At 72.3% G+C, this 110643-nt stretch carries 108 protein-coding genes, 1 tRNA gene and 1 pseudogene (2 of these 110 running past the window's edge); 65 read left to right on the top strand and 45 right to left on the bottom strand.

Features of this window, described 5'->3' with window-relative positions:
• The 4 genes from ACZ501_RS20655 to ACZ501_RS20640 all read left to right on the top strand — a co-directional run.
• Nucleotides 1–1103, top strand: the 3' portion of a protein-coding gene (locus ACZ501_RS20655) for a cytochrome P450 (RefSeq protein ID WP_468797158.1). It extends 115 nt beyond the left edge of the window; 1103 of the gene's 1218 nt are visible here — the last part of the coding sequence; the start codon falls outside the window, past its left edge; the stop codon is at nt 1101–1103.
• 1333 nt (nt 1104–2436) lie between these two features.
• Complete coding sequence (locus ACZ501_RS20650; protein WP_361598703.1) at nt 2437–2751, top strand: hypothetical protein; 315 nt, start codon at nt 2437–2439, stop codon at nt 2749–2751.
• A gap of 1702 nt (nt 2752–4453) precedes the next feature.
• Complete coding sequence (locus tag ACZ501_RS20645; protein ID WP_361598700.1) at nt 4454–4699, top strand: hypothetical protein; 246 nt, start codon at nt 4454–4456, stop codon at nt 4697–4699.
• A gap of 307 nt (nt 4700–5006) precedes the next feature.
• On the top strand, nt 5007–5315 hold the full coding sequence (locus ACZ501_RS20640) for a cold shock domain-containing protein (protein ID WP_468797155.1): 309 nt from the start codon (nt 5007–5009) through the stop codon (nt 5313–5315).
• On the opposite strand, the gene ACZ501_RS20635 is transcribed toward ACZ501_RS20640, so the two are convergent.
• On the bottom strand, nt 5312–6166 hold the full coding sequence (locus ACZ501_RS20635; protein WP_468797153.1) for a hypothetical protein: 855 nt from the start codon (nt 6164–6166) through the stop codon (nt 5312–5314). The genes ACZ501_RS20640 and ACZ501_RS20635 overlap by 4 nt on opposite strands.
• Before the next feature lie 373 nt (nt 6167–6539).
• Here ACZ501_RS20635 and ACZ501_RS20630 point away from each other — a divergent pair, with 373 nt between their 5' ends.
• The 3 genes from ACZ501_RS20630 to ACZ501_RS20620 all read left to right on the top strand — a co-directional run bounded on the left by ACZ501_RS20630 (nt 6540) and on the right by ACZ501_RS20620 (nt 9276).
• Nucleotides 6540–7823, top strand: a complete 1284-nt coding sequence (locus ACZ501_RS20630) for an adenylosuccinate synthase (protein ID WP_468797150.1) — start codon at nt 6540–6542, stop codon at nt 7821–7823.
• Between the two features lie 186 nt (nt 7824–8009).
• Nucleotides 8010–8639, top strand: coding sequence for a DUF6879 family protein (locus tag ACZ501_RS20625; protein WP_361598691.1), 630 nt, complete (start codon nt 8010–8012; stop codon nt 8637–8639).
• 118 nt (nt 8640–8757) lie between these two features.
• Nucleotides 8758–9276 (top strand): carboxymuconolactone decarboxylase family protein, encoded by a 519-nt coding sequence (locus ACZ501_RS20620; protein ID WP_468797147.1) that lies wholly within the window; start codon nt 8758–8760, stop codon nt 9274–9276.
• Nucleotides 9277–9294: 18 nt separating this feature from the next.
• On the opposite strand, the gene ACZ501_RS20615 is transcribed toward ACZ501_RS20620, so the two are convergent.
• Nucleotides 9295–10926 carry an ADP-ribosyltransferase domain-containing protein gene (locus ACZ501_RS20615; RefSeq protein WP_468797144.1) on the bottom strand — a complete coding sequence of 544 codons (1632 nt, stop codon included), beginning with the start codon at nt 10924–10926 and terminating at the stop codon, nt 9295–9297.
• 170 nt (nt 10927–11096) lie between these two features.
• On the opposite strand from ACZ501_RS20615, the gene ACZ501_RS20610 reads away from it, so the two are divergent.
• The gene (locus ACZ501_RS20610; protein WP_468797141.1) at nt 11097–11774 is read left to right on the top strand and encodes a macro domain-containing protein; all 678 of its coding nucleotides are present in this window, start codon (nt 11097–11099) and stop codon (nt 11772–11774) included.
• A gap of 35 nt (nt 11775–11809) precedes the next feature.
• Here ACZ501_RS20610 and ACZ501_RS20605 read toward each other — a convergent pair whose 3' ends face one another.
• From ACZ501_RS20605 to ACZ501_RS20590, 4 genes are all read right to left on the bottom strand, one after another.
• Nucleotides 11810–12688 carry an alpha/beta hydrolase gene (locus ACZ501_RS20605; protein ID WP_361598679.1) on the bottom strand — a complete coding sequence of 293 codons (879 nt, stop codon included), beginning with the start codon at nt 12686–12688 and terminating at the stop codon, nt 11810–11812.
• Between the two features lie 171 nt (nt 12689–12859).
• Nucleotides 12860–14071 (bottom strand): kynureninase, encoded by a 1212-nt coding sequence (kynU, locus tag ACZ501_RS20600; protein WP_468797138.1) that lies wholly within the window; start codon nt 14069–14071, stop codon nt 12860–12862.
• Complete coding sequence (locus ACZ501_RS20595; RefSeq protein WP_361598673.1) at nt 14064–14912, bottom strand: tryptophan 2,3-dioxygenase family protein; 849 nt, start codon at nt 14910–14912, stop codon at nt 14064–14066. The genes kynU and ACZ501_RS20595 overlap by 8 nt, the downstream gene beginning before the upstream one ends.
• Before the next feature lie 129 nt (nt 14913–15041).
• Nucleotides 15042–15455 carry a DUF3151 domain-containing protein gene (locus ACZ501_RS20590; RefSeq protein WP_361598670.1) on the bottom strand — a complete coding sequence of 138 codons (414 nt, stop codon included), beginning with the start codon at nt 15453–15455 and terminating at the stop codon, nt 15042–15044.
• 255 nt (nt 15456–15710) lie between these two features.
• Here ACZ501_RS20590 and ACZ501_RS20585 point away from each other — a divergent pair, with 255 nt between their 5' ends.
• On the top strand, nt 15711–16913 hold the full coding sequence (locus tag ACZ501_RS20585; protein ID WP_361598667.1) for an IS701 family transposase: 1203 nt from the start codon (nt 15711–15713) through the stop codon (nt 16911–16913).
• On the opposite strand, the gene ACZ501_RS20580 is transcribed toward ACZ501_RS20585, so the two are convergent.
• The 9 genes from ACZ501_RS20580 to ACZ501_RS20540 all read right to left on the bottom strand — a co-directional run bounded on the left by ACZ501_RS20580 (nt 16898) and on the right by ACZ501_RS20540 (nt 26637).
• On the bottom strand, nt 16898–18829 hold the full coding sequence (locus tag ACZ501_RS20580; RefSeq protein WP_361598664.1) for a helix-turn-helix domain-containing protein: 1932 nt from the start codon (nt 18827–18829) through the stop codon (nt 16898–16900). The genes ACZ501_RS20585 and ACZ501_RS20580 overlap by 16 nt on opposite strands.
• Before the next feature lie 99 nt (nt 18830–18928).
• Entirely contained in the window at nt 18929–19636 is a 708-nt protein-coding gene (locus tag ACZ501_RS20575) for an AfsR/SARP family transcriptional regulator (protein WP_361598661.1), read from the bottom strand.
• 76 nt (nt 19637–19712) lie between these two features.
• Nucleotides 19713–20441 carry a ScbR family autoregulator-binding transcription factor gene (locus ACZ501_RS20570; protein WP_361598659.1) on the bottom strand — a complete coding sequence of 243 codons (729 nt, stop codon included), beginning with the start codon at nt 20439–20441 and terminating at the stop codon, nt 19713–19715.
• A gap of 219 nt (nt 20442–20660) precedes the next feature.
• Nucleotides 20661–21683, bottom strand: a complete 1023-nt coding sequence (gene fbaA, locus ACZ501_RS20565; RefSeq protein ID WP_361598656.1) for a class II fructose-bisphosphate aldolase — start codon at nt 21681–21683, stop codon at nt 20661–20663.
• A 307-nt stretch (nt 21684–21990) separates the two neighbouring features.
• Entirely contained in the window at nt 21991–22530 is a 540-nt protein-coding gene (gene pyrE / locus ACZ501_RS20560; RefSeq protein WP_361598653.1) for an orotate phosphoribosyltransferase, read from the bottom strand.
• Nucleotides 22531–22598: 68 nt separating this feature from the next.
• Nucleotides 22599–23387 carry an aldose epimerase family protein gene (locus ACZ501_RS20555; protein WP_468797135.1) on the bottom strand — a complete coding sequence of 263 codons (789 nt, stop codon included), beginning with the start codon at nt 23385–23387 and terminating at the stop codon, nt 22599–22601.
• 36 nt (nt 23388–23423) lie between these two features.
• The gene (locus ACZ501_RS20550; protein ID WP_468797132.1) at nt 23424–24290 is read right to left on the bottom strand and encodes an SRPBCC family protein; all 867 of its coding nucleotides are present in this window, start codon (nt 24288–24290) and stop codon (nt 23424–23426) included.
• A 77-nt stretch (nt 24291–24367) separates the two neighbouring features.
• Nucleotides 24368–26008, bottom strand: coding sequence for a polyamine aminopropyltransferase (locus ACZ501_RS20545; protein ID WP_468797129.1), 1641 nt, complete (start codon nt 26006–26008; stop codon nt 24368–24370).
• Nucleotides 26009–26118: 110 nt separating this feature from the next.
• Nucleotides 26119–26637 (bottom strand): DUF2617 family protein, encoded by a 519-nt coding sequence (locus ACZ501_RS20540; protein WP_042801168.1) that lies wholly within the window; start codon nt 26635–26637, stop codon nt 26119–26121.
• A 294-nt stretch (nt 26638–26931) separates the two neighbouring features.
• Here ACZ501_RS20540 and ACZ501_RS20535 point away from each other — a divergent pair, with 294 nt between their 5' ends.
• From ACZ501_RS20535 to ACZ501_RS20525, 3 genes are all read left to right on the top strand, one after another.
• Entirely contained in the window at nt 26932–27174 is a 243-nt protein-coding gene (locus ACZ501_RS20535) for a hypothetical protein (RefSeq protein ID WP_468797126.1), read from the top strand.
• A gap of 176 nt (nt 27175–27350) precedes the next feature.
• Nucleotides 27351–28535 carry a pyridoxal phosphate-dependent aminotransferase gene (locus ACZ501_RS20530; RefSeq protein ID WP_468797123.1) on the top strand — a complete coding sequence of 395 codons (1185 nt, stop codon included), beginning with the start codon at nt 27351–27353 and terminating at the stop codon, nt 28533–28535.
• A 22-nt stretch (nt 28536–28557) separates the two neighbouring features.
• The gene (locus ACZ501_RS20525) at nt 28558–29688 is read left to right on the top strand and encodes a hypothetical protein (RefSeq protein ID WP_468797120.1); all 1131 of its coding nucleotides are present in this window, start codon (nt 28558–28560) and stop codon (nt 29686–29688) included.
• Between the two features lie 10 nt (nt 29689–29698).
• On the opposite strand, the gene ACZ501_RS20520 is transcribed toward ACZ501_RS20525, so the two are convergent.
• Together ACZ501_RS20520 and clpB are read right to left on the bottom strand one after the other, a co-directional pair.
• The gene (locus ACZ501_RS20520) at nt 29699–30235 is read right to left on the bottom strand and encodes a type III secretion system chaperone family protein (RefSeq protein ID WP_361598632.1); all 537 of its coding nucleotides are present in this window, start codon (nt 30233–30235) and stop codon (nt 29699–29701) included.
• Nucleotides 30236–30346: 111 nt separating this feature from the next.
• Complete coding sequence (clpB, locus tag ACZ501_RS20515; protein ID WP_361598629.1) at nt 30347–32950, bottom strand: ATP-dependent chaperone ClpB; 2604 nt, start codon at nt 32948–32950, stop codon at nt 30347–30349.
• A gap of 155 nt (nt 32951–33105) precedes the next feature.
• Here clpB and ACZ501_RS20510 point away from each other — a divergent pair, with 155 nt between their 5' ends.
• On the top strand, nt 33106–33510 hold the full coding sequence (locus tag ACZ501_RS20510; protein ID WP_361598626.1) for a pyridoxamine 5'-phosphate oxidase family protein: 405 nt from the start codon (nt 33106–33108) through the stop codon (nt 33508–33510).
• 174 nt (nt 33511–33684) lie between these two features.
• Here the strand turns inward: ACZ501_RS20510 and ACZ501_RS20505 are convergent, their stop codons facing one another.
• Entirely contained in the window at nt 33685–33999 is a 315-nt protein-coding gene (locus ACZ501_RS20505; protein ID WP_030228709.1) for a Rieske (2Fe-2S) protein, read from the bottom strand.
• Between the two features lie 312 nt (nt 34000–34311).
• Between ACZ501_RS20505 and ACZ501_RS20500 the strand changes: the two genes are divergently transcribed.
• Entirely contained in the window at nt 34312–35343 is a 1032-nt protein-coding gene (locus ACZ501_RS20500) for a helix-turn-helix transcriptional regulator (protein ID WP_362455507.1), read from the top strand.
• 125 nt (nt 35344–35468) lie between these two features.
• Here the strand turns inward: ACZ501_RS20500 and ACZ501_RS20495 are convergent, their stop codons facing one another.
• The 4 genes from ACZ501_RS20495 to dnaK are packed head-to-tail and all read right to left on the bottom strand — an operon-like array spanning nt 35469 to nt 39662.
• Nucleotides 35469–35936 (bottom strand): heat shock protein transcriptional repressor HspR, encoded by a 468-nt coding sequence (locus ACZ501_RS20495; protein WP_361598620.1) that lies wholly within the window; start codon nt 35934–35936, stop codon nt 35469–35471.
• Nucleotide 35937: 1 nt separating this feature from the next.
• Nucleotides 35938–37116 carry a molecular chaperone DnaJ gene (dnaJ, locus tag ACZ501_RS20490; RefSeq protein WP_361598617.1) on the bottom strand — a complete coding sequence of 393 codons (1179 nt, stop codon included), beginning with the start codon at nt 37114–37116 and terminating at the stop codon, nt 35938–35940.
• Between the two features lie 39 nt (nt 37117–37155).
• Entirely contained in the window at nt 37156–37818 is a 663-nt protein-coding gene (gene grpE / locus ACZ501_RS20485; RefSeq protein ID WP_468797118.1) for a nucleotide exchange factor GrpE, read from the bottom strand.
• On the bottom strand, nt 37818–39662 hold the full coding sequence (gene dnaK / locus ACZ501_RS20480) for a molecular chaperone DnaK (RefSeq protein WP_361598611.1): 1845 nt from the start codon (nt 39660–39662) through the stop codon (nt 37818–37820). Before dnaK ends, grpE begins: the two co-directional genes overlap by 1 nt.
• 288 nt (nt 39663–39950) lie before the next feature.
• Between dnaK and ACZ501_RS20475 the strand changes: the two genes are divergently transcribed.
• From ACZ501_RS20475 to ACZ501_RS20465, 3 genes and pseudogenes are all read left to right on the top strand, one after another.
• Entirely contained in the window at nt 39951–40511 is a 561-nt protein-coding gene (locus tag ACZ501_RS20475; RefSeq protein WP_468797115.1) for a sugar transferase, read from the top strand.
• A 110-nt stretch (nt 40512–40621) separates the two neighbouring features.
• Nucleotides 40622–42877 (top strand): annotated as a pseudogene (locus ACZ501_RS20470) ((Fe-S)-binding protein); the annotation flags it as partial.
• Nucleotides 42878–43988: 1111 nt separating this feature from the next.
• Complete coding sequence (locus ACZ501_RS20465; RefSeq protein ID WP_361605729.1) at nt 43989–44945, top strand: Yip1 family protein; 957 nt, start codon at nt 43989–43991, stop codon at nt 44943–44945.
• Between the two features lie 72 nt (nt 44946–45017).
• Here ACZ501_RS20465 and ACZ501_RS20460 read toward each other — a convergent pair whose 3' ends face one another.
• Nucleotides 45018–45515 carry a phosphoribosyltransferase gene (locus tag ACZ501_RS20460; RefSeq protein WP_361605732.1) on the bottom strand — a complete coding sequence of 166 codons (498 nt, stop codon included), beginning with the start codon at nt 45513–45515 and terminating at the stop codon, nt 45018–45020.
• A complete protein-coding gene (gene dcd, locus ACZ501_RS20455) occupies nt 45512–46099 on the bottom strand; it encodes a dCTP deaminase (RefSeq protein ID WP_361605735.1) in 588 nt (195 codons plus the stop codon). The genes ACZ501_RS20460 and dcd overlap by 4 nt, the downstream gene beginning before the upstream one ends.
• A 463-nt stretch (nt 46100–46562) precedes the next feature.
• Here dcd and ACZ501_RS20450 point away from each other — a divergent pair.
• From ACZ501_RS20450 to ACZ501_RS20440, 3 genes are all read left to right on the top strand, one after another.
• A tRNA-Gly gene (locus ACZ501_RS20450) sits at nt 46563–46636 on the top strand.
• Between the two features lie 210 nt (nt 46637–46846).
• On the top strand, nt 46847–47836 hold the full coding sequence (locus ACZ501_RS20445) for a sigma-70 family RNA polymerase sigma factor (RefSeq protein WP_468797112.1): 990 nt from the start codon (nt 46847–46849) through the stop codon (nt 47834–47836).
• Nucleotides 47833–48633, top strand: a complete 801-nt coding sequence (locus ACZ501_RS20440; protein ID WP_468797109.1) for an alpha/beta fold hydrolase — start codon at nt 47833–47835, stop codon at nt 48631–48633. The genes ACZ501_RS20445 and ACZ501_RS20440 overlap by 4 nt, the downstream gene beginning before the upstream one ends.
• A gap of 87 nt (nt 48634–48720) precedes the next feature.
• On the opposite strand, the gene ACZ501_RS20435 is transcribed toward ACZ501_RS20440, so the two are convergent.
• Both ACZ501_RS20435 and ACZ501_RS20430 read right to left on the bottom strand, forming a co-directional pair.
• A complete protein-coding gene (locus ACZ501_RS20435; RefSeq protein ID WP_468797107.1) occupies nt 48721–49389 on the bottom strand; it encodes a DUF998 domain-containing protein in 669 nt (222 codons plus the stop codon).
• Between the two features lie 230 nt (nt 49390–49619).
• Nucleotides 49620–50096 carry a cupin domain-containing protein gene (locus tag ACZ501_RS20430; RefSeq protein WP_362455494.1) on the bottom strand — a complete coding sequence of 159 codons (477 nt, stop codon included), beginning with the start codon at nt 50094–50096 and terminating at the stop codon, nt 49620–49622.
• Nucleotides 50097–50688: 592 nt separating this feature from the next.
• Between ACZ501_RS20430 and ACZ501_RS20425 the strand changes: the two genes are divergently transcribed.
• From ACZ501_RS20425 to ACZ501_RS20415, 3 genes are all read left to right on the top strand, one after another.
• Nucleotides 50689–50892, top strand: a complete 204-nt coding sequence (locus ACZ501_RS20425) for a cold-shock protein (protein ID WP_008734853.1) — start codon at nt 50689–50691, stop codon at nt 50890–50892.
• A 315-nt stretch (nt 50893–51207) separates the two neighbouring features.
• Nucleotides 51208–52740 carry a DEAD/DEAH box helicase gene (locus ACZ501_RS20420; RefSeq protein ID WP_468797104.1) on the top strand — a complete coding sequence of 511 codons (1533 nt, stop codon included), beginning with the start codon at nt 51208–51210 and terminating at the stop codon, nt 52738–52740.
• 187 nt (nt 52741–52927) lie between these two features.
• A complete protein-coding gene (locus tag ACZ501_RS20415; RefSeq protein WP_468797101.1) occupies nt 52928–53053 on the top strand; it encodes a hypothetical protein in 126 nt (41 codons plus the stop codon).
• A 271-nt stretch (nt 53054–53324) separates the two neighbouring features.
• On the opposite strand, the gene ACZ501_RS20410 is transcribed toward ACZ501_RS20415, so the two are convergent.
• Nucleotides 53325–53960 carry a TetR/AcrR family transcriptional regulator gene (locus tag ACZ501_RS20410; RefSeq protein ID WP_468797098.1) on the bottom strand — a complete coding sequence of 212 codons (636 nt, stop codon included), beginning with the start codon at nt 53958–53960 and terminating at the stop codon, nt 53325–53327.
• A 126-nt stretch (nt 53961–54086) separates the two neighbouring features.
• Between ACZ501_RS20410 and ACZ501_RS20405 the strand changes: the two genes are divergently transcribed.
• A complete protein-coding gene (locus tag ACZ501_RS20405; RefSeq protein ID WP_468797095.1) occupies nt 54087–55025 on the top strand; it encodes an alpha/beta fold hydrolase in 939 nt (312 codons plus the stop codon).
• Nucleotides 55026–55367: 342 nt separating this feature from the next.
• Nucleotides 55368–55568 carry a hypothetical protein gene (locus tag ACZ501_RS20400; RefSeq protein ID WP_361605763.1) on the top strand — a complete coding sequence of 67 codons (201 nt, stop codon included), beginning with the start codon at nt 55368–55370 and terminating at the stop codon, nt 55566–55568.
• Between the two features lie 145 nt (nt 55569–55713).
• Here ACZ501_RS20400 and ACZ501_RS20395 read toward each other — a convergent pair whose 3' ends face one another.
• Complete coding sequence (locus ACZ501_RS20395; RefSeq protein WP_468797092.1) at nt 55714–56214, bottom strand: DUF5994 family protein; 501 nt, start codon at nt 56212–56214, stop codon at nt 55714–55716.
• Nucleotides 56215–56506: 292 nt separating this feature from the next.
• Between ACZ501_RS20395 and ACZ501_RS20390 the strand changes: the two genes are divergently transcribed.
• The 12 genes from ACZ501_RS20390 to ACZ501_RS20335 all read left to right on the top strand — a co-directional run bounded on the left by ACZ501_RS20390 (nt 56507) and on the right by ACZ501_RS20335 (nt 65095).
• The gene (locus ACZ501_RS20390; RefSeq protein WP_468797089.1) at nt 56507–57082 is read left to right on the top strand and encodes a DUF5994 family protein; all 576 of its coding nucleotides are present in this window, start codon (nt 56507–56509) and stop codon (nt 57080–57082) included.
• A 5-nt stretch (nt 57083–57087) separates the two neighbouring features.
• Entirely contained in the window at nt 57088–57276 is a 189-nt protein-coding gene (locus tag ACZ501_RS20385) for a hypothetical protein (RefSeq protein ID WP_361605772.1), read from the top strand.
• 94 nt (nt 57277–57370) lie between these two features.
• Entirely contained in the window at nt 57371–57637 is a 267-nt protein-coding gene (locus tag ACZ501_RS20380) for a hypothetical protein (protein ID WP_361605775.1), read from the top strand.
• 50 nt (nt 57638–57687) lie between these two features.
• Nucleotides 57688–57972 carry a hypothetical protein gene (locus ACZ501_RS20375; RefSeq protein WP_468797086.1) on the top strand — a complete coding sequence of 95 codons (285 nt, stop codon included), beginning with the start codon at nt 57688–57690 and terminating at the stop codon, nt 57970–57972.
• 281 nt (nt 57973–58253) lie between these two features.
• Nucleotides 58254–59453, top strand: a complete 1200-nt coding sequence (locus ACZ501_RS20370) for a PP2C family protein-serine/threonine phosphatase (protein ID WP_468797083.1) — start codon at nt 58254–58256, stop codon at nt 59451–59453.
• Between the two features lie 93 nt (nt 59454–59546).
• Nucleotides 59547–60125, top strand: a complete 579-nt coding sequence (locus tag ACZ501_RS20365) for a TetR/AcrR family transcriptional regulator (protein WP_361605787.1) — start codon at nt 59547–59549, stop codon at nt 60123–60125.
• An 80-nt stretch (nt 60126–60205) separates the two neighbouring features.
• A complete protein-coding gene (locus ACZ501_RS20360) occupies nt 60206–60988 on the top strand; it encodes an oxidoreductase (protein WP_468797080.1) in 783 nt (260 codons plus the stop codon).
• Between the two features lie 426 nt (nt 60989–61414).
• The gene (locus ACZ501_RS20355; RefSeq protein WP_361605793.1) at nt 61415–61618 is read left to right on the top strand and encodes a cold-shock protein; all 204 of its coding nucleotides are present in this window, start codon (nt 61415–61417) and stop codon (nt 61616–61618) included.
• A 311-nt stretch (nt 61619–61929) separates the two neighbouring features.
• A complete protein-coding gene (locus ACZ501_RS20350) occupies nt 61930–63339 on the top strand; it encodes a DEAD/DEAH box helicase (RefSeq protein WP_468797077.1) in 1410 nt (469 codons plus the stop codon).
• 46 nt (nt 63340–63385) lie between these two features.
• On the top strand, nt 63386–63790 hold the full coding sequence (locus ACZ501_RS20345; protein ID WP_468797074.1) for a CBS domain-containing protein: 405 nt from the start codon (nt 63386–63388) through the stop codon (nt 63788–63790).
• Between the two features lie 49 nt (nt 63791–63839).
• Nucleotides 63840–64151, top strand: coding sequence for an SCO5918 family protein (locus ACZ501_RS20340; protein ID WP_361611883.1), 312 nt, complete (start codon nt 63840–63842; stop codon nt 64149–64151).
• 602 nt (nt 64152–64753) lie between these two features.
• A complete protein-coding gene (locus ACZ501_RS20335) occupies nt 64754–65095 on the top strand; it encodes a MerR family transcriptional regulator (RefSeq protein WP_361596964.1) in 342 nt (113 codons plus the stop codon).
• Nucleotides 65096–65193: 98 nt separating this feature from the next.
• On the opposite strand, the gene ACZ501_RS20330 is transcribed toward ACZ501_RS20335, so the two are convergent.
• A complete protein-coding gene (locus ACZ501_RS20330) occupies nt 65194–65553 on the bottom strand; it encodes a hypothetical protein (RefSeq protein WP_362455472.1) in 360 nt (119 codons plus the stop codon).
• A 100-nt stretch (nt 65554–65653) separates the two neighbouring features.
• Here ACZ501_RS20330 and ACZ501_RS20325 point away from each other — a divergent pair, with 100 nt between their 5' ends.
• The 4 genes from ACZ501_RS20325 to ACZ501_RS20310 all read left to right on the top strand — a co-directional run bounded on the left by ACZ501_RS20325 (nt 65654) and on the right by ACZ501_RS20310 (nt 67849).
• Nucleotides 65654–65971, top strand: a complete 318-nt coding sequence (locus ACZ501_RS20325; RefSeq protein ID WP_468797071.1) for a DUF3040 domain-containing protein — start codon at nt 65654–65656, stop codon at nt 65969–65971.
• Nucleotides 65972–66024: 53 nt separating this feature from the next.
• A complete protein-coding gene (locus tag ACZ501_RS20320) occupies nt 66025–66435 on the top strand; it encodes a VOC family protein (RefSeq protein WP_361596955.1) in 411 nt (136 codons plus the stop codon).
• Nucleotides 66435–66689, top strand: coding sequence for a helix-turn-helix transcriptional regulator (locus ACZ501_RS20315; RefSeq protein ID WP_468797068.1), 255 nt, complete (start codon nt 66435–66437; stop codon nt 66687–66689). Before ACZ501_RS20320 ends, ACZ501_RS20315 begins: the two co-directional genes overlap by 1 nt.
• Nucleotides 66690–66946: 257 nt before the next feature.
• Nucleotides 66947–67849 (top strand): sigma-70 family RNA polymerase sigma factor, encoded by a 903-nt coding sequence (locus tag ACZ501_RS20310; RefSeq protein ID WP_361596952.1) that lies wholly within the window; start codon nt 66947–66949, stop codon nt 67847–67849.
• Nucleotides 67850–67853: 4 nt separating this feature from the next.
• Here ACZ501_RS20310 and ACZ501_RS20305 read toward each other — a convergent pair whose 3' ends face one another.
• Nucleotides 67854–68897 (bottom strand): aldo/keto reductase, encoded by a 1044-nt coding sequence (locus ACZ501_RS20305; RefSeq protein ID WP_468797065.1) that lies wholly within the window; start codon nt 68895–68897, stop codon nt 67854–67856.
• A gap of 96 nt (nt 68898–68993) precedes the next feature.
• Between ACZ501_RS20305 and ACZ501_RS20300 the strand changes: the two genes are divergently transcribed.
• A complete protein-coding gene (locus tag ACZ501_RS20300) occupies nt 68994–69662 on the top strand; it encodes a TetR/AcrR family transcriptional regulator (RefSeq protein WP_468797062.1) in 669 nt (222 codons plus the stop codon).
• 87 nt (nt 69663–69749) lie between these two features.
• Here the strand turns inward: ACZ501_RS20300 and ACZ501_RS20295 are convergent, their stop codons facing one another.
• Together ACZ501_RS20295 and ACZ501_RS20290 are read right to left on the bottom strand one after the other, a co-directional pair.
• The gene (locus tag ACZ501_RS20295) at nt 69750–70142 is read right to left on the bottom strand and encodes a TOBE domain-containing protein (RefSeq protein WP_468797059.1); all 393 of its coding nucleotides are present in this window, start codon (nt 70140–70142) and stop codon (nt 69750–69752) included.
• A gap of 26 nt (nt 70143–70168) precedes the next feature.
• The gene (locus tag ACZ501_RS20290) at nt 70169–71146 is read right to left on the bottom strand and encodes an ArsR/SmtB family transcription factor (RefSeq protein ID WP_468797056.1); all 978 of its coding nucleotides are present in this window, start codon (nt 71144–71146) and stop codon (nt 70169–70171) included.
• 84 nt (nt 71147–71230) lie between these two features.
• Between ACZ501_RS20290 and ACZ501_RS20285 the strand changes: the two genes are divergently transcribed.
• Nucleotides 71231–72421 (top strand): MFS transporter, encoded by a 1191-nt coding sequence (locus tag ACZ501_RS20285; protein ID WP_468797053.1) that lies wholly within the window; start codon nt 71231–71233, stop codon nt 72419–72421.
• A 321-nt stretch (nt 72422–72742) separates the two neighbouring features.
• Complete coding sequence (locus ACZ501_RS20280) at nt 72743–73591, top strand: SigB/SigF/SigG family RNA polymerase sigma factor (RefSeq protein ID WP_361596934.1); 849 nt, start codon at nt 72743–72745, stop codon at nt 73589–73591.
• A 98-nt stretch (nt 73592–73689) separates the two neighbouring features.
• Here ACZ501_RS20280 and ACZ501_RS20275 read toward each other — a convergent pair whose 3' ends face one another.
• Nucleotides 73690–74097: an ATP-binding protein gene (locus tag ACZ501_RS20275; RefSeq protein WP_361596931.1), complete on the bottom strand. Its 408-nt coding sequence runs from the start codon at nt 74095–74097 to the stop codon at nt 73690–73692.
• 497 nt (nt 74098–74594) lie between these two features.
• Between ACZ501_RS20275 and ACZ501_RS20270 the strand changes: the two genes are divergently transcribed.
• Nucleotides 74595–75956: an aspartate aminotransferase family protein gene (locus ACZ501_RS20270; RefSeq protein WP_361596928.1), complete on the top strand. Its 1362-nt coding sequence runs from the start codon at nt 74595–74597 to the stop codon at nt 75954–75956.
• A 264-nt stretch (nt 75957–76220) separates the two neighbouring features.
• Entirely contained in the window at nt 76221–77138 is a 918-nt protein-coding gene (gene pucL / locus ACZ501_RS20265) for a factor-independent urate hydroxylase (protein ID WP_468797050.1), read from the top strand.
• A gap of 69 nt (nt 77139–77207) precedes the next feature.
• Here the strand turns inward: pucL and ACZ501_RS20260 are convergent, their stop codons facing one another.
• On the bottom strand, nt 77208–77666 hold the full coding sequence (locus tag ACZ501_RS20260; protein WP_361596922.1) for a histidine phosphatase family protein: 459 nt from the start codon (nt 77664–77666) through the stop codon (nt 77208–77210).
• Between the two features lie 241 nt (nt 77667–77907).
• Here ACZ501_RS20260 and ACZ501_RS20255 point away from each other — a divergent pair, with 241 nt between their 5' ends.
• The 6 genes from ACZ501_RS20255 (at nt 77908) to ACZ501_RS20230 (ending at nt 80829) form a co-directional block, all read left to right on the top strand.
• Entirely contained in the window at nt 77908–78123 is a 216-nt protein-coding gene (locus ACZ501_RS20255; protein ID WP_361596919.1) for a CbtB domain-containing protein, read from the top strand.
• 41 nt (nt 78124–78164) lie between these two features.
• Entirely contained in the window at nt 78165–78920 is a 756-nt protein-coding gene (locus ACZ501_RS20250) for a CbtA family protein (protein WP_468797047.1), read from the top strand.
• Nucleotides 78921–78979: 59 nt separating this feature from the next.
• The gene (locus tag ACZ501_RS20245; RefSeq protein ID WP_361596913.1) at nt 78980–79225 is read left to right on the top strand and encodes a hypothetical protein; all 246 of its coding nucleotides are present in this window, start codon (nt 78980–78982) and stop codon (nt 79223–79225) included.
• A gap of 234 nt (nt 79226–79459) precedes the next feature.
• Nucleotides 79460–80044: a class F sortase gene (locus ACZ501_RS20240; protein ID WP_361596910.1), complete on the top strand. Its 585-nt coding sequence runs from the start codon at nt 79460–79462 to the stop codon at nt 80042–80044.
• Between the two features lie 100 nt (nt 80045–80144).
• Complete coding sequence (locus tag ACZ501_RS20235; RefSeq protein ID WP_468797044.1) at nt 80145–80501, top strand: hypothetical protein; 357 nt, start codon at nt 80145–80147, stop codon at nt 80499–80501.
• Nucleotides 80502–80559: 58 nt separating this feature from the next.
• On the top strand, nt 80560–80829 hold the full coding sequence (locus tag ACZ501_RS20230; protein ID WP_468797041.1) for a hypothetical protein: 270 nt from the start codon (nt 80560–80562) through the stop codon (nt 80827–80829).
• 66 nt (nt 80830–80895) lie between these two features.
• Here the strand turns inward: ACZ501_RS20230 and ACZ501_RS20225 are convergent, their stop codons facing one another.
• Complete coding sequence (locus tag ACZ501_RS20225) at nt 80896–81309, bottom strand: hypothetical protein (RefSeq protein ID WP_361596901.1); 414 nt, start codon at nt 81307–81309, stop codon at nt 80896–80898.
• Between the two features lie 163 nt (nt 81310–81472).
• Here ACZ501_RS20225 and ACZ501_RS20220 point away from each other — a divergent pair, with 163 nt between their 5' ends.
• The 4 genes from ACZ501_RS20220 (at nt 81473) to ACZ501_RS20205 (ending at nt 86438) form a co-directional block, all read left to right on the top strand.
• Nucleotides 81473–82300: a hypothetical protein gene (locus ACZ501_RS20220; protein ID WP_468797038.1), complete on the top strand. Its 828-nt coding sequence runs from the start codon at nt 81473–81475 to the stop codon at nt 82298–82300.
• A gap of 71 nt (nt 82301–82371) precedes the next feature.
• Nucleotides 82372–84363 carry an FUSC family protein gene (locus tag ACZ501_RS20215; protein ID WP_468797035.1) on the top strand — a complete coding sequence of 664 codons (1992 nt, stop codon included), beginning with the start codon at nt 82372–82374 and terminating at the stop codon, nt 84361–84363.
• A gap of 120 nt (nt 84364–84483) precedes the next feature.
• Complete coding sequence (locus ACZ501_RS20210; RefSeq protein WP_468797032.1) at nt 84484–85200, top strand: hypothetical protein; 717 nt, start codon at nt 84484–84486, stop codon at nt 85198–85200.
• Complete coding sequence (locus ACZ501_RS20205) at nt 85188–86438, top strand: sensor histidine kinase (RefSeq protein ID WP_361596889.1); 1251 nt, start codon at nt 85188–85190, stop codon at nt 86436–86438. The genes ACZ501_RS20210 and ACZ501_RS20205 overlap by 13 nt, the downstream gene beginning before the upstream one ends.
• Nucleotides 86439–86538: 100 nt before the next feature.
• Here ACZ501_RS20205 and ACZ501_RS20200 read toward each other — a convergent pair whose 3' ends face one another.
• Nucleotides 86539–88632, bottom strand: coding sequence for a PhoX family protein (locus tag ACZ501_RS20200; protein WP_361596886.1), 2094 nt, complete (start codon nt 88630–88632; stop codon nt 86539–86541).
• 295 nt (nt 88633–88927) lie between these two features.
• On the opposite strand from ACZ501_RS20200, the gene ACZ501_RS20195 reads away from it, so the two are divergent.
• Nucleotides 88928–90442, top strand: a complete 1515-nt coding sequence (locus ACZ501_RS20195) for a VWA domain-containing protein (protein WP_468797029.1) — start codon at nt 88928–88930, stop codon at nt 90440–90442.
• 81 nt (nt 90443–90523) lie between these two features.
• Here ACZ501_RS20195 and aspS read toward each other — a convergent pair whose 3' ends face one another.
• Nucleotides 90524–92341, bottom strand: coding sequence for an aspartate--tRNA ligase (gene aspS / locus ACZ501_RS20190; RefSeq protein ID WP_362463885.1), 1818 nt, complete (start codon nt 92339–92341; stop codon nt 90524–90526).
• A gap of 136 nt (nt 92342–92477) precedes the next feature.
• Between aspS and ACZ501_RS20185 the strand changes: the two genes are divergently transcribed.
• On the top strand, nt 92478–94700 hold the full coding sequence (locus tag ACZ501_RS20185; RefSeq protein WP_361596970.1) for a SpoIIE family protein phosphatase: 2223 nt from the start codon (nt 92478–92480) through the stop codon (nt 94698–94700).
• Between the two features lie 68 nt (nt 94701–94768).
• The gene (locus tag ACZ501_RS20180; protein WP_362463888.1) at nt 94769–95821 is read left to right on the top strand and encodes an AI-2E family transporter; all 1053 of its coding nucleotides are present in this window, start codon (nt 94769–94771) and stop codon (nt 95819–95821) included.
• A gap of 82 nt (nt 95822–95903) precedes the next feature.
• On the opposite strand, the gene ACZ501_RS20175 is transcribed toward ACZ501_RS20180, so the two are convergent.
• Nucleotides 95904–96887, bottom strand: coding sequence for a pirin family protein (locus ACZ501_RS20175; RefSeq protein WP_361596874.1), 984 nt, complete (start codon nt 96885–96887; stop codon nt 95904–95906).
• 181 nt (nt 96888–97068) lie between these two features.
• On the opposite strand from ACZ501_RS20175, the gene ACZ501_RS20170 reads away from it, so the two are divergent.
• Nucleotides 97069–97497 (top strand): hypothetical protein, encoded by a 429-nt coding sequence (locus tag ACZ501_RS20170; RefSeq protein WP_468797026.1) that lies wholly within the window; start codon nt 97069–97071, stop codon nt 97495–97497.
• 259 nt (nt 97498–97756) lie between these two features.
• On the opposite strand, the gene ACZ501_RS20165 is transcribed toward ACZ501_RS20170, so the two are convergent.
• A complete protein-coding gene (locus tag ACZ501_RS20165; protein WP_042815576.1) occupies nt 97757–98218 on the bottom strand; it encodes an SseB family protein in 462 nt (153 codons plus the stop codon).
• Between the two features lie 176 nt (nt 98219–98394).
• Here ACZ501_RS20165 and ACZ501_RS20160 point away from each other — a divergent pair, with 176 nt between their 5' ends.
• The 3 genes from ACZ501_RS20160 (at nt 98395) to ACZ501_RS20150 (ending at nt 102479) form a co-directional block, all read left to right on the top strand.
• Nucleotides 98395–100221 carry an acyl-CoA dehydrogenase gene (locus ACZ501_RS20160; RefSeq protein ID WP_468797316.1) on the top strand — a complete coding sequence of 609 codons (1827 nt, stop codon included), beginning with the start codon at nt 98395–98397 and terminating at the stop codon, nt 100219–100221.
• A 133-nt stretch (nt 100222–100354) separates the two neighbouring features.
• Nucleotides 100355–101086, top strand: coding sequence for a hypothetical protein (locus tag ACZ501_RS20155; protein WP_468797023.1), 732 nt, complete (start codon nt 100355–100357; stop codon nt 101084–101086).
• A gap of 100 nt (nt 101087–101186) precedes the next feature.
• Nucleotides 101187–102479, top strand: a complete 1293-nt coding sequence (locus ACZ501_RS20150) for a M18 family aminopeptidase (RefSeq protein ID WP_362463898.1) — start codon at nt 101187–101189, stop codon at nt 102477–102479.
• Between the two features lie 34 nt (nt 102480–102513).
• Here the strand turns inward: ACZ501_RS20150 and ACZ501_RS20145 are convergent, their stop codons facing one another.
• From ACZ501_RS20145 to ACZ501_RS20135, 3 genes are all read right to left on the bottom strand, one after another.
• The gene (locus ACZ501_RS20145) at nt 102514–104355 is read right to left on the bottom strand and encodes an NHL domain-containing thioredoxin family protein (protein WP_468797020.1); all 1842 of its coding nucleotides are present in this window, start codon (nt 104353–104355) and stop codon (nt 102514–102516) included.
• A 34-nt stretch (nt 104356–104389) separates the two neighbouring features.
• Nucleotides 104390–105226 (bottom strand): hypothetical protein, encoded by an 837-nt coding sequence (locus tag ACZ501_RS20140; RefSeq protein WP_468797017.1) that lies wholly within the window; start codon nt 105224–105226, stop codon nt 104390–104392.
• Between the two features lie 132 nt (nt 105227–105358).
• Nucleotides 105359–106153 (bottom strand): carbon-nitrogen family hydrolase, encoded by a 795-nt coding sequence (locus tag ACZ501_RS20135; RefSeq protein WP_361596856.1) that lies wholly within the window; start codon nt 106151–106153, stop codon nt 105359–105361.
• Nucleotides 106154–106292: 139 nt separating this feature from the next.
• Between ACZ501_RS20135 and ACZ501_RS20130 the strand changes: the two genes are divergently transcribed.
• Nucleotides 106293–107120 (top strand): maleylpyruvate isomerase family mycothiol-dependent enzyme, encoded by an 828-nt coding sequence (locus ACZ501_RS20130; protein ID WP_361596853.1) that lies wholly within the window; start codon nt 106293–106295, stop codon nt 107118–107120.
• Between the two features lie 39 nt (nt 107121–107159).
• On the opposite strand, the gene ACZ501_RS20125 is transcribed toward ACZ501_RS20130, so the two are convergent.
• A complete protein-coding gene (locus ACZ501_RS20125; RefSeq protein WP_468797014.1) occupies nt 107160–108470 on the bottom strand; it encodes an MFS transporter in 1311 nt (436 codons plus the stop codon).
• Nucleotides 108467–109192, bottom strand: a complete 726-nt coding sequence (locus tag ACZ501_RS20120; protein ID WP_468797011.1) for a GntR family transcriptional regulator — start codon at nt 109190–109192, stop codon at nt 108467–108469. The genes ACZ501_RS20125 and ACZ501_RS20120 overlap by 4 nt, the downstream gene beginning before the upstream one ends.
• Before the next feature lie 146 nt (nt 109193–109338).
• Here ACZ501_RS20120 and ACZ501_RS20115 point away from each other — a divergent pair, with 146 nt between their 5' ends.
• Nucleotides 109339–110517 carry a DUF418 domain-containing protein gene (locus ACZ501_RS20115; RefSeq protein ID WP_468797008.1) on the top strand — a complete coding sequence of 393 codons (1179 nt, stop codon included), beginning with the start codon at nt 109339–109341 and terminating at the stop codon, nt 110515–110517.
• Between the two features lie 33 nt (nt 110518–110550).
• Here the strand turns inward: ACZ501_RS20115 and ACZ501_RS20110 are convergent, their stop codons facing one another.
• A protein-coding gene (locus ACZ501_RS20110) for a protease inhibitor I42 family protein (RefSeq protein WP_468797005.1) crosses the window boundary here: on the bottom strand, nt 110551–110643 show its final stretch. It continues 225 nt past the right edge of the window; 93 of the gene's 318 nt are visible here — the last part of the coding sequence; its start codon lies off the right edge, out of view; the stop codon is at nt 110551–110553.

Below are 110643 nucleotides of genomic sequence, written 5' to 3'. Positions count from 1 at the left end.
CGCACTACGCCGATGTGAGTGCGCTCCTGCGGGACCGGCGGCTGGGGCGGACCTACCTGCACCGGTTCAGCCACGAGGAGTTCGGGCGTGAGGCTCCTCCACCGGAGCACGAGCCCTTCCATGTGCTCAACGGGAACGGGCTGCTGGACCTGGAGGATCCCGCGCACGGCCGCGTACGGCGCCTGGTGTCCAAGGCGTTCACACCGCGCATGGTGGAGCGGCTCGCGCCGTCGGTCGGGCGGCTGGCCCGGGAGCTGGCGGACGGGCTGCGGTCCGCCGGAGGCGGGGACCTGCTCACCGCCGTCGCCGAGCCGCTGCCGGTGGCGGTGATCGCGGAGCTGCTGGGGGTCCCGGAGGCGGACCGGGGGCTGCTGAGGCCGTGGTCGGCCGACATCTGCGGGATGTTCGAGCTGCGGCCGGACGCGCAGACCGCGCGGCGGGCGGTGACGGCGAGCGTCGAGTTCAGCGCGTACCTGCGGGAGCTGATCGCCGAGCGCCGCAAGGACCCTGGCACCGATTTGATCTCCGCCCTGATCGCCGCCCACGATGACGAGGGCCGGCTCAGCGAGCAGGAGATGATCTCCACCTGCGTCCTGCTGCTGAACGCCGGCCACGAGGCGACCGTGAACACCACGGTGAACGGCTGGTGGGCCCTGTTCCGCCATCCCGGCCGGCTCGCCGCCCTGCGCGCACGGCCCGGCGGGCCGGATCCGGAAAAGTTGTCCACAGCTGTGGATGAACTGATGCGCTACGACACACCCCTCCAGATGTTCGAGCGCTGGGTGCTCGACGACATCCGCGTCGGGGACACCGTCATCCCGCGTGGCGCCGAGGTCGCGCTGCTCTTCGGGTCCGCGAACCGGGACCCCGCGCGCTTCGAGGACCCGGACGTCCTGGACCTCGAACGGGCCGACAACCCCCACCTGACCTTCGGCGCCGGAATCCACTACTGCCTGGGCGCACCCCTGGCCCGGCTGGAGCTGGCTGCCTCCTTCGGGGCGCTGCTCGACCCCGCCGGGCCGCCGATGCGGCTCGTGCGGGAGCCGCAGTGGCGGGAGGGCTATGTGATCCGAGGCCTGCGGGAGCTGCTGGTGGAGTTCTAGCCCGGCCCGGCGCCCTAGGTGCCGATGGCCTGGTCAGCCATCTGACACCAACCGCGGCAGCCAGCGAGACCACAGCCGCGGGAGCAGTTTCTTGACCTGTCCTGTCAACTGGCGAAGGCGTCCCGGCTCGGGCTCCTGGAACGTTGCTTCGTCCGCCCGCGCGTGATCTCCCCTCGACCACCGCTTTACTACGCCGCGTTCAGTAGCCAGAAACGGATAGCGTGCAGATTGCCGGGGTTTTGGCATGCCTGCACGGTGTCCGAATTGCCGGGGTTTAATGTGCGCGATTATGTCCGGACCGAATTGCCGGGGTTTTTCGGCGATATGAGCCGCCCTTTCTGCCTGGCGCACTTACCGGGAGTGAGGACAGAACGTCCTCATCGGGTGCCGAATCGGACGGTGCCCCAGCTTGCCCGTGTCAAGTTTTCGGATCACGGCTCGCGAAGCGATGTCACCGCCGACGGCAACGCGCTTGGCCCGGGCCGTCTCCGCTGTCTCCCCCGACCCCAGCGTGCCCTGCCACCCCGGACGCGCGCCGGCCGCGGATCCCAACGGGTGTCCTGGGAGCCGCGCCAACGCCATCGTCCCGGAAGGCGGAGGCCGGCGGACGGGACAGTCGGACGGCGTCCACGTGGAGAGACAGGACGTGCTTGAAGCGACGGTGGCGTCTCAGTTCGAGGGTGTCCACGGGCCAGAGTCGGCCGGTCCCGGAGGACGTCAGTGCGGTGCCACTTGCGCCTACCACGGCAGAAATCAGCACGATCCACAGGAGGATGCCTCCCACAGCTGGTCCTTTCGAAGGCCGAGGTCAAGGGGTTGCGAGGGTCGGGACCCTGGCGACCCTCGGCATAACGCAGAGGCATATGCAGAGTTGCGCTCTCCCCTTCGATTGCAGCCATGCGCAGCAATGTGCCCACTTCGGCATCTCGATCTATTTACCGATCATCAGTTGGTGGCTGAGCAGAGCGAAGCGAAGTCAGCGGAGCCGACGAGGACCTCGGCTCTGGGGGGCGCGCAGGGGATGACAGCTGACTGCAAGAGGTGGCGGTACGTGCCGAGAGCCGGCGCCTCGGGCGCACGGCGCGCAGCAGGGTCGTCGCATCAGGGCATGCGCGTGGCCGCCCGTTCGTGCGTGGCGGGGTCAGGTGTCCGACGCGCTGATTGCCTCGGCCGCAGCCCATCGTCTTGGGCGTCGCGGCCGGTGGGAGAAAGGGCGTGGGCTATTGCCCTTCCGGTCGGTTCGGCAACCGATAAGACGGCGTCACGCTCTGCCGTAGACCACCATCACCCGGATGGCACACACCCAGACCCACACCGAGAGCGTTTATGGAATATGACAACAGCAAAGCTCCCCGTCTTCCCCCGCGGGACCGCGGAGGAAGACGGACAGAGAGGCAGCATTCACTCCGGGGCCACCCGGGTCGGGAAGTGGATGTTCACTCCGCCCACGACCGGCTGGGGTGAGACCGGGAACGCAACGCTGGGGCATGAAGATCTGGAAGTCGATCTTCTGTACTCCTCTACGATTTTCGAGGACTTCCTCCGTGCGATGAGCGTGATCCAGATTGAGTTCGCTGACCGGTTGGGGAACACGGCAGCGTCCGCCACGGCTGTCGGCGAGTGCTCGGGTGGCAGCTCCCGTGTATGAGCCGTACGGATACCCGGACGTCCACGGTATCCACCCCCAGCCGGACACCACCGCATTCCGGGGCCGACCAGAGCCCGTGCAGCGCCCCTCCTCCGGGCAACCGCTCGGCGGGCCCGGCGGAGCGCATCCGTCATGGGATCCGGTGGAGGATCTCGCCGTCCTCCTCCAGGAAAGCGCTGCGTCTGGGCAGCCGGAGCCCTTCGCCCGAGTCGGCGCCGACGGCCTCGGTGACACGGCGGCCACCAGCGGGTGGGTCGCAGGACTGAACCACATCCCTGCGGGATGTCCGCCCAGTCCGCCCTCCGACGGGCACCGCCGGAGCAAGTCGAGGTCCCAGGTAGTGACCCTGTTGCAGACGGGCAGTCTGTTCACTGCGGTGCTGGTCGGCGCCATCGCCGCCGTGGTGAGCATCCTCAGTGGGGTGGCCATCTGCGACGCCCTGCGCCACAGCGCCGCACCCCACACGGCCCATGAAGTAGTCAGCTGGTGGCCCCTGCTGATCTACGGCCCCTGGATGGTCGCATCCCTGTCCATCCTCAGATCGGCCCTGCACCAACGCCGCGCACTTCACTCCTGGTCCATCGTCCTGTTGTTCTCCTGCCTGGCCACCCTGCTGTGCGTAGCCCAGGCACCCAAAACGATCACCGCCGGGGCGGCTTCCGCTCTTCCAGCCGTCGCGGCACTGGCCTGCTTCCAACAGCTGGTTCGCCAAATCACCCTCACGCGACCGCCTCGCCAAGCAGCTCCGCGACACCGGAACCCGACGTCCTCTCCGCTCGGGCAGCCGGCCGCAGCCAGACGCAGCGCGGGCAGTGTCCCTGTCGGCTACCCCGCGGGAGACAGCAACAGAGAAATCCGCTCTCCGTCCCATGGCCACAGATTCGGGTAAGACCCATAAGGGACGTACGCGTGAGGCAGTGCCAATCGATGTCACGGTCGCCGGCTCGGACAGTGGGCTCCGGTCACTGGGAAAGTCGGTGGAGCGCGGTTGCATGGCAACGGCGGGCGATGTCACCCCGGCAAGGCGGTGGCCTTCTCCGGCTACCTGGTCGGCAAGGTCCGGTGAGTTGTCGCAGGAGGACTGGACGTACCTGCGTACCGCAGGTGCAGTCTGGCCGGTCGGCAGGGGTGCCATGGGCGAGAGCTCCGGTCGTGGGAGCGCGAATGCCGGCTGAGGGGCGCGGCGGAGACGGCACTGTCGGTCGGCGGCGGAACGGACCTCCCGTGGGCTGGTACCGCGAAGAGCAGAGGCGGTAGCAGCAGCTAACTCCCTGGTCAATCCGGTCCTTCCCACACGTCAAAGGGGTGTTCGCCTGCACCTTTGAAACGAAGATCGATACCGATGGTCACGGGCCGTGCGCAGACTCAGCCTGACGGTCTACCGGCCCTGTCCTGCGCCGGCCATGCCCGGGCGCCCCCCGCGGTCGGCCGGACCGCACCGCGTCCATCACCGCACGCCCTGTTCCTGATCACTGGGGCATGTCCGAGCAACGCGCCGTGCACCGTGGTCATGCCTGCCCTGCAACCGGGGGCCGTGGGCTCTGGCTTCCGCGGCTGAGGTGATCAGCGTCGCAGCCGCCACGGGCCTCGTGTGCAAAGGGCTTGCGCACCCAGCACATGGGCATGACTCGCCGAACCGAATGCACACTCCGGCGCCTCACATCCGCGTCCACCACGAAAGGTCAGCAACATGGTGTCTGAGATGACCCACGCCGAACGAATGCGGTACAAGCGGCGCCAGGACGCCGCCTACCAAGCCGGCGAAGACGCTGTCGCCAACCTGCAGGCGGCGCTCGCGCTCGCAGGCCTGACCCTTCCCTCCCTGAGTAACGACGGGCCGGTGGCCGGCCACGGTTTCGTCCGGCTCGGAGGATGCAACGCGGCCTTCGCCAACCGGCTCGCCGCAGTCATCGCCGCAGGTGCCCGTACCCTTCAGCGTCAACGGTGAGATGCCCGGCAGGTGAAGCAGGTGGAACAGCCGCAGAAAGCGTCTTAGCACCCCTTGGGCCGATTCGGGGGGTTTCAAAAAGAAGAGGCCATGTCTCTCCCTGCCCTCGCCCTCACCGAGGGATCGGCCGACGCCCTGCCCGTCGGCGAAAACACGCTGCTACGGCGCGCCGCTCGCCGCAGGCGCCCGGCGGCTGCAGTCACACGGGGGCACGCTGCTTCACGCCCCGGCGCACGCCCTCCCCGCCGGTGGCGAGCGGGCGGACAGTGTCGACTTCCGGATCCGAGCAGAGCGGAGAGGAGAAAGCGTGTCGCCCTGCGGTGTCGTGAAGTGGTTCGACCTTCACCGGGGAGTCGGCCTCATCAGCCAGGGGGCCGGACCTGACGTTCAAGCGGAAGCATCGGCCATTCACGGGAGGGAGCGCTGTCTGCTTCCTGGCGAGGAGGTCATATTCGACATCACTCTGGATGGTGCGGGGCTACGGGCCGACAACATTCACCGTGCGGTCAGCAGCGAAGCCCGGCATCCGGGCCGGCCGAGGACGGTGACCCTGCACAAGGGCGTCTTCTCTCCCTTGTCGGCGGTGCCACCCCTGCCAGAGGTTCTCCAGCGCTAGGCCGCGCCCCGCGGCAGGGTGAGGGCCCAGGCCGCGGGGTGTCGGGTCCAGGTACGGCGGCGGACCGGGCCGGCCAGGGCATGGTCGGCGCGGTAGCGGAAGTCCTCCCCGGAGGTTCCGGGGTCCTCGGTGGTACCGGAAACGCCGGCGGACCGGGAAGCCCGGGCCTCACCGGAGACCCCCGATGCCCCATATGCCCCAGAAGTCCCTGACGCCCCGGGCACACCAACCGTCCCGGCAGCCCCGGTGCCCCCGTCGGCCCCGTGGCCTCCGCGCATCCCAGCCCCCCGGGCCACCCCAGACCCCCCAGCCGCCCCCGACGCCCCCGACAGCCCGGAAACCCCGGACACCGTCACCGCCTCCGCCCACTGCGTCAGCGGCGGCGCTCCCGACAGCCGGACCAGCACCTCCGCCGGCCCCGCCCCGCCCCCGGCCGTCCGTACGGCGACGTCCTCCACCGGGCGGTCCCCATCCGCGAGCACCACCCCGTCCACCTCCACCCGCAGCCGGTGCGCCGGCCACACCGGCGCCGCCGGACCCGGCAGCAGCGTCCGCAGCAGTGACCGGTAACCCCCGCCGCGCCGTACGGCCGACACCGGCGGGCTGATCCGCAGCCCGCCCAGCACCACCCCGCCGCTGTCGTCCACCAGCAGGTCCCTCGGGTGGGCGATCCCGTCCAGGGCCGCCCGGGCCGCCAGTACCGCCGACAGCGGCACCCCGAGCGAGCGGGCCAGCGCCAGCGACCCCGGCGGCCCCACCGGAACCAGAGAGACCGCCCCGTCGCCCAGACCCCGCTCCCGGTACAGCAGCCCGACGGCCCGCACCAGCGCCCGGTCATCACCGACGATCACCGGCCGCCGATGGCCCCGGCGGGCGAGAGCCCGCGCAAATTCCTCCGGCGAGTCCGGCAGGCAGATTTTCGCCGCCGCTCCCGCTGACAGCACATCTTTCGCGATGCGCACGGACTCGCCGTCAAGACGGCGGGCGACCGGGTCGACGAGCACGAGCAGGCCGCCTACCGGCGCGCCCGCATGGCTCATGGCGGGCTCTGGAGCCGACACCTCGGTCCTTCCTCGGGTAGCATCTTTGTGCAAGAGGCCCTTGCGCTATTGCGCCAGGGCCTTCGTCTATTCCGGGGCACCGGTCCGACGGCTCAGCCTGCGGTGTACATCGTCGTACGCCCCCTGACCTTGGACATGCCCCATCCGGAAGAGGTGTACGCCTGTGCCCGCTCTTGTGCTGCTCGGAGCTCAGTGGGGTGACGAGGGCAAGGGAAAGGCCACCGACCTGCTCGGTGGATCCGTTGACTATGTAGTGCGCTACCAGGGTGGCAACAACGCCGGCCACACGGTGGTCGTAGGCGACCAGAAGTACGCGCTGCACCTTCTCCCTTCCGGCATCCTCTCCCCCGGATGCACCCCGGTCATCGGCAACGGTGTCGTCGTCGACCCGGCCGTCCTGCTCTCCGAGCTGCGCGGCCTGAACGAGCGCGGCATCGACACCTCCAAGCTGCTCATCAGCGGCAACGCGCACCTCATCACGCCGTACAACGTCACCCTCGACAAGGTCGGCGAGCGCTTCCTCGGCAAGCGCAAGATCGGTACGACGGGGCGCGGCATCGGCCCGACCTACGCCGACAAGATCAACCGCATCGGCATCCGAGTGCAGGACCTCTACGACGAGTCGATCCTCACCCAGAAGGTCGAAGCGGCCCTCGAAGGCAAGAACCAGCTCCTCGCCAAGCTCTACAACCGCCGCGCCATCGAGGCCGCCGCGATCGTGGAGGAGATGCTCCAGTACGCGGACCAGATCAAGGGCTACGTCGCCGACACCACCCTGATCCTCAACAACGCGCTGGACGACGACAAGGTCGTGCTCTTCGAGGGCGGTCAGGGCACACTGCTCGACGTCGACCACGGGACGTACCCCTTCGTCACCTCCTCGAACCCGACCGCCGGCGGCGCCTGCACCGGCACCGGCGTGGGACCGACGAAGATCAGCCGCGTCATCGGCATCCTCAAGGCCTACACGACCCGCGTCGGCGCGGGCCCGTTCCCGACCGAGCTGTTCGACGAGGACGGCGAGGCGCTGCGCCGCATCGGCGGCGAGCGCGGCGTGACCACCGGCCGTGACCGCCGCTGCGGCTGGTTCGACGCCCCGATCGCCCGCTACGCGACCCGCGTGAACGGCCTCACCGACTTCTTCCTCACCAAGCTGGACGTGCTGACCGGCTGGGAGGAGATCCCGGTCTGCGTCGCGTACGAGATCGACGGCAAGCGCGTCGAGGAGCTCCCGTACTCGCAGACGGACTTCCACCACGCGAAGCCGATCTACGAAACCCTCCCCGGCTGGTCCGAGGACATCACCAAGGCCAAGACCTTCTCCGACCTGCCGAAGAACGCGCAGAACTACGTGAAGGCCCTGGAGGAGATGTCGGGCGCCCCGATCTCCGCGATCGGCGTCGGCCCCGGTCGCACCGAGACGATCGAGATCAACTCGTTCCTCTAGGCACGGGACGCTCGCAGAGCACACCAGGCACGACGTCCGAAGGGGCGGGGAGCGCACCGCGCACTCCGCCCCTTCGGCGTACGGGCCGGGCGGACACGATTCGGCAGACCCGTGAGAACACGTACCGCGTCCAGTGGATCACGTTCGGTACAGTCGGGGCATCGTCACCCAGGCTGGGGTTCTCAGATGCACGATCTCCGCGCGCCGGCGCTCCCGGCGACCCGAGGCGAACCGCTCGACGCAGCCGCCTACGCCGAAGACCTCAGGGCCCGCCGCGCGGTGATCCGCAACGGCGAGTCCTGGCGGCTGGAGCGGCTCCAGCACTTCGAGGAAACGGACAACCCGGCCCGGGAGGCGCTGCGCCAGGGCGACTGGCGGGAGGTCCTCCGGCTGATCGAGGCGGAGCGCCCCACCGCACGCAAGGCCGCCGACGACGACAGCCGCAACGGCTCGCCCTTCCGCCGGCTGCGGGTGGTGGAGGAACCGCTGTCGCCGTACGTGCAGTGGCAGCTGCACTGGCTCCACATGCGCGCCGAGGCCGGACACCACGCGCGGGTGCTGCCCGCCGAGGAGTTCTCCTTCACCGAGGCGGCGGACGGGGGTCCGCTGCCGGAGATCGTCATCCTCGGCGGACACGTCCTGTACGAGGTCCTCCACAGCCCGGCCGGCGTCCACACCGGCACCCGCCGGTACGAGGACCCGGCGATCGTCAGACCGTGGGAGGTGTACGTGAAGCGGGCCTACTCGGGGGCCGAGGACCTGCGGACCTACTTCACGCGTGCGGTCGCGCACCTGCCCCCGCCGCCGGCGGCGTGACGCGCGCAACGGCGCGTCACGGGAAGAGCCGCGCGAGAAAACTTCCCCGGACCTGTCACATCCGCCTGCTCCCGTCCGTCAGTGCTGTGAACACACCGACCGAAGGAGAGCAGCAGCCATGACGACCCCCTCCGCCCCCTCCACCCCCACCGCAGCCGCGTCGATTTCCCGGATGGGCGACCCGGCCGCGCTCGTGCCCGAGCTGAAGGACATCAGCGCCGCGCTCTTCCGCGCCACCGGCAACCAATCGGTACCGCGCACCACGATGAGCCTGGTCCACCTGCGCGCCGGCCAGATCGTCCACAACACCTACCTGACCATCCTGAACACCGGCTTCCTCCGCAAGGCCGGGGAGTCCGAGGAGCGCATCACCGCCGTCTCCTCCTGGCAGGACGCCCCCTACTTCACCGAGGCCGAGCGCGCCGCCCTCGCCCTGGTGGAGGCCACCCTCCAGCCCGCGCCGCGCGGCCAGGAGCGGGTCCCCGACGAGCTGTACGCCGAGGTCGCGAAGCACTACGACGAGAAGGCGCTGGCCACGCTCACCATCGCGATCGGCCAGATCAACTTCTTCATCGCCCTCGCGCTCATCGGCAAGCCCCAGCCGGTCGCCTCGCTCGCCGGCCGGCAGTGGGATTGAGTCCCGGCCGCGGCCTGCTCAGGACACCAGCGTCTGCTCCTCCAGCTCGGTCAGCCGCACGGTGCACAGTCCGCCGCGCTCGCTCGTCACGTCCGTCACCTTCAGCTGCGTCCCCGGGGAGAGGATGAACTCCTCTTCCTCGGTGAACGCGGAGAAGTCGCGGATGCCCACCGCCCGGGCCGGGACCACCTCGAACAGCGTCCGCTTGCCGCGGTTGCCGAGGAACCCCCGGGCGACGCCCAGCTTGGGCGTGCACGAGGACACGCCCCACCAGGTGACGGTGCGGCCCAGCGGGTACTGGGCCCGCAGGTCCAGCGCCACACCGCGGTACAGCGGCTCGGTACGGACGGGGAGCCCCGAGACCGCTGAGAACAACAGCCGCAGGTAGGGCAGGTACGGGACCAGCCGGGACCGGTCCGGGGAGCGCAGGACCGCGTTGATCTCCCGGTAGAACGCGGACTCGCAGGTGTAGAGGTACAGGGCGGAGACCGCGTCGGCGGACAGCCCGCCGGCCGCCGTGTCCGCCCGCCTCTTGCCGAACTCGTACGACCGGTCGACGTGCCCGCCGAGACCGGAGAGCAGCTGGGCGACGGGGGCGACCGCGTCCCGGAACTCCATGAGCGGCGTGTCGAACACCCCGGTGATCGCGGGGAGTACGAGGCCCTCGTCCTTCACGCTGGAGAGGCGCTCCAGGTACAGCTGGTGCAGCTCCATCGTGGACGTGATGAACGCGCCCATCCGCGCGGCGACGTCCTCGCCGTCCGCTCCGCCGTCCTGCGCGGCGCGCTCGTTCCACCCCTTGGTCGGCAGCCAGTCGACGGGGGCCGCGCCCAGTGACGCGAGGGCGTCGTTGACCATCGCGAAATGGCCGCCGTCGCAGAAGATGTCGCCCTGCGCGGCGGGATTGGCGTGGTCGATGTGCCGGACGTCGACCTCCGGGTACTTCTTCTGGAGATCGAGGACGATCTTCTTCAGGCTGCGCGCGTGCGCGCCCCACCAGGCGAAGACGACCCCGCGGTCCTCCTCGTCGGCGTCCCGCTTGGCCTTGAGGATCTCCTCCACGATCCGCTCGGCGACCGGACGCCAGAACGCGGTGTGCGGATCGGCTCCGCCGCGCGCCCCGGCGCTGTCGGCGGTGAGCGCCGCGTTCAGCAGGAGGACCCCTTGCGTGAGCATCGCCTGGAACCATTCGGGCGGCTGCACGGTGTCCTGTTCCTTCAGCAGCGCGCGTATGTCGGCGATCGGGGTCTTCTTCGGAATTCCGTACTTCCACATCGCCGCGGCCTTGATGATGCACCGAATGCTGACGACCCTGCCGAACTGGCTGTCCTTCCAGTCGTGGAAGGTGTTGTCGAACATGGCTATTCCGGTGGCGCTTTCCGGCCTCGGGTAGGGATTCTGTCCGAAGACGACGACCTTCCACTTGTGCGGCGGATTGGGCTTGAGCGCCTGGAAGGTCAGTTCGCGGACCGGGACGACGTCGGAGCTGCGGCCCGGTCCGATGAATGCGGCGGCGTTCGGCTGCGCCTCGATGACCGGCTTGAGCAGCGGGAACCACGGTTCGCCGCCGCCTTTGAACAATTCGGCGAGGGCCAGCGGGTCATTCGCATCGGGCTGCGCCGAAGCGGCGGGGGAATTGTTTTCGCTCATGGTGGAGAACTCCGCAACATCGGACCGGACTTCACATCTGGCCGCAGGCTAACAACGGCCACTGACAACGGTGACCGACCCTCACCCGGCCCTGTGGACAAGCCCGTTGTCAGTGGCCCCCGCTAGCGTGGTGAGCAGTTCGGAAGCGCCTTTACCGATGGGAGTGCATGATGACCGAGGACCGCGCGCAGCCCGCGCTCAGGGTCGTACTGACCGACGTCAACACCGATGTGGTGGAGTCGTGGCGCGCCGCCTTCGCCGACACCCCCGGCGTCGAGATCCGGCAGGGCTCGATCCTCGACGAGGACGTCGACGCGTGGGTCAGCCCGACGAACTCCCGCGGCCGGATGGACGGAGGGGTCGACGCGGCCGTCAAGCGGTTCCTCGGAGCCGGCATCCAGCTGCGCGTGCAGCGGGCGATACGCGACCGGTTCGCGGGCAGCCTCCCGGTGGGCAGCGCGGTGTGCGTGCCGTCCGGCTCCCTCACCCCGAGGTACCTGATCTCGACGCCCACGATGGAGACGTCCTCGCAGAACGTGAGCCAGACGCTGAACGTGGCCCTGGCGTGCGCGGCCGCCTTCCAGGCGGTCCACCAGCAGAACGAGAAGAAGCCCGGCAGCATCCGCTCGGTGGCCCTGGTCGGCATGGGCGCCCGGACCGGCCGGGTGCCGGCGCGGGTGTGCGCCAACCTGATGTGGACGGGCTACACCCTCTTCAACGACCACCGCTTCGAGGACTACGACACCCTGCGCAGCACGATCGTGGCGCAGCTCGACGACGTGGAGAACGCCCCCGTCGCCCAGCGGATACGCATCACCCCGCCCCGGCGCGCGTCGCCCCGCCGCTGACCGGACGCGCCCCACGGGTCCCGGGGCGGACGCGCCTACCAGGCGAGCTGGGAGATCTCCTCCGCGACCACCGCGCAGGCGTCGGCCGCCGGATCGATCAGGGGGAAGTGGCCGACGCCCTCGACCAGGGTCAGGCCGACCATCTCCCCCGCCTTCGCGGCGGCGGCCACGTACGACTCCGCCACCGCCGGGGGCACCACGATGTCCTCGCGCCCGTGCACCACGGTGGTGGCGATGCCCGTCGGCAGCAGCGCCGCCGGGTCGGCGAAGGGGAGCCGGGCCTCCCAGTGCTCGGGCCCGCCCAGCAGCTGCGCCGACGCGCCGCCGCACACGCCGAGTTCCTCCGCGGCCCCGAAGTCCGCGATCGGGGCCAGCGCCACCACCCCACGCAGCGGCGGCGGGGCGGGCAGCCGCCACGCGGAGCCGGACGGCAGCACGTGCCGCGCCGCCGCCCACAGCGCGAGCTGTCCGCCCGCCGAGTGGCCGCTCACCACGGTCCGGCGGACGTCGGCGGCGGGCAGGGCGGCCGCGGCCAGCCCGGGCAGGGCGTCCATGGCCGCGGCGACGTCGTCGAAGGTCTCGGGCCAGCGTCCGGCCACCGGCCCCTCGGCGTTCTGGTGGGGCAGGGAACTGCCGCGCCGGTACTCCACGTTGGCGACGGCGAAGCCCCGCCGGGCCAGGAAGTCCGCGAAGGGGGTGACGTGCTGCCGGTCGTAGGGGGCCCGCCAGGCCCCGCCGTGCAGGACCACGACCAGCGGCGCGGAGCCCGCCGCGCCCCCGCCGCGGGGGGCGTAGAAGTCGACGACCTGGTCGGGGTGGTCTCCGTACGCGGCGCTCGCGTCGGGCCCGACCGGGGGGTGGGCGAAGGCCGAGGCGGCCTCGGCGGCGTCCCGTTCGACTGCGGGGTCCGTCATCGGCTCAACCTCTCGGTAACGCGTGGGACAGGGGGGACAGATGTTCCGGTGTTCCGACAGAGCGGGACCGTATCAGGCCGTCACCGGCTCCCAGCCGCCGGAACGAGTCAGCACGGAGGCGGGCGCGGCCGTAGCCCCGCCCGCCCCCTGGTGTGACGTTTCGCTACCGCGTCACCCGAAAATGTGACCCAGTGTGCGTGCCGCGCGCTCCACATCGGCGAACCCGACGTAGAGCGGGGTGAACCCGAACCGCAGGACGTCCGGGGCGCGGAAGTCCCCGACGACCCCCCGGGAGACGAGCTCCGCCATCACCTCGCGGGCGCCCTCGGCCCGCAGCGAGACCTGGCTGCCGCGCAGGCCGTGCTCGGCCGGGGTCACCGTCTCCACCGCGCCCTCGGGAACGTACGCCGCCACGCACGCGAGGAAGAAGTCGGACAGCGCGAGGGACTTGGCGCGGACCGCCTCGATGTCCACGCCCTCCCACGCGTCGAGGGCCGACTCCAGGGCCAGCATCGACAGGATGTCCGGGGTCCCGACGCGCGTCCGGGCCGCGCCCTCGGCGGGAACGTAGCCCGGGGTCATCGCGAAGGGCTCGGCGTGGCCGTTCCAGCCCGGCAGCGGGGAGTCGAAGGCGCCCTGGTGCCGCTCGGCCACGTAGATGTAGGCCGGGGAACCGGGGCCGCCGTTCAGGTACTTGTACGTACAGCCCACCGCGAGGTCGACGCCGTGCGCGTCGAGGCCGACGGGCAGGGCGCCGGCGCTGTGGCAGAGGTCCCAGACGATCAGCGCGCCCGCGGCCCGCGCGGCCGCGGTGAGGGCGGGCAGGTCGTGCAGCCGGCCGCTGCGGTAGTCGACGTGGTTGAGCAGCACCACGGCGGTGTCGTCGGTGAACGCCCCCGCCGCCCCGGCGGGGTCGACCGGGACGAGCTCGAGGCCGGTCATCCGGGCGGCGGAGGCGGCGATGTAGCCGTCCGTCGGGAAGGTGGTGGCGTCCACCAGCATCCGGGTGCGGCCGGGAGCCGCCAGGCGGGCGGCGCCGACCAGGGCCTTGAAGAGGTTGACGCTGGTGGAGTCGCCGACCGTCACCTGGCCGGGGGCGGCACCGATGAGCGGGGCGATCCGGTCGCCGATCCGCTGGGGCGCGGTCCACCAGCCGCTCTCGTCCCAGGAGCGGATGAGGAGCTCGCCCCACTGGCGGTGCACGACGTCGGCGACGGCGCCGGGGACGCCGGCCGGCAGCGCGCCGAGGGAGTTCCCGTCGAGGTAGACGACCCCGTCGGGGAGGGTGAAGCGCTCGCGGAGCTTGCCGAGCGCGTCTTCGGCGTCGAGCCGGGCGGCGCGCTCCTGGAGCTCCGGTATGGGGTGCGGGGCGGTCTCAGACATGGCTGCGGGCCGTCCACAGCTCGGGGAAGACGTGCTTCGCCGCGCGCTTCTCCAGCCAGGTCACCCCGGCGGAGCCGCCCGTGCCCGTCTTCGCGCCCATCGCGCGGCGCGTCGCGACCAGGTGGTCGTTGCGCCAGCGCCAGACCAGCTCGGCGACGTCCGTCAGCACCTCGCCGAGGCGGTGCAGGTCGGCGTTCGGGCCGGACGGGTCCGCGTACAGGGCCGTCCAGACCGCCTCGACCTCGGGGGAGGACTCGTAGCGCAGCGCCAGGTCCCGGTCCAGGACCGTCCGGGGGACCGGCAGGCCGCGGCGGGCCAGCAGGCGCAGGGTCTCGTCGTACAGGCCGGGCTCGTGGAGGGCCTTCTCCAGCTCGGCGTGGACCCGCGGGGCGCCCCGGTGCGGGACCAGCATCGACGCGGACTTGTCCCCCAGCAGGAACTCCATCCGGCGGTACATCGCCGACTGGAAACCGGAACCCTCGCCGAGCGCGGCGCGGTACGAGTTGAACTGCGCGGGGGTGAGCTGGGCCAGCGGGCGCCAGGAGGCGTTCAGGGCCTCCAGCTCCCGGAGGGATCGTTTCAGCGCGTCCATCGCGACCGGGACGTCGTCCTCGCGCAGGGCGCGGGCGGCGGTCTCCCACTCGTGGACGATGACGGTGAACCACAGCTCCATGACCTGGGTGGTCACCAGGAACACCATCTCGCCCGGATCGTCCGAGCGCAGGTGCTGGAGGTGGGTGAGGACGTCCGCCTGGACGTAGTCCTCGTACGGAGTCGTGCCGTCGAAGTCGAGGTTCGGGGTGTCCGAACCGGCTCCGGAGGCATCAAGGGCGTGCGACATTTCTGTCTCCTCGACACGTGCTTCCGGGTAGCGGTCCGCTCCTTCCGGTGAGGTAAGTGGAGCCCCGGTCCCCTGCCCCGCATCATAAGCAGGGGATCCGGAAGCCCTCTAGGGCAGACCTCGGCAGCGTTACGCGAGCGTGTCCGCCGCGGTCGGCGAGGAATCGCGCAGGAACGTGGAGCAGCGCTCCTGCTCCTCCTTCTCCCCGATGGCCCCGGCGGCCCGCGCCAGGGCGTGCAGGGCCCGCAGGAAGCCGCGGTTCGGCTCGTGCTCCCACGGCACCGGGCCGTGGCCCTTCCAGCCGGCGCGGCGCAGGGCGTCGAGGCCGCGGTGGTAGCCCGTACGGGCGTACGCGTACGACTCGACCGCGTTGCCGGCGGCGAAGGCCCGGTCGGCGAGGGCGGCCCAGGCGAGGGAGGAGGTGGGGTGCGCGGCGGCCACCTCGGCCGGGTCGGTCCCGGCGGTGAGGGCCTCACGCGGCGCGGGCTCGTCGGGCAGGTGGGTGGGGGCGGGGCCCCCGAGCAGGTTCTGGTGAATCGACATGGCTTCAGTGTGGCCGACAGCGGCTGGGGGCAGGCACCGGCACCGCGGGTCACGGGCCCCGCGGCAGGACCGTGCCCGATGCGCGGGGGTGCGGCCAGGTCCGCCCCGGCAGTCCGTCAAGTCGCCGGGGTGTGGCGGCCCCACCACGTTCCGGCGAAGTGCGGTGGCCGGCGCACCTCCCCGCACGAGGGGTGCTCGGCCGACGGTAGAGGTGCAGTGGACGCACGCCGAGGGGGGCATGTCGTGAAAGCGGTCATGAGCAGCAGCAGGAGTACGGGCACGGCGACGCTGGTCCGGCGGGACCCGGCCCGCGAGGCGGCCGACGACCTGTGCTCCGTGGTCCTGTCCTCGCTGCGCCGCAAGGACCAGCGGGAGAAGGGCCGGCAGTACGTCCAGGGGCTGCTCGCGCTGCCCGGCCGCAAGTCGATGCGCGGGATCGCGGGGCAGGTCGGGGGCGGGGCCGCCGAGCAGAGCATGCACCACTTCATCTCCGGCTCGACCTGGGACTGGGAGCCGCTCCGCGCCTCGCTCGCCGGGTTCCTCCAGGCGACGACCCCGCTGACCGCGTGGGTGGCGCAGCCCATGGCCATCCCCAAGGGCGGGGAGCACTCGGTGGGGGTGGCGCACCGCTTCGACCCGCACCAGGGGCAGATGTTCCGCGGGCAGCAGGCCTTCGGGACCTGGTTCGCCTCGGCCGGACTGGTCTCTCCGGTCGGCTGGCGGATGTACCTGCCGGAGGCCGATGCCCAGGACTCCCCCGGAGCCGTCGGGACGCAGGCGGCGTACGAGGAGGCGGCGGCGACCGCCGTCATCGAGACCGTACGGCTCAGCGGGAACCGGCGCCCGGTGGTGCTGGACATCCAGCGGATCGGCACCCGCTCCACGATGAACCGCTTCGCGGAGGCCGCGCTGCCCGTCATCGCCCGCGTCGGCCCGGCCACCCCGCTGCTCGTCACCGACCCGGCGCTGCCCGGGTACGGTGCCGGGCCGCGCCCCGCGCGGGACGTCCTGCAGTCGGTGAAGGGGCTGTGCACCCCCGTCGAGTGGACCGACCCGGACCCCGCGGCCCCGGGCGGCCGCCACCGCGGCACCCTGGCCGTCGCGGTGCGCGTGATGATGCCCGACCCCTCGCCGGCCCGCCGGCGCCACCTGCTGCTGGTCGGCGAGTGGACGGACGCCCGTCGCCCTCCGGCGCAGCTGTGGCTGACGGACCTGGTACGGCTCCCGGTCGGGCCGCTGCTGCGGCTGACGAAGCAGGGCCGCCGGGTCGGCTTCGCCGCCGAGCACAGCGGCCAGGAGGCGGGCCTGCGCGACTTCGCGGGGCGGGCCCTGCCCGGCTGGCACCGCCACGTCACGCTGGCCTCGGTCGCGCACGCCGCCCGCGCGCTGACCGGCACGGAGCACTACGCGGCGGCCGGCTCCGGGGCCGCCGGCCGAGGGGGCTACTCGGCCGCGTAGGCCCGGTCGGCGGCCGAGCGGCGGTCGTGCAGGACCGTGCGGGCCTTGCGCAGCCGCAGGGCCATCTGGATCTCCAGCGCGCCGGCCGGCTTCTGCCAGTCCGGGCCGAGGAGTTCGGCGATCCGGTCCAGCCGGCGGGAAACGGTGTTGGGGTGGACGTGCAGGGCCTCGGCCGCGTGGGTGGGGCTGGCGCCCGAGGCGAAGTACGCCTCCAGGGTGCGGGTCAGCTCCGTCAGCCGGTCGGCGTCGTACTCCAGGACCGGGCCGATGGTCGCGTCGATGAACGACTCGACGTCGTGGTCGGCGGACAGCAGCATGCCGAGGAAGCCCAGTTCGCGCAGGGAGGCCGTGCCGCCCACCCCGTCGAGCGCGGTCAGCGCGTCCAGGCAGCGCACGGCCTCGGCGTAGACGCGGGCCACATCGCCCGGGCCGCCGGTGGGTCCGGCGGCACCGGTGGACACGGCGTGCCCGAGCAGCGGCGACAGCTCGCCGGAGGCCCGGTGCGCGGCGGCGGAGGCGTCGCTGCCGGGCAGGACCAGGACGATGCAGCCCCGGCGGACGCCCTTGAGGCCGCCCATCCGGTACGCGTACGAGGACGCCCAGGCCACGGCCTTGCCCAGTTCGCCGCCCTCCGGCCGGGCGACGACCACCACGTGCGGGCGGTCGAGGTCGATGCCGAGCCGGCGGGTGCGCTCCAGCAGGTGCAGGTCGACGGAGTGCGGCCGGTCCAGCAGGTCGGCAAGGAGCTCGTCGTGCACGGGGCCCTCGGCCGCGGCCGTGCCCCGCTGGATCAGCATCAGGGAGGCCACGGACTGGGCCGCCAGCTGGAGCAGCCGTACGTCCTCGTCGGTGAGCGGGGCGGAGGCGCTCAGCAGCAGCACCCCGAGGTCCTCGGCTCCCGCCAGTACGGGCGCCAGCCACAGGTCGCCGGGCAGGCGCACCGGGCGCCGGTCGGTGAGCGCCTGGAGGGCGGCCTTGGTCACCGCCTCCTCGTCCAGGCCGGGCAGTTCCCCGGTCGCGGTCAGCGGGCGGCCGCCCGGGTCCCGTACCTGGAGGACGCCGTCCAGCGCGTCGGCGGTGGCCCGGGCGAGGGTGGCGAGTCCGGCGCCGTCCAGGACCAGTCCGGCGAGCCGGGCGTGGCACTCCCACAGGTGGCGGACGCGGGTGAGGGCCGTGTGGGTGCGCGAGCCGAAGGCCTCCAGCTCGGTGACCTCGTCGCGGGTCTGCTCCAGCAGCCGGGCCTTCTCGATGGCGACGGCGGCCAGGTCGGCGAGGGAGAGCATGATGCCGATCTCGTCCGGGGTGAACTCCCGTACGGCGCGGTCGGATCCGTAGAGCGCGCCGAGGGTGGAGCTGCCGCGCCGCAGCGGCACCGCGATGATCGCGTGCAGGCCCTCCGCCTCGACGACGGCGTCGATACCGGGGGCGTGCGCGATGGAGGCGTCGGCGAGGTAGTCGGGGGTCCAGACCGGCGAGCGGCGGTCCTGGGCGATGCTGCCGAGGCCCCGGCCGGTGCCGAGTTCCAGGCCGACGTTGAGCGCGGTGGTCTCGCCCTCGGAGGTGCGGACGTACGCCGAACCGTCCGGACGGCTCAGCGAGAGCCAGGCCATGTCGAAGCCGAGGAGGCGCCTGGCCCTGCGCGTGATCAGACGCAGCAGGCCGTCGATGTCGTACGGGGAGGTCAGGTCGTGGGCGGTGTCGACGAGCGCGGTGAGGGCGGCCTCGCGCTGTCTGCCCCTGCTCGCGCGGGCGCGCACCGAGCCGGCCAGTTCGACGGCCCGCGTGAGGGCGGCGAGTTCGGCGGTGCCGGCGCCCGAGGTGCGGGCCTCGGCGAGCAGGGTCTCGTACCGGCTCTGCGGGGCTTCCTCCGCGAGCAGTTCCAGTACGGCCAGCGGGCCGCCGCCCTCCCCGCGCATACCGCTGCTCCCCCCCGCCCCGACCAGCTGCTCTTCGTACCCCGACCCGAACCTAGGTTCCGTCAGGCGAGGGGTCAAGCAGGCCCGGACGGCCGCGGGTCAGCAGCGGGCGCCGCAGGTCAGGCTGAGTCCGGGGGCCGGGCGGGCCGTCCGCGCCGCTTCGACGCGGGCCTCGGCGCGGCGCAGCGCCGCCAGGTAGGGGCCGTCGGGGCGGCCGGCGCCCGCGCCGCGCAGTCCGGCGAGCGCGAGGAGCAGTTCGCGGTGGCGCCCGAGGGCGAGTTCCGCCTCGACCCACTGGCCGAGCACGGAGAGCCGGTCCGCGTCGAGCGCCGCGATCCTGCCGCCGAGCCAGGGCCCGGCGTCGATGCCGTCCAGGGCGGGGCCGGTCCACAGGTCCAGGGCGCGGCGGAGCCGCGCGGCGGCCTGCTCGAAGTCGCCCCGGCCCATGGCCCGGTAGCCGGCGCCGGCCTCGCGCCCGAACTCCCGCACGTCGCAGCGGCCTCCGCCGGTGTCGAGGAGGTACCCGCCGGGCCGCGTGGACAGAACCGTCTCGGGGGTACGTACCGAGCCGCCGCCCAGCACCTCCGCGAACCGCTCGCGCAGCCGGCGTACGGCGGTGTGCAGGGCGGCGCGGGCGTGCTCGGGCGGGGTGCGGACCGCCAGCTCGTCCGCGAGGACGGCCACGGGCACGACCCGGTCCGGGCAGGCCGCGAGGACCGCCAGGACATGCCGGGCCTCCGGCGTGGGGGCCGTGATGGGCACACCGTTCTCGGTGACCCGTGGTGCGCCGAGTACCTCAATGTCCACAGTGATCTCCCTGGGCAGGCGAGCAGAAAAATAATACCCGGAAGGATCTTTTTGGGAAGAGGCGGGGCGCTGTGGGTCAGGCGGACGCGCGGACCCCCTGCGGGGCCGGCTCCTGCGGCGGCACCCCGCCCTCGCACTGGTGGCGGCACTCGTGCGCGCCCCGCGGTCCGTACAGGACCCGCGCGCCCCGCCCCGGAGCGGTGTCCAGCCGGATCGCCACGGCCGGCACCACCACGTTCGGCATCACGTGCGTGTAGAGCTCCGCGACCTGGGCGTCGAGGTCCAGGCCGAGCGTGTACGACATGGTGTTCAGCCCCGCGTACGCACCGACGATCAGCCGGGACGGGACCACCGGGTCCACGTTCGGCAGCAGCTCCCCGCGCCGCTGCGCCTCCTCCAGCACCGCGACGTGCAGGTCGATCCACGCCTCGTACGGGGACGCCCGGTCGAGCCGGCGGTTCCCGTACTCCAGCGTGAGCCGCGTGCTGGCCCGGATCAGCACCTCGTGCCGCAGCCGGTGCGAGAACACCATGCCGATGTCCACGAAGTCCTGCGCCCGGTACTGCTGCGGCGGCAGCTGCGGCTGGGAGTCGTTCTGCGCGTCGATGACGGCCTGGGCCAGGCCCTCCTTCGACTCGAAGTGGAAGTAGAGGGCGCCCTTGGTGACCTTCGCGATGTTGACGATGTCCGAGAGCTTGGCCGCGTCGTACCCGTGCTCCTCGAACACCACGGCGGCCGCCTCCAGGATGGCCCGACGCGTGCGCACCGCCCGGTCCTGCTTCACCTGGGGTCGCTCTGTCTTCATCTCTGGCGTCGCCTCTCCTGGCCCGCCGGTGTTACATCCCCACGGGTACGTTTCTCTGCATAGATTCCACACCATCGCGTGGCCGCGCGTCCACCGGCGTATGTCACCTCGGGGGAATCCGTCGCGAATCCGCTGTACGGCACCGGCCGGGCGGGCGGGCGCAGACAAAAGGGTCCACCGGTCCGTGTCGGACCGGTGGACCCTTCGGGGCGCTGGTGCCTACTTCAGCTTGGTGCCCGTGGAACGCAGGTCGGCGCAGGCCTGGGTGACGCGCTTGGCCATGCTCGCCTCGGCCAGCTTGCCCCAGGTGCGCGGGTCGTAGGTGGACTTCTTGCCGACCTCGCCGTCGACCTTCAGGACACCGTCGTAGTTGCGGAACATGTGGTCCGCGACCGGGCGGGTGAAGGCGTACTGGGTGTCGGTGTCGAGGTTCATCTTCACGACGCCGTTCTCCAGGGCGGTGGCGATCTCCTCGGGCGTGGAGCCGGAGCCGCCGTGGAAGACGAAGTCGAACGGGGAGGCCTTGCCGAACTTCTCGGCGACACCGGCCTGGAGGTCCTTGAGCAGCTCGGGGCGCAGGACGACGTTGCCCGGCTTGTAGACGCCGTGCACGTTGCCGAAGGAGGCGGCCAGCAGGTAGCGGCCCTTCTCGCCCAGGCCCAGGGCCTCGGCGGTGCGGATCGCGTCCTCGACGGTGGTGTACAGCTCGTCGTTGATCTCGTGGCTGACACCGTCCTCCTCGCCGCCGGTCGGGGTGATCTCGACCTCGAGGATGATCTTCGCGGCAGCGGCCTTGGCGAGCAGCTCCTGGCCGATGGCCAGGTTGTCGGCCAGGGTCTCGGCGGAGCCGTCCCACATGTGCGACTGGAAGAGGGGGTTCAGGCCGCGGGCCACGCGCTCGGCGGACACCTCCAGGAGCGGACGCACGTAGCCGTCCAGCTTGTCCTTGGGGCAGTGGTCCGTGTGCAGGGCGACCGTGATGTCGTACTTGGCGGCGACGACGTGCGCGAACTCGGCCAGGGCGACCGCGCCGGTGACCATGTCCTTGTTGTACTGGCCGCCCAGGAACTCGGCACCACCGGTGGAGATCTGGATGATGCCGTCGCTCTCGGCCTCCGCGAAGCCGCGCAGGGCAGCGTGCAGGGTCTGGGTCGAGGTGACGTTGATGGCCGGGTAGGCGAACTTGCCTGCCTTCGCCCGGTCGAGCATCTCGTTGTAGACCTCGGGGGTTGCGATGGGCATCTGTCCGCTCCTTGGATGTGCGGGGAGTGTGCTTATTGCGGGCCCTGACCTGGGGGCGACGTCGCCGTCGCGCCTATCTTTCCAGACTCGGCGCAACACTCCACCCCGCCCGTCACCCCTCGCCCGGCGGAGCGGGCGGAGTGTTTCACGTGAAACACTCCGCCTCCGAGGAAAGACGCAGGTCAGGACCGGAGCGGACACTTCCACGGCCTTGGCCGCCCGTGGTGCCGCACCCGGCGCCCGACCGCCCGCCACCCCGGCGCGACCACGATCCGAGACGGCCGGAGCCGCACGGAACGGGGGCGGGTCAGGCGAGGCCCAGGTCTCCCAGCCGGTAGCCGGTGAGGTAGGGCAGGCCCGCCTCGGCGATGGCGTCGGCCGCGCCCCGGTCCACGATGGTGGCGACGGCGACGACCTCGCCGCCGGCCTCGCGGACGGCCTCGACGGCGGTCAGCGGGGAGCCGCCGGTCGTCGAGGTGTCCTCGACGACCAGGCAGCGCTTGCCCTTCACTTCGGTGCCCTCGATGCGGCGCTGCATGCCGTGCGCCTTCTGCGCCTTGCGGACGACGAAGGCGTCCAGGCGCTCGCCCCGCGCGGCGGAGGCGTGCAGCATCGACGTGGCGACCGGGTCGGCGCCCAGGGTCAGGCCGCCGACGCAGTCGAAGTCGAGGTCGGCGGTGAGGTCCAGCATGACCTGCCCGACGAGCGGGGCGGCCTCGCCGTCGAGGGTGATCCGGCGGAGGTCGATGTAGTAGTCGGCCTCCTTGCCGGAGGAGAGCGTCACCTTGCCGTGCACGACGGCCTTGTCCTTGATCTGCTGCAGAAGCGCATCGCGTACGTCAGTCATGGCCCCGAGCTTAATTGGGTGCCGGGGAGTGCCGCCGCACCGGCCAGCAGGGACTTCGACGGCCCGGCCTAGAGCAGCCGCCGCCAGGTCCAGGTCGTGGAGACCTCCAGCGGGTCCACCGGCGTGACCAGCTGCGGCAGGGTGTTCAGGCCGTTCGGCGGGCCGGACTGGGGCTCGACGCAGACGGCCTCGGGCTGCTCGTCGTACACGACCACCCATTCGGCCCGGCTGGCGACCTTCAGTTCCAGCTCCCCGGGCCAGGTGAGGGTGACGTCCACCCCGCCGGGCATCCCGAAGCAGTCGTCCCAGGGGCCGGGCCCCGGGTCGGTCCGGCGGCCGGTGGGGAGGAGGTCCTCGCCCCGCTCCTCCTGCCAGGCCGGGTCGAAGGCGATCTGCGCCTCGGCGCCGCCGTGGGTCAGGACACGGTTGAACCAGGGGTGCCAGCCGGCCTGGGCCGGGAAGGAGTCCTGGTACGTCTCCACGCTCATCGCCAACGTCAGCGTGTCCTCGGCCAGTTCGAAGACCTGCGTCACCCGGCCGGCGTACGGCCACGGGGCGGCCAGGTCGAAGTAGAAGGACGCCCGGGTGCCGGTGGCCCCGGCGGACCGCCAGGCGATGTCACGGCCGAGGCCGTGGATGGCGTGCGGGGGGTGGTTCACGGGCAGCTGGTGGACGGCCGCGCCGTCGCGGAACCGCCCGTACCCGGTGCGTCCGCACCAGGGGACCATCGGGAAGGAGCCGTAGTGCGGGCCCTGGCGCAGGAGTTCGGTGCCGTCGACACGCAGACTGCTGATCCGGCAGCCGTTCTCCTGGTCGATGGTCATGTCGGCGCCGCCGGCGCTCAGTTGCGTACTCATACCGCCGACCCTACGGCCGCCGGCCGCCGGGGCCGCTCAGCTGCGGCGGCGCAACGCCCTCCTCATCACGACCGCCGACGCGAGGGCCAGGGCCGCCGCCGGGGCGATCCAGCGCAGGCCGTTCCCGCCGGTGGCGGCGGAGGGGGCCGGAACCGGGGCGTAGCGGCCGCGCGGCGGCGCGTGGTCGACCTCCTCGGCGCTGCGGCCGATCATCGTGCGGCGGGCGTGGGCGGCCTCGGCCGGCGGACGCGGGGAACCGGCGGGGCCGGTCCCCTGCCCGGCTTCCCCCAGCTCGCCGAGGCCGGCGAAGTCGGCGAAGCCGCCCTCCGTGAAGGGGTCGAGGGCCGGGGGCGGCACCTCGGTGTCGAACACGGACGCGCTGACCCCGGGCCCGTCCGGCCCCGGCTCCGTCCCCGCCGCCTCGGCTTCCGCCTCCTCGGCCTCGGCCACCGGGTCGCCCGCGGCTCCGGAGCCGGCGGCTTCGCCGGCCAGGTTGGCGGCGAGCCGGTCGAGCAGCCGCCCGGCGGCGGTGGCGGTGGCCTGCGGGTCGAAGGCGGCGGCCCGCCCGTCCGCGGCGGCCCCGCCGCTGAACTCCATCCGGGTCCCGCCCTCGTGCGGGACCAGCCGCAGCCCGAGGGTGAGGGTGACGGTGCCGCTGCCGCGCACCTCGGCCCCCTCGCCCTCCGCCGTGAAGTGGTCCGGGTCCCGCTCGGTGACGGTCAGGGCCCCCCGGTAGGTCACGGTGTGACCGCCGACCCGGACCCTGAGGCGCCCGGCCAGGGGCCCGGAGCCGGTGTCGGCGTCCTGCTGGAGCCCGGGGACGCAGCGGGCCACCCGGGCGGGGTCGCGCAGCACGGCGCGGACGTCGTCTGCCGGAACCGGAACGAACACCTGATGCTCCATGCGGTCGAGCCTACCGACGGGACCCGCCCGTGCACACGGACACGACGCCGCACGCGCCGGGACCCGGCGGCCGGAGCTCAGGAGTAGCGCGGGTGCGGCAGCGTGGAGGGCGGCAGACCGGCCGGCCGGGTGCGGGCGGCGTCCCGGGCCGCGTCCTGCAGGGCCGGGGTCGACACGGCCCGGAGGGCGGGGGTGTCCCCGTCCACGCGCAGCTCGGGGGCCCGGCCGCGGGCGGCGAGCACGAAGCCCCAGTCCTGCGGCGGCGCGTCGGCCGCGCCGAGGGTGCGGTCGGGTCCGGCGGTGAAGCCGGAGAGCCGGCCGCCGGTGCTGTAGGGCGTGGTGAACAGCCCGGCTGCCCGCAGGGTGGACTCGACGGTCCAGAACGTGCGCGGCCTCGTGGTGAGGGGTCCGGCGTGCACCGCGATGCGCCCGCCCGGCGTGAGGGCCCGCGCGGCCAGCCCGTAGAACTCCTGCGAGTACAGCTTGGTGCTCGGGGTGATGCCGGGGTCGGGCAGGTCGGAGACGATGACGTCGAAGCGGTCGCGCGCGGCCGGTCCCCGCAGCCAGCGGAAGGCGTCCCGGGTGACGACCTCCAGCCGCGGGTCCCGGTAGGCGCGGGCGTTGAGCGCGGAGAGCATGGGGTCGGTGCGGGCCAGGCGGACCACGCCGGGGTCGAGCTCGACGACGGTGACGGAGGCGACGTCCGGGTAGCGCAGCACCTCGCGGGCGGCGAGCCCGTCACCGCCGCCGAGGACCAGGACGCGGGCGTGCGGGCCGGTCATGGCGGGGTGGACCAGGGCCTCGTGGTAGCGGTACTCGTCGTAGCCGCTGACCCGCAGCCGTCCGTCCAGGAAGAGGTCGAGGGAGCGCGGGGACCCGGTGGACGGGCCGGTGAGCACCAGTTCCTGCACCCCGGTCTGCGCGGCGACGCGTACCTCGGCGCCGTAGACGGCGGTGCGCGCGGCCCGCTCGAAGTCGTCGACGAGGAGGGTGGCGCAGGCGAGCAGGGCGAGGACGGCCGCGTTGGCGGTGACCAGCAGCCGGCGGCAGCGTCTGCTGAGGTCGTGGCGGAACAGCCACAGGACGAGCCCGCCGCCGGCGACGGCGTTGACGGTGCCGGTGAGCATGGCCCCGGTGAGCTGTCCGAGCAGGGGGAGCAGCAGGAAGGGGAAGGCGAGCCCGCCGGCCAGGGCGCCCACGTAGTCGGCGGCGAAGAGGTCGGCGACGGCCCCGCCGGCGTCCTGCCGGCGAATGCGCTGGATGAGGACCATCAGGAGCGGGATCTCCGCGCCGATGAGCACGCCGATGGCGAAGGAGAAGGCGACGAGCGCGGGCCGGGACTCCCCCAGCCAGGCGAAGCTCGCGTAGAGGGCCGTGGCGGAGAAGCCGCCGAGCAGGGCGAGCGCTGCCTCGATGGCGCCGAAGCCGAGGGCGGGCCGGCGGCGCAGGCGTTTGGCGAGGAGGGAGCCGACGCCCATGGCGAAGACCATGACGGACAGCACGACCGACGCCTGCGTGACGGAGTCGCCGATGAGGTACGAGCCGAGGGCGAGCAGCTCCAGCTCGTAGACGAGCCCGCAGGCGGCGCAGACGAACACCGTGGCCAGCACGAGGACCCGGCCGGTCCGGGGGCGTACGGGCAGGGCGGCCTGGACGGTCTGCACGCCCCGCGGCTCCGCCGCCGGGAGCACCCCGCGGGGGGCGGAACGGTCGATCATGCAGCGAACCGTACGTCACCGCCCACCGACACCCTGTCACCCACATGGGTGCAAGTGCCGTGTTGATCAGGCCAGTTGGAGTAATCGGGAGCACAACTCCCCGGGACGGCCTAGACGGGAGCCCCCATGCGGACGCCCACCCGGGTGCGGGTGGCGACCAGCTGGCCCTCCTGCGGGTACGCGTGCCAGGTGCGCCAGCGCACCTGGCCCTCGTGACGCTGCGCGAGCATGGCGGTGAACGCGTGCGGATCACCGGGGAAGGTGCCGGCTAGCCCGTTCGGGTGGTCCGCGACCAGCGCGAGCAACTCCTGCGCCCGGCCCGCGAAGGACCCCCGCGAGAGGGTCTCGACCCGCGCGGCGAACTCGTACTCCCAGTCGCCCACCCGCTTCGCCACGCCGAGCGGCAGCGGCGTACTGCTGCCGGGCATACAGGCGACCGTCTCCGAGCAGAGCACCTCGCCCTCCTCCAGGAGCACCTGGTGGGAGGCCCCGAGCAGGCGCAGCTCCACCTTCGCGTCCGCGAGCTGGAGGTTCAGTACGGCCAGGGCGGGCAGCCGGTCGCGTCCCAGGGCCCAGGCGAGATCGGCGGCACGCGTGTCGGTGTAGGTGGTCTGGAGGGTCGTGAGCATGAGTCGGCTCCGCAAACGCGCGAGGGAGAGGGGCCGGGGGCCCGCCAGCGGTGGTCAACGGGTGGGGGGAAACCGGCACGGGTCCACAGGAAGTCCCGGGAGGTCCGGGGACTGGTCTACTCAACCGAGGGAATCATGAAAGGCACGGCACTCACAGCGTTTTTACCCAACTTGACGGGGTTTACATCCCCCCGGGGGCTTCACGGTTCACGTGTTCAACACGACGCCGCCCGTACGCCGTAGTGCCGGCCCGAACAAGAAGACGCCCGAAGGAAGTTGTCCCCGCCGGGCGTCTTGTCCACACGGGATCGGCGCGAGGTTCCGGCCGGCCCGTACCAGTGTCAGCTGGACCCGCAGCCACCGCCACCGCAGGAGGACGAGGATCCGCAGGAGGACGACGAACCGCACGACGAGGACGACCCGCACGACGAGGACGACCCGCCGGAGGACGAAGACCCTCCGCCGCCGGCCCACCAGCTGGAGCCGGATCCGCCGGACCCGCTGCCGCCGCTCCCGTTGAAGCGCACCGCGAGGTAGATGATCCCCCCGACGATCAGCGCGACGATGCCCAGGACGATGATCACGGCACCGCCTCCTTTCCCGAACCCCCGGTCGCCCGGGTGGCAGGACCCCCGTGGCCCGCGTGGAGGGGGGATGCCCTCCGGCCGACGCGGCCAAAGCACACTTGAGCAACTCCAGAGGTTCCCCCCAGGATGGCGCCCATGAGCGCACCCGCGAGCAGCAGCCGCCCCTTCCTCAACCGCCGCCTGGCCGCCTTCGGCACGACGATCTTCGCGGAGATGTCGGCGCTGGCCGCCCGCACCGGCTCGATCAACCTGGGCCAGGGCTTCCCGGACACCGACGGCCCCGCGGAGATCGCCGAAGCCGCCGTCCGGGCGATCCGCGACGGACGCGGCAACCAGTACCCGCCGGGCCCGGGCGTCCCCGAGCTGCGCACCGCCGTCGCCGCCCACCAGCAGCGCTTCCACGGCCTGTCCTACGACCCGGAGACCGAGGTCCTCGTCACGGCGGGCGCCACCGAGGCCATCGCCGCCTCCCTCCTCGCCCTCCTGGAGCCGGGCGACGAGGTCATCGCGCTGGAGCCGTTCTACGACTCCTACGCGGCCTGCATCGCCATGGCGGGCGCGGTCCGCGTCCCGCACACCCTGCGCGCCCCGCACTTCCGCCCCGACCTGGACGCCCTGCGCGACGCCGTCACCCCGCGCACCCGGCTGCTCCTGCTGAACACCCCGCACAACCCGACGGGCACCGTCCTGACCCGCGCGGAACTCGCCGCCATCGCCGAACTCGCCGTGGAGCGCGACCTCCTGGTCGTCACCGACGAGGTGTACGAGCACCTGGTCTTCGACGGCGAGCACGTGCCGCTGGCCTCCCTGCCCGGCATGCGCGAACGCACCGTCACCATCTCCTCCGCCGGCAAGACCTTCTCCTTCACGGGCTGGAAGGTCGGCTGGGTCGCCGCCCCGCCCGCGCTGGTCTCCGCGGTCCGCTCGGCCAAGCAGTTCCTGACGTACGTCTCCTCCGGCCCCTTCCAGTACGCCGTCGCCGAGGCCCTCGCCCTGCCCGACGCCTACTACGACGGCTTCCGCGCGGACCTCGCCGCCAAGCGGGACCTCCTCTCCGACGGACTGGCCGCCGCCGGCTTCCGGGTCTTCCGCCCGCAGGGCACGTACTTCATCACCACCGACATCTCGCCCCTGGGCGAGAAGGACGGCCTCGCCTTCTGCCGCGCGCTGCCGGAGCGCTGCGGGGTGGTCGCCGTGCCCAACCAGGTCTTCTACGACGACCCGTCCGCCGGAGCCGCCCAGGTGCGCTGGGCCTTCTGCAAGCGGACCGAAGTCCTCCAGGAGGCGGTCGCCCGCCTGCGCCGGCTCTGAGGGGATCGGGAGCGTGCGGACGGTGTCCGCGACCCTGCGGCCGACGCAGGCACGGCAGGCGCTCGCGCCCGGCGCGGTGGCCGCGCTCGGGGTGTTCGCCGCGGTCCGCGGGGCCGGGGCGCTGGTGGTCGCCGCCGGGGCCTGGTGGGCCGGGCGGGACCCGGTGCGGGTGCTCGGCTTCTCCTGGGACTCCGTCTGGTACCTCGGGATCGCCGCGCACGGGTACGGCCGGACCCAGATGTGGGCCGCGTCCGGCTCCGTCCAGAGCGACTACGCCTTCTTCCCGCTCTACCCGCTGCTGGTGCGCCTCGCCGGGGGCGGGCCGGGGGCCGGGCTGGCCGTGGCGTGGGCGGCGGCCGCCGTGGCCGCCGTCGGCGTGTACCGGGTCGGGGAGCGGCTGCTCGGGGCGCGGGCCGGGGTGCTGCTCGTCGGGCTGTGGGCCGCGCTGCCGCACGCGGTGGTGCTGACCCTCGCCTACACCGAGGCGCTGCTGGCGGCGCTGGCCGCGTGGGCGCTGTACGCCCTGCTGCGGGAGCGCTGGCTGTGGGCGGCGGGCCTGGCGGCGCTCGCCGGGCTGACCCGGCCGACCGGGGTCGCGGTGGCCGCCGCCGTGACGGCGCTGGCCGTGCGGGAGCTGGCGGTACGGGGCAACCGCGCGCCCGGGGTCTGGGCCGCCGCGCTGCTCGCGCCCGCGGGCTGGGCGGCGTACGTCCTGGCCGTCGGGGTGCACCGGCACGACGCGCTCGGCTACTTCGCGGTGCAGCGGCAGTGGGGCTCGCGGTTCGACTTCGGCGCCGGGACCCTGGAGACGGCCGGGAAGGTGCTCTCGGGCGGCCCCCTGACCATCCCGGTCGGCGTGACCCTGGCCGTGCTGGCCGCGGCCGGGCTGCTCGCGGCGGCGGCCGTACTGGACCGGACGCCGCTGCCGCTGCTGGTGTACGCCGGGACGCTGCTGCTGATCACCTTCGGCGGGGCGGGCTACTTCGAGTCGAAGCCCCGGTTCCTGCTGCCCGCGTTCCCGCTGCTGCTGCCGGTGGCGGCCGCCATGGCGAGAGCCCGGCCGCGCACGGCGGTCGCGGTGACCGCCTGCATGGCCGGGCTCTCCTACGGATACGGGCTGTACCTGCTCCTGGTGGCGCGGGTACCGCTGTGAAGGGGGACGGCTACTCGCCGCCCTCCTCCTTCTCGTCGCCCTCGGAGGAGTCGACGTCCTTCTCCAGGCCGAGCTGCTCCAGCAGCCACTTGTCGAACTCGATCGACGCGCGGACCCAGCTGACCGTGGAGGAGACGAAGTGCTCCAGGCTGACGCCGGTGCCGATCAGCATCTGCGCCTCGCCGATCAGGCGGACGGAGCCGTCGTCGTGCGTGTGGCTGTAGACCTTGGGCCACAGGGTGCGGCGGTTCCAGTCGTCGATCGACTCGAGCAGCTGCGCCTTGTCGTCGATGGCGTGCGGACGGTCGTAGAACGTCCGCACGGAGAAGACCTGCTGCTCGCCTTCGCCACGGAACATGAAGTACGTGCGGAAGTCCTCCCACGGCGCCGCGAGGTCACCCTCGTCGTCGACGACGTACTTCAGCTCCATCTGCTCCAGGAGCTGCTTCACCAGGTCCTGGTCGGGGACGACGGGGCCCGCCGGTCCTTGGCCTTGCGGTTCGGGCTGACCCCCGAAGTTGGGGATCGAGGCCGGGTCGATGCTCACCGTGTACTTCCCTTCGTGCGGATACCGCCATCCTCCCCCATCGCGCCCACCCCGTGTCCAGCCCCGTCACCGGCGATCCGCTCCGGGCGGACACGAGGGGGCGGGCGCCCCTTACAGGGCGCGGCCGACCAGCAGGTCCTCGCCGGACACGTCGACCCGTACGGTGTCGCCGTCCCTGATCTCGCCGGAGAGGATCTCCTTGGCGAGGCGGTCGCCGACCGCCGTCTGGATCAGGCGGCGCAGCGGGCGGGCGCCGTACGCCGGGTCGTTGCCCTTGTCCGCCAGCCAGGCCAGCGCCGCGGGGGTGACGTCCAGGGCGAGCCGGCGGTCGGCGAGGCGCTTGGCCAGCCGGGCGATCTGGAGCTCGGCGATGTGGGCGAGCTCGTCGCGGGTCAGCGCGGAGAAGACCACCAGGTCGTCCAGGCGGTTGAGGAACTCCGGCTTGAAGCTCGCCCTCACCACCTCCAGGACCTGTTCCTTCTTCTCGTGCGCGCTGGTCAGCGGGTCCACCAGGAACTGGCTGCCGAGGTTGGAGGTGAGGATCAGGATGGTGTTGCGGAAGTCCACCGTCCGGCCCTGGCCGTCGGTGAGGCGGCCGTCGTCGAGGACCTGGAGCAGGATGTCGAAGACCTCGGGGTGGGCCTTCTCGACCTCGTCCAGCAGCACCACGCTGTACGGGCGGCGGCGGACGGCTTCGGTGAGCTGGCCGCCCTCCTCGTAGCCGACGTAGCCGGGCGGGGCGCCGACCAGGCGGGCCACGCTGTGCTTCTCGCCGTACTCCGACATGTCGATGCGGACCATGGCCCGCTCGTCGTCGAAGAGGAAGTCCGCGAGGGCCTTGGCCAGCTCCGTCTTGCCCACGCCGGTCGGGCCGAGGAAGAGGAACGAGCCGGTCGGCCGGTCCGGGTCGGCGATGCCGGCGCGGGTGCGGCGCACGGCGTCCGCGACCGCCCCTACGGCCTCGGTCTGCCCGATCAGGCGGCGGCCCAGCTCCTCCTCCATGCGCAGCAGCTTCTGGGTCTCCCCTTCGAGGAGGCGGCCCGCCGGGATGCCGGTCCAGGCGCCGACGACGTCGGCGATGTCGTCGGGGCCGACCTCGTCCTTGACCATCGAGTCCTTGGCGGCGGCCCCGGCCTTGGAGGCCTCCGCCTCCGCCTCGGTGGCCTCGGCCAGCTCGCGCTCCAGCTGCGGGATCTCGCCGTAGAGCAGCTTGGAGGCGGTGTCGAAGTCGCCGTCGCGCTGGGCGCGCTCGGCCTGGCCGCGCAGGTCGTCCAGGCGTTCCTTCAGCTCGCCGACGCGGTTGAGGGACTGCTTCTCCTTCTCCCAGCGGGCGGTGAGGCCGCGCAGCTCCTCCTCCCGGTCGGCGAGGTCCTTGCGGATCTTGTCGAGGCGTTCGCGGGAGGCCGGGTCGGACTCGTTGTTCAGGGCCAGCTCCTCCATCCGCAGCCGGTCGACGGAGCGCTGGAGCTCGTCGATCTCCACGGGTGAGGAGTCGATCTCCATGCGGAGCCGGGAGGCGGCCTCGTCGACGAGGTCGATGGCCTTGTCGGGCAGGAAGCGGGAGGTGATGTAGCGGTCGGAGAGGGTGGCGGCGGCGACGAGGGCGCTGTCGTTGATGACGACCTTGTGGTGGGCCTCGTAACGGCCCTTGAGCCCGCGCAGGATCGCGATGGTGTCCTCGACGGTGGGCTCGGCGACCAGCACCTGCTGGAAGCGGCGCTCGAGCGCCGGGTCCTTCTCGATGCGCTCGCGGTACTCGTCCAGGGTGGTCGCGCCGACCATGCGCAGCTCGCCGCGGGCCAGCATGGGCTTGAGCATGTTGCCCGCGTCCATGGCGGAGTCGCCGCCGGCTCCGGCGCCGACGACGGTGTGGAGCTCGTCGATGAAGGTGATGATCTGGCCCTCGCTCGACTTGATCTCCGCGAGGACGGTCTTGAGCCGCTCCTCGAACTCGCCGCGGTACTTGGCGCCGGCCACCATCGCGCCGAGGTCGAGGGAGACGAGCCGCTTGCCCTTGAGGGACTCGGGGACGTCGCCCTTGACGATGCGCTGGGCCAGGCCCTCGACCACGGCGGTCTTGCCGACGCCGGGCTCGCCGATGAGCACCGGGTTGTTCTTGGTGCGGCGGGAGAGGACCTGGACGACGCGCCGGATCTCGTGGTCGCGGCCGATGACGGGGTCGAGCTTGCCCTCGCGGGCGGCGGCCGTGAAGTCGGTGCCGAACTTCTCCAGGGCCTTGTACTGGCCCTCCGGGTCGGGGGTGGTCACGCGCCGTCCTCCTCGTGCGTTCTGGAAGGCGTCCAGCAGTTTCCCGGCGGTCGCGCCCTGGTCGGAAAGGACCTCACCGGCCGCTCCGCCCTTGGCGGCGACGGCGATGAGGAGGTGTTCGGTGGAGAGGTACTCGTCACCGAGCCGCCCGGCCTGGGAGTCGGCCTCGGCGAGTACGGCGAGCAGGTCGCGGCTGGGCTGCGGCGGCGCGACCGTGGATCCGGTGACGCTGGGCAGGGCGGCCAGCAGCCGTTCCGCTCCGGTGCGCACGGCCGCCTGGTCGGCCTCGGTGGCGACCAGCAGGTCGGTGACGTTCTCGTTGTCCTCGCCGGCGAGCAGGGCCAGCAGCAGGTGCGCGGGGGTCAGGTCCGCGTGGCCGTCCTTGACGGCCCTGCTCGTGGCCGCGTTCAGGGCGTCGCGGCTCTTGTTGGTCAGCTCGGCGTCCACTGGGGGTTCTCCTCTCCGGCGGGGTGTCCGTGGCTCGGTGCGCGCACCTCACGGTGCACGACTCTGACAGGTTCAGCGTCTGTAAAGTTGAGTCTATTCCACTCAAGGACGTTCTCACGCAGGATCCGCCGGTTCGCGGGCGTACGCTTCGGCCCATGCCCCATGACGTACTCAACCCGACGCCCGAGTACCTCGCCTTCTGGCGGGAGCGGCACGTCTGCACCCTGACCACCCCGCGCCCGGACGGCACCCCGCACGTAGTGCCCGTGGGGGTGACCTACGACCCCGAGGCGGGGCTGGCGCGGGTGATCAGCAACAAGCACAGCAAGAAGGTCCGCAACGTCCTGGCGGCGCCCGGCGGCGGCGCCCGGGCGGCGGTCTGCCAGATGGAGGGCAGGCGCTGGGCCACCCTGGAGGGGCGCGCGGTGATCCGTACGGACGAGGCGTCGGTCGCCGAGGCCGTGGCGCGCTACGCGGAGCGGTACGGGCGGATGCCCTCGCCCAACCCGGACCGGGTGGTCCTGGAGATCGCCCTGGACCGGGCGATGGGCCGGGCCTGAGCCCGGGGGGCCGCCTCCGGCCGTCCTCCAGCGTTCCCCGGCCGGTCCCCGGCCGATTGTCCGGTTCGACCACTGGACGCGGACATCACAACGGCGCCATCGTGGTCAGGTCCACGATGGCGCCGTTGTGTGGGGGTAGCGCCTGGAGCGATTTGCAACGACGGGGGAATCGCCTCAGGCACTGCGGGGGGTGGCGGTGGTGATATCGGGTTCGAAGAGCTGGTGGTCCCGCTGGTCGAGGTTGACGAAGACCATGCCGTACCGCACTTCGCAGCGGACGGGCTGCGGTGCGCCCCGGGGGCGGCGCAGGCAGCGGTAGGCACGGACGTCCTCGTCCTCCTCGCGGACGACGACGATCGGCTGGCCGAAAAGGGTGACCATCAGCGAGTCGCCGGCGTAGGGGATCGCCGTGGCGAGGTCGATGAACTGCCACCCGGAGCGGTAGGCGGAGGCCATTTCGCGCCGGAAGTCGCGGTCGTCGGGGGTCATCAGGAGACCTTCGCAGGGGCCGTGTCCCAGCCGAGGTCCGCAGGACCCGAGTTCCAGCCGAGATCGGTCTTGCCCGTGGATTCGACGTGCGCAGCGGCACCCGCCTGAGCACTTCCCGCGTCGCCCCCGTTGCCGGCGACGACTGCCCCAATGACCGCAACGACGGAGAAAACAACGGCAAGCGCCGAGCGAAGCATTCTCTTATACATGGTCGGCTTCGTCCTCACTTGATGGAATCCTCTCCCCCGCACTGACAGACGATGGCTCATTCAGGCACGTCAGTGCCACAGGGACGATGCATCATGTTCTTACATGTTCAGGACCCTGGGGGGTGGAGATTTGGCAAGAAGCGAGGCAAACCCGACACATCCCCACCCCGTCACGGCGATGTGCGCCGAGGGCGCCCGACTGTACGCGGCCGCCCTGAGCACCGGCCGCGTCGCCCGCGGTGAGGTCCAGAACGCCCCCTGCCTGCTCGAATTCGCTCTTCTGCGACCCGACCCGGATGACGCCAACCAGTTGCGCGCGGTTCCCCCGTCCGTCGCCCTGGCCCAACGGCTCCACCCGATCGAACGTGAGATCCAGGACCGCAGGCGCACCGCCGTAGATCTCACCGATGCATTCGAGCCGTTCCTCACCATCAGCGCCCAGAGCCCCGCCAACACCCACGCCATCACGGTGCTGGAGGGAATCGACCAGATCAACGCCGCCCTCGACCTCGCCACCGCCGAGTGCCACACGGAGGCCCTGACCGTCCAGCCCGGCGGCGCACGGCCGACGTTCATCCTCAGCGAGGCCTTGGAGCGCGCCACGCCGCTGATCGACCGCGGGGTGAGCATCCGCACGCTCTACCAGCACACGGTCCGGCACAGCCAGGGGACGCTCGCCTACGTCGACCGGATCTCCACGGGGAAGGTGGAGATCCGCACGCTCGAGGAACTGATAGAGCGTCTCATGATCTTCGACCGCACGGTGGCCTTCATCCCCGCCAGCGACGACCGGCGCGTGGCCCTGGAGCTGCGGCACCCCGGGCTGGTGGACTACCTCATCAAGGTCTTCGAGCAACTGTGGCGCAGGGCGGTGCCGTTGGGCGACGAGGTCACCTACACCCACCACCCGGACGGCATCTCCGGAGTACAGCGCTCCATCGCCCAGCTGCTCATCGAGGGGCACGTGGACGAGGCGATCGCCCGCCGGCTGGGCATGAACGTGCGCACCTGCCGCGCGCACATCGCGAAGCTGGCCGCCGCTCTCGGCAGCGGCAGCAGGGCCCAGCTCGGCTACCTCATCGCCCAGTCCGGGATCCTGCACAGCACGGGCCCGGCGGAGCTCCACGAGGGCTGACAGGGGCCCGCAGCAGCCTCCCGGAGGCCCCCGGACGCACGGAAGGCCCCGTCGGTCCGCTCCCGGAGGGAGAGGGGCCGTACGGGGCCTTCACGGCGCGTCCAGCGATACGCGGGCGGTGGGCTTCAGTCGCCGGGGCGCTTGGTGGGGCGCCAGACGACCAGCGCGTTGCCCGGCACCGGCGGCTGGTACGGGACCAGGTCGCGGCGGTACGAGGCGTGCACCTGCGCCTCGCGGGCCCGGAGCGCGGCGGCCGCACCGTCCACGGCCGTGGACAGCTCCGCGACGCGCTGCTGGAGCGCGGCCACCTGGTTCTCCAGTTCGATGATCCGCTTGATCCCCGCCAGGTTGATGCCCTCGTCCTGGGACAGCTGCTGCACCGTGCGGAGCAGTTCGATGTCCCTGGCCGAATAGCGACGGCCGCGGCCGGCCGTACGGTCCGGGGAGACCAGGCCGAGGCGGTCGTACTGGCGGAGGGTCTGCGGATGCAGTCCGGAGAGCTGGGCGGCCACCGAGATCACGTAGACCGGGGTCTCGTCGGTCAGCTGGTACGCCCCCTCGCCGAAGCGGGGCTGTCGTCGGCGGCCGTCCATGTCATGCTCCCTTCGCGGACTCGAACAGGAGGGCGCGCGGGTCCTCGGACCCGGTCGCGTCCCGGTACATCTCCAGAGCCTCCCGGGCCTTGTCCGAGAGCTCCGCCGGAACCGCGACCTCCACCGTGACCAGCAGGTCGCCGCGGGTGCCGTCCTTGCGGACCGCGCCCTTGCCGCGGGCCCGCATGGTGCGGCCGCCGGGGGTGCCCGGGGGGAGCTTCAGGGTGACCGGGGGCCCGCCCAGGGTGGGCACCTTGATCTCGGCGCCCAGGGCGGCCTCCGCGAAGGTCACCGGGACCGTCACCGTGAGGTTGTCGCCCTTGCGGCCGAACACCGGGTGGGTGCCGACGTGGACCACCACGTACAGGTCGCCCGCCGGGCCGCCGCGCTCGCCCGGGGTTCCCTTGCCGCGCAGCCGGATCCGCTGCCCGTCGGAGACGCCCGCCGGGATCCGGACCTGCATGGTGCGCGAGCTGCGGGCGCGCCCGCTGCCCTTGCACACCTCGCAGGGGTTCTCCGCGATCAGGCCGCGGCCCTTGCAGTCCGCGCAGGGGTCGGTCAGCGAGAAGCCGCCGCCGCTGCCCCGGGAGACCTGGCCGGTGCCGACGCAGGTCGGGCACACCCGGGGGGTGCCGTTCTTGTCCCCGGTGCCCGAACAGGCCTTGCAGGGGGCCTGCGAGGACATCCGCAGCGGGACGGTCGCGCCGTCCACCGCCTCCGTGAAGGAGAGCGTGACCTCCGACTCGACGTCCTGGCCGCGGCGCGGCTGGGTACGGGTGCCCGCACCGGCGCCGGCGCCGCGGTTGAACAGTCCGCCGAAGACGTCGCCCAGGCCGCCGCCGAAGCCGCCCGGACCGCCGGCCTGGGTGCCGCCGAACAGGTCGCCCAGGTCGAAGTTGAACGAACCGCCACCGCCGCCCGGGCCGGGGCGGAAACCGCCGTTGCCGAACAGCGCGCGGGCCTCGTCGTACTCCTTGCGCCGCTTGGCGTCGCCGAGGACGTCGGCCGCCTCGGAGATCTCCTTGAAGCGCTCCTCCGCCGAGGCGTCGCCCTTGTTGGCGTCCGGGTGGAACTCGCGGGCGAGCTTCCGGTACGCCTTCTTGATCTCGGCCTCGGTGGCGTCCTTCGGGACACCGAGGACCTTGTAGTAGTCCTTCTCGACGAAGTCCTTGGTGCTCATCCCCGGTGTCCCTCCTCTCGGATCCCTACATGCTGTGCGTCAGCCCTGGTCGGGGGCATCCGTGTCCTTGTCGGACGGCGCGTCGCCGTCGCCGGACTCGGACGCGGCGGCGGGCGCCGCGCCCGGCTGGGGCTCGGCCACCGCGACCCGCGCGGGGCGGATCGTGCGCTCGCCGATGCGGTACCCCGGCTGCAGGATCGCCACGCAGGTCGTCTCGGTGACGTCCGGCGCGTACGAGTGCATCAGGGCCTCGTGGATCGTCGGGTCGAAGGGCTCGCCCTCCTTGCCGAACTGCTGCAGCCCCATCTTGGCGGCGGCCGTCTCCAGCGATTCGGCCACCGACTTGAAGCCGCCGACCAGCTCGCCGTGCTCCCGCGCCCGGCCGATGTCGTCCAGGGTCGGGAGGAGCTCCGTCAGCAGGGACGCGACCGCGATCTCCTTGACGGCGACCCGGTCCCGCTCCACGCGGCGGCGGTAGTTCTGGTACTCGGCCTGGAGCCGCTGGAGGTCCGCGGTGCGCTCGCCGAGCGCGGTACGGGCCTGGTCCAGCTGGGCCACCAGGGCCACGTCCTGAGCTGCGTCCCCGGCCGGGGCCGCCGCCTCCTCCTTGGCGGAGTCGGCGGCCTTCGGCTCGGCGTCGTCGGTGCCTGCGCCGGCGGGGACTTCAGGCTTCTCGTCGAAACCCGGGGTCTCCTCCGACATCAGGCAGCGCCGCCCTTCGGCTTCTCGTCGTCGACGATCTCGGCGTCGACGACGTCGTCGTCGGCCTTGGCCTGGCCCGCGTCGTCCGCGCCGCCGGCGGCCTGAGCGGCCTGGGCGTCGGCGTAGATGGCCTGGCCGAGCTTCTGGCTGACCGCGGCGAGCTTCTCCGTCGCGGTGCGGATCTCGGCGGTGTCCTCGCCCTTGAGCTTGTCCTTCAGCTCGGTGACGGCCGTCTCGACCTCGGTCTTGACGTCGGCCGGGACCTTCTCCGCGTTGTCCGCGAGGAACTTCTCCGTCTGGTAGACGAGCTGCTCGCCCTGGTTGCGCGACTCGGCGGCCTCGCGGCGGCGGTGGTCCTCCTCCGCGTACTGCTCGGCCTCCTGGCGCATCCGGTCGACCTCGTCCTTGCCGAGCGAAGAGCCGCCGGTGACGGTCATCTTCTGCTCCTTGCCCGTGCCGAGGTCCTTCGCGGTCACGTGCATGATGCCGTTGGCGTCGATGTCGAAGGAGACCTCGATCTGCGGGACGCCGCGCGGGGCCGGCGGCAGGCCCGTCAGCTCGAACATGCCGAGCTTCTTGTTGTACGCCGCGATCTCGCGCTCGCCCTGGTAGACCTGGATCTGCACGGACGGCTGGTTGTCCTCGGCCGTCGTGAAGATCTCCGACCGCTTGGTCGGGATGGTCGTGTTGCGCTCGATGAGCTTGGTCATGATGCCGCCCTTGGTCTCGATGCCGAGGGACAGCGGGGTCACGTCGAGGAGCAGGACGTCCTTGACCTCACCCTTGAGCACACCGGCCTGGAGGGTGGCGCCGATGGCGACGACCTCGTCCGGGTTGACGCCCTTGTTGGCGTCCTGACCGCCGGTGAGCTCCTTGACGAGCTCGGCGACGGCCGGCATGCGGGTGGAGCCGCCGACCAGGACCACGTGGTCGATCTCGGACAGGTTGATGCCCGCGTCCTTGATGACGTTGTGGAACGGGGTCTTGCAGCGGTCGAGCAGGTCCGCGGTGAGCTGCTGGAACTGCGAGCGCGTGAGCTTCTCGTCCAGGTGCAGCGGGCCCTCGGCGGAGGCCGTGATGTAGGGCAGGTTGATCGAGGTCTCCGTGGAGGAGGACAGCTCGATCTTCGCCTTCTCGGCGGCCTCGCGCAGGCGCTGGAGCGCCATCTTGTCCTTGGACAGGTCGACGCCGTGGCCGTTCTGGAACTGCTTCACCAGGTAGTCGACGACGCGCTGGTCCCAGTCGTCGCCACCGAGGTGGTTGTCACCGTTGGTGGCCTTGACCTCGACGACACCGTCGCCGATCTCCAGGAGCGACACGTCGAAGGTGCCGCCACCGAGGTCGAAGACGAGGATGGTCTGGTCGTCCTTGTCGAGACCGTAGGCCAGGGCGGCGGCCGTCGGCTCGTTGACGATGCGCAGGACGTTCAGTCCGGCGATCTCGCCGGCCTCCTTCGTCGCCTGGCGCTCGGAGTCGTTGAAGTAGGCCGGGACGGTGATGACCGCGTCCGTGACCTTCTCGCCCAGGTACGCCTCGGCGTCGCGCTTCAGCTTCTGCAGGATGAAGGCGCTCATCTGCTGCGGGTTGAAGTCCTTGCCATCCAGGTTGATCTTCCAGTCAGTGCCCATGTGGCGCTTGACGGAGCGGATGGTCCGGTCCACGTTCGTGACCGCCTGGCGCTTGGCCACCTCGCCGACGAGGACCTCGCCGTTCTTGGCGAAGGCGACGACGGACGGCGTGGTCCTGGCACCCTCGGCGTTGGTGATGACGGTGGGCTCTCCGCCTTCGAGAACGCTGACGACGGAGTTAGTGGTGCCCAGGTCGATGCCGACCGCACGTGCCATTTCGATTCCTCCAGCTGACTTGAGTGGAACAGACTCAAGAGTGCCGTAACGCTGCGCTCGCGTCAACAGAGGTGAGCCCAGGGGGCTCAACCTTTAGGCTGCGCTTACGCTCAGGGCGGTCTCACGGGGCCGTACGCGACCTGCGGTCCACCCCGCTCCGGGCACGGCCGCACTCCGGCCGCGCTGGCCGCGGACCTGCGCTTGACCGGCACCCGAACGGGTTCCGGCGGCATCCGCCGCCGCGCGGCGCGCCCGGAGGGCGGCCGGGCTTCCGGCAGCGTGCCTGCCATGCCCCTCTCCCTCCCCCTACCCGCCCGGCTGCGGCCGACCCCGCCGCGGATCCGGCTGCGCCGGCCGGCCAGGCCGCCGGCCAAGCGGGTCTTCGACCTCGTCGGCGCGCTGGTCCTGCTCGGGGTGTGCGCCGTCCCGCTCGCGCTGGCCGCCGCCCTGCTGTACGGGGCCCTGCGCGCGCGGGTCCTCGTACGCGACCCCGCGCTCGGGCTCGGCGGCCGGCCGTTCGGCGCGTGGCGGCTGCGCACCGAGGGCGCGGGGCGGGCCGGGGGGCTGGTGCGGCGGTGCGCGCTGGAGGGGCTGCCGCAGCTGCTCAATGTGGTGCGGGGCGAGATGTCGCTGGTCGGGCCGCGGCCGCAGGACCGTACGGAGCATCCCGAGCGGCTGCTCGTACGTCCGGGAATGACCGGATTATGGCAGGTCAGCGAGCGTTCGGACCTCCCCTGGGAGGAGATGGCCCTGCTGGACCGGCACTATGTGGAGAGCCATTGGCTGGGGATGGATCTCGCGATCCTGGCGCAGACCCCTCGGGCGGCCTACCGACAGAGGCATGCCTGAGCGACACAGATCACCGCACGCTCACCTACAGTGCGGCGTGGGAACTGGGTAACCTCAACCCTTGACTCAATAAGTTACCGCTTAGTAAGTACCGCCCGAGGAGCCCTCCCATGCAACTCGCCGCGATCATCGTGTCGCTGGTCATCACGGTGGTAGCCGTCGCGCTGTTCGGCCGTGCCATCGCGCAGATCTACCGCTTCGTGCGCCTCGGCCAGCCAGTGCCCGCGGGCACGCGCACCGGCGACCCCACTCAGCGCACCATCACGCTGGTCAAGGAGTTCCTCGGCCACACCCGCATGAACCGATGGGGCATCGTCGGGTTCGCGCACTGGTTCGTGGCGGTGGGCTTCTTCTCCCTGCTGCTGACCATCGTCAACGCCTTCGGCCAGCTCTTCCAGGCCGACTGGCTGATCCCGTTCATCGGCGACTGGCTGCCGTACGAGGTCTTCACCGAGTTCCTCGGCCTGATGACCGTGCTCGGCATCGTGACCCTGATCGTCATCCGGCAGCTCAGCCGGCCGGGCAGGGCCGGACGCAAGTCCCGCTTCACGGGCTCCAAGACGGGCCAGGCGTACTTCGTCGAGGCCGTCATCCTGATCGTCGGCGTCTGCATCATGACGCTGCGCGCGCTGGAGGGGGCCCAGCACGGCGTCGACGGCTGGGAGCCCGGCTTCTTCGCGTCGTACCCGCTGATCGCCGCCTTCGACGGGCTGAGCCTGAGCACGCTCCAGCACCTCACCTACTTCTTCGCGGCGCTCAAGATCGTCACGTCCTTCACCTGGATGATCACGGTCTCGCTCAACACCAACATGGGTGTCGCCTGGCACCGCTTCCTCGGCTTCCCGAACATCTGGTTCAAGCGCAACGCGGACGGCTCCACCGCCCTCGGTGCCCTCCAGCCGATGACCAGCGGCGGCAAGGAGATCGACTTCGAGGAGCCGGGCGAGGACGACGTCTTCGGCGTCTCCCAGGTCGAGCAGTTCTCCTGGAAGGGCATCCTCGACTTCTCCACCTGCACCGAGTGCGGCCGTTGCCAGTCGCAGTGCCCCGCCTGGAACACCGGCAAGCCGCTGTCGCCGAAGCTCCTGATCATGTCGCTGCGCGACCACGCGCACGCGAAGGCCCCGTACCTGCTCGCGGGCGGCGGCAAGACGATGGAGGGCGACGAGAAGGCCACCGCGGAGCAGCTCAAGGACGTCCCGGCGGCGGCCCTCGCGGAGGCGGAGCGCCCGCTGATCGGCACCGCCGAGGAGAACGGCGTCATCGACCCGGACGTGCTGTGGTCCTGCACGACCTGCGGTGCGTGCGTGGAGCAGTGCCCGGTCGACATCGAGCACATCGACCACATCGTCGACATGCGGCGCTACCAGGTGATGATCGAGAGCGCGTTCCCGTCGGAGGCGGGCACGATGCTCAAGAACCTGGAGAAGAAGGGCAACCCCTGGGGCCTGGCCAAGAAGCAGCGCGTGGAGTGGACGAAGGAGGTCGACTTCGAGGTCCCGATCATCGGGAAGGACGCGGAGGACCTCTCGGAGTTCGACTACCTGTACTGGGTCGGCTGCGCGGGCGCCCTGGAGGACCGGGCGAAGAAGACCACGAAGGCCTTCGCGGAGCTGCTGAACATCGCGGGCGTCAAGTTCGCGATCATGGGCGGCGACGAGAAGTGCACCGGTGACTCGCCGCGCCGCCTGGGCAACGAGCCGCTGTTCCAGCAGCTGGCCCAGGAGAACGTGGCCATGCTGAACATGGCCTTCGGCGAGGACGACGAGGACGAGTCGACGCGCAAGCCCAAGTCGGCGAAGCGCATCGTCTCCACCTGCCCGCACTGCTTCAACACCATCGCGAACGAGTACCCGCAGCTCGGCGGCGAGTACGAGGTCATCCACCACACGCAGCTGCTCCAGCACCTGATCGACGAGGGCCGGCTGACGCCGGTGACGCCGGTCGACGGCCTGATCACGTACCACGACCCGTGCTACCTGGGCCGCCACAACAAGGTCTACACGCCGCCGCGCGAGATCATGTCCGCGGTGCCGGGGCTGCGGCAGCAGGAGATGCACCGCCACAAGGAGCGGGGCTTCTGCTGTGGCGCCGGTGGTGCGCGGATGTGGATGGAGGAGCGCATCGGCAAGCGCATCAACAACGAGCGCGTGGACGAGGCGCTGTCCCTCAACCCGGACATCGTCTCCACGGCCTGCCCCTTCTGCCTCGTCATGCTGACGGACTCGGTGAACGGCAAGAAGAACGACGGCCAGGCGAAGGAGTCCGTCCAGGTCGTGGACGTGGCGCAGCTGCTGCTGGAGTCGGTGAAGGCCCCGGAGCCGACGGAGGAAGAACTGGCGGCCCTGGCGGCAGCCGAAGCGGAAGCCGCTGCCGCTGAGGAGGCGGCTGCGGCTGCCGCTGCCGCTGTGGAGGCCGCGACGAAGCCCGAGGCGCCTGCTGCGAAGCCGGAGCCCGAGGCCAAGGCGGAAGCCGAGGCGCCTGCGGCGGAGCCCAAGGGCGACACCGAGGCCCAGGTCGAGGCGAAGCCGGAAGCCGAAGCCAAGGCGGAGGCTGAGGTAAAGCCGGAGGCTGCGGCCGCCACGAAGCCCGAAGCCCCTGCTGCGAAGTCGGAGCCCGAGGCACCCACGGCGGCGCCTGCGGCCGAGCCCAAGGGCGACGCCAAGGCCCTGCCCGAGGCAGAGGCTCAGGCGAAGCCGGAAGCCGACGCCAAGGCGCCCGCGGCCGAGCCCAAGGCCGACGCCGAAGTTGCGGTGAAGCCGGACGCTGCCATCAAGGCGGAAGCCGAGGCACCTGCGGTGGAGCCCGAGGGCGGCGCCAAGGCCCAGCCCGAGGCTGAGGCGAAGCCGGAAACCGAAGCCAAGGCGGAAGCCGAGGCAGCTGCGGTGGAGCCCAAGGCCGACACCAAGGCGGAAGCCGAGGCTACGGCGAAGCCTGGCACTGCTGCCGAGGCGGAAGCCGAGGCACCCGCGACCGAGCCCGAGGCGGAGGCCGCTCCGGCCGACGGCAAGGGCGAGGCGAAGCCCGAGGGCGCCAAGTAGCACCAGCGCGCTGAACAGGAACGGCCGGTCCCCTTCCAGGGGGCCGGCCGTTCCCGTCTGCCGGGGTCCGGGGCGGAGCCCCGGGGAACGGTGGAAGGGCGGGTAGGGGACGGCTCCGCGCAGCGGCCCCCCACGCCGACGAAGGCTCCGGTTCTCCCGGCCGATCCTGCCGAGCACCCCCCGCAGTCCCCCTCGGCTCCGGACGGCGCCGCCGTCCACCTGGCGGCCGACCCGCAGGCCCGCCCCCGGCACGGACCCGCGGGCCAGATACGTACGCATCGCGGCAGCCACACAAGCGGAAGACCAGACACCGCCCACAACCACCCCAACCGCACCCCTCCGGGTCCCCCTAGGGGATGTCACAGGTCAGCCGCAAAGGGGGCCACTTCCGGTGGCCCGGCCACGGCGGCTCGGCGGAGCAGGTACTTTCGATCACGTGGCTGGATTCAGGATCGGACGCGGCAGGGACGACAACCACCCTCCGCAGCAACCCCCGCACACCCCGCGGCAGCAGCCGTACGGTCAGCAGCAAGCGCCGCAGGCACCGTACGGCCATCAGCCCTACCCGCCCTCCGGCCCGCCGCCGCAGCAGCAGTGGCCGCAGCAGGGTTCGGCCGGGGACCACGGCGAGCCGGAGTACTTCGACCCGTACGGCCAGCCAGGCCACCAGGGCCGGCACGCCCACCCGCAGCCCCACCCCCAGCCGCAGCCGCCGCAGACCCCGTACGCACCCCCGCACGGGGCCTCGTACGCGAACGACCCCGGCTACACGCAGGCCTTCTCGGTCGGCGAGGACCCGTACGGCCAGGGCGCGACCTACCAGGCGGGCGCGGCCTCCGCGGCCCCCTCCGGGCCGCGGCTGCACTGGAAGGACCTGCTGCGCGGCATCGTGCTGCGCCCCGGGCCGACCTTCCTGCAGATGCGCGACTACGCGGTCTGGGGTCCGGCGCTCACCGTGACCTTCGTCTACGGCATGCTCGCGGTCTTCGGCTTCGACAAGGCCCGCGAGGACGCCATCAAGGCGACCCTCACCCAGGTCATCCCGATCGTCCTCAGCGCCGGCGTGGCCTTCGTCATCTGCGGCCTGATCCTCGGCGCGGTCACGCACACCCTGGCCCGCCAGCTCGGCGGCGACGGCGCGTGGCAGCCGACCGTGGGCCTGTCGATGCTGGTCATGTCCGTCACGGACGCCCCGCGCCTGCTGGTGGCGGTGTTCCTGGGGGGCGACAACATCGTCGTGCAGGTCCTCGGGTGGGTGACCTGGCTGGCGGCCGGCGCGCTCTTCACCGCGATGGTCGGCAAGTCGCACGACCTGCCCTGGCAGAAGGCTCTGGGCGCGTCCGCGATCCAGCTGGTCGCCCTGCTTTCAATGATCAAGCTGGGCACGCTGTAGCCCACGCACACGCACGAAGGGCCCGCCGCGCGGATGCGCGGCGGGCCCTTCCCCATGTTCCGGTCAGGCAGGTCAGGCGTCCAGGACCTGGCCCTCGCGCTTCACCACGGGCGGCTGGACGGACCAGGGGAACTCGATCCAGTCGTCGGTGCGCTTCCACACGTACTCGCACTGCACGAGCGAGTGGGACTTCTCGTAGATGACGGCGGAGCGCACTTCGGCGACGTGGCCGAGGCAGAAGTCGTGCACCAGCTTCAGCGTCTTGCCGGTGTCGGCGACGTCGTCGGCGATCAGGACCTTCTTGTTCGTGAAGTCGATCGCCTCGGGCACGGGCGCCAGCATGACCGGCATCTCCAGCGTGGTGCCCACACCGGTGTAGAACTCCACGTTCACGAGGTGGATGTTCTTGCAGTCGAGCGCGTACGCCAGACCGCCGGCGACGAACACCCCGCCCCGGGCGATGCTCAGGATGATGTCGGGCTCGTAGCCGTCGTCGGCGATGGTCTGCGCCAGCTCGCGGACGGCGCGCCCGAACCCCTCGTAGGTCAGGTTCTCGCGTACTTCGCTCATGCCTCGTGCCTCACCTGGGTGCGGTGGAAGTTCTGGAAGGAGCGCGAGGCGGTCGGCCCGCGCTGCCCCTGGTACCTGGAGCCGTACCGCTCGCTGCCGTACGGGAACTCCGCGGGCGAGCTGAGGCGGAACATGCACAGCTGCCCGATCTTCATGCCCGGCCACAGCTTGATCGGAAGGGTGGCCAGGTTCGACAGCTCCAGGGTCACGTGGCCCGAGAACCCGGGGTCGATGAACCCCGCGGTCGAATGCGTCACCAGACCCAGGCGCCCCAGGCTGGACTTCCCCTCCAGTCTGGAGGCGATGTCGTCGGGCAGCGAGATGACCTCATACGTCGAGGCGAGCACGAACTCGCCCGGATGCAGGATGAAGGCCTCGTCCCCCTCGGGCTCGACCAGGCGGGTCAGGTCGGCCTGCTCGATGGCGGGGTCGATGTGCGCGTAGCGGTGGTTCTCGAAGACCCGGAAGAACCGGTCGAGACGTACATCGATGCTGGAGGGCTGCACCATCGACTCGTCGAAGGGGTCAATGCGAACCCGTCCGCTGTCGATCTCGGCCCGGATGTCTTTGTCGGAGAGAAGCACGTCCCGAGGATACGCAGAGCGCGCGGGCCACCCCCAATCGGAGCGGCGCCCGCGCGCCCGGTCCCGCCCGCTACCGCTTGACGCCGCCGCCCACGGGCACGGCGTGCCTCAGCCGAGCGCACCGCGGGCACCGCAACAGCCGCCCGGGCCCGATCCGGCCGGCACCGAGGTGCTGCAACGGGAACGAAGCGGTGTTGAAAACATGCCCTTCGGCACAACGGACGACTGTGTGCTCCATCGAGTCCCTTTCCCCAACGAGCCGTACTGCGATGAATCGCCACATTAGGGGATGATCGGGACCCACTCCAGCCGCCGCTCCGCGCCCCCACGGTACGCCCCAACTCCCGCCGCCACGAACCCTCCTGCGCCCGGGAACGAGCACGACCCCGCGGGGAGAATTCACCGGGGGTCGATCATGGGGTACAGTGTGCAACGGTAAGGATCCAGGCAACTGGACCACCTTGCGGATGTAGTTTAATGGTAGAACATGAGCTTCCCAAGCTTATAGCGCGGGTTCGATTCCCGTCATCCGCTCCATGATAAAGCCCCAGGTCAGCGACCTGGGGCTTTTGTGTTGCCCGAGCGCCGGCTTCCTGAGGGCCGTCGACATGATCTGAATCTTGATCACTGGCCGTGCGCCCCTGTCGGCCGGTATTTTCGTGCGGCCGAGGACATCTCCGGAAACCACCTGGTCGGTGGCCTCGGGCAGTGCATCAGGGGGCGGAATCAAGCGTGAAGGATCTTGTCGTGGGCGACCGCGCGCGCGAGACGGCGGTCCGGCTGGAGGAGCACCGGGCAGAACTGACCGGGTATTGCTACCGGATGCTCGGCTCGTACGCCGAGGCCGAGGACGCCGTCCAGGAGACGATGGTCCGGGCCTGGCGGAACGTCGAGCGGTTCGAGGGACGTTCGTCGTTGCGGACGTGGGTCTACCGCATCGCCACCAACGTGTGCCTGGACGCCCTGGCAGCGGCCAGGCGGCGGGCTCTGCCGATGGACCTCGCGGAGCCGTCACCCGGGGCCACGCTCCCGGGTGCCCCGGAGGACGCCGCCGTGTGGGTCGGGCCCTGTCCAGGAGGGGACCCCGAGGCAACCGTGGCAGCGGGCGAATCCGTACGGCTGGCGTTCGTCGCAGCACTCCAGCACCTGCCGCCCAAGCAGCGGGCCACGCTGATCCTCCGGGACGTGCTGGCCTTCTCGGCCCGCGAAGTGGCCGAGCTGCACAGCTCGACCGTCGCCTCGGTCAACAGCGCTCTGCAGCGGGCCCGAGCCACAATCGCCGCACACCGTGGCCCCGTCGACGACTCCGCTACCCGGCCCCCCGACGCCGTCCGCCGGATGCTGGCCGAGCGGTACGCGACGGCCTTCTCCCGCTACGACATGGAGGAGCTGAACATGCTGCTCCACGTCGACGCCACCCTGTGCCTGCCCCCGTACGCGAAGTGGATGCGCGGCGTCCCCGACATCCAGGCGTGGCTGACCGGACCCGCCGTCGGCTGCCGCGGCTCGCGTCTGATCCCGACCACGGCGAACGGCACCCCCGCCTTCGGCCAGTACCGTCCGAGCTCAGACGGAACGGGTTACGAACCCTGGGCACTCCAGGTCATCGAATTCTCCGGCAACCGCATCACCGGCATCAACGCCTTCCGCGACACCGAGCGCTTGTTCCCCCTCTTCGGCCTGCCCGCACGCCTCGACCCGGACTCCTCCGTTGGACGCCCGAAGGACCCCGGATGACCTGGTCAGAGCGCACCGTCGTCCGTGAGGGCGTCCGCATTTCCTGCCGTGACTGGGGTGGGTCAGGGGCACCTGTCGTCCTGCTGCACGGGCTGGCCGGCCACGCCGGCGAATGGGACTCCATCGCCCAAGGCCTGCGCCCCCGCTACAGGGTCGTCGCTGTCGACCAGCGCGGCCACGGTGCCAGCGAGCGCCGTCCGGCGGACGTCTCCCGGGCTGCGTACGTTGCGGATGCCGTCGCCGTGGTCGAACAGCTCGGTCTCCAACGGCCCGTCCTGGTGGGCCAATCGCTGGGCGGCCACACCGCCATGCTCGCCGCTGCCGCGCACCCCGGGTTCTTCCGTGCGCTCGTCCTGGTGGAGGCGGGGCCGGGTGGGCCGAACCGTCAGGTGCAGGCGGAGGTCGGTGATTGGCTCGATTCGTGGCCCAGGCCGTTCCCGTCGCGGGAAGCTGCCGTCGAATTCCTCGGCGGCGGCCCGGTCGGCGAGGGCTGGGCGGCCGGCCTGGTGGAACGCGATGGCGGCTGGTGGCCGCACTTCGACCGCGACGTGATGGTCGAGTCGCTGGCGGAGATCGCCCAGCGGTCCTTCTGGGACGAGTGGTCGAGAGTCGCCTGCCCGACCCTCGCCGTCCTCGGCCAGTCCGGCATCGTCTCGCCCGGGGAGATCGACGAGATGCTCCGGCGACGGCCGGAGACCGTGGCCTTGAGTGTGCCCGGGACGGGGCACGACGTTCATCTGGAGCGGACGGACGTCCTGCGGCACGTACTCCATCGGTTCCTTGAAGACGTCACGTGATCTTCCGCCAGCCGGACGACGAGCTCCGTGTGCTTCATCGGCGGGGAGGAGCGGATGAGGTTCTTCCACTCGGCGATCGGACACCCCCTAGCCGTTCGCCGGGGTTCCGGTCAGCCGGGCCGTCACCCCGGTCAGCCACAGCAGGCCGAGTCCCGCGCCGGCGGTGAAAGCCAGGACGGAGACGGCCGAGGCCATGAACCCCGCGAGGACGACCACCGGCACGACGCGGGAGGCGACGGCCCAGCCCCGCAGGCCCCGGGCGGCCAGCGGACGGGCCAGGACGACGAACGCCGCGCACAAGGCGAGATAGCCGACCGTCCCGCCGAACATGTGGACGGTGCCGTGCCCACTCATCACGGTCGCGTCGGGGGCGCCGACGGGAAACCCCGCCCCGGCGTCGGCCGGGAAGGCCGCAGCGACCCAGAAGGAGAGAGCGAAGACGCCGACCAGGACCGGGCCCCAGGTCCCACCGGGTCCGCCGCGCAGCACCCGCCGCAGTCCGGCCGCGCCGGCCGTCAACAGCGCGCCGGCGAGCAGGAAGTTCACCGTCTGGACCCAGCCCGACTCGCCAAGGGCGAGCTGGCTGATCGCGTTCCGGGTGAAGTCGAAGCCGTCCCGCGCAAAGCCCTGGGCGAGTCCAACCGCCAGGAAAAGTGGGCCCGCCATCATGCCGCCGGTCACCGCCCACCGCACCGCCGGGCGCGGTGCGGGCGCGCTGGAGACGATGTCGTGCGGGGCAGTCAGCGTGTGGGTCATGGCGGGCCTTCCTTCCGTCGGTGGCTTCGCTTGTATGACCGACGGCGAGAGGCGAAGTCACCGCTCCCTGCCATGTGCACTGGCTCACACGCACTCTGGGAGTTCCCCCCGCTCGCGCCACCGAGAAGGGCGTGCCACGACGTGCCAGCAGAGGCGGTGAACAGCGGACAACAAGGGGTTCAAGGGAGCTACGAAATATCAGGAACTAACGGCACCATGAGCCTCGCTGGTCAAGCGTGCTCGTCCGATGGCTGCTGGGCAGGCTGGACCGACCAGCTCGGCGGCTCGTCGTTGCCTGAGTCCTCGTCGCGCTCCGCGTCGGCGGCCGTCGCGTGAACCTTGCCCGGAGCGTGGTGGACCGGCGCGTATACGGCGTAGAGCTGCAGGGGCTCGTCACCGATGTTGGTGACGTTGTGCCAGGTGCCGGCGGGCACGAAGATTGCCCAGCCGTCCTCGACCTCCCGGTCGAAGTCGAGTCGATCCTTCGTGCTCCCCATCTGGACGCGGCCCCGGCCTGCGTCGAGTCGGAGGAACTGGTCGGTCTCCGGGTGCGCCTCCAGGCCGATGTCCTCACCCACCGGGATCGACATGAGGGTCAACTGAAGGTACTTCCCGGACCAGGCGACCGTGCGATAGCTCTTGTTCTCGAGCGTCGCCTTCTCAAGGTCGAAGCTTTGAGGCTCCGGCCCGATGTCCTTGATGGTCATATGTCTCTCCCGGTCGACGAAGGCGGTACACGGTCGCGGTCTTGCGTCGGCCCACGTACCCCGTCCGCGCACTCCAGCACAGCCCGCTGGGCATCATTTACCGACAACGGCGGCATCTTCGGACCAGGACGCCCCCTGCCGACCTAACGCCGAACCTCAGAACCGGGTCACTGGCAGGGCTCGGTCGGATTACGCGGCAGTCGAGGCGCTGGGGCGCGTGGCCGCCTCCACGACAGCGCTCGCGACGACCGTGCCGCCGCAGCCTGCAGCCGCCGGCGGGCACGTGAAGACGCTGCGATCGGCGTGAATCAATATCTGTCACCGCGACTCAAGAATTTAACGGATCCCGCGGGGAGAGTTTCTACCGCCACGCGGCAGCCGGAAATATTCAACGCACACAACCCGCTGCGGCGTGCTACTGTCGATCTCGGTTGCAGTTTTGGTACCCAAGAACTTCAAGCGCCTCCAGTCGGATTTCGAGCCGTAGGAAGCGCTTAGTATTTACCGGTAAATTTCCGGGCGGGGCATCATCGCGGCGACACGGCGTCCGCACAGCGCAGACGTCGATGTATTGCCCCAAAGGAGATATGACATGGCTGCTGGTACCGTCAAGTGGTTCAACGCGGAAAAGGGCTTCGGCTTCATCGAGCAGGACGGTGGCGGCGCTGACGTGTTCGCCCACTACTCCAACATCGCTGCCCAGGGTTTCCGCGAGCTGAACGAAGGCCAGAAGGTCACCTTCGACATCGCGCAGGGCCAGAAGGGCCCGACGGCCGAGAACATCGTTCCCGCCTGACGCTGACACGCGTTCTGCAGCTGGGGCCCGCATCCCTCGGGGTGCGGGCCCCAGCTGCATGCATTCCCGCGGTGCGTTCACCCGCGGTATTGAGCATGGAGAGATCCGACCGACCGGCCCTCTCGGAGCTGTACCCGATTTCGTTTCTCGGGTTGGCGCGTCCACATGACGCCATCTTATGAGCATCTGAGCCCGAACAGATTCCTGTCCGCCAGATCCGCTATCGCATTCCATTCGGCCCGTTCTCGCAATTCCGTGCGCCGCTCCTACGCTGCGGGGATTCCTTGATACGTGCCGTGTCAAGGAAGGTTCCGCATGAACCCCACACGCAAGAACGAGCGCTCTTCCCGCACTCGCGGCCGCACCGGCGGCCCCGCTTTCGGCACCGGCGCCGGTTCGGGGCGGGGCAGCCGCTTCGGCTCATCGACCCCGAGCCGAAGCGGAGCCCCGAGCCGTTCCGGAGGTCCGAGCCGCTCGGGCGGCTACGGCCGCCGGCCCGCCGCCATCCAGGGCGAGTTCGCACCGCCGAAGACGATCACCCCCGCGCTGCCCGCCGTCGACGCCTTCGCCGACCTCGCCATGCCGGCCCAGTTGCTCACCACGCTCACCCGTGAGGGCATGGCCACACCGTTCCCGATCCAGGCCGCGACGCTCCCCAACACCCTCGCGGGGCGTGACGTCCTCGGCCGCGGCCGCACCGGCTCCGGCAAGACCCTGGCGTTCGGCCTCGCCCTGCTGGCCCGTACGGCCGGTCAGAGCGCCGAGTCGGGTCAGCCGCTCGCGCTGATCCTCGTACCGACGCGAGAGCTCGCCCAGCAGGTCACCGCCGCGCTCACCCCCTACGCCCGGGCGGTCAAGCTGCGCCTGGCCACCGTGGTCGGCGGCATGCCGATCCACCGCCAGGCCGGTGCGCTGCGAGCCGGAGCCGAAGTGGTCGTCGCCACCCCGGGCCGGCTGAAGGACCTGATCGACCGCGGCGACTGCCGCCTGAACCAGGTCGGCATCACCGTCCTGGACGAGGCCGACCAGATGGCCGACATGGGCTTCATGCCCCAGGTCACCGCCCTCCTCGACCAGGTACGTCCCGAGGGGCAGCGGATGCTGTTCTCCGCCACCCTCGACCGCAACGTCGACCTGCTGGTGCGCCGTTACCTCACCGACCCGGTCGTGCACTCCGTCGACCCTTCGCAGGGCGCGGTGACCACGATGGAACACCACGTCCTGCTCGTCCACGGCGCCGACAAGCAGCGGATGACGACGGAGATCGCGGCGCGCGAAGGCCGGGTGATCATGTTCCTGGACACCAAGCACGCCGTGGACCGCCTCACCCAGGACCTCCTCGACAGCGGGGTCCGCGCCGCGGCCCTGCACGGGGGCAAGTCGCAGCCGCAGCGGACCCGGACCCTGGCCCAGTTCAAGACCGGCCACGTCACCGTGCTGGTCGCCACCAACGTGGCGGCGCGCGGCATCCACGTCGACCACCTCGACCTCGTCGTGAACATCGACCCGCCGACCGACCACAAGGACTACCTCCACCGCGGCGGCCGTACCGCCCGCGCCGGCGAGTCCGGCAGCGTCGTCACCCTCGTCACCCCCAACCAGCGCCGCGACATGACCCGCTTGATGCAGGCCGCGGGCATCACCCCCCAGACCACCCAGGTCCGCTCGGGCGACGAAGCCCTGAACCGCATCACCGGCGCCCAGACACCCTCCGGCATCCCGGTCACCATCACCACACCGGTGACCGAGCGCCCCAAGCGCACCACGGCCTCCCGCGGCCGGCGCGGGCCCGTCTCGGCTGCCCGGCGCGCGAGCCTGCGACAGACCGCCTTCGACGCGGCGGCGTGAGAAACACGGACACAGCGAAGAGGGCCCGACCGGCGCGTGCCGGTCGGGCCCTCCTGCGTACCGACGGCTTTCTCTGCCAAGGATCGCCGATGCTTCACGAGTTCCGCTCCCACGCATCCGTCCCCCTTTCCCGTCAGCTGAACAGCGACTGGGACCGGACCCACGCCTCGAAGCCGGCCAGATCGATGTGGAGCGCATCGCGGACATCGCCGTCGTCGCATCGGCCCACTCCGACGGATACGCGGCCACCGCACACCTCCTCGGACTGCCGGCCGCCCTCCCCGCTCCCACCGCGGCCGGAGAGCGCTTCTGAAAACGCAGGGCATCGGCGAACTACGGCTCCGGGACCTCGAACTCACCGCCTGGCGCGTTCTGCCCGCGAACCACAAACCAGCTGATCCGGCCGGGCGAAAAGCCTTCCTCGACGCATGGACAAGTATCTGACCGTCGGCATCACCCGTGCCGTTCACCTCCGGCGGCCCCGCAGAGCCTGGGTGCTTCGGCACCGTGCCCGACTCCACGTCCGTCGGGCCGGTCCGGATCGACACCACACTCGGCGCCGCGTGCGAGTGCTTCGCGACACCTCAGGTTGATCCCGCTCCCCTCTCGGACGTCCCGGCAGTCGTGAAGATCCGGTCCATGTGATGGCGGAGCACCGCGATCGCCGACTCCGGACTCCGCTGGCCCACGAGGATGCTGGTCCCCATGGTGGCCGCCATCGCGAGCAGGCTGATCGCCTCCGTGCGCGCGTCGGCGTCCGGGTCGGCCAGGCCGGCCCCCTGCGCCTGCTCGAGGAGTCCGGTCAGGGCGTTCTCCGCGGCGTCGGGGTTGTCGATGAAGGGCTGGGCGGCCAGCGCCTCGTCGGTCACCGACAGGATGGCGTACGAGCTGTAGAGCAGGTGGAACGTACGGCTCTCCTCGTCGGTCGGCAGCGAGGCCAGCAGCAGCGCCTCCACCGTGGCGCGCGGGCCCGGGTCCGGGCCGGCGGCGGCCAAGCGGGCACCCACCCTCGCGGTGAAGCGGTCGGTCAGATGCCGGAGGCCGTAGAAGAGCAGCTTCTCCTTGGTCTCGAAGTAGTACTGCACCAGCCGGAGCGACACCCCGGCCTCCGCGGCCACGTCCCGCATGCCGACCGCGTGCAGCCCCCGCCGCCCCGCGACCTGGATGAGCGCCTCGGCGATCTGGGCACGCCGCTCCTCGTGATCCACACGCTTCGGCATGTTCCCGTGTCTCCGCCCGTCGGTGGTGGGTTCGCGGTCCGCGCCCCCGGCTCTTTCATGATACCGATGTACCATATTGGTGATACGGTCGTACCACGAAGACCGAATCCTCCAGGAGGTGCCGCCGTGCCCGAGAACACCGCCCGCGTACGCCGCGATGTCGGCCGCTACGTCAACGACACCCTGCGCGACCGTTACTTCGCCGCCGCGGACGTGCTCTACGCGATGGGGGCGCCCGTCCGCTCCGAGACGGACGTCGAGACGAGCTTCGGGACCACCCACGTCTACCGGTACGGGCCTGCGGACCCCGCGGCCGAGTCCCGGACCCCGATCGTCCTGATCCACGGCGCCGGCTACAGCTCGGCGATGTGGTACCCCAACACCCCCGGGCTGAGCCTCGACCGCCCCGTCTACGCCCTCGACACCCCGGGCGACGCGAACCGCAGCATCCACCGCGAGCCCATGTGGCAGCCCGAGCGCGCCGCCCAGTGGATGGACGAGGCCCTCGACGCGCTCGGCCTCGACCGGGTCCACCTGGTCGGCTCCTCCTACGGCGGCTGGCTCGTCCTCAACCAGGCCCACCGCCGACCCGGACGGCTCGCCTCCGTCACCGCCCTCGACCCCGGCGGCCTGGAGAAGGTCGGCCTGCGCTTCTTCGCCTGGGTCTTCGTGAGCCTGTTCGCCACCTTCGCCCCGAAGGCGCTGCGTCCCCGGCTCGCCCAGTGGCTGGACCAGCCGGTGATCGCCGTCCCCGAGATGCGCAGCTGGATCCAACTCGGGGCCCGCGCCTACCGGATCCGCCGCCCCGCGCCCCTGCCGCTGTCCGAGGACGAGCTGCGCTCCGTCCGGACCCCGCTCTACGTGATCATGGGCAAGCACAGCCTGCTCGTCCACCCCAAGCGGCAGCTGGAACGCATACCGCGCCTCGTCCCCGGAGCCCGCGCCGAGATCATCACCGCGACCGGACACGGCCCGCAGATCGACCACCCGGACGTGGTCAACGCACGGATGCTGTCCTTCATGGAGGACGTCGACTCCCTCGACCCGGCCGCGGTCGACGCATAGGGCTACGGCAGGGAGAACGGTTCCCCGCCGATGCCCAAGGGCATATCCTGGCAAATAGGTCGTCGCACTCTCACGTGTGGCGTCCGGAAGGGCGACCCCGGCAGGTGAATGTGCCGGGGTCGTTGTGGCACCGTCGTCGCGCCGCAGGCGCCGACGCCGACGGGCGGAGTGGGGATCGCCTCCATCCTCGGCACTGAAGGAACCCCCGCCCGTCCGGCTGCCACACCGGGAGGGTCATCCATGTGCCTCGCTTCGCAGCCGAGAGGATGCAGGCCGTCGCGGTGCGTGTCAGCGTCGTCCGGGAGGAATCCGAACCCCACGCACCACCGAGGAGTCGCCGTCATGGACGATGCGCAGGACAAGCGTCAGGAGTCGGGCAGGGGCCGCGAGGCGCAGGAACACCACCGCCCCGGAGACCCCGCGCAGCCCCAGCCGGGCAGGCAGTCCCGCGAGAAGGGACAGAAGCCCGGGCAGAAGGAGACGTCGCGCCGCAGCGAGGACGACCTGATGCGCGAAGAGGACCTGCACGACGAGGGGCTCTGATCAGAAGCACCACCCGCGCGCCCAGAGCCCGGCCGGTCCGCAGTCACTCCGGCCGGCTCTGCCGCCCCCGGCCCGACGCCGAAGGAGAACGGGCCGCCGGCCGCGGTGGCCGGCGCGGTCTCGGCTCGACCGCTGAGAGTTGGGGTCAGCCTGCCGTATCGGCGGCGCTGCCCTCGGGTCCGGACGTGGTGGCGATGAGGATCTGAGCGGCCTGTGTGTCGTTGTCGGCGCTGACGGCTCGGGCCATCGCTTCCCGGGCGGCATCGACGGTGGTGTCCGGGGGAACCAGCAGCAGGGCGAAGTGGTCGTTGTGGCCGCGGGTGATGAGGACGGTGTCGTCGCCGACCGGGTCGGAGTCGAGGTGCACGACCTGGCCGTCGACGACCAGGCGGGTCGGGAGGCCGTTCCAGGCGGACGCGTCCACGCCCACCCGGGTGATCGGCCCGAGATCCGCGGTCAACACACTGATCAACGCGGGCAGTTCGGTCTCGATGTCGCGCGTGCGCGGCCACCACGCACCGTCCAGGAGCCCCTGCCGGGAGCTCGTGGTCTCCAGCCGCAGCAGCGCCGTACCGGGCTTGATCGCCTGGTGGATCGCATCCGGGAGGAGCAGTGGGCGGGTGCGGGGGGTGTCGGAGTCAGCCATGGGGGTCCGCCCGTCTCTGGGGTACGGCCGTACGTCGGCGGAGGCCGGAGCCGGTACCGACGCCGGTGCCCGGCCGGCGACGTGCGCCGACCTGCCGTCGTTTCACGATACCCCCGCCGCCCGCTCCGCCACCCGAGGGAAATCACCTGGTCACGCCGGTCAGAGTCGGCCGAACAGGCGTACAGTTGAAGCACCGGAGGTACTTCGCACACCGGCTGTCACGCGGGTGTCATTTCCGGCGATCGCCTAAAAACCGGGCTGCCGACGGGCAGTCCGGGGGCAGGTCCACTCAATGACCACCACCCTCGACCGGACCGCGCCCCGCGACCTCACCGCAGGCTTCCCGGCCCGCTTGTCCCTCACCCCGAAGACCACGCTCGCCGGCCAGCTGGACGGTGCCTGGTGGCCCCACTCCCGTGACCTCGAAGCCGAGCTCCCGGCGTTGGCGGCCGCCCTGGACGCGCCCTGGGGTCGCATCACCCGCGTCACGGTGAACCCCACGCGCTGGCCCGTCGTACCGCACACGGTGCCCATGGAAGGGCGCACGCTGCACGTGGGCTGGTTCACCGAACAGGACCCCGACAAGCTGATCCTGCTCTCCTACACCGTCGGCCGCTGGGACCTCCTGGTGATCCCGCCCGAAACCGAGCCCGCAGCCGCGGCCCGGCTGATGACCGCCGCCGCGATCCCGGGCAGCGTCCTCACCGCGGGCGTGCTGATGGCCAACGAAGCGGTCATCGGGTCCGGCATCCGCGACGCCCGCCGCCGGAAAGCCACCTGGGAGGGCGAAGGCGGGGCCTGCGTGTCCCCCTTCGGGGACCGGATGGGCAGATCCGCCCTGCCGCTGCCCGGAAACGGCTGGAGGTGAGCTCCGTGGAGACCATCGTCCTCATCGCGGTGATCATCCTCGCGATCGCCATCGGAATGCGCCTGATCCACCTGCTCAACGCGCAGCACGACGCGCGGATCGCGGCCCACCACTTCAGCGACCCCCTGCCGAGACCTCCTGGCCTCCCGGACGACACCGGTCGTCGAGCCCACCACACAGATGCCGACCGGTGAGGACCAGGACTTCCTCCGACCGGGGGCAGCGGTCGGGGCGCCACGGCGCCCCGACCCGCCGGCCTCTCGCCCACCCTGAAGGGGACACGCCCACGTGAAGTACATCGAGACCCAGACACTGCCATCGCTCGGGCACGCCGAGGTACGGATCATCGCGCACACGCCCGAAGCCGCCCGCGCGGTCGCGGAAGCCCTCCGCGGCTGCTTCGCCGCAGCGGAACAGCGCAGCTACCCCGGCCTCGACGGCGACACCCGCCTCCACCTCACGGTGGACACGACAGCACCCGCCGGGCCCACCCGCTCCTGGCTGGCCGCCAGCAGGACGCCCGTCGGCGCCGGCACCCACTCCGACGAGACCTGAGAGACCCGACGGGGCCCCGGAGCCCACTCCGCACACGAAAGGACGCGGTCATGGCCACACTGCGCGAACGCAAGACCTACCGCGATCAGGTGCTCGGGGTCCTGTACGAGGCCGTCGAAGGCAACCGCCTCCTCGGCATCACCGGAGCACAGCTGCGGCGCGACCTGCACGTGCCGGAACAGGACCTGGCCGCGGCCTGCACCTACCTGGCGGGCGAAGGGCTGGTCACCGTCGACTGGGACCCCGGCAACACCCCGGCGATGGTCACTCTCACCCACGAGGGAATCCGGCGCATGGAGGCCGAGGAGGAAGGGACGGCCACGCGCCCGGGCTGATCCGAGAGGTACGCCCTGGACACGGGCGGATGGTCGGCCTCGTGGAGGCGACCTCCCGGACCATGGCCGCGCTGACCGTCGGCCTGGTGTCCCCGATTCCGCCGGTGCGGGAACGGCCCACCGATTCCGCCGGTGCGGGAACGGCCCACCGGGGAACACGGGCCGTGAAGGCCGCCACCGGCACGGAAGCCGTGTGGCGGGCCCGGTCGCGCGGGAGCATCCTGAGGGCACGCCGCCCGTGCAGCCGGACGCCGGCCCGCCGCCCGGTTGGAGGCAACAGGATGACCCACGGAGGGCGCGGGGACCGGGACCGCTCGGAGAGCTTCGGGGAGGAACTGCTCGGGATGCTCCTGGACCGGGCGCCCGAGCTGGCACCGCACATGGTCGGCCCGCTCATCGCCGGGGCGATGGCCCGGCTGGGGGGCCGCGCACCACAGGTCCTTCTCCAGGACTACGGACAGCGACGGCTGGTCCCGCTCCCGCTCGGCGGTCTGACCGCAGGTGATCCGCAGCCCATCGACCGGTCCGACGCCGGCCGGTGCTTCCTGGAGTCACACCCCGTCGAAGTCCTGACGCCCGACGGCGTACGCCTCCATCTGCCCCTGCTGGACGGCGGCGACCAGGTGGGGGTCCTGGCGGTCACCCTGGGCGGGATCGACGACGACGCGCGCCGGCTCCTGCGCAGGGTCGCGGGCCTGGTGGCCGACCTGCTGGAGACGAAGAACGGCTACACCGACCTCTTCTTCCGCACCCGCCGCAGCGAACCGATGAGCGTGGCCGCGGAGATCCAGTGGTCCCTGTTGCCCCCGCTGTCGATGGTGATGCCGCGCGTCGCGGTCGCCGGAGTCCTGGAGCCCGCCTACGCCGTGGCGGGGGACAGCTTCGACTACGCCCTGAACGGCGACGTCCTGCACCTCGCCATGGTCGACGCGATGGGGCACGGCCTGGACGCGGCCACGATGGCCACGGTGGCCATCGGCGCGTACCGCCACGCCCGCCGGATCAGCATCGAACTGTCGGAGATCTACCTCTTCATGGACCGGGTTGTCGCCGAGCAGTTCGACCCGGACCATTTCGTGACCGCGCAGATGATGCGCCTGGACACGGACACGGGACGCCTCCAGTGGGTCAACGCGGGGCATCCCGCGCCGATGCTGATCCGCGCGCACCGCGTCGTACGCCGTCTGGACAGCCCCACGACCCTCCCCGTCGGCTTCGGAGGGGCCCAGCCACAGGTCAGCGCGGTGGCACTGGAGCCGGGCGACCGCGTCCTCTGCTTCACCGACGGCCTGATCGAAGAACACCAAAGCGGCCAGGAACAGTTCGGCGAGGAGCAGTTGATCGACTGGGTGAACCGGCTGGAGCAGGCTGACCAGGGGATCCGCGCGGTGGCCCGGGACCTGTCCCACACCCTCATGCGGGCACGCGGCGAAACCACCTCGGACGACGCGACGCTGGTCCTGTTGGAGTGGCGCGGATGACAGAAGGCCGTGACCCGACGTGTCAGGCTGCGATGGTCTGACATCGCCGGACTTTTTTGACCTCAGAGTCAAAAATACTGCTACGGTGACACCATGGGCAGGCCGAAGCAGTTCGATCCGGACGTCGCGGTGGAGCGCGCCATGGGCGTGTTCTGGCGCAAGGGGTACGCGGCGACGACCCCTCAGGACCTCGTGGACGAGATCGGCATCGGCAAGGGCAGCCTGTACAACACCTTCGGCAGCAAGCACGCGTTGTTCGAGCGGGCGCTGGCACGCTACCGCGACTCGCAGGCCGCATGGCTGGAGGCACTTCTCGATCATCCCGGTTCGGCGAAGGACCGGCTGCGGGGTGCCCTGGAGGCACTGATCGACCTCGATCTGGGCGACCCGGACCGGCGCGGATGCATGGCGGTGAACACCGCCGCCGAGCTGGCCACCTCGGATGCCGGAACGGCTGACACGGTGCGCAGGATGTTCGCCCGCACGGAGGGCGCGTTCCGGGCCACCGTCGAGGAAGGCCAGCGGGCCGGAGAGATCGCCGCCGACCGCGATGCGGCCGCGGTGGCCGCCTGGTTGCTCGCGACGGTGATCGGCATGCGGGTGCTGGCGAAGACCGCCGAGGACGGCACCCAGCTGAAGCGGGTCGTGGATGCGGCGATGCGGTCGCTGTAGGCGGGACTGACGATCGACAGCCCCCTTTTTTTGCGGGCTTGTTTTGTACCTGTAGTTCAAAAATCTGTGGGGAGTCGGATATGGAACTCGATCTCGTCGGCAAGACCGCGGTCGTCACCGGGGCCAGCCGGGGTGTCGGCCTCGCGATCGCCCGGCAGCTCGTCGCCGAGGGTGTCCGCGTGGCCGGTGCGGCCCGGACGATCACGCCCGAGCTGACGGAGATCGGCGCCCACCCGATCGCGGTCGACCTGAGCACGCCGGAAGGTGCCGAGGAGTTGGCGGCCCAGGCACTTGCCGTACTCGGCGGGGTGGACATTCTGGTCAACAACCTCGGCGGCGGTGACGAGTTCACCCTGAACGGGTTCCTCGCGACCAGCGACGCCCTGTGGGCGCACAGCTTCGAGGTCAATCTGTTCGGCACGGTCCGGGTCACCCGCAGGCTGCTGCCGAGCATTCTGGAACGCCGCGGCTCGGTGGTGAACGTCTCGTCGATGAGCGCGCGGCTGCCGGCCACGGGCCCGATCGAGTACGGCGCCGCGAAGGCGGCTCTCAACGCGTTCGGCAAGGCGCTGTCCGAGGAGTTCGGACCCCGGGGCGTACGCGCGAACACCGTCTCCCCCGGACCGACGCGCACCGGCATGTGGGAGGACGCTGACGGCTTCGGCGCCCGCCTGGCGGAGGCCAACGGCGTCGGGCACCGCGACTTCGTGGCCGGGGTGCCCGCGGCGATGGGCATGACCACCGGCCGCATGGTCGAACCCGCCGAAGTCGCGGCCGTCGTCGCGTTCCTCGCCTCGGACCGCGCGGCGAGCGTGACCGGCGCGGACTACGCCGTCGAGGGAGGCGGCATCAAGACGGTGTGAATTCCCTCTGAGCGGTCACGGCGTGCGTGCGTATGCGATCTGGGCGCGGCCGCCTGCCGCCAAGCCGCCGGCATCGCCGCCCGGCTCACCCTCGCACGAGCGGCCTCGCCACCGCGCTCGTCCCGCAGACGGCCAGCGAGGCGCTGCGCGCAGCCGTTCTCCGAGGACGGTCGTGCCGTGGATATCTGTAACGGCCGTCTGAGGGTTTAGCGGACCGCGCGGGAAGGGTTTTTACCGTGCCGCGGACCGTGGAAATGTTTTCCGCGCACGGGCCACTGCGGCGTGCTACTGTCGATCTCAGTTGCGGTCTTGACACCCAAAAGCACCTTCACATTTCCGGATCATTCTCCGGGCGGGGCATCATCGCGGCGACACGGATTCCGTATGGTGCGGATTCCGCTGTACTGCCCCCAGAGGAGACATCACATGGCCACCGGTACCGTGAAGTGGTTCAACGCCGCAAAGGGCTTCGGCTTCATCGAGCAGGACGGCGGCGGACCCGACGTGTTCGCCCACTTCTCGAACATCGCCTCCCAGGGTTTCCGGGAGCTGCTGGAGGGCCAGAAGGTCTCCTTCGACATCGCGCAGGGCCAGAAGGGCCCGACGGCCGAGAACATCGTCGCCGCCTGACGCCGGCGCGCACTTCGTAGCTGGGGCCCGCATCCCTCGGGGTACGGGCCCCAGCTGCTCACATTTCCCGCAGTGGTTCGTCCTGCGGGACGCAGTACCAGGTGCGGCCCCGCGGAGCCACCGCACCCCCGGCCCGCCGTCGCGGATTACACCTCCACCCGACGCGGCCCCCTTTCAGCGCCTGTGCCCCGTACAGATTCCTGTAGGCCAGATTCGCCCTCGCATTTTCATTCGGCCCGTTCTCGTTATTCCCCCGTACCGCTGCTCCGCCGGGAATTCCTTGATGCGCGCCGTATCAAGGAAGGTTCTCCATGAACCCCACACGTACGCATTCGAACGACCGTTTCTCCCGCACCCGCGGCCGTCGGCCGGCACCCGCGCGGGGCGAGTTCGCCCTGCCGAAGACGATCACTCCCGCGCTGCCCGCCGTCGACGCCTTCGCCGACCTCGCCATGCCCAGGGAACTGCTGGCCGCCCTCGGCACGCAGGGCGTGACCGTGCCCTTCCCGATCCAGGGCGCCACACTGCCCAACACCCTCGCGGGGCGTGACGTCCTCGGCCGCGGCCGCACCGGCTCCGGCAAGACCCTGGCGTTCGGCCTCGCCCTGCTGGCCCGCACCGCCGGGCAGCGCGCCGAGCCGCGCCGGCCGCTCGCCCTCATCCTCGTCCCGACCCGCGAGCTGGCCCAGCAGGTGACCGACGCCCTCACCCCGTACGCCCGCTCGGTGAAGCTGCGTCTCGCCACGGTCGTCGGCGGCATGTCCATCGGCAGGCAGGCCAGCGCGCTGCGCGGAGGCGCGGAGGTCGTCGTCGCCACCCCGGGCCGGCTGAAGGACCTGATCGACCGCGGCGACTGCCGCCTCGACCAGGTCGGCATCACCGTCCTGGACGAAGCGGACCAGATGGCCGACATGGGCTTCATGCCCCAGGTCACCGCCCTGCTGGACCAGGTGCGCCCCGAGGGGCAGCGGATGCTGTTCTCCGCCACGCTGGACCGCAACGTCGACCTGCTGGTGCGCCGTTACCTCACCGACCCGGTCGTGCACTCGGTGGACCCGTCGGCCGGTGCGGTGACGACGATGGAGCACCACGTGCTGCACGTCCACGGCACCGACAAACAGCGGATGACGACGGAGATCGCGGCGCGCGAAGGCCGGGTGATGCTGTTCCTCGACACGAAGCACGGCGTCGACCGCCTGACCGAGCACCTGCTGAACAGCGGCGTACGGGCCGGCGCGCTCCACGGGGGCAAGTCGCAGCCCCAGCGCACCCGGACCCTCGCCCAGTTCAAGACCGGCCACGTCACCGTGCTGGTCGCCACCAACGTGGCGGCGCGCGGCATCCACGTCGACCACCTCGACCTCGTCGTCAACATCGACCCGCCGACCGACCACAAGGACTACCTCCACCGCGGCGGCCGCACCGCCCGCGCCGGCGAGTCCGGCAGCGTCGTCACCCTCGTCACCCCCAACCAGCGCCGCGACATGACCCGCTTGATGCAGGCCGCGGGCATCACCCCCCAGACCACCCAGGTCCGCTCGGGCGACGAAGCCCTGAACCGCATCACCGGCGCCCAGACACCCTCCGGCATCCCGGTCACCATCACCACACCCGTGACCGAGCGCCCCAAGCGCACCACGGCCTCCCGCGGCCGGCGCGGCTCCCTCTCGGCTGCCCGGCGCGCGAACGTGCGGAAGTCCGCGCCGACCGTGGCGGCCTGACAACCACGTGCTCAGGAAACTGACCCATCTCTGCAGGAGGCACGCGATGACGCTGGTCCAGATGCGATCCCGCTCGGCGGACCCCGGTCCTGCGCACCGCAAGGTGATCGACGCCATGGAAGCGGTCGGTCCGCAGGTCAGCGATGACATGACGGTCGAAGTGGCGTACGCGGTCATGGCCGGCGCGCGCACGGACCACCTGCTCGTGTGCGACGAGGACGGCCTCTGCACCGGTCTGGTCACCCGCGCCCAGCTCACCGCCGCCCGGGGGAGCGGGGCCTACACGGACCGGCTCCGGCTGCGCGACGTCCCCGGCGACCGCGGGCCGTTCACCTCGCCCCTGGCCACGATGGCCGAGGCCGAGCACGCGATGCGCCACCGCCGGCTCCACGCCCTGCCCGTCGTCGACGAGGGGGGCAGCCCGCTGGGCGTCCTCGCGCTCGCACGCTGAACCGCGCCGCCACGACACGACCGTCCCCCCTTCCTCCTGTGAGGCACTCATGCGCTGCGTCATCGCCCGTTTCCCCTTCGACCTGACCAAGAGCGGTGTCCTGGAATCGATGAAGGGCGTCAAGCCCGAGCCGATCACCGGGGAGTCGGTGATCATCGGCCGCCGCACCTATCCCGTCAAGCAGGTCGGCCAGGTCGTCACCCGCCAGGACCGGCGCGACTTCACCGTCGGCGAAGTCGTCCGGGCCATGACCCAGCTCGGCTTCACCTGCCGCGGCGCTGCCGGGCCTGCGGCGGCCGCACCCGGCCTCAGCCCGCTCCAGCGGGCTTCCGCGATGCTCGGCCCGCGGGTGGGCGTCTGACCGACGGGCGCGACGCGCGCCCGGGAGCGGAGAGGGCCCGACCGGCACACGCCGGTCGGGCCCTTTCGCGTCCCCTGGCCGGGGTGGCAGCGGACTCCGTCCGCGACACACGAAAATCTACTGCGGCCACGATAGACATTGGGTGCCGACTTGGTTATGGTTTCTTTCGTAGCCGAGAGAGACAGTAGGCCCTGACAGAGACGAACTGCCGGGGAGCAGTACGAGCAGTTGCAGTTCACGTGTTGTTGCAGTTCGCGGTACCCGCAGCGAAGCAGTGAGCGGTACCCCGGTGAAGGCGTCGGCTGCGGGCGCGCGCACCGGGACACGCACCACGTAGGGCAACGAGGGAAGAACGGAGGAGCAGGCGCCATCAGGATCGCCCGGGCCGGAGTCCAGCGCCCGGGTACCGCAGGACATCGATGGTGAGGTGGTCTACGGTCAGGCAACCGCGATCCCCGCTGTCCCGGCAGTATCCCGGTCGGGTCGGCGGAAACATGAGGTCGGCGCAGTATCAGGGCCGACAGATGGTGTAGTAGTTCCTTCGGGGCCCTGGTGCCGTTCGGCATCAGGGCCCCTCCATGCGTTCCCATGAGAGAGGTGCAATGACAGCGGATGACTCGTTCGGCCGTCTCGATGACGACGACTACCCCGCCTACACGATGGGCCGGGCCGCCGAGATGCTCGGCACCACCCAGGGATTCCTGCGCGCCATCGGCGAGGCCCGCCTGATCACGCCGCTCCGCTCGGCCGGCGGCCACCGCCGGTACTCCCGCTACCAACTGCGCATCGCGGCACGCGCCCGGGAGCTGGTCGACCAGGGCACCCCCATCGAGGCCGCCTGCCGCATCATCATCCTCGAGGACCAGCTCGAGGAAGCCCAGCGCATCAACGCCGAGTACCGTCGCGCCGCCGCCGGACCGTCCGCTCCGCCGGCCTCGGACTGAGGCGGCGCCCCGCCGGGACGCCCGGACCGAGGAGCCCCAGGCCGGCGGCCCGGGGCCCGTTCGCCCGTCACGTTCCGTTTCGTTCCGTTACGTTCCGCTTAGTGGTCGGAGTAGCTGACGTCTCCCACCGTCCAGGCGCTGACGTCCTCGATCGAGACGCGGTACATCCCGCCCGTCTCCGGGATCCCCACCGTGCCCTGGATGATCCGGGCGACGTGGAAGTGCAGGTGCGTGGGCGGGCCGTCCTGGGCGGGCGGCTTCCCGAAGGTGTCGGCGAACTCGCCCAGGCGGGCCGAATCCGTCAGGACCTCCGTCACCCTCTGGCGCCACACCGATTCGGGGGCCAAACGCCCGGTGATGACAGCCCCGTCTGTGATCACGGTCAGGGACATCTGATTGCTCTGCCCGGACTCGACCTTGGCGGCGACGTCTACGAGCAACTCGTCAGGCTTCGACATGAGCCGACTGTAGTCGCCAGCCGAGGCGGCCGTCACGAGTAGACGGGGGGCCGACGGGTAGGCGCAGGAAGATTCGCGTCGGACGGCTGCGAGGTGTGCCATGGACGGCCCCGGGCTCTCGGATCACGAACGCATGATCCTCAACGACATCGAGGGCGACCTGCGGTCCGACGTGCGCCTGGACCGCAGGCTCCGTACGCTGCGCCGCGGGGTCCCGCCCTGGACCGGCGCCTGGAGCCGGCCCGGGCTGGGGACGGGGCTGCTCGCCCTCGTCTGCGCGTGCCTCTTCGTACGGGCCGTGGCGACCGGGGCGCCGGGGGTGCTGTGGCTCTTCGCAGCGGTGTGGGTGGTCACCGCGGTGTGCGTGCTGCGGCTGGCGTGCCGGCGGATCCGGCAGGGCGGCGGCAGCCGGTTCTGAACCGGTCAGGATTCGAGAAGCGCCCCTCGGGAGCCGCCCCTAACGTTGCGGGCATGGACATCAGCATTCACACCACGGCCCTCCCGCACGACGACCCGGACGCTTCCGTGGCCTTCTACCGCGACGTGCTCGGCTTCGAGGTCCGCAGCGACGTCGGGCAGGGCAAGATGCGCTGGATCACGGTCGGCCCCGCCGGCCAGGCCGGCACCTCCATCCTCCTGGCCCCGCCGGCCGTCGACCCCGGCATCACCGAGGACGAGCGCCGCACCATCCTGGAGATGATGGCCAAGGGGACCTACGGCTGGATCCTGCTGGCCACCGCGGACCTGGACGGCACCTTCGAGAAGGTGCGGGCCGCCGACGCCGAGGTGGTCCAGGAGCCGACCGACCAGCCGTACGGAGTGCGCGACTGCGCCTTCCGCGACCCCGCGGGGAACCTGGTACGGATCCAGGAACTGCGCTGATGTGCCCCCCGGGGTGGCGCCTCGCGCTCATCGCCGCGCAGCACCTGAAGGACCTCGCCCGGCTGCGCCGCGTACGCGACCGGATCGACCGGGACCCCGCACTGCCGCTGGACGTCCTGGCGCTCGCGCGGGACGCGGGCATTCCGGCCGGGCAGCTCAGCCGCGAGTTCCGGACCGCCTACGGCGGCTCCCCGCACGCCTACCTGACGGCGCGCCGCGCCGTCGGCCGTACGCCGGTCACCGCCGTCGGCTGAGGACGGCGGGAGCCGCCGGCCGCGCGCCGGCGGGACGGAGTCGACGGACCGGCGCCAACGGGTCCGGGGGGAGGGGCGGTACGCGCCCTGCGAGAGGATGGAGGGCTCACGTACCCAGGAGGCCCCACCGTGGAGAAGACCATCCCGCCGGCGGGAGCCGGGGGCCCGACGCCATCGGCCCCGCCCCTGCGGGTCTCGACCGCGGGCGGTTAACGTCCTCACGGGAACGTGGAGATCGCTACGGGGGGATCCGACAGGTGAACGAGAAGGACGGTCTGGCGCGGCGGTTCGACGAACACCGCCCCCACCTGCGGGCGGTGGCCTACCGGATGCTGGGCTCGCTCAGCGATGCCGAGGACGCCGTCCAGGAGGCCTGGTTCAAGCTGAACCGCTCCGACGTCAGCGGGGTCGCCAACCTGGGCGGCTGGCTGACCACCGTGGTCGGGCGGGTCTGCCTGGACGTGCTGCGCTCGCGCACCGCCCGGCGCGAGGAGCCGTTGGAGGCCGGCGACGGCCCGGTCCGGCTGCCCGACCCCATCCTCAGCGGCCCCGGCCGGGTCGACCCCGAGCAGGAGGTCCTGCTGGCCGACTCGGTCGGCATCGCGCTGATGGTCGTACTGGAGACCCTTGGGCCGGCCGAGCGGCTCGCGTTCGTCCTGCACGACCTGTTCGCGGTGCCGTTCGAGGAGATCGCGCCGGTCCTCGGCCGGACGGCGGCCTCCACGCGGCAGCTCGCCAGCCGGGCCCGCCGGCGCGTGCAGGGGGCCGCGCCCGCCCCGGACACCGACCCGGTCCGCCTCCGGGAGGTCGTCGACGCCTTCCTCGCCGCCTCCCGCGGCGGGGACCTGGAGGCCCTGGTCGCCGTCCTGGACCCGGAGGTCGTGGGACGCTCCGACGGCGGGACGCTGCTCCCCAGCGCGCTGCGGCGCGGCGCCGCGGACGTGGCCGCGCAGGCGATCATGTTCGCCCGGTTCGCCCGGGACGCCCACCCGGTGCTGGTCAACGGCTCCCCCGGCGTGCTCTCCGTGGCGCAGGACGGGCGCCCGATGTCGGTGATGGCCTTCACCGTCCGGGGCGGGCTGATCACGGCGCTGGACATCCTGACCGACCCCGAGCGCCTCGCCCGGCTGGACCTGGACGGGCTGCTCGGGGACCGATAACCCGTCAACGACGCGTCAGCAGAGAGGGGTTGAGGCGGGCGAAGGCCTCCTGGCGCTCGTACGGGAAGTACGGGTAGGGCGCCGGGCGGTGGCTGGCGGCGTCGAGCCGGGCCACCTGATCGGGAGTCAGCTCCCAGCCGACCGCGCCGATGTTCTGCCGCAGCTGCTCCTCGTTGCGGGCGCCGACGATGACGGTGGAGACGGTCGGGCGGCGCAGCAGCCAGTTGATGGCCACCTGCGGGATGGTCCGGCCGGTCTCCTCCGCCACCTCGTCGAGGGCGTCGACCACGTCGTACAGGTGCTCGTCCTGCACCGGCGGTCCGAAGTCGGCGGTCTCGTGCAGGCGGCTGCCGGCCGGCAGCGGGCGGCCGCGGCGCAGCTTGCCGGTGAGGCGGCCCCAGCCCAGCGGGCTCCACACCATCGCGCCGACGCCCTGGTCGTGGCCCAGCGGCATGAGCTCCCACTCGTAGTCGCGCCCGACGAGGGAGTAGTAGACCTGGTGGGCCGCGTAGCGGGGGAAGCCGTGCCGGTCGGCGGCGGACAGGGACTTCATCAGCTGCCAGCCGGCGAAGTTGGAGACGCCGACGTAGCGGATCTTGCCGGACCGTACGAGCTGGTCGAGGGTGGACAGCACCTCCTCGACGGGGGTGGCGGCGTCGAAGCCGTGCAGCTGGAAAAGGTCGATCCGGTCGGTGCCGAGGCGGCGCAGGGCACCCTCGACGGCCCCGATCAGGCGGGAGCGGGAGGTGCCGGAGTCGCCGGGGCCGTCACCGGTGGGCAGGCCGGCCTTGGTGGACAGCAGCACTTGGTCCCGGCGGCCCTTGACGGCCTGTCCGAGGACCTCCTCCGAGGCGCCCGCGGAGTACACGTCGGCGGTGTCGAACATGGTGATGCCCGCTTCCAGGCAGATGTCCACCAGGCGGCGCGCCTCCTGGGCGTCCGTGTTGCCCCAGGCGCTGAAGAGGGGGCCCCGGCCGCCGAAGGTGCCCGCTCCGAAGCTGAGGGCGGGGACCTTGAGGCCGGACGTCCCGAGCTGCCTGTATTCCATGACGGACTCCTCCCGTGAGCGGTAATGGCACCGCAGACCCTTTAAGGTGGTCCCAACGTAACAGCTGATCGCCACTAATGGAACCGGGGAACCGTTATGACTGAGTCGAGTGCCGCCGCGGGGACCGCCGCCTCAGGGGATGCCGCCGAGCCGGGGGACACCGCCGAGCCGGGGACCGTGCGGCCCGGGGGCCGGACGGCCCGGGTGCGGGCCGCCGTACTGGAGGCGGCCGGGGACATGCTCGCCGAGCAGGGTTTCCACGGGCTGGACCTCGCCGAGGTCGCCCGGCGGGCGGAGGTGGGCAAGACCACCGTGTACCGGCGCTGGGGCACCGTGGCCGGCCTGGTCGCCGACCTGCTGACGGACATGGCCGAGCAGTCGCTGCCGCGCACCGAGACCGGGTCGCTGGAGGAGGACCTGCTGGCCAACGCGGGGCTGGTCCGGCGCACCCTGTCCGACCCGCGCCAGGGCCCGCTGTTCAAGGCCGTCATCGCCGCGGCCACGGGCGACGCCCGTACGGCCGAGGCCCTGCACCGCTTCTACGAGGTCCGGGTCGCGGAGTGGGCGCCCTGCGTACGGCAGGCCGTCGAACGGGGCGAGGTGCCGCAGGGCACCGACGCCGCCGAGGTGGTCCGCGCCGTCTCCGCCCCGCTGTACTACCGGCTGCTGACCACGGACGCGCCGCTGGACGAGGCCGCCGCCCGGCGGGCGGCCACGGCGGCGGCCGCGGCGGCCCGCGCGGGGGTCTTCGTACGCACCGCCTAGGGGTGCCGTCGAAGTAGCGCCGGACACCGGCGACGGCACGACCTGGCCGGAGCGCCCGGAACGGCGCGAGCCCTCCGGCGCGGGGGCTCAGGTGCGGTCGACGAAGACGCTGGTCGACTTCACGCGGGCGGTGGCGCGCATGCCGACCTCCAGGCCCAGCTCCTCCACCGCCTCCCGGGTCAGCAGCGACACCACCCGGTGCGGGCCCGCCTGGATCTCCACCTGCGCCCCCACCGAGCCCAACCGGATGCCGGTCACGATCCCCGGGAAGGCGTTGCGGGCCGAGGTGTACGGGGCGTCCTCGTCCTCTGCGGACTCCTGCGCCACCTGCACGCAGAACGCCGCCAGGTCGGGCCCGTCGACGATCCTGCGGTTCCCCTCGCGCCGGGTCGGGAAGCGCTCGGCGTCCGCCCAGCGGCGAGCGGTGTCACTGCTGACGCCGAGCAGCCGGGCTGCCTGGCCGATCGTGTACGACTCCATGCACCGCAGGGTAGGCCGTGCCGCGTTCACGCCGTGAGGAGGGCGTCCGCGATCGCCGTACGGGCGTACAGCACCGAGCGGCCGACCCGGTGGGCGGTGACCAGGCCCGCGTTGCGCAGGGCCGTCAGGTGCTGCGACACCCCGGCCGCGGACAGCCCGCAGTGCCGGGCGAGCTGCGTGGTCGAGGCCGGGGTGTCCAGCTCGGCCAGCAGCAGCGCGCGCGAACGCCCCAGCACCGCGGCGACCGCCTCGGCGGAGGAGGCCGTGCGCGGCTCCCACAGGGTGCCGATGCCGCGCGCCGGGTAGGCCAGCTGGGGCGGGTCCGGGGCCACCGCCCGGGTCAGGACCCGGGGCCAGGCGAAGGCCGAGGGCACCAGCAGCAGGCCCGCGCCCGCCCGCTCGCGGGTCAGCCCGCACTGCGCCTTCACCAGGCTCAGGGTGTCCGCGTCCCACCGGACGGACTCGTGCAGCTCGTTCAGGACGGACGCGGAGCCGTGCTCGGCGACCTGGCGGGCCCGGTGGAACACGTCGGCCTCCAGCACCTGGCGGATCCGGGCCCAGTAAGGGGCGAGCGCCAGCTCCCAGTAGACCTCGATCTCCGCCGCGACCTTCTCCAGCGCCGCCTCCGGCTCCTCCCCCAGGTGCCGCAGCCGGGGCGAGGAGGCCGCCCGGGGGCCGAGCGCGGCAACGTCGGTGCGCACCTGCTCGGGCGGGGTGGCGCGGATGGCCCGCAGCTCGGCGGGGAGTTCGGGGAAGGGCCCGGGCGGGGTCGGGTTGAGGAAGTCGGCCAGGTAGCCGCGCGCCGGGACCAGTTCGGCCAGCCAGCCCCGCCCCAGGCCCGCCCGCGCGAGCCGGGGCCGCACCTGCGCGGCCCAGTCGCGGTGCAGGTGCGCCGCGGCGGGGTCCAGCAGCCGCCGGAAGCTGGTGACGACCTCCCACATCGGGGAGACCGCGAACCGGGTCTGCGCCAGGTCCCCCGCCGAAAAACTCAAGCCCGGCTCCATGGCCCCCGCCCCTCGCCCCGCCCGTTGGATTCGGCCTGAGCTTAATCAGTTCGCGGTGGCGGGGAGGGCGCGCAGGCTCCTCGCATGCTCTCCACCTTCCGCGGACTCCCGCCCACCGTCTGGACCCTCTTCGCCGGCACGGTCGTCAACCGGCTCGGCCACCTGGTCACCCCGTTCCTGGTGTTCCTGCTGGCCGACCGCGGCATCACCGGCACCGAGACCTCGTACGTCCTCGGCGCGCTCGGCGCCGGCAACCTGCTCGGGCCCGCGCTCGGCGGCGTGCTCGCCGACCGGATCGGGCGGCGGCCGACCATGCTGATCGGGCTGCTGGGAGCGGCCGCGGCGCAGGGCGGGCTCTTCCTCGCGCCGGGCGTGCTGACGATGGGTGCGGCCGCGCTGCTGTTGAGCGCGGCCTCGGCGACGGTCGGCCCGGCCGCGTACGCGTTGATGGCCGACGCGGTCGACGGGGAGCGCCGCCAGCGGGCGTACGCGTTGTTCGGGTGGGGGGTCAACATCGGCACCGCCGTCGCCGGGGTGCTCGGCGGCTTCCTCGCCGCCCACGGCTACTGGCTGCTCTTCGCGGTCGACGCCGCCACCCTGCTGGTGTACGCCACCGTCGTCGCTGCCCGGCTGCGGGAGCCGCGCCGGGAGGCGCCGGCGGGCGGGGCCGTACGGACCCTGGGCTACGGGGTCGTGCTGTGCGACCGGCTGATGCTGGCGCTGCTGCCCGTCTTCGGCGTCCAGCTGTTCGTGTACTCGCTGACCGAGGTGGCCCTGCCGCTGGCCATGCGCGACAGCGGCCTCTCCCCCGCCGCCTACGGGGCGATGGCCGCCGTCAACGCGGTCCTGGTGGTGGGGCTCCAGCCGCTGGTGACCGCCCGCCTCGCGAAGCTGCCGCAGCTGCCGGTGCACGCGGCCGGCAGCGTGCTGATCGCCGCCGGGGTGGCGGCGACCGGGCTCGCCGACGGCGTCGCCGGCTATGCGGCCTCGGTGGTCGTCTGGTCGCTCGGGGAGGTGGTCGTCGCCGGGATCTCGGCCTCGGTGGTCGCCGGGCTCGCCCCGGCCGACGCCCGCGGCCGCTACCAGGGCGCCTTCAGCTGGACGTGGGGCGTCGCCCGCTTCGCCGCCCTCACCCTGGGCGTGACCCTGTACGCGGGCGCCGGCCCGGCGGCCCTGTGGTGGACGGCCCTGGCGGGCGGCCTGCTCTGCTCGGCAGCGGTGCTGGTGCTGCGGCACCGGGTGGCGGCGCGGACGGAGCACGGCCTGGCGGCGTAGCGCGCGGGGTCCGGGCGCCGGGCCGGTGCGGTGTCGCGTGCGGGGAGCCACAGGGGAGTTCCCCGCACGCGGCACCGGACCGGCCCGGGCGCGGGTTCCGGGCGGTTCCCGGTGGGTTTCCGGAGGGTGGGGGAGGCCGCGCTGCGGGCTCCGGACAGCTGTGAGCAGGGGTTTCGTCCGGAGCGTGGTTTCACGTGAAACATCGTGCAGCCCAAATAAGTGGGTATCGACCGGTTCGATCGGGTATATCCATTTGGACGGCCCCAATAGCGCACGAACACGCCCGCGACCCGGGACCAACCGTCGGAGGAGCGCAGAACGATGGACCGTACCCAGCGCGACCACACCGGCCGAGCGGACTGCACCGGCAGGGCAGACCGCGCCGAGCGCATGGACGTGGCCACCCTGGAGGCCAGGGCCCTCTCCACGGCCCTGTTCCACCGGCTGGCCGAGCTGGACGAGGGCACGGCCGACTACTCCTACGTCCGCAACACCCTCGTCGAGCTGAACCTGAGCCTCGTCAAGTTCGCCGCCCGGCGCTTCCGCGGCCGCAGCGAACCGATGGAGGACATCGTCCAGGTCGGCACGATCGGCCTGATCAAGGCCATCAACCGGTTCGACCCGGAGCGCGGGGTGGAGTTCACCACCTTCGCGATGCCGACCATCACCGGTGAGATCAAGAGGTTCTTCCGCGACACCAGCTGGGCCGTCAAGGTCCCCCGCCGGCTCCAGGAGCTGCGGATCGACAGTGCCAAGGCCCACGACGCGCTGGAGCAGGACCTCGGCCGCGAGCCCACCGACGCCGAGATGGCACAGGAGCTCCACGTCACGCCGGAGGAGTTCAGCGAGGGCCGCAAGGCGGCCAGCGCGTACTCGGCGCGGTCCCTGGACGCCCCGGTCCAGGAGGACTCGGAGCGCGACCCGGCGGCGGAGCGGTCCTCGCTCGGCGAGGAGGAGCCCGCGTACGACCGGATCGAGTGCCTGGAGTCGCTCAAGCCCATGCTCGCCGGCCTGCCGCCCAGGGAGCGGGAGCTGCTGTCGCTGCGGTTCGGGCAGGAGCTGACCCAGTCCGAGATCGGGGCCCGGCTGGGGCTGTCCCAGATGCACGTGTCGCGGCTGCTGAACCGGACCCTGACCCGCCTGCGCGGGGGCCTCCTCACCGACGCCTGAGGCCTGACCGTCAGGCCCCCGAGCGAGCCCGGAGGGCCGGGGATCCGGAGGGCCTGCGGCCCGTGTCCCGGGAGCCGGCCCTCGCGCGATGGGGGCCCTCAGGAGGCCGGGAGCGTCACCTCAAGCCAGACCGTCTTGCCGGAGCGGCCCTCCGACGCGGGCAGCGAGCCCCAGTTCTTCGCCAGCCGCTCCAGCAGGACCAGGCCGTGCCCGCCCGGCCGGGAGCGGTCCCGTGTCGCCCGGCGCACCGGCGGCTCCGGGCTGTCGTCGCTCACCTCGACCCGCAGCATGCCGGGGCTGTGCCGCAGCACCAGCTCGCGCGGGCCGCCGGCGTGCAGGCACGCGTTGGTGACCACCTCGGAGACCAGCAGGAGCACGTCGTCCCCGGCTTCCGAGTCCTCGGGGCCCAGCCAGTCGGCGAGGGCCCGGCGGGTGAAGTCCCGGCACCGGGCCACGACACCGGCCGTCGCGCCGCCCAGGACCAGCCGCCGCGTCTGCTCCGCCACAGGCTCTCCCGTCTCCGACGCCGCTCCCCCGGCGCCGCACCTACCCCCGGCCGGGACGGACAAATCACGCCCGGACTCCACGCTACTGCCGAGTCGGGGCGGTGAGGGTGAGGTGCGGCGGTGCGGAACCACGGCGGACGGGCGGACGACGGGCGGTCGACGGAGGGTCGAGGGCCGGACGACGGCCGGACGAGGCCCCGGAGGCGGCCGGGCGAAAAGGCATCCGGCGGCGGCGGACGAGGGCCCGCGGCGACGGCCTGACGAAGGCACCCGGCGGCGGCCCCCAGCTGACCCCGGCGGGCAGCGCCGGGCCGGGAAAGGGGCCGCCACCTCGGGTTTTCCGCCGTTCTCCCCCGTGGAGCGGCGGGTCCCAGGGACGCTATGCGGGCGTCCCCGCCCCGTCGAGACCGCGGTCCGCGATCCGTCAAGTCGGCCGCACGGGGGCCGCGTGGCCCAGGCACCCCGGCGTCCACATCCTGGACAACTACCCTCGATATATGAACGCAGAAGCCGACGCCACCGCCGCCGTGAAAGACGCAGTCAAAGAAGCAGACCGGAAGCACGTTTTCCATTCCTGGTCGGCGCAGGAGCTCATCGACCCGCTCGCCGTGGCCGGGGCCGAGGGCTCGTACTTCTGGGACTACGACGGCAACCGCTACCTCGACTTCTCCAGCTCGCTCGTCTACACCAACATCGGCTACCAGCACCCGAAGGTGGCCGCCGCCATCGCCGAGCAGGCCGCCAGGCTCTGCACCCTCGCGCCCGGCTTCGCCGTCGACGTCCGCTCCGAGGCCGCACGCCTCATCGCCGAGCGCACCCCCGGCGACCTCGACAAGATCTTCTTCACCAATGCCGGCGCCGAGGCCGTGGAGAACGCGGTGCGGATGGCCCGGCTGCACACCGGCCGGCCCAAGGTGATGTCCGCGTACCGCTCCTACCACGGGGCGACCACCACGGCGATCAACCTCACCGGTGACGCCCGCCGCTTCGGCAACGACGGCGCCACCGCCGGCGTCGTCCACTTCTGGGGGCCGTTCCTCTACCGCTCGCCCTTCCACTCCGCCACCGAGGCCGAGGAGTGCGAGCGCGCCCTGCGCCACCTGGAGGACACCATCGTCTTCGAGGGCCCGCAGTCCATCGCCGCGATCATCCTGGAGACCGTCGGCGGCGCCCCCGGCGTGCTCGTACCCCCCGCCGGATACCTGGCGGGCGTGCGCGCGCTCTGCGACCGCTACGGCATCGTCTTCATCCTGGACGAGGTCATGGTCGGCTTCGGCCGCACCGGCGCGTGGTTCGCCGCCGACCACTGGGACGTCACCCCCGACCTCCTCTGCTTCGCCAAGGGCATCACCAGCGGGTACGTACCGCTCGGGGGCGTCGCCATCTCCGCCGCCATCGCCGAGACCTTCGCGCGCCGCCCCTACCCGGGCGGGCTGACGTACTCCGGGCACGTGCTGGCCTGCGCCGCCGCCGTCGCCACGGTCAACACCATGGCCGAGGAGGGCATCGTCGAGCAGTCCGCCCGCACGGGCGCCGAGCTGCTGGGCCCGGGGCTGCGCGAGATCGCCGCGCGGCACCCCTCCGTCGGGGAGGTCCGGGGCATGGGCACCTTCTGGGCCCTGGAACTCGTACGCGACGCCGGTACGCGCGAGGCCCTGGTCCCGTACAACGCCTCCGGCGCCGACAACGCGCCGATGGCCGCCTTCGGCGCGGCCCTGAAGAAGGGCGGCATGTGGCCGCTCCTGGCGGGGAACCGCATCCACATCGCCCCGCCCTGCAACATCTCGGCGCAGGACGTCGCCAAGGGGCTCGCGATCCTGGACGAGGCCCTGTCCGTCACGGACGCGCACATGGCCTGACCTGCATGCTTGTGCGGTCGCCCAAGCCGTGGGTGCTGGTGTTCGGATGTTCCGTGCGGTGGTCATCGCGTCGCACACATGGTGCAATCCGTGCAGTACCACTCAGCACCTACGGACCGGGATGCACGTCAGTCCCGGGGCGGTCCCGAGGGACCGAACGGCGGGGAGCGGGACGCCCTTCCAGGAGGGCGGGCGCTGGACGCCGGGCGTACGGGATCCAGATCGAACGGACTCCGTGTTCCCGAGTACCCGAAGGAAGACAGCATGAGCAAGCACGTCCTGGGCCAGAACCAGTACGGCAAGGCCGAGAACCGCATCGTCGTGGTGACCCGCAAGGGCAACGACGGGTCCTGGCACGAGATCCGCGACCTCAACGTCTCGGTCGCGCTGCGCGGCGAGTTCCGTGACGTCCACCTGACCGGCGACAACGCCAACTGCCTGCCGACCGACACCACCAAGAACACGGTGTACGCCTTCGGCAAGGAGCACGGCATCGCCTCCCCCGAGGCCTTCGGCATCCTGCTCGCCAAGCACTTCGTCTCCTCCCAGACCCCGATCCGCGAGGCGCAGATCCGCATCGAGGAGTACGCCTGGGAGCGGATCCCCGTCCCGACCCGCAAGGAGCAGCACTCCTTCGTCCGCAAGGGCCAGGAGGTGCGCACCGCGCAGGTCACCTACAGCGAGACCACCGGCCTCCAGGTCATCTCGGGGCTGAAGGACCTGACGGTGATGAACTCGACCAACTCCGAGTTCCACGGCTACATCAAGGACAAGTACACGACCCTCCAGGAGGCGTACGACCGCATCCTGGCCACCAAGGTCACCGCCCGCTGGGCGCACTCGGCGCTCGCCGCCGACGACCGGGACCACGACTGGGACCAGTCGTACAAGAAGGTCCGCAAGCACATGCTGGAAGCCTTCGCGGAGACGTACTCCTACTCGCTCCAGCAGACCCTGAACCAGATGGCCGAGCGGGTGCTGGACAACTGCCCCAAGGTCAACGAGGTCCGTCTCAACCTGCCCAACAAGCACCACTTCCTCGTCGACCTGGAGCCCTTCGGCCTCAAGAACGACAACGAGGTCTACTTCGCGGCGGACCGGATGTACGGCCTGATCGAGGGCACCGTCCACCGCGACGGCGTGCAGCCTGTGATCGCGACCTCCGACTGGATCGTCGCGTAGGGCGGTTCCCACGGCAGCGAGCCTTCCGTCCGGCCCGGACCGCGTCGCGGGGTCCGGGCCGGAGCGCGTTCACTCCCGCGCCTCCTCCCGCTGCTGTCCGACCAGCAGGTTCCAGCGGCCCGCCCGACCGCTGAGGACCGTCACGGTGTCCGGCCGGACGTCGAGCCGCCAGAAGGCCGCCGCCGGCAGCTCCAGCGCCGCCACCACCGCCGCCCGTACGACGGCCTGCGCGACCACCGCGTGGTGCCGGCCGGGACCCAGGCCCGCCAGGTACTCACCCGTCCGGGTGATCAGTGCCGCCGTGGCCTCCCCGCCGCCCGGGGGCGCGAACCGAGGGTCCGTGAGCCAGCGCCGGACCCCCTCCGGGTCCTCCGCGGCCACCTCTTCGAGCGTCCGGCCCGCCCACCGCCCCATGGCCGGCCCGGCCAGGCCCGGGTGGCCGGGGCACGGTTCCCCGTGTCCGAACCGCCCCTGGCGGGCGGCGGCGTCGAGCGGGGGCGTGGCGAGGTGTACGCGTACGGACGGCATGCGGGGAGCGTAGAGCGCACGCCCGGCGCGTGAGACGGCGGCCACACGCCGTGGTGTTCACGCCACCGGCGCGGTACGGTCTCGGACGACATGACGAAGGTATGACGGAAGTACCGGTGAGAATCCGGCACGGTCGCGCCACTGTGAATCCTCCCGCGGCACCGCGGGAGGGAAGTCAGACCCGCCGCCTTCGAAGAGAGCACCACTGACCGGGACGCGTGTTCCCCCTGGAGGTTCTGCAATGGCTCACATCGCCGCGCCCGCTTCGGCCCCCGCCGCCGTCGCCCCCATCTCCCTCTCCGCGCTGGCCCCCTGGGCCGCCTTCGCCGCGGTCCTGACCCTCGTCCTGCTGTACTTCGTCGGCATCGAGCAGGGCGCCACCGCCGTCTTCCAGGGCGAGACCGTCCACGAGTGGCTGCACGACGGCCGCCACCTGCTCGGTTTCCCCTGCCACTGACCCCTTCTGATCTCCCTCACGATCACGCAAGGGGCTCCTACGTGAACACCGTCTCCCCCCGTGTCCTGCTGGTGCGGGGCATGCTGGCCGGCCTGCTCGCGGGCGTCGCCGCCTTCGTCGTCGCCTACCTCCTCGGCGAGTCCAAGGTGGACGCGGCGATCGCCATCGAGGAGGCCGGCCACCTCGCGGCCGGCCACGACCACGGCGCCGAGGAGGCCCCGGTCAGCCGGGCCCTCCAGGCCACGGCCGGGCTGGGCACCGGCGTCCTGCTGTACGGGGTCGCGCTCGGCGGCATCGCCGCGCTCGTCTACTGCTTCGCCCTGGGCCGGATCGGGCGCTTCGGCGCCCGGGCCACGGCGGCCCTGGTCACCGGCGCCCTGTTCGTCACCATGACCCTGGTGCCGTTCTTCAAGTACCCCGCCAACCCGCCGGCCGTCGGGGACCCCGACACGGCTGCCCGGCGGACCGCCCTCTACCTGCTGATGATCGCCCTGAGCGCGTTGCTGGCGGCGGCCGCGCTGGTCCTGGGCCGGCGGCTCGCGCCGCGCCTGGGCAACTGGAACGCCTCGGTCGTGGCCTCGCTCGCCTTCGTGGCCGCGGTGGGCGTCTCGTACGCCCTGCTGCCCGGGATCAACGAAGTGCCGGCCGACTTCCCGGCCGCGCTGATCTGGCAGTTCCGTCTCGCGTCGCTGGCCATCCAGGCAGCGCTGTGGGCGACTTTCGGCCTGGCCTTCGGTTTTCTAGCCGAACGCGCTCTTGTCCCGGCCGCCGCACCCAAGGAGGCTGTCAGCCGATGAGCTGAGCGCGACACACCTGTTGCGCGTGTGACGGGTGTGGAGAGGGGTGGGATCCGGCGATGCCGTCCGCGATCCGGGAATGGCGGGGCTGGACCGGGGCCGCGCCGTTCTGGCTCAACTCGGTACTGCTGGTCCTGGCCCCCTTCACCGCCGTCACCCTCATCGCTCAGATCGGCGTGATCAGCGCCCTGGCCGCCCTCGGCGGGCTGGCCCGGCAGCTCTGGTTCGGGGACTACGGCCATCCCGCGATGCACCTCGCCGCCGCCCTCATGGGGGTGGCGGCGGTGGCGCTGGTGGTGGTCTGAGCCGGCTCGGGGCGCGGGCTCGGGGCGCGGGTCACCCTTCATCCGTTCGGGGGTAGGGGGTCGACCCGGTGCGTACGGCCGGTGCACCCGCCGCCAGCTGCGAGGACGCCGGCACCGGGGCGGGGCGGACGCGTGACGCGCCGTCATATGCGGCGGTTCCGGCGATGTGCGGGCGGCCCGGGAGCGGTCCACTGCTCCCAGGACCGGCCGCCCGAGCCGGACAGGAGGAACGCCATGTCCCGCGCCCAGTGGGCCGCCGCCGCGCTGACGGTCACTCTGCTCTGTACCGGTGTCGGCCTGTTGCGCGGCAGTGCCGGCGCGGAGCCCGCCGCCTCGGGCGTCACCGACGCGCTGCCCTCCCGGGCGCTGGGCCTGTCCGGGCACCGCCGTCTCGTGCGCGGGCTGGACCACTCCGGTGCGCACGCCCCCGGCACGCAGCACCGGACGGTGTCGGCCCCTCCCATGCGGCCTTCACGGCCGCTGCGGCTGCGGATCCCCGGCCTCGGTGTGGACCTCCCGCTGGACGGGGGCCCGCCGGGCGGTGCGGGCCGGGCCGGCTGGGACACCGACGGCCCGGCTCCCGGGTCCGCCGGGACGGCCGTGATCACCGGTGAGGGGCTGCCGCTCGCCGGGCTGCGGCGCGGGCGCGTCATCGAGATCCCGCGCGCGGACCACCGTACGGCCGTGTTCACCGTCGAGCGGGTGTCGCCGCACGCGGTCACGGCGCCGGCCGGGGACGCGGGGAGGGCGCGGCTGCGGCTGGTCAGCGGCGAGACCTCCGTCCTGGCCCGGCTGACGGCGCCGCGGCGCGCCGGCTGACCGGGCGGGGATCAGCCGAGGGGGGTGTCTTCGTCCTCCGGTCGGGGGCTTCTCGGGGGTTCGCGGCACGTCGATCGGCGTGTCGGGGCATGCAGGGCCCATGAACGGTGCGCGGTGCACGCGGACGGCGCTGGCGCGGGCCCTGACGGTGGCCTGCGTGGCCCTGCTGTGCCTGTTCGGCGCCGGTCCGGCGGCGACGGCCTCGGCCGGCGCGGACTCCCGCCCCGCCTCCTCCGCGCCGGCCGACCCCACCGAGGGCCAGTCGGAACCGGCCGGGGATCCCGTGGGCCGCGCCGCGCTGCGGGCGGTCCTGCGCGGCGTGCCGGCCGTACGGCGGCTGTCGCCGCGCATGTTTCACGTGGAACACGCGAGTGGGACGGCCCGCGCTGCTTCGTCGGGGACGGCCGCACCGGCCCTGTCCCGGCGGACGGTACGGAGTGTGGTCCTGCGCTGCTGAGCGGGCCGAGCAGCGGACGCGACCCCCCACACACCCCGAACCACCGTGAGGTTCCGCCATGCCCATCGACCCGTACGCCGCCCTGAACGCCATGCTCCGCGCCGAGGTCGCCCGCTTCTCGCCGCCGGTGCGCAAGGACGGGCAGGACCGTCGCACCGCCGCCCGGCCCACCGCCGACGTGCCCACCGCCGACGGCCGCCCCGCCGACGGGCGCCCCGCCGACGGCCGCCCCGCCGCGGACCGGACGGTGCCGCAGCCCGCCGCTGCCGCCGACGCGGAGCCCGTCTCCGGCACCCCCCGGCAGGACCCCGCGGGCTCGGCGGCGTAGCCCGGGCGGGACGGCAGGTGCCGGTGCCCGCACCCCGTGGAGGGGGTGCGGGCACCGGCGCCGGGCTCAGTCCTCCCGCGTGTAGTACCGGTAGAAGGCCGTGAGCCCCACACCCAGCCCCACGAAGAGGCCGACGACGGCGGCCCGGAGCACGGACTCGTTGGTCAGGCTGTGGAGGTAGCCGGCGGCCACGCCGCCGAACACGCCGTACGCGGCGGCGTGCGGCTCCCGCCTCAGCTTCGGGCCGACCCGCGCGAGGGCGACCATGCACGCCGCGAAGACCAGGCCGCACAGGATCCCGTAGAACACGTTGCCCGCGTCCACCGGGCCCATCTGGCGCTTGATGAAGGCCGCCCAGACCCCGTAGACGAGGCCGAGCAGCAGCGCGCGGACCAGGGTGCTCCTGTCGGTGTGCTGCCGCGCGTCCGCCGACCTCATCGGGCGGTGCCGCCGGGGGGCGGTGGGTGCCGCATGTGCCATGGCGGGGCTCCTCTCTTCCATCCTCAAGGGCACACCCGGCACCCGGGAGCGGCAAGTGGATCACCCGTCCGGGCGGTCTGGGACGCGTCCCGTGAGGGAATCGGGGCCCCGGACGCAGCAGCAGGGGTGGCGCCGCACCCCGCCGCCCGCTTTCCCTGGTGACGTGCGCACCTTCCTGTCGGCGGCCCTCATCGTGCTCGTGGCCCTGCTCGTTCCCGCGAGCGCGGTCGCGTACTGGGCCGACCGCCGGCTGGGCGACGCCGACCACTACACCGCGGTCATGGCGCCCCTCGCGCGGAACCCGGCGGTCCAGGACGTGGTCGTCACCCAGGCCACCCGTGCCCTGACCGGGCAGATCGACGCGGGTCCCTTCCAGGGCGGCGTGGACGCCCTCATCGGCGAGGCCCTGCGCTCCTTCTCCGGTACCCCCGCCTACCGGACGGCCTGGGAGGCGGCCAACAGGGCCGCGCACGCCGCTTTCCTCGAGGCCCTGGAAACCGGCCACGGGGACGCCGTCACCATCGACCTCGCGCCCGTGATCGCGCGGGTCAAGGAGGAGCTGCTCGCGGACGACGTGCCCTTCGCCGACCGGATCCCGGAGACCCACCTCTCCGTGAAGGTCATGGAATACGACAACCTCGGCGCTCTCCGGGAGGGGTTCCACGTGCTGCAGATCGCCGGAGTCTGGCTTCCGGTCCTGACCGTGCTGCTGGCCGTGTCGGCGGTGGCCGTCGCCATCCGGCGCCGGCGGGCCCTCCTCGCGACGGGCGCCGGGCTCGCCGTGGGCGCCCTGGTGCTGGGAACGGCGGTGAGCGTGTGCCGCCGCCTCACCTTGGAGGACCTGCCCGCCGACATCGACCGGCCCGCCGCCGCCGCGGTGTACGACGCCCTCACCGCGTTCCTGCGCACCACCGCCTGGGTGGTGCTCGCCGTCGGACTGGCCACCGCGCTGACCGCATGGCTGATGGGCCGGCTCGGCCGCACCCCATAAGCTCGGAAGGTACCCATCCTCCGCAGAACTCCCCAGAACGACCGATTCGCGAGCGGCGACACGGAAGCGGAATGACCACCGAACGACGCACCGAGCACATACCGGCCGGGCGGCCCCGGCCCCACCCCCTGGCTCCCCCCGACTGGCTGCTCGCGGGCCTGCGGCCGAGCAGCGCCCCCGTGCCGTGGGCCGCGGCCGCCCGCGCCGGGATCGCGATGGCCGCCCCGCTCGCCCTCGGCTTCGCCCTCGACGAGCCCGAGTACGGAGCGCTCGTCTCCATGGGCGCCCTCGCCGGCGTCATCGGCGACACCGCCGACGCCTACCGGATGCGGGTCCTGAACATCGCCGTCCCGCAGGCCCTCGGCGCCGTCGGCGTCGCCGTCGGCACCCTCGTCTACGGACACGGCTGGCTCGCCGTCGCCGTCCTCACCCTGATCGCGCTCCTCTCCGGGATGATCTCCTCGATCGGCACCGTCGCCTCCGTGTCGGGGCTGCTGCTCCTGCTCAACGCCGTCGTCGGGGCCGGCCTGCCGATGCCCCGGCCCTGGTGGACCGCACCGCTGCTGCTCACCGCCGGCGGCCTGTTCGTACTCGTCCTGACCCTGCTGGGCTGGCCCCTGCGCGGACGGCAGCCCGAGCGGGCCGCCGTCGCGGCCGCCTACCGGGCGCTGGCCGACGCCCTCGAAGCCTGTGGCGGGCCGCAGGCCGCGTACGACGAACGCCGCCAGGAGGTGACGCAGGCCCTCAACCAGGCCTACGACCTGGTCCTGGGCCGCCGCGCCCGGGTCCACGGACGCAGCCCCGCCCTGGTGCGGATGCTGGCCCAGCTGAACGTGCTGATCCCGCTCGTGGAGGCCGCGCCCGCCGCCCACCTGCGGGGCGTGCCGCTGCCGCCCGAGATCCCGGCGGCCGTACGGGAACTGGCCGCCGGCGTCGAGGAGGGCCGCACCGGGACCCCCGCCCTCGCCCTGCCCGCGGCGCGCACCCCGTCCGAGCGGGCCATGGACTCCGCGCTGCGGCACGCCTCGGCCATCGTGCACCTCGCCGAACCGGACCCGTACAACGTCGACGACCGCCTCGGCCGGCCCGCCGCCCTGCGCGTCCGGGCCGGGCGCGGGGTGCGCGACGTGATGCTGTCCGGGGCCTCCTGGCGGTACGGGCTGCGCCTGGCCCTGTGCATCGGGCTTGCCCAGTCGCTCGTCTCCCTGATCGACGTGGAACGCTCCTACTGGGTGGCGCTGACCGTCACCTTCGTCCTCAAACCGGACTTCGGGTCGGTGTTCTCCCGGGCCGTGCTGCGCGCCCTGGGCACGGCCGCCGGGCTGGTCCTCGCGGCCGCCGTCCTCTCCGAGGTGCCGCGCGGCTGGTGGGACGTACCGGCGATGGTGGTGCTCGCCGCGCTGATCCCCGCCTTCTCCGCCAAGGGGTACGCCTTCCAGACCGCGGCCATCACCCCCGTGATCCTGCTCCTGTCGGACCAGCTCAACCACGAGGGCTTCGACCTCATCCTGCCCCGGCTGCTCGACAGCCTGATCGGCTGCGGCATCGCCCTCGTCGCCGGCTACCTGCTGTGGCCCGAGAGCTGGCACACCCGGATCGGGGACCGGCTCGCCGACGCCGTCGACGACGCCGCCCGCTACGTGGAGCGGGCCTTCGCCCCCGTGACGGACGAGGCCGCGCTGCGGGCCGCCCGGCAGTCCCGCCTCCAGGCCCGGCGCCGCATCTACCGCGACCTCTCGGGGGTGCGCAGCGAGTTCCAGCGGGCCCTGACCGAGCCCCCGCCGACCGGGAGCCGGGCCGCCGCGTGGTGGCCACTGGTCGTGGCCGTGGAGCGCATCGTCGACGCCACCACCGCCGCGCGGGTCCGCGTCGACCACGGCGCCGCCGCGCCGGCGGCGGCGGAGGTCGACCGGATCGCGCGACAGCTCCGCGAGCTGGCCGAGGGCGTCCGTCGCAACCCCTCCCCGGTCCGCGCGGACACGCCCCCGGAGGCCGGCGGGGCCGACGTCCTGGCCCCCCTCCGCCAGGAACTGGCGGCCGCCCGCGCCATTTCCCACCTCTGACCTTCCCGCCGCGCCGCACCCCGTCCCCCCGGGGATTTCCCCGGGGGGACGGGCGGTGCGAGGGGCACGGATGGAGCAGTGGCCGGGCCGGGACGCGGGGCGGGGGGCAGCATCGTGTACATGCGCAGCACGCAGCTCCCGGCCCTCGCCGGTCTCGCCGCCCTCCTGGCGGCCACGGCCGGGTGCGCCGACGTGGAGGGGCTGCGCAGCGCGGGCGCCCTCGGCACCGTGCACGCCCCCAAGAGCCTGTGGAAGGGCTACCGCCCGGACCCGCCGGGCCCCGGGCAGCAGCCCGGCACGGCCGCCGTGGTGCCCGGGCTCCCCAAGGCGGAGGGGCAGAGCATGCGCGGGGTGGACGCGCTGGCCGTCGTACGGGCCGACATCACCTCCGCCACCGCCCAGGACGCGGGCTCCGGCCGGCTCGTCGACCCCCGGGCCGTCCAGCGGCTCACGCTCTGCACGGGGGCTGTGGACGGCGGCCCGTACTGCCCCGTCCGCCCGGGCGTCCTCCACGACCTGACCGGCAACGGCAAGGAGGAGCTGATCGCGGCCCTGGACGTGGACGGCCGGGTCACCGAGCTGCGCGTCTACACCGTCCGGGACGACGGCAGGATCGCCCGGATCCTGTCCCGGCGCGGGGTGCTGGAAGGGGTGGAGGTCGCCGCCGAGCACCTGTCGGTCCGCGAGCCCACGTCGAACCCCGCCTACATCTCCGTCTCCGACTACGTGTGGGACCCGAAGACCGGGAGCATGAGCCTGTCGCAGCTCACCCTCGACGACTGCCCCGCCCTCACGGACGTCCCGCACGGCGGGGACCGGTTCCGATGCGCGCGCTGAGCAGCCTGCGCTGGAAGATCGCCGTGACCACCACCCTGGTGTGCTGCGCGGTGGCCGCCGCCCTCGGGATCCTGGTGCACAACGTCGTCGCCCGGCAGATCGTCGGCGAGGTCCGCAAGGACGCGAACCGGGACCTGGACCACGCCCTCGGCCACTACGCGTACGGCACCGCCCACGGGGACGTGAACGCCGCCCTGGACCCGCCCGGCCTGCCCGCCCCCCTGCGCGGCCTCGTCGCACGCGGGCGGACCGGCAGCATGGTCGGCACCTACGAGGGCAAGCCGGTCATGTGGGCCGCCGCCCCCGCCGACCGGAAGGCGCTGGCCGTCTGGATCCCGTACGGGAGCACGCGCGAGCGGCTGCGCCACCTCGACACCGCGATCCTCGCCTCCTCGGCGCTGGCGGCCGGTGTGGTGGCCCTGGCCGGTGTGTTCCTCGCCGACCGGATCAGCCGCCGGCTCGTGACGACCGCCGCCGTCGCCCGCCGGATCAGCGCCGGCGACCTGGACGCCCGGGTCGGCTTCCCGGCGGACACCGGCCCGCACGGCTCCCGCGACGAAGTCCGGGACGTCGCACACGCCCTGGACTCGATGGCCGCCTCGCTCCAGGAGCGGCTGGAGGCCGAGAAGCGGTTCACGGCGGATGTCGCGCACGAGCTGCGCACCCCGCTGACCGGTTCGCTGGCCGCCGCCGCGCTGCTGCCGGAGGGCCGCCCCACGGAGATGATCAACGACCGGCTGGGCGCCCTGCACCGGCTCACCGAGGACCTGTTGGAGATCTCCCGGCTGGATTCCGGGGTGGAGCGGGCCGACCTGGCCCAGGTCGAGCTGGGCCGGGCCGTGGAACGCGCCGTGGCCGGCACCCGGTTGTCCGCCGAGGTACGCATCGTGCGGGACGCGGTGGTGTTCACCGACCGCCGACGTCTGGACCGGATCCTGGCCAACCTCCTGGCCAACGCCCACCAGCACGGGCGGCCTCCGGTCGAGGTGGCGGTGGAGGGGCCGGTGGTGGTGATCCGCGACCACGGCGGGGGCTATCCGCCCGAGCTGATCGAGCAGGGCCCGAAGCGGTTCCGCACCGGGGACCCCGGACGCGGCCGCGGCCAGGGGCTCGGTCTGACGATCGTCGCGGGCCAGGCGGCCGTGCTGGGGATCGCGCTGACTTTCGCCAACGCCCCGGACGGGGGCGCGCTGACGACGCTCCGGCTCCCGGTCGGACGGCTGCCGGAGACCGGCTGACCGGCCTCGCGGGGAGGCCCCGGCGGATGTTTCACGTGAAACACCTCCGCCCGGCAAACACCCCCGCCGGCCGGTCAACTGGCCCTGTCCACCGGCTCGATCAGACGCCGATGTTCTTGCCGTCCCTGCGCCACACGGACACCACCGCCGGGCGGACGATCTTGCCCGGGCCGTCGGGCCAGACCGACTGCGGCTTCTCCACGGACGCGCCGTCGATCTCCCCCGGGTGCTGGACGGAGACCAGGACGCGCTTGTCCTGGACCAGCGGACCGCAGGTCTCGGCCCCGCGCGGGACGGTGAGGAACTGCTTCAGCTCACCGCGCCGCTCACCCGCGGTCGCGACGGCGAACAGGCCGTCGTGCGAGCCGAGCTGATTGCCGTCGGTGGAGATCCACAGGTTGCCGTGCGGGTCGAAGGCCACGTTGTCGGGGCAGGAGATCGGGCTGACCTTGTCCTTGGGGAAGCCCGCGAAGTAGGTGGCCGGGTCGTTCGGGTCACCGGCGACCAGGAAGAGCCGCCAGGCGAAACCATCGCCCGCCGGGTCGTCGAAGTTCTCGGCGAGCTCCAGGATCTGGCCGTGCTTGTTCAGGTTGCGCGGGTTGGCCTCGTCCGCGCCGGCCTTGCCGGGCTTGCCGCGGTCGGTGTTGTTGGTCAGCGCGATGTAGACCCGGCCGGTGCGCGGGGACGGCTCGACGTCCTCGGGGCGGTCCATCTTGGTGGCGCCGACCTTGTCACCGGCCTGGCGGGTGAAGACGAACACCTCCTCGGCGGTCATGCCCTCGACGTGCGAGACGTTGCCGGAGGGGGAGGCGGTGGCCAGCTTGATCCAGACGCCGGAACCGTCGAACTCGCCGTCGGAGGGCAGCCTGCCGGAGCCGTCGATCGCGGCGGCCGGGGAGTCGCCGGTGAGCTTGGCGACGTAGAGGGTGCCCTCGTCAAGCAGCGTGAGGTTGTGCTCCTTCGCCGCGCGCGAGTCGCCCTTCATCATCCGCTTCGAGGAGACGAACTTGTAGAAGTAGTCGAAGCGCTCGTCGTCGCCCATGTAGATGACGGGGCGGCCGTCCTCGGTCAGGCGGGGCTGCGCGGCCTCGTGCTTGAACCGGCCGAGCGCGGTGCGCTTGCGCGGGACGGAGTGCGGGTCGTACGGATCCAGCTCGACGACCCAGCCGAAGCGGTGCGGCTCGTTGGGCTCCTGCGCGACGTCGAAGCGCTTGTCGAAGCGCTCCCACTTGCGCTCGGACGCGCCGGAGGTCACGCCGTAGCGCTTCAGGCGGGCGGCTTGCGCGGGGTCGGTGACCTGGCCGGCGTTGGCGAAGTACTGGTTGAAGTTCTCCTCGCCGTGGAGGGTGGTGCCCCACGGGGTGGTGCCGCCGGCGCAGTTGTTGAGGGTGCCGAGCACCTTGGTGCCGGTGGCGTCCGCGGAGGTCTTCAGCAGGGCGCTGCCCGCGGCGGGGCCGGTCAGCCGGAACTCGCTGGTCGCGGTCAGGCGGCGGTTGAGCTGGTGGCGGCTGACGGCCGTCAGCTTGCCGCTGCGGTGGTCCTCCTGGACGACGACCACGGACAGGCCGTGCGCGGCCCAGGCGATCTCGACCTGCTCGCGGGTGGGGTTCGCCGGGTCGTAGCCCTTGAACATGAGGTTCTCGTCCGTGTACTCGTGGTTGGCCACGAGCAGCTGGCGGCGCTCGTAGGCGCCGCCGAGCGGGAGCAGGCTGAGGAAGTCGTTGTTGTAGCCGAACTGACCGGCCTGGGCGGCGGCGGTCTGCCGGTCGGCGTTGAAGCCGGGGGCGCCCTTGACGATCGGGTCGCCCCAGCGGATCACCACGTTCTGCTCGTGGCCCTCGGGGATGGTGACCTTGTCGTCGGTGTTCGGCGCGACGGGCTTGAAGCGCAGGCCGCGGGCGGCCTCGCCCGCACGCCGGGCGTCGGCGTCGGCCACGGGGGCGGCGCTGGCGCTCTGGCCGCCGCCGGCGCCGAGGGTGACCGCAGTGCCGGCGGCGGTGGCGACCGTGACGACGGCGGCGGAGCGCAGCATCGAGCGGCGCGAGTAGGCCCGGGCTATGACGTCGCCGACGTACTCGTTGTCACTGGTGTTGGGCACCTCGTGGAAGCAGGCGTTTCCACAGCGGTAGCGGCAGGTAAGAGCGGAACGGCCGCTGCCATGCGGGTTGCCGATGAGCGGCAGGAGCTTGCGCACGGGGTGTCCTCCGGTAAGTGCACGGCGCCGACGACGTGTCGGTACGAATCCAGCGGCGACGCTAGGCGCGGGTTGCGCCGATGTGGCGGCGCGGGGGTGAACACCGGATGAACCCGGCAGGGCGGAGGGGCAGTTCGGCCGGAGGGTGCGGTCGACTGGAGAGCCGGGCGCCACGAAAGGCGCCCCTGCCGACGTTCCAGCCAAGGGGCCGATAACCTTACGTGTCCACTCTGGGCAGGGATCAACCGCGCAGCACGGACAAATGACGCACGCACTCATGCGAAAGGCCTGGCCCATGGGTATTCGGAGCTTGTTGCGCAAGGTGTTCGGACGGACCGAGGAGCCGGTCCCCGAGACGTCCGACGCCCCTTCGGCGGCCGTCCCGAGCCAGGCCGAACGCACCCCGATGGACGCGGCGGCCGATCTGGTGGCCGCGTCCTTCGACAACCCCACGGTCCCGCCGCAGTCGGCGCCGCGCGACCGCGAGCCGGGCACGCTGCTCACCGCCCCGGCCCCTACGACGGACCCCATCGTCCCCGAGGCCCGTCGCCCGGTGCCGTCGGCGGCTCCGGAGGGCGGCGCGGGCGGATCCGGGTCCCCGGAGCCTGCGGCCGGGGGCCCTGCGGCCCCGAAGGACCCCGAGCCGGAGGCCGCCGCCGGGCCGGAGGCCGAGAAGGCCGTCGCACCGGAGGCCGCGCCTGAGGCACGGGAGGAGCCCGAGGCCCCCGCGGAGGCCGAGGAGACCGCCGCTGAGGCGGCCTCCGAGCCCGTCGCCGCGGAGGCCGCGCCGCACGCGGAGAAGGCCGCAGAACCGGAGGCCGCACCGCAGGCACAGGAGGTCCCGGAGCCCGTCGCCGCCGAGGCCCCCGAGCCCGCCGCCGCCGAGGAGGCCGCCGAGGAGGCTCCCCAGCCCGTAGCCGCCGAAGCGCCGCCGCAGGCCGAGGAGCCCGCCGCCGAGGCCGCACCGCAGGCACCCGAGGAGGCAGCCACCGAGCCGCAGCCCGAGCCGGAGGCCGCGCCCGAGGCAGCCGCCGAACCGGAGTCCAAGGTCGTCACCGAGCCGGAGGCCGACGCCGACGCCGAGCCGCAGCGCGTGGCCGCCGAAGCGTCGCCGCAGGCGGACAAGGCCGAAGCGTCGCCGCAGGCGGACGGGCCCGCCGTCGCCGCCGCGGCGGTGCGCAAGCGCGCCCCCGGGATCGCCGGGGCGTACAAGGCCGCCGGCCAGGTGCTGCGCGCCAAGGGCAAGGCGGGGGCCCGCGCCAAGGTGTACCTCGTCCTGGACCGGTCCGGCTCGATGCGCGGGTTCTACAAGGACGGCAGTGCCCAGCACCTCGCCGACCACGCCCTCGCCCTGGCCGCGCACCTGGACGACGAGGCCACCGTCCACACGGTGTTCTTCTCCACCGAGCTGGACGGCACCGCCGAGCTGACCCTCGACTCCCACGACGGGACCTGGGTCGAGGCCCGGCACGCCGAACTCGGCCGGATGGGCCGCACCAGCTACCACGTGGCCGTCGAGGCGGTCGTCGAGCACTACCGCAAGGACGGCGGCACGGGCCCGGCGCTGGTCGTGTTCCAGACGGACGGCGCCCCCGACAACCGCCAGCCGGCCCGGCAGGCGATCACCGACGCGGCGGCCGACGCCCCCGGCATCCACTGGCAGTTCGTCGCGTTCGGCGACCACGACGCCAAGGCCTTCGACTTCCTGCGCAAGCTGGACGCCGAGAACGCCGGCTTCTTCCACGCCGGCCCGGCCCCCGCCGAGCTGACCTCGGCCGCCCTCCTCAAGGGCATCCTCGACCGGTTCTGACCGCGCGACGGAACGGCGAAGGGCCCGGGATCCGCGAGGATCCCGGGCCCTTCGTCATGTCCTGCTACCCAAGCGGCAGCGTCACCGCGCTGCGTCCGGGTGGACGGCCTCCGCGACCGGCTTCGCGTCGGCCGCCTTCGTCTCGACCGGCTTGCGCAGGGCGATGTTCAGCTCGCGCAGGCGGGACTCCTCCAGCACCGTCGGCGCGCCCATCATCAGGTCCTGGGCGTTGCCGTTGAGCGGGAAGGCGATCGTCTCGCGGATGTTCGGCTCGTCGGCCAGCAGCATCACGATGCGGTCGACGCCCGGGGCGATGCCGCCGTGCGGCGGGGCGCCGAGGCGGAAGGCGCGCAGCATGCCGGCGAACTCGCGCTCGACGGTCTCGGCCTCGTAACCGGCGATCTCGAAGGCCTTCAGCATGACCTCGGGCTCGTGGTTGCGGATGGCGCCGGAGGACAGCTCGATGCCGTTGCAGACGATGTCGTACTGCCAGGCCAGGATGTCGAGCGGGTCCTTCTCCTCCAGGTCCTTCATGCCGCCCTGCGGCATCGAGAAGGGGTTGTGCGAGAAGTCGATCTTGCCGGTCTCCTCGTCCTTCTCGTACATCGGGAAGTCGACGATCCAGCAGAAGCGGAAGACGTTCTCCTCGAACTGGCCGGCGCGCTTGGCGGCCTCGACCCGGACCGGGCCCATGATCTTGGAGACCTCGTCGAACTCGCCCGCGCCGAAGAACACCGCGTGTCCGGCCGCCAGGCCGAGGCGCTCGGTGAGGACCTTGACGTTCTCCTCGGTGAGGAACTTGGCGATCGGGCCGGTCAGCGAGCCGTCCTCGCCGACGCGCACCCACGCCAGGCCCTTGGCGCCCAGCGAGATCGCGTACTCGCCGAGGCCGTCGAAGAACTTGCGCGGCTGGGCGGCGGTGTCCGGGACGGCCAGCGCGCGCACGTGCTTGCCGGCGAACGCCTTGAACTCCGAGCCCTCGAACACGTCGGTGATGTCGACGAGCTCCAGCTTGGCCCGCAGGTCGGGCTTGTCGTTGCCGTACTTCATCATCGACTCGCGGAACGGGATCCGCGGGAACGGGGAGGTGACCGGACGGCCGCCGCCGAACTCGGTGAAGAGCTCGGTCATCAGCTTCTCGATCGGCTGGAAGACGTCCTCCTGCTCGACGAAGGACATCTCCACGTCGAGCTGGTAGAACTCGCCGGGCGAGCGGTCGGCGCGGGCGTCCTCGTCGCGGAAGCAGGGCGCGATCTGGAAGTACCGGTCGAAGCCGGAGATCATCAGCAGCTGCTTGAACTGCTGCGGGGCCTGCGGCAGGGCATAGAACTTGCCCGGGTTCAGGCGGGACGGGACGACGAAGTCACGCGCGCCCTCGGGGGAGGTCGCGGTGAGGATCGGGGTCGCCATCTCGTTGAAGCCGAGGGCCACCATCTTCGAGCGGATGGAGGCGATGACCGCCGAGCGCAGCATGATGTTGCGGTGCATGCGCTCGCGGCGCAGGTCCAGGAAGCGGTACTCCAGGCGCCGCTCCTCGTTCACCCCGTCGTCGGTGTTGATCGTGAACGGCAGCGGGGCGGCCGCGCCGAGCACCTCGACCTCGGCGGCCTCGATCTCGATCTCGCCGGTGGGCAGGTCCGGGTTGACGTTCTCGGCGCCACGGGAGACGACCTTGCCGTCGACCCGTACGACCGTCTCCTTGGACAGCTTGTCCAGGACGGCAGCGGCGGCGGTGCCGGGGCGGGCGACGAGCTGCGTGATGCCGTAGTGGTCACGCAGATCGATGAAGAGGATGCCGCCCAGGTCTCGACGATTGTGCAGCCAGCCGCTCAGCCGGACGTCGGAGGCGACGTCGGAGGCACGGAGCTCGCCGCACGTGTGGGACCTGTACCGATGCATCAGTCATCCAGTTCTACGCGATACCAGGGTGGATTCAACCCTCCCAAGGTTACCGTCCGGGCGGGGCACCGCGCGGGCGTGCCCGGAGAGGCTCCTGAACAGGCGGCCCCCGGGAATGACCTGTAAAGATGACCGGGTGCGCACCGAGGACGTCCTGGCCGCCATCGCGACCGGTCTGTGGCGATGGGACAACGCCTCCGGGACGGTCACCCTCGACAGCGAGGCCGCCCGGCTGCTCGGCCTGCCCGCCGAGCCCGTCGTCCTGCCCGAGGCCGCCGCGCGCTCGCGCTTCCATCCGGTCGACTGGAACGAGATCAACGGCATCGTGAACCTCGCCGTCGCCGAGGGCACCCTCGCCGAGGCCCGGCTGCGGATCATGGACGAGGACGGGCGCGTGCTGCGCACCGTGCGCAGCCGCTCCAAGCCCCTCCAGAACCTGACGCCCGACGGCCGCGTCGACTACGAGCTGATCGGCACCATCCAGGAGATCGCCGAGCCGCAGCCGGGCACCACCGCCGCGCATACCCCGATCACCGGCGACTGGCGGCGCTCCCGCGAGGCCTTCCTGCTGGACGCCGGCCGGGCCCTGGCCGAGGCGCGGTCCACGGCCGAGGTGCTGCGGGTGGCGGCCTCCCTGTCCATGCCCGGCTTCAGCCCCGACGGGCTGGCCGTCTTCGGGGTCTCGGGCGACCGGCTGTCGATCATCGGCCACCACGGGCACGCCCCCGGCGACGAGGGCCCCTTCACGGACATGAGCCTGGAGACCGACTACCCGGCGGCGGAGGTCGTCCGGACCGGCCGGGCCATCTACCTGCCCGCGCCAGAGGACTACGCGCGCCGCTTCCCCGTCACCTGGCCGCTCGCCCAGCCCTTCGGCCGGGTCTCCTGGGCCTTCCTGCCGCTGATCGTGGCCGGGCGGACCATGGGCGCCTGGATGGCCGCGTTCAAACAGCCGGTGACCTTCTCGCCCGACGAGCGGTCCGTGCTGACGACGGTGGCCCGGATGCTGGCCCAGGCCCTCCAGCGGGCCGGCGTCGCCGAGTCCGAGCGGGAGCTCACCACCGGGCTCCAGCGGTCGATGATGCCGCAGCTCGGGCCGGAGATCCCCGGCATGCGCATCGCGGCGCGCTACGTCCCGACCGGCGGCGGGCTCCAGGTCGGCGGCGACTGGTACGACATGATCCCGCTGCCCTCGGGGCGGTTCGCGCTGGTCATCGGCGACGTCCAGGGGCACGACGTACGGGCCGCCGGGCTGATGGGGCAGCTGCGGATCGCCGTGCGGGCCTACGCCTCCGAGGGGCACCGGCCGGACGCGGTGCTGTCGCGGGCCTCCCGGTTCCTGGCCGGGCTCTGCTCCTCCCAGGAGGAGGAGGCGGAGGCCGGGGACGGCGGCCGCGACCCCGACTTCCTCAGCCCCCGCTTCGCGACCTGCCTGTACGCGGAGTGCGACCCGGAGACCGGCCTGCTGGAGGTGGCCCGGGCCGGGCACCCCGACCCGGCGGTCCGGATGGCCGACGGCACCGTCCTGATGCGGCCGACGGCCGGCGGGCTGCCGCTCGGGATCGTCCCGGACACCGACTACCCGACGACCCGGTTCACCCTGGAGCCGGGCGAGACGATGATGCTGTGCACGGACGGGCTCATCGAGACCGGCGGCCACGACCTCGACACCGGCTGGGCGCGGCTGCGGGCGATCCTGGAGGCCGACGCCGACACGTACGGGGCCGGCGCGGGCGGCGGCTCCGCCGGGCTCACCGCCGGCCACCTGGAGCGCCTGGCCGACCTGCTCGTCCAGGCCGTGCACGGGCCCTCCTCGCACCACACCACCGGCCCGCTGGCCGACCGCCGCGAGGACGACATAGCCGTCCTGCTGCTCTGCCGCGAGGGCGCGGGCTGCGGCTGCGGGACGGACCTGCCGCACCCGGCCCGGCCGGCCCGGCGCACGATGCTGACCGTGGCCCAGGCGGAGCCGGAGCGGATCGCGGGCGCCCGCCGCCAGATCCGGGAGCTGCTGCACGACTGGGCGGACCCGGAGCAGGTGGACTCGGCGGAGCTGATGGTCTCCGAGATGGTCACCAACGTCCTGGTGCACACCGACGGCGACGCGCTGCTGGTCGCGGAGGCGGCGGGTGAACTGGGCACCCGGCGGCTGCGCGTGGAGGTGGCCGACGGCAGCGACGAGCTGCCGCACAAGCGCCACCCCGGGGAGATGGCCTCCAGCGGGCGCGGGGTGCTCCTGATGGAGATGCTGGCCGACACCTGGGGCGTCGACCCCAGGGGCGCGGGCAAGTCCATCTGGTTCGAGCTGTACGAGCGGTCCAAACCCGACGACGCGGACGGCGGAGCCGGGAACGAGTAGGGGGCCGGGCCCCCGCAAGCCGAAGGCAGGGGGCCGGGCCCCCCGCAAGCCGAAAGGTGGACACGGCGATGCCGACCCCCCTGCTGCCCGAACCGGTGCGGCGGCTGGCCGCCTGGTGCGTGGTGGTCCTGCTCGTCGCCGGTGTGACCGCCGTCGGCGTGTGGCTCTGCGTGATCTTCAAGACCGCCGTCACCCCGGTGCTGCTCGCCCTGCTCGGCACCGCCCTGCTCGGCCCGCTGTACCGGCGGCTGGTCCGGCTGAAGGTGCACCGCTCCCTCGCCGCCGCCCTCACCTGCCTGGCCGTGGTGGCCGTGGTCGGCGGGGCCGCGTACGTGGTCGTCTCCGCGCTCGTCCAGACCGGCGACGAGATCGTCGCCTCCCTCAAGCGCGCCGGTCAGGACCTCGCCGAGCACTTCGGCGCCGCCGGGACCTCGCTCCAGGACCTGGCCGGCAACGCCAAGCAGCTGCTCTCCAAGTTCGGCGGTACGGCCGCCTCCGGCGTCATCACCGGTCTCAGCGTCGTCGGCGAGGTGATCGCCATGGCGATCCTGGCGCTGCTGCTGATGTTCTTCTTCCTGCGGGACTCCGACCGGGCCTCGGCGGCCCTGCGCTCCCTCGCCCCGCACTCCACCGGGGACACCGTGGAGGCCATGGCGCGTCGCGCCTACCGGGCCGTCGAGGGCTTCATGCGCGGCACCACCTTCATCGCCGCGATCGACGCCGTGTGCATCACCGTCGGCCTGCTGGTGCTGCGCGTACCGGGGGCGTTCGGGCTCGGCGCGCTGGTGTTCGTCGGCGCGTACATCCCCTACCTGGGCGCCTTCATCTCCGGCGCCGTCGCCGTGCTGGTGGCCTTCGCCGACCGGGGGTGGGTGATCGGGCTGTGGGCGCTGGGCGTGGTGCTGGCCGTACAGGTGCTGGAGGGACACGTCCTCCAGCCCCTGATCCAGAGCCGGACCGTGCAGATGCACCCGGCGGTGGTGATGCTGGCGATCACGGCCGGGGCGAGCGTCGCCGGGATCCTCGGGATGCTGCTCGCCGTCCCGCTGACGGCGGCCGCCTTCGGGGTCGTCTCGGAGCTCCGGGGCCGCCACGCCCCGCCGGACACCGGCCGCACGTGACCGCGGGGCCTCCCGGCCGGGAGGCCCGCGGTGCGGACCGAACAGTGTCGTCGTAGTGGCCGGGGGCTTCGACCACACGACCCTAGGAGTGCTGCTCCGCCGAGACGGTGCGCTCCCGGGCGGTGGTGGGGATCCGGCCCAGCCGGCCCGCCTGGAAGTCGTCGAAGGCCTGCTGGAGCTCCTGCCGGCTGTTCATGACGAACGGCCCGTAGTGCGCCATCGGCTCGCGGATCGGCCGGCCGCCGAGCAGGACGATCTCCAGGTCCGGGGCGTTGGAGTCCTGCGCCTCGTCGGCCCGCACCGTGAGGGCGCCGCCCGCGCCGAAGACGGCCGTCTGCCCGGTGTGGACGGGCCTGCGGTCGGTGCCCACCGATCCGCGCCCGGCCATGACGTACGCGAGGGCGTTGAAGTCCTCGCGCCACGGCAGGGTGACCTGGGCGCCCGGGGTGACGGTCGCGTGGATCATCGTGATCGGGGTGTGGGTGATGCCCGGGCCCTCGTGTCCGCCCAGCTCACCGGCGATGACGCGGAGCAGGGCGCCGCCGTCGGGGGTGGTCAGCAGCTTGACCTTGCCGCCGCCGATGTCCTGGTAGCGCGGGGGCATCATCTTGTCGGAGGCCGGGAGGTTCACCCACAGCTGGAGGCCGTGGAAGAGCCCGCCGCTGACGACGAGCTGCTCCGGCGGGGCCTCGATGTGCAGGAGGCCGGAACCGGCGGTCATCCACTGGGTGTCACCGTCGTTGATGACGCCGCCGCCGCCGTTGCTGTCCTGGTGGACGAAGGTTCCGTCGATCAGGTACGTGACGGTCTCGAAGCCGCGGTGGGGGTGCCAGGGGGTGCCCTTCGGCTCGCCCGGCGCGTACTCCACCTCGCCCATCTGGTCCATCATGATGAACGGGTCGAGGTGCTGGTAGTCGATGCCGGCGAACGCCCGGCGCACCGGGAAGCCCTCGCCCTCGAATCCCCCCGGAGCCGTGGTCACGGCGAGCACCTTGCGGGCGGCGGCCGTCTGCGGCTCGGCCACGCGCGGAAGGCTCAACGGGTTCTCAACAGTCACTGCGGGCATGGTCAGGACCTCCTTCTGCGTCGAGTTTAGTTGAATCTCGAACTTTCTGCCACACCGCACAGAACGGCGCACGGGACCGGGGCATTCCCGGGCGGTGCGATGGCGTCCGCGTGCCGCCGCGATCCCGCCTTTTTCCTGGTACCTGACAACCGGATGGGCCGTCGCGGCGGTCTACCGGAGCATGGAGAACCGCACCCCCCAGCCCGACCCCGGCACCGGACGCCGGTGGAACCCGCCGGAGCCGCTGCGCGCCCTCGCCCGGGCCGCCGCCATGACCGCGGCGATGACCGCCGCCGGCTACGCCGTCTACCGCTGGGCGGCCACCGGCCTGCCGATGGAGCCCCTGCCCGGCTCGCCCTGGCCCTACCTCGGCGCGTGGGCCGTCCTGACCTTCCTCGTCTCCCTGCTCCTGCAGTGGGCGACGTCCGGGATCGACTACGACGGCCGCTGGAGCCTGGTCGCCGTCCCGGTCTTCGCCGGCATCCGCCTGTCGCTGGCCCACCGCCCGGACCCCGCGCTGCTGTACGCGTACGGCCTGGCGGCCCTGGCGGCGGCCGCCGCGGGCACCACCCTGTGGCGGCTGCGCCGCGGGGGCGCCGGCCGCGGATAGCACCGGGCCCGGCGGGAACGCAGGGCGGGGCGGCGGATCCCCGAGGGGGTGTCCGCAAAGTAGCGCCGGCCGCCCGCAGGGCGGGCCCTGCGGCGTCTGGTGCCGTGCATCGCAAGGCGGAGGGCCGCCCGCGTACTGGACGTACTCGGGCGGCCCCGACAACGCGGCGAGGTGCGGTGCCAGGCGTCGCAGGGCAGGCGGGACTTTGCGGACACCCCCTAGCGGACCCCCCGCCCCGACACCGGGGTACTACGGCACGTCAGCCGTACATGCGGCGCATCGCGAAGTCGACCATCTGCTCGACGGCCTTCGCGTCGAACACCATCCGGTGGTCGCCCTCCATGTCGAGGACGAAGCCGTACCCGGTCGGCAGCAGGTCGATCACCTCGGCGCCGGTGATGACGAAGTACTTGGACTCCTTGCCGGCGTACCGGCGCAGCTCCTTGAGCGTGGTGAACATCGGGATGACCGGCTGCTGCGTGTTGTGCAGGGCCAGGAACCCGGGGGTCTCGCCGCGCGGGCAGTAGACCTTCGAGGTCGCGAAGATCTGCTGGAAGTCCTCGGCGGACAGCGATCCCGTCGTGAAGGCCCGTACCGCGTCGGCGAGCGACGGCGGCGAGGGCTCGGGGTAGAGCGGCTGCTCGCCGTATCCGCCGGCCATCTGCTGCGGGGCGGCGTACTGCTGCTGCCCCGCGCTCACGTTCTGGTCGTAGCCGTACATGGACCGAAGCCTACCGAGCGGCTCCCCGCCCCAGGGACCCTCCGACCGATCCCGCTTGACGCTGGTCACAGTGGTCAACGAAGGGTTGATTCTTATTACTGGCGGGTAGCATCATGACGTTACCGATTGGTATGTACGAGGAACCTGTCTCCCCGAGCCTTAACGGAGCCGTCGCCATGGGGCACTACAAGTCGAATCTCCGCGACATCGAGTTCAACCTCTTCGAGGTGCTCGGCCGCGACAAGCTGTACGGCACCGGACCGTTCGGCGAGATGGACGCCGAGACCGCCAAGAGCATCCTGTCCGAGATCGCCCGCCTCGCCGAGAACGAGCTGGCCGAGTCCTTCGCGGACGCCGACCGCAACCCGCCGGTCTTCGACCCCGCCACCAACACCGCCCCGGTCCCGGCCTCCTTCAAGAAGAGCTACGAGGCCTTCATGGACTCGGAGTACTGGCGCCTGGGCCTGCCCGAGGAGATCGGCGGCACCACCTCGCCGCGCTCCCTGATCTGGGCGTACGCGGAGCTGCTGCTCGGCTCCAACCCGGCCGTCTGGATGTACTCCTCGGGCCCGGCCTTCGCCGGCGTCCTCTTCGAGGAGGGCAACGAGGCGCAGAAGAAGATCGCCCAGATCGCCGTCGAGAAGCGCTGGGGCTCCACCATGGTCCTCACCGAGCCGGACGCCGGCTCGGACGTGGGCGCCGGCCGCACCAAGGCGATCCAGCAGGCCGACGGCTCCTGGCACATCGAGGGCGTGAAGCGCTTCATCACCTCCGGTGAGCACGACATGGAGGAGAACATCCTCCACTACGTCCTCGCCCGCCCCGAGGGCCACGGCCCGGGCACCAAGGGCCTGTCCCTCTTCCTCGTCCCGAAGTTCCACTTCGACTGGGAGACCGGCGAGCTGGGCGAGCGCAACGGCGTCTACGCCACCAACGTCGAGCACAAGATGGGCCTCAAGGCCTCCAACACGTGCGAGATGACCTTCGGCGACCAGCACCCCGCCAAGGGCTGGCTGATCGGTGACAAGCACGACGGCATCCGCCAGATGTTCATGATCATCGAGTTCGCCCGCATGATGGTCGGCACGAAGGCCATCGCCACGCTCTCCACCGGCTACCTGAACGCGCTGGAGTACGCCAAGGAGCGCGTGCAGGGCCCGGACCTCGCGAACTTCATGGACAAGACCGCGCCCAAGGTCACCATCACGCACCACCCCGACGTGCGCCGCTCGCTGATGACGCAGAAGGCGTACGCCGAGGGCATGCGCGCCCTGGTGCTCCACACCGCGGCCGTCCAGGACGAGATCCAGCTCAAGCAGGCCGCCGGCGAGGACGCCTCCGCCCTGGTCGGCCTGAACGACCTGCTCCTGCCCATCGTGAAGGGCTACGGCTCGGAGAAGTCCTACGAGCTGCTCGCGCAGTCCCTGCAGACCTTCGGCGGCTCCGGCTACCTGCAGGAGTACCCGATCGAGCAGTACATCCGCGACGCCAAGATCGACACCCTCTACGAGGGCACCACGGCCATCCAGGGCCAGGACTTCTTCTTCCGGAAGATCGTCCGCGACCAGGGCGCCTCGCTGAACGTCCTCTCCGAGACGATCAAGAAGTTTCTCGCCGAGGGCCCCGGCGGCGAGGACCTCGCCCCCGCCCGCGACGCCCTCGCCAAGGCCGCCGTGGACCTCGAGGCCATCGTCGGCCAGATGATCGTCGACCTCACCGCCACCGGCGAGGACGTCAAGAACATCTACAAGGTCGGCCAGAACACCACCCGCCTGCTGATGGCCTCCGGTAACGTCGTCGTCGGATACCTGCTGCTCAGGGGCGCGGCCGTGGCCGCCGAGAAGCTCGCCGGCGCCTCCGCCAAGGACGTCCCCTTCTACACCGGCAAGATCGCCGCCGCGAAGTTCTTCGCCGCCCAGGTCCTGCCGGGCGTCTCGGTCCAGCGCGCGCTGGCCGAGGCCGTCGACAACTCCCTCATGGAGCTCGACGAGGCCGCCTTCTAAGCGGACGCGCCTCGCCGGACAGGTCGTACGCGGTGTACGTACGCACAGTGGCCGGACCCTCCCTGGCGGGGGTCCGGCCACTGCTGTCGGGCCGTGTCGGCCGTTGTCGGCGGTTCGTGGGACGCTCGTAGGCATGAGTCCACAGGAGCACCACAGCAACAGGGGGTATTCCGTCCCCGCCGGGCGGCCGTACGCCCTCAAGGAGCTGCAGGCGAACGTGGGCGCGCTCGGCGACCGGATCAAGGACCTCTACGACGGCGCCCACCCCGCCGAGTACGACCCCGTGGCCGACGCCCTCTACGTGGCCTTCCAGACGGCCGCGGGCCTCGCCCCCGCCAAGAGCTACACCGGCTGCCCCGAGCACCCCAACGGCGCCCTCGACCCCGAGGCGCCCGAGGGCTGGGGCCGCTGCCTCATCTGCAACGACCGGCGCCGCCTCGGCCGGCGCCTCCAGGGCGGCCGGGCGGCCGGCCCCGCCGCCGGCGAGCAGCGGCGGCTCGGCTACCCCGTCCCCGAGCCCCCGTACACCCTCGACGGCCTGCGCCACTACCTGCGCGTCATCGACGAACAGCGCTTCCACCTCACCCTGGCCTCCCCCGACCAGGACTTCGTCCGCCTCGCCGACGACCTCCACCGGGCCTTCATCGTGGCCCGCGAGCTGTCGCGGCCGCGCAACGCGTCGGGATGCTCCGAGCACCCCGGCGCGCCGATCGACCCCGATGCCCCTCCGGGCGAGGCCTGTATCTTCTGCGCCGGACGCAAGAGACGCGCGCAGCGCCCGCCGCAGACCCCCGAGATGCTCCCGCGCATCCGCCGGGGCGAGCGCAGACAACTGCAGCGCAGATTCGAGCGTCCACCGGGCTGAGCACGACCGGACCGCGGCCAAAACCCCCGCGGTCCCCGACCCTCCGGCCAACCGCCGCAGCCCGGACATGGCGAACACGACCGTCGTTAAGGTGAACCACATGAGCTCTCCCGCCCGCTTCGACCGCGGCCACACCGACGATCTGATGACCTTCCTGACGGCCAGTCCGTCGCCGTACCACGCCGTGGCCAACGCGGCGGAGCGGCTGGAAAAGGCAGGCTTCAGGCAGTTGTCGGAATCGGACGCCTGGGACTCGGGAACGGGAGGCCGGTTCGTCCTGCGCGGCGGCGCGCTCATCGCCTGGTACGTGCCCGAGGGCGCACCCGCCCACGCCCCCTTCCGGATCATCGGCGCGCACACCGACTCCCCCAACCTGCGGGTCAAACCGGTACCGGACACGGGCTCGCAGGGCTGGCGCCAGGTCGCGGTGGAGATCTACGGCGGGACGCTGCTCAACACCTGGCTGGACCGCGACCTCGGCCTCGCCGGGCGGCTGACCCTGCGCGACGGCACCGAGCGGCTGGTGAACGTGGACCGGGCGCTGCTGCGCGTCCCCCAACTCGCCGTGCACCTCGACCGGTCCGTCAACACCGACGGCCTCAAGCTCGACAAGCAGCGGCACATGCAGCCGATCTGGGGCCTGGGCGAGGCGCGCGAGGGCGACCTGATCGCCTTCCTGGAAGAGGAAGAGGGCCTCGCCCAGGGGTCGGTGGCCGGCTGGGACCTGATGGTCCACTCGATCGAGCCGCCCGCCTACCTCGGCCGCGACCGCGAACTGCTGGCCGGCCCGCGCATGGACAACCTGCTGTCGGTGCACGCCGGCGTCGCGGCCCTGGCCGCGGTCTCCGCCTCCGAGGGCCTGGACCACATCCCGGTGCTGGCCGCCTTCGACCACGAGGAGAACGGCTCCCAGTCCGACACCGGCGCGGACGGCCCCCTGCTGGGCAACGTGCTGGAACGTTCAGTCTTCGCGCGCGGCGGCTCGTACGAGGACAAGGCCCGCGCCTTCGCCGCGACCATCTGCCTCTCCTCGGACACCGGCCACGCCGTCCACCCCAACTACGCGGAACGGCACGACCCGTCGCACCACCCGCGCGCCAACGGCGGTCCCATCCTGAAGGTCAACGTCAACCAGCGCTACGCCACCGACGGCAGCGGCCGCGCGGTGTTCGCCGCGGCCTGCGAGCGGGCCGGGGTGCCGTGGCAGACCTTCGTCTCCAACAACTCCATGCCCTGCGGCACCACGATCGGCCCGATCACCGCCGCCCGCCACGGAATCCAGACGGTGGACATCGGCGTGGCGATCCTGTCGATGCACTCGGCCCGCGAACTCTGCGGCTCCGACGACCCGTTCCTCCTCGCCAACGCCCTCCTGTCCTTCCTGGAGGGCTGAGCCCCCAGGAAGGCGGCGGGACGACGGCCGACCGTCAGGCGTCCAGGCCCGCGAGCACCAGCGGGAGGCGGGAGGCGCCGGCGGCCGTGACGGCGACCGGGACGCCCCAGTCCTGCTGGTGGACGTGGCACGCCGGGTACTCGTTGGCCGGGTCGTCGTCGCAGGAGGCGGCCATCGCCGAGACGTGCAGCACCCCCTCGGTGACGTCGGGGTTCAGCACCAGGTCCCGGAACAGGTCGGTGCCCGCGCCCTCCCCCTGCGCCAGCAGCTCCGGCGGGGTCGAGGAGACCAGCAGCCGGGTGGAGGGACCGTAGCGGGTGTCCAGCTTCTGGCCGGCCGGCGCCTGGAAGACCACGTCGAGGCGGAGCGTGCCGGGGGCGACCTCGGTGGCGGCCCGCTGCGTGCGGTGGGCGACCGCGTCGACGCGCACGGCCTCCTCCGGCAGCCGCAGCCGGGTCAGGCGGTGCCGGGCGGACTCCACCACCACGATGTCCTCGCCGACCAGCACGGCGTCGCTCGGCTCACGCAGGTCCGTCGCGAGGGTGGAGACCCGGCCGGTGGCGGGGTCGTAGCGGCGCAGGGCGTGGTTGTACGTGTCGCAGACCGCGACCGAGCCGTCCGGCAGGGCGGTGACGCCGAGGGGGTGCTGGAGCAGGGCCTGGTCGGCGTCGCCGTCGCGGTGCCCGAAGTCGAACAGGCCGGTGCCGACGGCGGACCGCACGGCGTACCCGCCCTCCCCCTCCCGCTCCACGTACCGCAGGGCGCTGGTCTCGGAGTCGGCGACCCACAGCCGGTCCCCGGCGGCCGCGAGCCCGGACGGCTGCGCGAACCAGGCCTCGGCGGCGGGCCCGTCGACCAGCCCCTCGTTGGTCGTCCCGGCGGCCACCTCGACCGTGCCCGCCTCCGGGTCCCAGGTCCACAGCTGGTGCACCCCGGCCATGGCGATCCACACCCGGCCCTGCCACCAGGCCACGTCCCAGGGCGAGGACAGGTCCACCTCCAGCGCCGGCCCGGACGTCGGCGAGCCCTGCCACCACTGCCGCCCGGTCCCGGCGACGGTCTCGACCGCACCGGTGGCCGGGTCGAACACGCGCAGCGCGTGGTTGACGGTGTCGGCGACGACGACCCGGCCGTCGGGCAGCAGCGCCAGGCCCTGCGGCTCGCTGAAGGCGTCCGGCCCGAACCCGCGCGCGCCGCTGCCGATGCGGCGCACGACGCTCTCCCCGTCGGCGTCGAGCTCCACGAGCTGGTGCCGCGTCGAGTCGGAGACGAGGAGGTTCCCGGAGGGCAGCACGAGCGCCTTGCCGGGGAAGCGCAGGTCGGTCGCCGCGGGTTCGGGCGCCACGTAGGGGCCGTCCCCGCGCCGCAGGGTCCCCTTGGCCTCGTGCTCGGCCTCCAGCTCCTCGACCAGCCGCGCGACGGCGTGCGCGTGCCCCTCACCGGCGTGCTGCGCGACGACGTACCCCTCGGGGTCGATCACCACGAGCGTGGGCCAGGCCCGCACGGCGTACTGCTTCCACGTCGCCAGCTCGGGATCGTCGAGCACGGGGTGGTGCACCTCGTACCGCTCGACGGCGTCGACGACGGCGGCGTGCTCGGCCTCGTGCACGAACTTCGGCGAGTGGACCCCGATGATCACCACGGTGTCCCGGTGCTTCTCCTCGAGCTCCCGCAGCTCGTCGAGGACGTGCAGGCAGTTGATGCAGCAGAAGGTCCAGAAATCCAGAAGAACCACGCGTCCCCGCAGGTCGGCGAGGGTGAGTTCCTTCCCGCCGGTGTTCAGCCAGCCGCCCTTGCCGATCAGCTCGGGGGCACGGACACGGGCACGCTTGCGGGGTGCGGGCGCGGGGGTGGGCGCCGGGGCAGCATCGTTCATCCTTCAAGCTTGCCATCCGCCCGTGAACGCAGGATCACGCGCGTGCGGCGGTGCCCCGGGCGGTGGTGAGGAACGCGTGCAGGGAGGCGGTCAGGGACCGCACGAAGGCGTCGCGGGTTTCGGGCGGGAGGAGGTCCAGGGAGAGGTACGGGTTCAGGTCCTCCAGCTCGACCAGCAGCAGCTCCCCGGACGGGGCGCGGCAGGCGTCCACGCGCTGGATGCCGTGGGCGAGGGTGTTCCAGTCGATGAAGCGGCGGGCGAAGGCCAGGTCCGCGGGGGTCGGCTCGTACGGGGTGAGCTCCCAGCGGCGGGCGGGGTCCGGGGCGTGGAGGGCGTACTGGAAGGCGTCGTCGACGAAGTAGAAGGACACCTCGTACGCGAAGTCGATCCGCGGCTGGATGAGGACCTCTCCCGCCGGTCCGGCGGGGGTCCGGGTGAAGGTCAGGCCGATGGAGTCCGCGCCCTGCTTCGGTTTGACGGCGTACGTGTCCGTCTCGGGCAGGAGCGCGAGGTGCGCCGGGTCGTCGACCGTGGGGATCACCGGGAACCCGGCGGCCGTCAGGTCGAGCAGGTACTGCTTGCCGGCCATGTCGCCGCGGCCGGTGAGCGGGTTGTAGACCGGGGTGCCGGCGGCGAGCGCGGCCGCGCGGAAGGCGTCGTGGGCCCGCTGGTGGTGCAGGACCGGGCCGCTGTTGCGGACGACGACGGCGTCGAAGCCGGGCATCAGGGCCTCGGCGTCGAGCGGGTGGCACAGGGCCAGGGCGAAGTGTTCACGCAGGCGGGCGGTGAGGAACACGTCCTCGTCGCCGTAGCGGCGGCCGCGTGCGGGGTACGCCAGGTCGGTCACGTAGAGCAGACGCGGGGTGGGCATGGGGCCACGCTATCCCGGGCCGCGAACGGCTCTCGCTGCTGCGCAGCCACTGCCGCGTCACCATGGGCGGGGGAGGGCGAGGGGAACTCCGCCGGGTGGGCCGGGGGTTCGCCTCGCCCTGCCGTCCCTGGTCTAGCGGGTCGGGGGGTTCAGGCCCAGGGCGCGGTCCTTCAGGGCCGGAAACTGGTCCCGGGTCTGCGCCACCTTCGCCGGGTCCAGGTCCACCGTCAGGACGGCCTCGCCCGGGCCCGCCTCCGCGAGCACCTCGCCCCACGGGTCCACCACCAGGCTGTGCCCGGACTGTTCGACGCCCGCGTGCGTGCCGGCCGTCGCGCAGGCGAGGACGTACGCCTGGTCCTCGACGGCCCGCGCGCGGTTGAGCAGGGTCCAGTGCTCGCGCCGCCGGGCCGGCCAGCCCGCGGCGACGACCATCGTCGTGGCCCCCGCGTCGACCAGTCCGCGGAACAGCTCCGGGAAGCGCAGGTCGTAGCAGGTGGCGAGGCCGAGGGTCTGCTCCGGCAGGGTCACCGTGGTCAGGGAGTCGCCGGCGGACATCAGCACCGCCTCCCCCTGGTCGAAGCCGAAGCGGTGGATCTTGCGGTAGCTCGCGGCGAGCTCGCCCGACGGGGACAGCACGAGGGCGGTGTTGTAGAGCGAGCCGTCGCCCGCGCGCTCCACCACCGAGCCGGCGTGCAGCCAGACGCCGGCGTCGCGCGCCGCCTTGGACATGACCTCGTACGTCGGGCCGTCAAGCGGTTCGGCCTCCGTCTCGAACTGCTCGTAGGCGAACGCGCCGACGGTCCACAGCTCGGGCAGCACGACGAGGTCGCAGTCCCCTTGCTCCCGGACGAGTTCGGCGGCCCGCAGCCGCCGGGAGGCGGCCGACTCCCCGTCGGTCACCGCGATTTGGATCAGCGAGGCGCGCACAGTACCACCGTCCTGGCATGTCAGCCGGTCAACTCAAGGCCTACGATCGTCACACGAAAGCGCTGCCGGGGTGTTCATCGGCAGCGTAGTTTTGGGAATAGTCCACAACGCGCCACTGAACTGCCAGCGAGGGGTCCCGTTGACCGTCCATCCCAGCCTTGAGCCCTATGCCGACGCGTGGACCCACTCCATCGAGGCGATAACCGAGCTGGTCCTCCCCCTCTCCGAGGGCCAGTGGAACCTGCCGACGCCCTGCCCCGGATGGTCCGTCCGCGACATCGTGTCCCACATCATCGGCATGGAGCTGGAGCAGCTCGGCGATCCGCGGCCGATCCACACGCTGCCGCGCGACCTGCGGCACGTGGTGGACGAGTTCACCCGCTACATGGAGGTCCCGGTCGACGTCCGCCGCCACCACACCGCGCCGGAGATGACCTCGGAGCTGGAGTACACGGTCATCCGCCGGCAGCGCCAGCTGCGGAACGAGAAGCGGGATCCGGCCACGACGATGGTGCGCGGGCCGCAGGGCGACCAGATCACGCTGGAGCTCGCGCTGCGGCTGAGGGCGTTCGACACCTGGATCCACGAGCAGGACCTGCGGGCGGCGCTGGGCGTGCCGGGGAACTGGGACTCGCCGGGTGCTTTCGTGGCGCGGGACGTCCTGCTGTCCGGCCTGCCGAAGGCGGTCGCGAAGGGCGCCGGCGCGCCGCCGGACTCGGCGGTGGTGGTGGACGTGCACGGGCCGGTGGAGTTCCTGCGGACGGTACGGGTGGACGGCGCGGGCCGGGCCACCCTCGACCAGACCCCCTCGCTGGGCCCTGCGGTGTCGCTGTCCATGGACTGGGAGACGTACGTACGGCTCGCCGCGGGCCGGGTCCGGCCGCGCGCGGTCGCCGACCGGGTGAAGGCGGACGGGGACCCCGAGCTGGCCGCCGCCATCCTCGGCGCGTTCGCCGTGACCCCGTAGGCCGTCAGCGGCGGCCCCCACGCCCCCGCCGTGCCTGCCTCAGACGCCGGCGGGGCTGGGGTTGTCCGCGGGGCCCGGCTGCTGCGCCGCGGGCGTGGCCGCGGGGGCGGAGCGGTCGTGTTCGCGGGACAGGGCGGGGCCGCGCAGCCGCAGGATCCGCGTGACGCCGAGGGCCTCCAGGACGAACACCGACGAGAAGGCGATCCGGTAGTCGTCGCCGGTGGCGTCGAGCAGGACGCCCACCGCCAGCAGGGTGGTCATCGAGGCGAGGAAGCCGCCCATGTTGGTGATCCCGGAGGCGGTGCCCTGGCGCTCGGCCGGGTTCGCTGGCCGGGCGAAGTCGAAGCCGATCATCGAGGCCGGGCCGCAGGTGCCCAGCACCACGCACAGCGTGACCAGCAGCCACATCGGGCCGCGCGGACCGGGGTACGCGAGGACCGAGCCCCACAGGAGCGCGGTGACGCCGACGGTGCCGAGCGCCAGCGGGAGACGCGCGGCGGGGCGGCGGCCGATGAGCTGGCCGTAGACCAGCCCGAAGAACATGTTGGCGGCCACCACCAGGGTCAGCAGTGCGCCCGCGGTGGTCCGGGACAGCCCCTGCGCCTCGACCAGGAACGGCATCCCCCACAGCAGCAGGAACACCATCGCCGGGAACTGCGTGGTGAAGTGCACCCACAGGCCGAGCCGGGTGCCGGGCTCCCGCCACGACTCGCGGATCTGGCGCCGTACGAAGCCGCCCCCGCCCCGGGTGAGGGGCGCGGGCCCGTGTCCTTCGGGGTGGTCCCGCAGGAACAGGGCCAGGGGGACCAGGACGACCAGCCCCGCGGCGGCGCTGCCCGCGAAGGCGGGCACCCAGCCGAGCCCGTGCAGGACGGGTGCCAGCACGAGGGTGGAGACCAGGTTGCCCGCCATTCCCACGAGCCCGGCCAGCTGCGCCATCAGCGGGGCGCGGCGGGCGGGGAACCAGCGGGTGCCGAGCCGCAGGACGGAGATGAAGGTCATGGCGTCGCCGCAGCCCAGCAGGGCGCGCGCGGCGAGCGCCGTCCCGTACGAGGGGGAGAGCGCGAAGCCGAGCTGCCCGGCGGTGAAGAGGACGGCGCCCAGCGTCAGCACCTTCTTGGTGCCGAGCCGGTCCACCATCAGGCCGACGGGGACCTGCATGCCCGCGTAGACCAGCAGCTGGAGCAGGGAGAACGTGGACAGGGCGGAGGCGTTCACGTGGAAGCGGTCCGCCGCCTCCAGGCCGGCGACGCCCAGGCTGGTGCGGAAGATGACGGCGACGAAGTAGACGGCGACGCCTATGCACCAGACGGCGACGGCCTTGCGGCCGCCCGGCGGATCGGCGGTCACCGCTCGCCCCCGCCGTCCGGGACCCCGCCGTAGACGCGGGTCTCGCCGTGGACGCGGGTCTCGCCCCCGACGCGGACCTCGCGGCCCCGTACGAGCGCCCCGACCCGGCCGACGTGGCCGCGTACGGCCGCGGCCGCCGCCTCCGCGTCCCCGGCGCGCAGGGCGTCCAGGATCTCCGCGTGCTCCTCCAGCGTTCGCTCCACCCGCTCGGGGTGGGCGTGCAGCAGGGCCACGCCCATGCGCAGCTGCCGGTCACGGAGCTGGTCGTAGAGCCGGCTGAGGATCTCGTTGCCGGCGTTGCGGACGATCTCGGCGTGGAAGCACCGGTCGGCGGTCGTCATCGCGGCGAGGTCGCCCCGGGCCGCGTACCGGCGCAGTTCCTCCAGCAGCAGCGTGAGCCGCTCCAGCAGCGCGGGCGGGGCCGGGACGGCCCTGCGCACGGTGAACTCCTCGACCAGCAGCCGGGTCTCGACCACGTCGGCGATCTCCTGGGCGGAGACCGGCAGCACCAGCGCGCCCTTCTTCGGGTACAGCCTCAGCAGGCCCTCGGTCTCCAGCCGCAACAGGGCCTCGCGGACCGGGGTGCGGGAGACGCCGACGGCCACGGCGAGCTCGCCCTCGGTGAGGAGGACGCCGCCCTCGTAGCGGCGGTCGAGGACGCCCTGCTTGACGTGGCGGTAGACGCGGTCGGCGGCCGTGACGACACGGGTGGCGGATGGCATGCGCACAGGATAGATACATGAGCAGTGCAACGATCCGTCGTGTCCGCGATGTGGACGCCGGCCCCGGGCGGCTGCATCGAAGGATGTAGCCGGTGTTCCTCCACGGGCAGGACGAAGCGGGCCCCCGCCACCGGGACGCTGGGGACATGGCCGACACCCTCCTCCCACCCCGGGCCGACGCGACCGCCGCCCGGCTGCCCCTGCTCGACGTCCTGCGCGGCGCCGCCGTCCTCGGCACGCTCATGACCAACGTGTGGATCTTCGCCTCGCCCGGCTCCGAGTGGAGCGTCCTCCAGGGCGGCATGCACCTGCCCGACCCCCTCGCCGACCCGTCCGCCGCCACCGTCGCCGAGGCCGTCTTCCGCTTCCTGGCCGACGGGAAGTTCCTCTCCCTGCTGACGGTCCTGTTCGGCGTGGGCCTGGCCATCCAGTACGACTCCGCCGCCCGCCGCGGCGAGCGGTGGCCCGGGCGGTACCCGCGGCGGGCCGCGTTCCTCTTCCTGGAGGGCACCGTCCACTTCGTCCTCGTCTTCGCCTGGGACGTCCTGATGGGGTACGCGGTGACCGCCCTGTTGGTGGCCTGGCTGCTGGCCCGCTCCGAGCGGGTGCGGCGGGCCGTGATGTGGGGCGCGGCCGGAGTGCACCTGTCCCTGACCGGCCTGGTGACGCTCGGGGACGTGCTCACCCCGGACCACGCGCCGAAGACGGTGGACGCGTCGGCCGTCCGGCTCTACGCGCACGGCAGCTGGGCCGAGCAGATCGGCTTCCGGCTCGACCACGCCCTCGGGCTGCGCATCGAGCCCGTCTTCACCTTCGGGCTGCTGGTCTTCCTCTTCCTCCTCGGCGTCCGCCTCCACCGCGCCGGCGCCTTCGCCCCGACCGCGGGCGGACGCCGGATCCGGGGCCGGATGGCCGCCTGGGGCCTCGGCCTCGGGCTGCCGCTGGGCGCCGCCGCCGCGCTCGGCGGCCCCGACTTCTTCGTACTGGGCCGCTACTGCATCGCCCCGCTGGTGGCGATCGGCTACATCGGGCTGATCGGGTGGGCCCTCGACCGGTTCGCCGTCCCCGGCGCCGCGGCGCTCGGCTCCGTCGGCCGCACCGCCCTGTCCTGCTACGTCGGCCAGAACCTGCTGTGCGTCCTGCTCTGCTACGGCGTCGGGCTGGGCCTGGCGGAGCGGCTCGGGGGCAGCGGGCCCTGGTGGGTGATGGGCCTGTGGGCAGCGGTGAGCCTGACCCTGGTGGCCGCTTCCCGGCTGTGGCTGCGGCGCTTCGAGCGGGGCCCGCTGGAAGCCGTGCAGCACCGGGTGCTGGGTGTGCGGCGGTGACCGCCCAGGGCTCCAGGGGCTGCGGCCCGGGGCTCAGGGCGCGCCCGTGGCCGCGGTGACCTCCACCTCCAGCACGAACTCGTCGTACGGGGCCTCCTGCGGGTAGGGCGGGCGGATCTGCGCGAA

The sequence above is a fragment of the Streptomyces sp. NPDC034085 genome, from assembly GCF_055575555.1.
Note: the sequence above shows the minus strand (reverse complement) of the source record. Positions and strands in the feature narration are given on the sequence as shown.

Excerpts from the sequence above, each read along its gene's own strand:
- ACZ501_RS20595 (WP_361598673.1), bottom strand. The coding sequence starts at position 14,912 with ATGTCGCACGCCCTTGATGCCTCCGGAGCCGGTTCGGACACCCCGAAC.
- dnaK (WP_361598611.1), bottom strand. The coding sequence starts at position 39,662 with ATGGCACGTGCGGTCGGCATCGACCTGGGCACCACTAACTCCGTCGTC.
- ACZ501_RS20155 (WP_468797023.1), top strand. The coding sequence starts at position 100,355 with ATGAGTCCACAGGAGCACCACAGCAACAGGGGGTATTCCGTCCCCGCC.
- ACZ501_RS20290 (WP_468797056.1), bottom strand. The coding sequence starts at position 71,146 with ATGGAGCCGGGCTTGAGTTTTTCGGCGGGGGACCTGGCGCAGACCCGG.
- pyrE (WP_361598653.1), bottom strand. The coding sequence starts at position 22,530 with ATGACTGACGTACGCGATGCGCTTCTGCAGCAGATCAAGGACAAGGCC.
- ACZ501_RS20180 (WP_362463888.1), top strand. The coding sequence starts at position 94,769 with ATGCCGACCCCCCTGCTGCCCGAACCGGTGCGGCGGCTGGCCGCCTGG.
- ACZ501_RS20460 (WP_361605732.1), bottom strand. The coding sequence starts at position 45,515 with ATGAGCGAAGTACGCGAGAACCTGACCTACGAGGGGTTCGGGCGCGCC.
- ACZ501_RS20320 (WP_361596955.1), top strand. The coding sequence starts at position 66,025 with ATGGACATCAGCATTCACACCACGGCCCTCCCGCACGACGACCCGGAC.
- ACZ501_RS20425 (WP_008734853.1), top strand. The coding sequence starts at position 50,689 with ATGGCTGCTGGTACCGTCAAGTGGTTCAACGCGGAAAAGGGCTTCGGC.
- ACZ501_RS20295 (WP_468797059.1), bottom strand. The coding sequence starts at position 70,142 with ATGGAGTCGTACACGATCGGCCAGGCAGCCCGGCTGCTCGGCGTCAGC.
- ACZ501_RS20625 (WP_361598691.1), top strand. The coding sequence starts at position 8,010 with ATGCACGATCTCCGCGCGCCGGCGCTCCCGGCGACCCGAGGCGAACCG.
- ACZ501_RS20395 (WP_468797092.1), bottom strand. The coding sequence starts at position 56,214 with ATGGCTGACTCCGACACCCCCCGCACCCGCCCACTGCTCCTCCCGGAT.
- ACZ501_RS20205 (WP_361596889.1), top strand. The coding sequence starts at position 85,188 with ATGCGCGCGCTGAGCAGCCTGCGCTGGAAGATCGCCGTGACCACCACC.
- ACZ501_RS20540 (WP_042801168.1), bottom strand. The coding sequence starts at position 26,637 with ATGCTCACGACCCTCCAGACCACCTACACCGACACGCGTGCCGCCGAT.
- ACZ501_RS20160 (WP_468797316.1), top strand. The coding sequence starts at position 98,395 with ATGGGGCACTACAAGTCGAATCTCCGCGACATCGAGTTCAACCTCTTC.
- grpE (WP_468797118.1), bottom strand. The coding sequence starts at position 37,818 with ATGTCGGAGGAGACCCCGGGTTTCGACGAGAAGCCTGAAGTCCCCGCC.
- ACZ501_RS20285 (WP_468797053.1), top strand. The coding sequence starts at position 71,231 with ATGCTCTCCACCTTCCGCGGACTCCCGCCCACCGTCTGGACCCTCTTC.
- ACZ501_RS20570 (WP_361598659.1), bottom strand. The coding sequence starts at position 20,441 with ATGAAGACAGAGCGACCCCAGGTGAAGCAGGACCGGGCGGTGCGCACG.
- ACZ501_RS20170 (WP_468797026.1), top strand. The coding sequence starts at position 97,069 with ATGGAGAACCGCACCCCCCAGCCCGACCCCGGCACCGGACGCCGGTGG.
- ACZ501_RS20375 (WP_468797086.1), top strand. The coding sequence starts at position 57,688 with ATGGCCACACTGCGCGAACGCAAGACCTACCGCGATCAGGTGCTCGGG.
- ACZ501_RS20120 (WP_468797011.1), bottom strand. The coding sequence starts at position 109,192 with ATGCCATCCGCCACCCGTGTCGTCACGGCCGCCGACCGCGTCTACCGC.
- ACZ501_RS20225 (WP_361596901.1), bottom strand. The coding sequence starts at position 81,309 with ATGGCACATGCGGCACCCACCGCCCCCCGGCGGCACCGCCCGATGAGG.
- ACZ501_RS20240 (WP_361596910.1), top strand. The coding sequence starts at position 79,460 with ATGTCCCGCGCCCAGTGGGCCGCCGCCGCGCTGACGGTCACTCTGCTC.
- ACZ501_RS20355 (WP_361605793.1), top strand. The coding sequence starts at position 61,415 with ATGGCCACCGGTACCGTGAAGTGGTTCAACGCCGCAAAGGGCTTCGGC.
- ACZ501_RS20650 (WP_361598703.1), top strand. The coding sequence starts at position 2,437 with ATGACAACAGCAAAGCTCCCCGTCTTCCCCCGCGGGACCGCGGAGGAA.
- ACZ501_RS20325 (WP_468797071.1), top strand. The coding sequence starts at position 65,654 with ATGGACGGCCCCGGGCTCTCGGATCACGAACGCATGATCCTCAACGAC.
- ACZ501_RS20165 (WP_042815576.1), bottom strand. The coding sequence starts at position 98,218 with ATGTACGGCTACGACCAGAACGTGAGCGCGGGGCAGCAGCAGTACGCC.
- ACZ501_RS20330 (WP_362455472.1), bottom strand. The coding sequence starts at position 65,553 with ATGTCGAAGCCTGACGAGTTGCTCGTAGACGTCGCCGCCAAGGTCGAG.
- ACZ501_RS20360 (WP_468797080.1), top strand. The coding sequence starts at position 60,206 with ATGGAACTCGATCTCGTCGGCAAGACCGCGGTCGTCACCGGGGCCAGC.
- ACZ501_RS20280 (WP_361596934.1), top strand. The coding sequence starts at position 72,743 with ATGGACCGTACCCAGCGCGACCACACCGGCCGAGCGGACTGCACCGGC.
- ACZ501_RS20620 (WP_468797147.1), top strand. The coding sequence starts at position 8,758 with ATGACGACCCCCTCCGCCCCCTCCACCCCCACCGCAGCCGCGTCGATT.
- ACZ501_RS20270 (WP_361596928.1), top strand. The coding sequence starts at position 74,595 with ATGAACGCAGAAGCCGACGCCACCGCCGCCGTGAAAGACGCAGTCAAA.
- ACZ501_RS20435 (WP_468797107.1), bottom strand. The coding sequence starts at position 49,389 with ATGACCCACACGCTGACTGCCCCGCACGACATCGTCTCCAGCGCGCCC.
- ACZ501_RS20195 (WP_468797029.1), top strand. The coding sequence starts at position 88,928 with ATGGGTATTCGGAGCTTGTTGCGCAAGGTGTTCGGACGGACCGAGGAG.
- ACZ501_RS20510 (WP_361598626.1), top strand. The coding sequence starts at position 33,106 with ATGCCCCATGACGTACTCAACCCGACGCCCGAGTACCTCGCCTTCTGG.
- kynU (WP_468797138.1), bottom strand. The coding sequence starts at position 14,071 with ATGTCTGAGACCGCCCCGCACCCCATACCGGAGCTCCAGGAGCGCGCC.
- pucL (WP_468797050.1), top strand. The coding sequence starts at position 76,221 with ATGAGCAAGCACGTCCTGGGCCAGAACCAGTACGGCAAGGCCGAGAAC.
- ACZ501_RS20400 (WP_361605763.1), top strand. The coding sequence starts at position 55,368 with ATGGACGATGCGCAGGACAAGCGTCAGGAGTCGGGCAGGGGCCGCGAG.
- ACZ501_RS20230 (WP_468797041.1), top strand. The coding sequence starts at position 80,560 with ATGCCCATCGACCCGTACGCCGCCCTGAACGCCATGCTCCGCGCCGAG.
- ACZ501_RS20145 (WP_468797020.1), bottom strand. The coding sequence starts at position 104,355 with ATGAACGATGCTGCCCCGGCGCCCACCCCCGCGCCCGCACCCCGCAAG.
- ACZ501_RS20315 (WP_468797068.1), top strand. The coding sequence starts at position 66,435 with ATGTGCCCCCCGGGGTGGCGCCTCGCGCTCATCGCCGCGCAGCACCTG.
- ACZ501_RS20545 (WP_468797129.1), bottom strand. The coding sequence starts at position 26,008 with ATGATCGACCGTTCCGCCCCCCGCGGGGTGCTCCCGGCGGCGGAGCCG.
- ACZ501_RS20245 (WP_361596913.1), top strand. The coding sequence starts at position 78,980 with ATGCCGTCCGCGATCCGGGAATGGCGGGGCTGGACCGGGGCCGCGCCG.
- ACZ501_RS20610 (WP_468797141.1), top strand. The coding sequence starts at position 11,097 with ATGACCGAGGACCGCGCGCAGCCCGCGCTCAGGGTCGTACTGACCGAC.
- ACZ501_RS20585 (WP_361598667.1), top strand. The coding sequence starts at position 15,711 with ATGAGCAGCAGCAGGAGTACGGGCACGGCGACGCTGGTCCGGCGGGAC.
- ACZ501_RS20175 (WP_361596874.1), bottom strand. The coding sequence starts at position 96,887 with ATGCCCGCAGTGACTGTTGAGAACCCGTTGAGCCTTCCGCGCGTGGCC.
- ACZ501_RS20645 (WP_361598700.1), top strand. The coding sequence starts at position 4,454 with ATGACCCACGCCGAACGAATGCGGTACAAGCGGCGCCAGGACGCCGCC.
- ACZ501_RS20580 (WP_361598664.1), bottom strand. The coding sequence starts at position 18,829 with ATGCGCGGGGAGGGCGGCGGCCCGCTGGCCGTACTGGAACTGCTCGCG.
- ACZ501_RS20235 (WP_468797044.1), top strand. The coding sequence starts at position 80,145 with ATGAACGGTGCGCGGTGCACGCGGACGGCGCTGGCGCGGGCCCTGACG.
- ACZ501_RS20605 (WP_361598679.1), bottom strand. The coding sequence starts at position 12,688 with ATGACGGACCCCGCAGTCGAACGGGACGCCGCCGAGGCCGCCTCGGCC.
- ACZ501_RS20410 (WP_468797098.1), bottom strand. The coding sequence starts at position 53,960 with ATGCCGAAGCGTGTGGATCACGAGGAGCGGCGTGCCCAGATCGCCGAG.
- ACZ501_RS20350 (WP_468797077.1), top strand. The coding sequence starts at position 61,930 with ATGAACCCCACACGTACGCATTCGAACGACCGTTTCTCCCGCACCCGC.
- ACZ501_RS20140 (WP_468797017.1), bottom strand. The coding sequence starts at position 105,226 with ATGCCCACCCCGCGTCTGCTCTACGTGACCGACCTGGCGTACCCCGCA.
- ACZ501_RS20365 (WP_361605787.1), top strand. The coding sequence starts at position 59,547 with ATGGGCAGGCCGAAGCAGTTCGATCCGGACGTCGCGGTGGAGCGCGCC.
- dnaJ (WP_361598617.1), bottom strand. The coding sequence starts at position 37,116 with ATGAGCACCAAGGACTTCGTCGAGAAGGACTACTACAAGGTCCTCGGT.
- ACZ501_RS20555 (WP_468797135.1), bottom strand. The coding sequence starts at position 23,387 with ATGAGTACGCAACTGAGCGCCGGCGGCGCCGACATGACCATCGACCAG.
- ACZ501_RS20420 (WP_468797104.1), top strand. The coding sequence starts at position 51,208 with ATGAACCCCACACGCAAGAACGAGCGCTCTTCCCGCACTCGCGGCCGC.
- ACZ501_RS20615 (WP_468797144.1), bottom strand. The coding sequence starts at position 10,926 with ATGAGCGAAAACAATTCCCCCGCCGCTTCGGCGCAGCCCGATGCGAAT.
- ACZ501_RS20345 (WP_468797074.1), top strand. The coding sequence starts at position 63,386 with ATGACGCTGGTCCAGATGCGATCCCGCTCGGCGGACCCCGGTCCTGCG.
- ACZ501_RS20390 (WP_468797089.1), top strand. The coding sequence starts at position 56,507 with ATGACCACCACCCTCGACCGGACCGCGCCCCGCGACCTCACCGCAGGC.
- ACZ501_RS20335 (WP_361596964.1), top strand. The coding sequence starts at position 64,754 with ATGACAGCGGATGACTCGTTCGGCCGTCTCGATGACGACGACTACCCC.
- ACZ501_RS20430 (WP_362455494.1), bottom strand. The coding sequence starts at position 50,096 with ATGACCATCAAGGACATCGGGCCGGAGCCTCAAAGCTTCGACCTTGAG.
- ACZ501_RS20475 (WP_468797115.1), top strand. The coding sequence starts at position 39,951 with ATGCCCCTCTCCCTCCCCCTACCCGCCCGGCTGCGGCCGACCCCGCCG.
- ACZ501_RS20260 (WP_361596922.1), bottom strand. The coding sequence starts at position 77,666 with ATGCCGTCCGTACGCGTACACCTCGCCACGCCCCCGCTCGACGCCGCC.
- ACZ501_RS20495 (WP_361598620.1), bottom strand. The coding sequence starts at position 35,936 with ATGGACGGCCGCCGACGACAGCCCCGCTTCGGCGAGGGGGCGTACCAG.
- ACZ501_RS20500 (WP_362455507.1), top strand. The coding sequence starts at position 34,312 with ATGTTCAGGACCCTGGGGGGTGGAGATTTGGCAAGAAGCGAGGCAAAC.
- fbaA (WP_361598656.1), bottom strand. The coding sequence starts at position 21,683 with ATGCCCATCGCAACCCCCGAGGTCTACAACGAGATGCTCGACCGGGCG.
- ACZ501_RS20210 (WP_468797032.1), top strand. The coding sequence starts at position 84,484 with ATGCGCAGCACGCAGCTCCCGGCCCTCGCCGGTCTCGCCGCCCTCCTG.
- aspS (WP_362463885.1), bottom strand. The coding sequence starts at position 92,341 with ATGCATCGGTACAGGTCCCACACGTGCGGCGAGCTCCGTGCCTCCGAC.
- ACZ501_RS20550 (WP_468797132.1), bottom strand. The coding sequence starts at position 24,290 with ATGGAGCATCAGGTGTTCGTTCCGGTTCCGGCAGACGACGTCCGCGCC.
- ACZ501_RS20370 (WP_468797083.1), top strand. The coding sequence starts at position 58,254 with ATGACCCACGGAGGGCGCGGGGACCGGGACCGCTCGGAGAGCTTCGGG.
- ACZ501_RS20440 (WP_468797109.1), top strand. The coding sequence starts at position 47,833 with ATGACCTGGTCAGAGCGCACCGTCGTCCGTGAGGGCGTCCGCATTTCC.
- ACZ501_RS20530 (WP_468797123.1), top strand. The coding sequence starts at position 27,351 with ATGGCGCCCATGAGCGCACCCGCGAGCAGCAGCCGCCCCTTCCTCAAC.
- ACZ501_RS20300 (WP_468797062.1), top strand. The coding sequence starts at position 68,994 with ATGACTGAGTCGAGTGCCGCCGCGGGGACCGCCGCCTCAGGGGATGCC.
- ACZ501_RS20590 (WP_361598670.1), bottom strand. The coding sequence starts at position 15,455 with ATGTCGATTCACCAGAACCTGCTCGGGGGCCCCGCCCCCACCCACCTG.
- ACZ501_RS20305 (WP_468797065.1), bottom strand. The coding sequence starts at position 68,897 with ATGGAATACAGGCAGCTCGGGACGTCCGGCCTCAAGGTCCCCGCCCTC.
- ACZ501_RS20340 (WP_361611883.1), top strand. The coding sequence starts at position 63,840 with ATGCGCTGCGTCATCGCCCGTTTCCCCTTCGACCTGACCAAGAGCGGT.
- ACZ501_RS20215 (WP_468797035.1), top strand. The coding sequence starts at position 82,372 with ATGACCACCGAACGACGCACCGAGCACATACCGGCCGGGCGGCCCCGG.
- ACZ501_RS20150 (WP_362463898.1), top strand. The coding sequence starts at position 101,187 with ATGAGCTCTCCCGCCCGCTTCGACCGCGGCCACACCGACGATCTGATG.
- ACZ501_RS20255 (WP_361596919.1), top strand. The coding sequence starts at position 77,908 with ATGGCTCACATCGCCGCGCCCGCTTCGGCCCCCGCCGCCGTCGCCCCC.
- ACZ501_RS20505 (WP_030228709.1), bottom strand. The coding sequence starts at position 33,999 with ATGACCCCCGACGACCGCGACTTCCGGCGCGAAATGGCCTCCGCCTAC.
- ACZ501_RS20115 (WP_468797008.1), top strand. The coding sequence starts at position 109,339 with ATGGCCGACACCCTCCTCCCACCCCGGGCCGACGCGACCGCCGCCCGG.